This is a genomic window from Vibrio sp. CCB-PB317 (assembly GCF_022808245.1).
Taxonomy (GTDB): Bacteria; Pseudomonadota; Gammaproteobacteria; order Enterobacterales; family Vibrionaceae; genus Vibrio; species Vibrio diabolicus.
In genome coordinates, this window is sequence record NZ_JALGNU010000003.1 from 57,672 (window position 1) to 173,014 (window position 115,343).

At 45.4% G+C, this 115,343-nt stretch carries 108 protein-coding genes, 16 tRNA genes, 4 rRNA genes and 1 other RNA gene (2 of these 129 cut by a window edge); 61 read left to right on the forward strand and 68 right to left on the reverse strand.

Annotation, left to right across the window (positions count from 1 at the left end):
- The 11 genes from mgtE to MTR11_RS17435 form a co-directional block, all read right to left on the reverse strand.
- Positions 1-1,237, reverse strand: partial view of a magnesium transporter gene (gene mgtE / locus MTR11_RS17385; protein WP_005396251.1) — the 5' portion only. 122 nt of this gene lie to the left of the window's left edge; only the first 1,237 of its 1,359 coding nucleotides appear in the window; its start codon is at positions 1,235-1,237; its stop codon lies beyond the left edge, outside the window.
- Between the two features lie 148 nt (positions 1,238-1,385).
- Positions 1,386-1,661, reverse strand: a complete 276-nt coding sequence (locus tag MTR11_RS17390; RefSeq protein WP_005396244.1) for an HPr family phosphocarrier protein — start codon at positions 1,659-1,661, stop codon at positions 1,386-1,388.
- Between the two features lie 2 nt (positions 1,662-1,663).
- Positions 1,664-2,527: an RNase adapter RapZ gene (gene rapZ / locus MTR11_RS17395; RefSeq protein WP_006742353.1), complete on the reverse strand. Its 864-nt coding sequence runs from the start codon at positions 2,525-2,527 to the stop codon at positions 1,664-1,666.
- Between the two features lie 14 nt (positions 2,528-2,541).
- Positions 2,542-2,988, reverse strand: a complete 447-nt coding sequence (gene ptsN / locus MTR11_RS17400) for a PTS IIA-like nitrogen regulatory protein PtsN (protein WP_005381116.1) — start codon at positions 2,986-2,988, stop codon at positions 2,542-2,544.
- A 2-nt stretch (positions 2,989-2,990) separates the two neighbouring features.
- Entirely contained in the window at positions 2,991-3,278 is a 288-nt protein-coding gene (gene hpf, locus MTR11_RS17405) for a ribosome hibernation promoting factor (protein WP_005381114.1), read from the reverse strand.
- A 24-nt stretch (positions 3,279-3,302) separates the two neighbouring features.
- Positions 3,303-4,772: an RNA polymerase factor sigma-54 gene (locus MTR11_RS17410; RefSeq protein WP_005396241.1), complete on the reverse strand. Its 1,470-nt coding sequence runs from the start codon at positions 4,770-4,772 to the stop codon at positions 3,303-3,305.
- Positions 4,773-4,822: 50 nt separating this feature from the next.
- The gene (gene lptB, locus MTR11_RS17415; protein ID WP_005396240.1) at positions 4,823-5,548 is read right to left on the reverse strand and encodes an LPS export ABC transporter ATP-binding protein; all 726 of its coding nucleotides are present in this window, start codon (positions 5,546-5,548) and stop codon (positions 4,823-4,825) included.
- 1 nt (position 5,549) lies between these two features.
- Positions 5,550-6,044 (reverse strand): lipopolysaccharide transport periplasmic protein LptA, encoded by a 495-nt coding sequence (lptA, locus tag MTR11_RS17420; RefSeq protein WP_005396239.1) that lies wholly within the window; start codon positions 6,042-6,044, stop codon positions 5,550-5,552.
- The gene (gene lptC / locus MTR11_RS17425) at positions 6,025-6,588 is read right to left on the reverse strand and encodes an LPS export ABC transporter periplasmic protein LptC (RefSeq protein ID WP_005396238.1); all 564 of its coding nucleotides are present in this window, start codon (positions 6,586-6,588) and stop codon (positions 6,025-6,027) included. Before lptC ends, lptA begins: the two co-directional genes overlap by 20 nt.
- 86 nt (positions 6,589-6,674) lie before the next feature.
- Positions 6,675-7,646, reverse strand: a complete 972-nt coding sequence (kdsD, locus tag MTR11_RS17430) for an arabinose-5-phosphate isomerase KdsD (RefSeq protein WP_047009142.1) — start codon at positions 7,644-7,646, stop codon at positions 6,675-6,677.
- 29 nt (positions 7,647-7,675) lie between these two features.
- Positions 7,676-8,641 carry a calcium/sodium antiporter gene (locus MTR11_RS17435; RefSeq protein ID WP_005396236.1) on the reverse strand — a complete coding sequence of 322 codons (966 nt, stop codon included), beginning with the start codon at positions 8,639-8,641 and terminating at the stop codon, positions 7,676-7,678.
- A gap of 374 nt (positions 8,642-9,015) precedes the next feature.
- On the opposite strand from MTR11_RS17435, the gene mlaF reads away from it, so the two are divergent.
- From mlaF to MTR11_RS17475, 8 genes are all read left to right on the forward strand, one after another.
- On the forward strand, positions 9,016-9,819 hold the full coding sequence (mlaF, locus tag MTR11_RS17440; protein WP_243328140.1) for a phospholipid ABC transporter ATP-binding protein MlaF: 804 nt from the start codon (positions 9,016-9,018) through the stop codon (positions 9,817-9,819).
- Positions 9,809-10,600: a lipid asymmetry maintenance ABC transporter permease subunit MlaE gene (gene mlaE / locus MTR11_RS17445; protein WP_005396234.1), complete on the forward strand. Its 792-nt coding sequence runs from the start codon at positions 9,809-9,811 to the stop codon at positions 10,598-10,600. Before mlaF ends, mlaE begins: the two co-directional genes overlap by 11 nt.
- A gap of 2 nt (positions 10,601-10,602) precedes the next feature.
- Entirely contained in the window at positions 10,603-11,091 is a 489-nt protein-coding gene (gene mlaD, locus MTR11_RS17450) for an outer membrane lipid asymmetry maintenance protein MlaD (protein ID WP_243328141.1), read from the forward strand.
- A 2-nt stretch (positions 11,092-11,093) separates the two neighbouring features.
- Positions 11,094-11,732: a phospholipid-binding protein MlaC gene (gene mlaC, locus MTR11_RS17455; protein ID WP_243328142.1), complete on the forward strand. Its 639-nt coding sequence runs from the start codon at positions 11,094-11,096 to the stop codon at positions 11,730-11,732.
- Positions 11,732-12,052, forward strand: coding sequence for a lipid asymmetry maintenance protein MlaB (locus MTR11_RS17460; protein WP_005396231.1), 321 nt, complete (start codon positions 11,732-11,734; stop codon positions 12,050-12,052). The genes mlaC and MTR11_RS17460 overlap by 1 nt, the downstream gene beginning before the upstream one ends.
- 3 nt (positions 12,053-12,055) lie before the next feature.
- Complete coding sequence (gene ibaG, locus MTR11_RS17465; protein WP_005396230.1) at positions 12,056-12,310, forward strand: BolA family iron metabolism protein IbaG; 255 nt, start codon at positions 12,056-12,058, stop codon at positions 12,308-12,310.
- A 9-nt stretch (positions 12,311-12,319) separates the two neighbouring features.
- Positions 12,320-13,585: a UDP-N-acetylglucosamine 1-carboxyvinyltransferase gene (gene murA / locus MTR11_RS17470; protein WP_046873610.1), complete on the forward strand. Its 1,266-nt coding sequence runs from the start codon at positions 12,320-12,322 to the stop codon at positions 13,583-13,585.
- Between the two features lie 146 nt (positions 13,586-13,731).
- Complete coding sequence (locus MTR11_RS17475; protein WP_005381088.1) at positions 13,732-14,457, forward strand: 1-acylglycerol-3-phosphate O-acyltransferase; 726 nt, start codon at positions 13,732-13,734, stop codon at positions 14,455-14,457.
- Between the two features lie 85 nt (positions 14,458-14,542).
- On the opposite strand, the gene MTR11_RS17480 is transcribed toward MTR11_RS17475, so the two are convergent.
- From MTR11_RS17480 to arcA, 5 genes are all read right to left on the reverse strand, one after another.
- A complete protein-coding gene (locus MTR11_RS17480) occupies positions 14,543-14,932 on the reverse strand; it encodes a RidA family protein (protein ID WP_065646880.1) in 390 nt (129 codons plus the stop codon).
- Positions 14,933-15,060: 128 nt separating this feature from the next.
- Complete coding sequence (gene pyrI / locus MTR11_RS17485) at positions 15,061-15,522, reverse strand: aspartate carbamoyltransferase regulatory subunit (RefSeq protein WP_005381086.1); 462 nt, start codon at positions 15,520-15,522, stop codon at positions 15,061-15,063.
- Positions 15,523-15,537: 15 nt separating this feature from the next.
- Positions 15,538-16,467 carry an aspartate carbamoyltransferase gene (pyrB, locus tag MTR11_RS17490; protein WP_005397473.1) on the reverse strand — a complete coding sequence of 310 codons (930 nt, stop codon included), beginning with the start codon at positions 16,465-16,467 and terminating at the stop codon, positions 15,538-15,540.
- 282 nt (positions 16,468-16,749) lie between these two features.
- On the reverse strand, positions 16,750-17,754 hold the full coding sequence (locus MTR11_RS17495) for an ornithine carbamoyltransferase (RefSeq protein WP_012841385.1): 1,005 nt from the start codon (positions 17,752-17,754) through the stop codon (positions 16,750-16,752).
- A gap of 157 nt (positions 17,755-17,911) precedes the next feature.
- Complete coding sequence (gene arcA, locus MTR11_RS17500; RefSeq protein ID WP_006742359.1) at positions 17,912-19,132, reverse strand: arginine deiminase; 1,221 nt, start codon at positions 19,130-19,132, stop codon at positions 17,912-17,914.
- 583 nt (positions 19,133-19,715) lie between these two features.
- On the opposite strand from arcA, the gene rraB reads away from it, so the two are divergent.
- Both rraB and MTR11_RS17510 read left to right on the forward strand, forming a co-directional pair.
- On the forward strand, positions 19,716-20,129 hold the full coding sequence (gene rraB, locus MTR11_RS17505) for a ribonuclease E inhibitor RraB (RefSeq protein WP_005381081.1): 414 nt from the start codon (positions 19,716-19,718) through the stop codon (positions 20,127-20,129).
- Positions 20,130-20,295: 166 nt separating this feature from the next.
- Complete coding sequence (locus MTR11_RS17510) at positions 20,296-21,096, forward strand: glycosyl hydrolase 2 galactose-binding domain-containing protein (protein WP_104974782.1); 801 nt, start codon at positions 20,296-20,298, stop codon at positions 21,094-21,096.
- Between the two features lie 19 nt (positions 21,097-21,115).
- Here MTR11_RS17510 and MTR11_RS17515 read toward each other — a convergent pair whose 3' ends face one another.
- From MTR11_RS17515 to pepA, 5 genes are all read right to left on the reverse strand, one after another.
- Entirely contained in the window at positions 21,116-22,021 is a 906-nt protein-coding gene (locus MTR11_RS17515; RefSeq protein WP_114323999.1) for a bifunctional helix-turn-helix transcriptional regulator/GNAT family N-acetyltransferase, read from the reverse strand.
- 115 nt (positions 22,022-22,136) lie between these two features.
- On the reverse strand, positions 22,137-22,541 hold the full coding sequence (locus MTR11_RS17520) for a DUF2061 domain-containing protein (RefSeq protein WP_005397464.1): 405 nt from the start codon (positions 22,539-22,541) through the stop codon (positions 22,137-22,139).
- A 202-nt stretch (positions 22,542-22,743) separates the two neighbouring features.
- On the reverse strand, positions 22,744-25,602 hold the full coding sequence (locus tag MTR11_RS17525) for a valine--tRNA ligase (RefSeq protein WP_046873613.1): 2,859 nt from the start codon (positions 25,600-25,602) through the stop codon (positions 22,744-22,746).
- 96 nt (positions 25,603-25,698) lie between these two features.
- The gene (locus tag MTR11_RS17530) at positions 25,699-26,148 is read right to left on the reverse strand and encodes a DNA polymerase III subunit chi (RefSeq protein WP_046873623.1); all 450 of its coding nucleotides are present in this window, start codon (positions 26,146-26,148) and stop codon (positions 25,699-25,701) included.
- Positions 26,149-26,263: 115 nt separating this feature from the next.
- A complete protein-coding gene (gene pepA / locus MTR11_RS17535) occupies positions 26,264-27,772 on the reverse strand; it encodes a leucyl aminopeptidase (RefSeq protein ID WP_005397459.1) in 1,509 nt (502 codons plus the stop codon).
- A gap of 200 nt (positions 27,773-27,972) precedes the next feature.
- Here pepA and lptF point away from each other — a divergent pair, with 200 nt between their 5' ends.
- Complete coding sequence (gene lptF / locus MTR11_RS17540) at positions 27,973-29,073, forward strand: LPS export ABC transporter permease LptF (RefSeq protein ID WP_006742363.1); 1,101 nt, start codon at positions 27,973-27,975, stop codon at positions 29,071-29,073.
- Positions 29,074-29,076: 3 nt separating this feature from the next.
- Entirely contained in the window at positions 29,077-30,147 is a 1,071-nt protein-coding gene (gene lptG / locus MTR11_RS17545) for an LPS export ABC transporter permease LptG (RefSeq protein WP_005397455.1), read from the forward strand.
- Positions 30,148-30,234: 87 nt separating this feature from the next.
- Here lptG and MTR11_RS17550 read toward each other — a convergent pair whose 3' ends face one another.
- Positions 30,235-30,714 (reverse strand): RDD family protein, encoded by a 480-nt coding sequence (locus MTR11_RS17550; protein WP_005397453.1) that lies wholly within the window; start codon positions 30,712-30,714, stop codon positions 30,235-30,237.
- A 184-nt stretch (positions 30,715-30,898) separates the two neighbouring features.
- Positions 30,899-32,167 (reverse strand): DUF2254 domain-containing protein, encoded by a 1,269-nt coding sequence (locus MTR11_RS17555; protein WP_243328143.1) that lies wholly within the window; start codon positions 32,165-32,167, stop codon positions 30,899-30,901.
- Between the two features lie 227 nt (positions 32,168-32,394).
- On the opposite strand from MTR11_RS17555, the gene MTR11_RS17560 reads away from it, so the two are divergent.
- Together MTR11_RS17560 and MTR11_RS17565 are read left to right on the forward strand one after the other, a co-directional pair.
- Positions 32,395-33,060, forward strand: coding sequence for an SDR family NAD(P)-dependent oxidoreductase (locus MTR11_RS17560; protein WP_104969819.1), 666 nt, complete (start codon positions 32,395-32,397; stop codon positions 33,058-33,060).
- Positions 33,061-33,250: 190 nt separating this feature from the next.
- Positions 33,251-33,335 (forward strand) — tRNA-Leu (locus tag MTR11_RS17565).
- Positions 33,336-33,534: 199 nt separating this feature from the next.
- Here MTR11_RS17565 and MTR11_RS17570 read toward each other — a convergent pair.
- Positions 33,535-34,818, reverse strand: coding sequence for a carbohydrate-binding protein (locus MTR11_RS17570; protein ID WP_046873617.1), 1,284 nt, complete (start codon positions 34,816-34,818; stop codon positions 33,535-33,537).
- 247 nt (positions 34,819-35,065) lie between these two features.
- Between MTR11_RS17570 and MTR11_RS17575 the strand changes: the two genes are divergently transcribed.
- The 15 genes from MTR11_RS17575 to MTR11_RS17645 all read left to right on the forward strand — a co-directional run bounded on the left by MTR11_RS17575 (position 35,066) and on the right by MTR11_RS17645 (position 49,819).
- A complete protein-coding gene (locus MTR11_RS17575) occupies positions 35,066-35,371 on the forward strand; it encodes a PTS sugar transporter subunit IIB (RefSeq protein ID WP_025767645.1) in 306 nt (101 codons plus the stop codon).
- 88 nt (positions 35,372-35,459) lie between these two features.
- A complete protein-coding gene (locus MTR11_RS17580; RefSeq protein WP_167713413.1) occupies positions 35,460-36,794 on the forward strand; it encodes a PTS sugar transporter subunit IIC in 1,335 nt (444 codons plus the stop codon).
- 51 nt (positions 36,795-36,845) lie between these two features.
- The gene (locus MTR11_RS17585; RefSeq protein ID WP_031780628.1) at positions 36,846-37,157 is read left to right on the forward strand and encodes a PTS lactose/cellobiose transporter subunit IIA; all 312 of its coding nucleotides are present in this window, start codon (positions 36,846-36,848) and stop codon (positions 37,155-37,157) included.
- A 10-nt stretch (positions 37,158-37,167) separates the two neighbouring features.
- Positions 37,168-38,490, forward strand: a complete 1,323-nt coding sequence (locus tag MTR11_RS17590) for a 6-phospho-beta-glucosidase (protein WP_005397437.1) — start codon at positions 37,168-37,170, stop codon at positions 38,488-38,490.
- A gap of 18 nt (positions 38,491-38,508) precedes the next feature.
- On the forward strand, positions 38,509-39,264 hold the full coding sequence (gene chbG, locus MTR11_RS17595; protein WP_134648085.1) for a chitin disaccharide deacetylase: 756 nt from the start codon (positions 38,509-38,511) through the stop codon (positions 39,262-39,264).
- Positions 39,265-39,369: 105 nt separating this feature from the next.
- The gene (locus MTR11_RS17600; RefSeq protein ID WP_243328144.1) at positions 39,370-40,368 is read left to right on the forward strand and encodes a LacI family DNA-binding transcriptional regulator; all 999 of its coding nucleotides are present in this window, start codon (positions 39,370-39,372) and stop codon (positions 40,366-40,368) included.
- 128 nt (positions 40,369-40,496) lie between these two features.
- Positions 40,497-41,750 carry an HD-GYP domain-containing protein gene (locus tag MTR11_RS17605; protein WP_012841389.1) on the forward strand — a complete coding sequence of 418 codons (1,254 nt, stop codon included), beginning with the start codon at positions 40,497-40,499 and terminating at the stop codon, positions 41,748-41,750.
- A gap of 486 nt (positions 41,751-42,236) precedes the next feature.
- A 16S ribosomal RNA gene (locus tag MTR11_RS17610) occupies positions 42,237-43,789 on the forward strand.
- Positions 43,790-43,879: 90 nt separating this feature from the next.
- Positions 43,880-43,955, forward strand: a tRNA-Glu gene (locus MTR11_RS17615).
- Positions 43,956-44,220: 265 nt separating this feature from the next.
- A 23S ribosomal RNA gene (locus MTR11_RS17620) occupies positions 44,221-47,110 on the forward strand.
- An 85-nt stretch (positions 47,111-47,195) separates the two neighbouring features.
- Positions 47,196-47,312 (forward strand): 5S ribosomal RNA (gene rrf / locus MTR11_RS17625).
- Between the two features lie 100 nt (positions 47,313-47,412).
- Positions 47,413-47,488, forward strand: a tRNA-Thr gene (locus MTR11_RS17630).
- Between the two features lie 56 nt (positions 47,489-47,544).
- A 5S ribosomal RNA gene (gene rrf, locus MTR11_RS17635) occupies positions 47,545-47,661 on the forward strand.
- The 16S, 23S and 5S rRNA genes sit together here with 3 tRNA genes alongside, the layout of an rRNA operon.
- A gap of 46 nt (positions 47,662-47,707) precedes the next feature.
- Positions 47,708-47,784, forward strand: a tRNA-Asp gene (locus MTR11_RS17640).
- 598 nt (positions 47,785-48,382) lie between these two features.
- Positions 48,383-49,819 (forward strand): NAD-dependent succinate-semialdehyde dehydrogenase, encoded by a 1,437-nt coding sequence (locus MTR11_RS17645; RefSeq protein WP_243328145.1) that lies wholly within the window; start codon positions 48,383-48,385, stop codon positions 49,817-49,819.
- A gap of 283 nt (positions 49,820-50,102) precedes the next feature.
- On the opposite strand, the gene MTR11_RS17650 is transcribed toward MTR11_RS17645, so the two are convergent.
- The 16 genes from MTR11_RS17650 to mutY all read right to left on the reverse strand — a co-directional run bounded on the left by MTR11_RS17650 (position 50,103) and on the right by mutY (position 56,232).
- Positions 50,103-50,178, reverse strand: a tRNA-Asn gene (locus tag MTR11_RS17650).
- A 15-nt stretch (positions 50,179-50,193) separates the two neighbouring features.
- Positions 50,194-50,269, reverse strand: a tRNA-Thr gene (locus MTR11_RS17655).
- 40 nt (positions 50,270-50,309) lie between these two features.
- Positions 50,310-50,385, reverse strand: a tRNA-Asn gene (locus MTR11_RS17660).
- Between the two features lie 22 nt (positions 50,386-50,407).
- A tRNA-Thr gene (locus MTR11_RS17665) sits at positions 50,408-50,483 on the reverse strand.
- 53 nt (positions 50,484-50,536) lie between these two features.
- Positions 50,537-50,612: transfer RNA gene (locus MTR11_RS17670), tRNA-Phe, on the reverse strand.
- A gap of 233 nt (positions 50,613-50,845) precedes the next feature.
- Positions 50,846-52,471: a methyl-accepting chemotaxis protein gene (locus tag MTR11_RS17675; protein ID WP_243328146.1), complete on the reverse strand. Its 1,626-nt coding sequence runs from the start codon at positions 52,469-52,471 to the stop codon at positions 50,846-50,848.
- A 300-nt stretch (positions 52,472-52,771) separates the two neighbouring features.
- Positions 52,772-52,847, reverse strand: a tRNA-Asn gene (locus MTR11_RS17680).
- Positions 52,848-52,885: 38 nt separating this feature from the next.
- Positions 52,886-52,961 (reverse strand) — tRNA-Phe (locus MTR11_RS17685).
- A 7-nt stretch (positions 52,962-52,968) separates the two neighbouring features.
- Positions 52,969-53,044 (reverse strand) — tRNA-Thr (locus MTR11_RS17690).
- 70 nt (positions 53,045-53,114) lie between these two features.
- Positions 53,115-53,190, reverse strand: a tRNA-Asn gene (locus tag MTR11_RS17695).
- A gap of 54 nt (positions 53,191-53,244) precedes the next feature.
- Positions 53,245-53,320: transfer RNA gene (locus tag MTR11_RS17700), tRNA-Phe, on the reverse strand.
- A gap of 7 nt (positions 53,321-53,327) precedes the next feature.
- Positions 53,328-53,403 (reverse strand) — tRNA-Thr (locus MTR11_RS17705).
- Positions 53,404-53,469: 66 nt separating this feature from the next.
- A tRNA-Phe gene (locus tag MTR11_RS17710) sits at positions 53,470-53,545 on the reverse strand.
- 100 nt (positions 53,546-53,645) lie between these two features.
- Positions 53,646-54,785: a membrane-bound lytic murein transglycosylase MltC gene (gene mltC / locus MTR11_RS17715; protein ID WP_005393998.1), complete on the reverse strand. Its 1,140-nt coding sequence runs from the start codon at positions 54,783-54,785 to the stop codon at positions 53,646-53,648.
- Between the two features lie 78 nt (positions 54,786-54,863).
- Complete coding sequence (locus tag MTR11_RS17720) at positions 54,864-55,136, reverse strand: oxidative damage protection protein (protein WP_005381002.1); 273 nt, start codon at positions 55,134-55,136, stop codon at positions 54,864-54,866.
- Between the two features lie 19 nt (positions 55,137-55,155).
- A complete protein-coding gene (mutY, locus tag MTR11_RS17725; protein ID WP_243328147.1) occupies positions 55,156-56,232 on the reverse strand; it encodes an A/G-specific adenine glycosylase in 1,077 nt (358 codons plus the stop codon).
- A gap of 203 nt (positions 56,233-56,435) precedes the next feature.
- Between mutY and trmB the strand changes: the two genes are divergently transcribed.
- The 3 genes from trmB (at position 56,436) to glsB (ending at position 59,220) form a co-directional block, all read left to right on the forward strand.
- Entirely contained in the window at positions 56,436-57,155 is a 720-nt protein-coding gene (gene trmB, locus MTR11_RS17730; RefSeq protein ID WP_006743099.1) for a tRNA (guanosine(46)-N7)-methyltransferase TrmB, read from the forward strand.
- Between the two features lie 17 nt (positions 57,156-57,172).
- Positions 57,173-58,201 carry a TRM11 family SAM-dependent methyltransferase gene (locus MTR11_RS17735; RefSeq protein ID WP_104974790.1) on the forward strand — a complete coding sequence of 343 codons (1,029 nt, stop codon included), beginning with the start codon at positions 57,173-57,175 and terminating at the stop codon, positions 58,199-58,201.
- A 98-nt stretch (positions 58,202-58,299) separates the two neighbouring features.
- On the forward strand, positions 58,300-59,220 hold the full coding sequence (gene glsB, locus MTR11_RS17740; protein WP_005393987.1) for a glutaminase B: 921 nt from the start codon (positions 58,300-58,302) through the stop codon (positions 59,218-59,220).
- Between the two features lie 60 nt (positions 59,221-59,280).
- On the opposite strand, the gene hemW is transcribed toward glsB, so the two are convergent.
- The 7 genes from hemW to MTR11_RS17775 form a co-directional block, all read right to left on the reverse strand.
- Positions 59,281-60,459 carry a radical SAM family heme chaperone HemW gene (hemW, locus tag MTR11_RS17745; RefSeq protein ID WP_243328148.1) on the reverse strand — a complete coding sequence of 393 codons (1,179 nt, stop codon included), beginning with the start codon at positions 60,457-60,459 and terminating at the stop codon, positions 59,281-59,283.
- Positions 60,460-60,477: 18 nt separating this feature from the next.
- Positions 60,478-61,080, reverse strand: a complete 603-nt coding sequence (locus tag MTR11_RS17750; protein ID WP_005381009.1) for an XTP/dITP diphosphatase — start codon at positions 61,078-61,080, stop codon at positions 60,478-60,480.
- Positions 61,081-61,198: 118 nt separating this feature from the next.
- Positions 61,199-61,630 (reverse strand): DUF4426 domain-containing protein, encoded by a 432-nt coding sequence (locus tag MTR11_RS17755; protein ID WP_005393982.1) that lies wholly within the window; start codon positions 61,628-61,630, stop codon positions 61,199-61,201.
- A 126-nt stretch (positions 61,631-61,756) separates the two neighbouring features.
- Positions 61,757-62,047: a DUF167 family protein YggU gene (yggU, locus tag MTR11_RS17760; protein WP_005393980.1), complete on the reverse strand. Its 291-nt coding sequence runs from the start codon at positions 62,045-62,047 to the stop codon at positions 61,757-61,759.
- Positions 62,047-62,604, reverse strand: coding sequence for a YggT family protein (locus MTR11_RS17765; RefSeq protein WP_012841393.1), 558 nt, complete (start codon positions 62,602-62,604; stop codon positions 62,047-62,049). The genes yggU and MTR11_RS17765 overlap by 1 nt, the downstream gene beginning before the upstream one ends.
- Positions 62,605-62,656: 52 nt before the next feature.
- Positions 62,657-63,475 carry a pyrroline-5-carboxylate reductase gene (gene proC, locus MTR11_RS17770; protein WP_243328149.1) on the reverse strand — a complete coding sequence of 273 codons (819 nt, stop codon included), beginning with the start codon at positions 63,473-63,475 and terminating at the stop codon, positions 62,657-62,659.
- 157 nt (positions 63,476-63,632) lie between these two features.
- Positions 63,633-64,334, reverse strand: a complete 702-nt coding sequence (locus MTR11_RS17775; RefSeq protein ID WP_054575409.1) for a YggS family pyridoxal phosphate-dependent enzyme — start codon at positions 64,332-64,334, stop codon at positions 63,633-63,635.
- A 28-nt stretch (positions 64,335-64,362) separates the two neighbouring features.
- Between MTR11_RS17775 and MTR11_RS17780 the strand changes: the two genes are divergently transcribed.
- On the forward strand, positions 64,363-65,403 hold the full coding sequence (locus MTR11_RS17780) for a type IV pilus twitching motility protein PilT (RefSeq protein ID WP_005381015.1): 1,041 nt from the start codon (positions 64,363-64,365) through the stop codon (positions 65,401-65,403).
- Between the two features lie 20 nt (positions 65,404-65,423).
- Positions 65,424-66,530 carry a PilT/PilU family type 4a pilus ATPase gene (locus tag MTR11_RS17785; RefSeq protein WP_243328150.1) on the forward strand — a complete coding sequence of 369 codons (1,107 nt, stop codon included), beginning with the start codon at positions 65,424-65,426 and terminating at the stop codon, positions 66,528-66,530.
- Between the two features lie 61 nt (positions 66,531-66,591).
- Here the strand turns inward: MTR11_RS17785 and ruvX are convergent, their stop codons facing one another.
- The 8 genes from ruvX to metK form a co-directional block, all read right to left on the reverse strand.
- On the reverse strand, positions 66,592-67,017 hold the full coding sequence (ruvX, locus tag MTR11_RS17790; RefSeq protein WP_005381017.1) for a Holliday junction resolvase RuvX: 426 nt from the start codon (positions 67,015-67,017) through the stop codon (positions 66,592-66,594).
- 34 nt (positions 67,018-67,051) lie between these two features.
- Entirely contained in the window at positions 67,052-67,615 is a 564-nt protein-coding gene (locus MTR11_RS17795) for a YqgE/AlgH family protein (RefSeq protein ID WP_005393973.1), read from the reverse strand.
- 128 nt (positions 67,616-67,743) lie between these two features.
- Entirely contained in the window at positions 67,744-68,694 is a 951-nt protein-coding gene (gene gshB, locus MTR11_RS17800; RefSeq protein ID WP_048626011.1) for a glutathione synthase, read from the reverse strand.
- Positions 68,695-68,707: 13 nt separating this feature from the next.
- On the reverse strand, positions 68,708-69,439 hold the full coding sequence (gene rsmE / locus MTR11_RS17805) for a 16S rRNA (uracil(1498)-N(3))-methyltransferase (RefSeq protein ID WP_005393970.1): 732 nt from the start codon (positions 69,437-69,439) through the stop codon (positions 68,708-68,710).
- A gap of 116 nt (positions 69,440-69,555) precedes the next feature.
- Complete coding sequence (endA, locus tag MTR11_RS17810) at positions 69,556-70,251, reverse strand: deoxyribonuclease I (protein ID WP_005393967.1); 696 nt, start codon at positions 70,249-70,251, stop codon at positions 69,556-69,558.
- Positions 70,252-70,401: 150 nt separating this feature from the next.
- The gene (locus tag MTR11_RS17815) at positions 70,402-70,899 is read right to left on the reverse strand and encodes a SprT family zinc-dependent metalloprotease (RefSeq protein WP_048626010.1); all 498 of its coding nucleotides are present in this window, start codon (positions 70,897-70,899) and stop codon (positions 70,402-70,404) included.
- A gap of 68 nt (positions 70,900-70,967) precedes the next feature.
- Positions 70,968-71,765: a DUF2189 domain-containing protein gene (locus tag MTR11_RS17820; protein WP_005381026.1), complete on the reverse strand. Its 798-nt coding sequence runs from the start codon at positions 71,763-71,765 to the stop codon at positions 70,968-70,970.
- Positions 71,766-72,165: 400 nt separating this feature from the next.
- A complete protein-coding gene (gene metK / locus MTR11_RS17825) occupies positions 72,166-73,320 on the reverse strand; it encodes a methionine adenosyltransferase (protein ID WP_005381027.1) in 1,155 nt (384 codons plus the stop codon).
- Between the two features lie 315 nt (positions 73,321-73,635).
- Here metK and tkt point away from each other — a divergent pair, with 315 nt between their 5' ends.
- Positions 73,636-75,630 carry a transketolase gene (gene tkt, locus MTR11_RS17830; RefSeq protein WP_243328151.1) on the forward strand — a complete coding sequence of 665 codons (1,995 nt, stop codon included), beginning with the start codon at positions 73,636-73,638 and terminating at the stop codon, positions 75,628-75,630.
- 93 nt (positions 75,631-75,723) lie between these two features.
- On the opposite strand, the gene MTR11_RS17835 is transcribed toward tkt, so the two are convergent.
- Entirely contained in the window at positions 75,724-76,617 is an 894-nt protein-coding gene (locus MTR11_RS17835; RefSeq protein WP_170892839.1) for a LysR family transcriptional regulator, read from the reverse strand.
- Between the two features lie 139 nt (positions 76,618-76,756).
- Between MTR11_RS17835 and MTR11_RS17840 the strand changes: the two genes are divergently transcribed.
- The 5 genes from MTR11_RS17840 to mscS all read left to right on the forward strand — a co-directional run bounded on the left by MTR11_RS17840 (position 76,757) and on the right by mscS (position 83,730).
- The gene (locus tag MTR11_RS17840; RefSeq protein ID WP_005393952.1) at positions 76,757-78,715 is read left to right on the forward strand and encodes a ligand-gated channel protein; all 1,959 of its coding nucleotides are present in this window, start codon (positions 76,757-76,759) and stop codon (positions 78,713-78,715) included.
- Positions 78,716-78,846: 131 nt separating this feature from the next.
- On the forward strand, positions 78,847-79,884 hold the full coding sequence (epd, locus tag MTR11_RS17845) for an erythrose-4-phosphate dehydrogenase (RefSeq protein WP_006743084.1): 1,038 nt from the start codon (positions 78,847-78,849) through the stop codon (positions 79,882-79,884).
- A 153-nt stretch (positions 79,885-80,037) separates the two neighbouring features.
- Positions 80,038-81,198 (forward strand): phosphoglycerate kinase, encoded by a 1,161-nt coding sequence (locus MTR11_RS17850; protein WP_005393948.1) that lies wholly within the window; start codon positions 80,038-80,040, stop codon positions 81,196-81,198.
- 154 nt (positions 81,199-81,352) lie between these two features.
- Complete coding sequence (gene fbaA, locus MTR11_RS17855; protein ID WP_005393947.1) at positions 81,353-82,429, forward strand: class II fructose-bisphosphate aldolase; 1,077 nt, start codon at positions 81,353-81,355, stop codon at positions 82,427-82,429.
- A gap of 434 nt (positions 82,430-82,863) precedes the next feature.
- Positions 82,864-83,730: a small-conductance mechanosensitive channel MscS gene (gene mscS / locus MTR11_RS17860; protein WP_005393946.1), complete on the forward strand. Its 867-nt coding sequence runs from the start codon at positions 82,864-82,866 to the stop codon at positions 83,728-83,730.
- A 46-nt stretch (positions 83,731-83,776) separates the two neighbouring features.
- Here mscS and MTR11_RS17865 read toward each other — a convergent pair whose 3' ends face one another.
- Both MTR11_RS17865 and MTR11_RS17870 read right to left on the reverse strand, forming a co-directional pair.
- On the reverse strand, positions 83,777-84,259 hold the full coding sequence (locus tag MTR11_RS17865; RefSeq protein WP_243328152.1) for a YbaK/EbsC family protein: 483 nt from the start codon (positions 84,257-84,259) through the stop codon (positions 83,777-83,779).
- 19 nt (positions 84,260-84,278) lie between these two features.
- Positions 84,279-84,908 (reverse strand): LysE/ArgO family amino acid transporter, encoded by a 630-nt coding sequence (locus MTR11_RS17870; RefSeq protein WP_243328153.1) that lies wholly within the window; start codon positions 84,906-84,908, stop codon positions 84,279-84,281.
- A gap of 146 nt (positions 84,909-85,054) precedes the next feature.
- Between MTR11_RS17870 and MTR11_RS17875 the strand changes: the two genes are divergently transcribed.
- The gene (locus tag MTR11_RS17875; protein ID WP_053807735.1) at positions 85,055-85,951 is read left to right on the forward strand and encodes a LysR family transcriptional regulator ArgP; all 897 of its coding nucleotides are present in this window, start codon (positions 85,055-85,057) and stop codon (positions 85,949-85,951) included.
- A 227-nt stretch (positions 85,952-86,178) separates the two neighbouring features.
- Complete coding sequence (locus MTR11_RS17880; RefSeq protein WP_005393939.1) at positions 86,179-86,871, forward strand: oxidative stress defense protein; 693 nt, start codon at positions 86,179-86,181, stop codon at positions 86,869-86,871.
- A 60-nt stretch (positions 86,872-86,931) separates the two neighbouring features.
- On the opposite strand, the gene serA is transcribed toward MTR11_RS17880, so the two are convergent.
- The 5 genes from serA to MTR11_RS17905 all read right to left on the reverse strand — a co-directional run bounded on the left by serA (position 86,932) and on the right by MTR11_RS17905 (position 90,255).
- The gene (serA, locus tag MTR11_RS17885; protein ID WP_005393937.1) at positions 86,932-88,164 is read right to left on the reverse strand and encodes a phosphoglycerate dehydrogenase; all 1,233 of its coding nucleotides are present in this window, start codon (positions 88,162-88,164) and stop codon (positions 86,932-86,934) included.
- Between the two features lie 274 nt (positions 88,165-88,438).
- Positions 88,439-89,095: a ribose-5-phosphate isomerase RpiA gene (gene rpiA, locus MTR11_RS17890; RefSeq protein ID WP_005380982.1), complete on the reverse strand. Its 657-nt coding sequence runs from the start codon at positions 89,093-89,095 to the stop codon at positions 88,439-88,441.
- A 53-nt stretch (positions 89,096-89,148) separates the two neighbouring features.
- Positions 89,149-89,748, reverse strand: coding sequence for a 5-formyltetrahydrofolate cyclo-ligase (locus tag MTR11_RS17895; RefSeq protein ID WP_243328154.1), 600 nt, complete (start codon positions 89,746-89,748; stop codon positions 89,149-89,151).
- Positions 89,749-89,753: 5 nt separating this feature from the next.
- Positions 89,754-89,938, reverse strand: a non-coding RNA gene (gene ssrS, locus MTR11_RS17900) — 6S RNA.
- Between the two features lie 8 nt (positions 89,939-89,946).
- The gene (locus MTR11_RS17905; protein WP_065646105.1) at positions 89,947-90,255 is read right to left on the reverse strand and encodes a cell division protein ZapA; all 309 of its coding nucleotides are present in this window, start codon (positions 90,253-90,255) and stop codon (positions 89,947-89,949) included.
- A gap of 249 nt (positions 90,256-90,504) precedes the next feature.
- Here MTR11_RS17905 and MTR11_RS17910 point away from each other — a divergent pair, with 249 nt between their 5' ends.
- Genes MTR11_RS17910 through MTR11_RS17920 form a run of 3 tightly spaced genes read left to right on the forward strand, consistent with a single transcriptional unit; the run spans position 90,505 to position 93,525 of the window.
- Positions 90,505-91,083, forward strand: a complete 579-nt coding sequence (locus MTR11_RS17910; RefSeq protein WP_033907447.1) for a YecA family protein — start codon at positions 90,505-90,507, stop codon at positions 91,081-91,083.
- A gap of 23 nt (positions 91,084-91,106) precedes the next feature.
- A complete protein-coding gene (gene ubiH / locus MTR11_RS17915; RefSeq protein ID WP_243328155.1) occupies positions 91,107-92,285 on the forward strand; it encodes a 2-octaprenyl-6-methoxyphenyl hydroxylase in 1,179 nt (392 codons plus the stop codon).
- 31 nt (positions 92,286-92,316) lie between these two features.
- Positions 92,317-93,525 (forward strand): FAD-dependent 2-octaprenylphenol hydroxylase, encoded by a 1,209-nt coding sequence (locus tag MTR11_RS17920; RefSeq protein WP_243328156.1) that lies wholly within the window; start codon positions 92,317-92,319, stop codon positions 93,523-93,525.
- A 65-nt stretch (positions 93,526-93,590) separates the two neighbouring features.
- On the opposite strand, the gene MTR11_RS17925 is transcribed toward MTR11_RS17920, so the two are convergent.
- The 3 genes from MTR11_RS17925 to ygfZ form a co-directional block, all read right to left on the reverse strand.
- On the reverse strand, positions 93,591-93,797 hold the full coding sequence (locus MTR11_RS17925; protein WP_005380970.1) for a DUF1107 domain-containing protein: 207 nt from the start codon (positions 93,795-93,797) through the stop codon (positions 93,591-93,593).
- A gap of 639 nt (positions 93,798-94,436) precedes the next feature.
- Positions 94,437-94,910: an aminoacyl-tRNA deacylase gene (locus MTR11_RS17930; protein WP_243328427.1), complete on the reverse strand. Its 474-nt coding sequence runs from the start codon at positions 94,908-94,910 to the stop codon at positions 94,437-94,439.
- Complete coding sequence (ygfZ, locus tag MTR11_RS17935; RefSeq protein WP_243328157.1) at positions 94,903-95,871, reverse strand: tRNA-modifying protein YgfZ; 969 nt, start codon at positions 95,869-95,871, stop codon at positions 94,903-94,905. The genes MTR11_RS17930 and ygfZ overlap by 8 nt, the downstream gene beginning before the upstream one ends.
- Before the next feature lie 189 nt (positions 95,872-96,060).
- Between ygfZ and MTR11_RS17940 the strand changes: the two genes are divergently transcribed.
- Both MTR11_RS17940 and MTR11_RS24180 read left to right on the forward strand, forming a co-directional pair.
- Entirely contained in the window at positions 96,061-96,321 is a 261-nt protein-coding gene (locus tag MTR11_RS17940; RefSeq protein WP_005393925.1) for a succinate dehydrogenase assembly factor 2, read from the forward strand.
- Positions 96,269-96,751 (forward strand): protein YgfX, encoded by a 483-nt coding sequence (locus tag MTR11_RS24180; RefSeq protein ID WP_317411432.1) that lies wholly within the window; start codon positions 96,269-96,271, stop codon positions 96,749-96,751. Before MTR11_RS17940 ends, MTR11_RS24180 begins: the two co-directional genes overlap by 53 nt.
- A gap of 22 nt (positions 96,752-96,773) precedes the next feature.
- Here the strand turns inward: MTR11_RS24180 and nadB are convergent, their stop codons facing one another.
- A complete protein-coding gene (gene nadB, locus MTR11_RS17945; RefSeq protein WP_041853018.1) occupies positions 96,774-98,387 on the reverse strand; it encodes an L-aspartate oxidase in 1,614 nt (537 codons plus the stop codon).
- Positions 98,388-98,940: 553 nt separating this feature from the next.
- On the opposite strand from nadB, the gene rpoE reads away from it, so the two are divergent.
- The 11 genes from rpoE (at position 98,941) to acpS (ending at position 108,179) form a co-directional block, all read left to right on the forward strand.
- Positions 98,941-99,519: an RNA polymerase sigma factor RpoE gene (gene rpoE, locus MTR11_RS17950; protein ID WP_005380946.1), complete on the forward strand. Its 579-nt coding sequence runs from the start codon at positions 98,941-98,943 to the stop codon at positions 99,517-99,519.
- Between the two features lie 26 nt (positions 99,520-99,545).
- The gene (locus tag MTR11_RS17955) at positions 99,546-100,172 is read left to right on the forward strand and encodes a sigma-E factor negative regulatory protein (protein ID WP_012841405.1); all 627 of its coding nucleotides are present in this window, start codon (positions 99,546-99,548) and stop codon (positions 100,170-100,172) included.
- Entirely contained in the window at positions 100,169-101,134 is a 966-nt protein-coding gene (gene rseB, locus MTR11_RS17960) for a sigma-E factor regulatory protein RseB (protein ID WP_130544998.1), read from the forward strand. The genes MTR11_RS17955 and rseB overlap by 4 nt, the downstream gene beginning before the upstream one ends.
- Complete coding sequence (locus MTR11_RS17965; RefSeq protein ID WP_005384575.1) at positions 101,131-101,601, forward strand: SoxR reducing system RseC family protein; 471 nt, start codon at positions 101,131-101,133, stop codon at positions 101,599-101,601. The genes rseB and MTR11_RS17965 overlap by 4 nt, the downstream gene beginning before the upstream one ends.
- Before the next feature lie 158 nt (positions 101,602-101,759).
- On the forward strand, positions 101,760-103,553 hold the full coding sequence (gene lepA, locus MTR11_RS17970; protein ID WP_005393909.1) for a translation elongation factor 4: 1,794 nt from the start codon (positions 101,760-101,762) through the stop codon (positions 103,551-103,553).
- A gap of 104 nt (positions 103,554-103,657) precedes the next feature.
- Positions 103,658-104,557, forward strand: coding sequence for a signal peptidase I (gene lepB / locus MTR11_RS17975; RefSeq protein WP_005380933.1), 900 nt, complete (start codon positions 103,658-103,660; stop codon positions 104,555-104,557).
- 20 nt (positions 104,558-104,577) lie between these two features.
- Positions 104,578-105,255 (forward strand): ribonuclease III, encoded by a 678-nt coding sequence (gene rnc / locus MTR11_RS17980; RefSeq protein WP_005393907.1) that lies wholly within the window; start codon positions 104,578-104,580, stop codon positions 105,253-105,255.
- Positions 105,248-106,210: a GTPase Era gene (era, locus tag MTR11_RS17985; protein ID WP_006743309.1), complete on the forward strand. Its 963-nt coding sequence runs from the start codon at positions 105,248-105,250 to the stop codon at positions 106,208-106,210. Before rnc ends, era begins: the two co-directional genes overlap by 8 nt.
- 115 nt (positions 106,211-106,325) lie before the next feature.
- Entirely contained in the window at positions 106,326-107,057 is a 732-nt protein-coding gene (gene recO / locus MTR11_RS17990) for a DNA repair protein RecO (RefSeq protein ID WP_005384578.1), read from the forward strand.
- On the forward strand, positions 107,054-107,785 hold the full coding sequence (pdxJ, locus tag MTR11_RS17995; protein ID WP_243328158.1) for a pyridoxine 5'-phosphate synthase: 732 nt from the start codon (positions 107,054-107,056) through the stop codon (positions 107,783-107,785). Before recO ends, pdxJ begins: the two co-directional genes overlap by 4 nt.
- Positions 107,786-107,798: 13 nt before the next feature.
- Positions 107,799-108,179 carry a holo-ACP synthase gene (gene acpS / locus MTR11_RS18000; protein WP_012841407.1) on the forward strand — a complete coding sequence of 127 codons (381 nt, stop codon included), beginning with the start codon at positions 107,799-107,801 and terminating at the stop codon, positions 108,177-108,179.
- Positions 108,180-108,248: 69 nt separating this feature from the next.
- Here the strand turns inward: acpS and barA are convergent, their stop codons facing one another.
- Positions 108,249-111,047, reverse strand: a complete 2,799-nt coding sequence (barA, locus tag MTR11_RS18005) for a two-component sensor histidine kinase BarA (protein ID WP_243328159.1) — start codon at positions 111,045-111,047, stop codon at positions 108,249-108,251.
- Between the two features lie 192 nt (positions 111,048-111,239).
- Between barA and rlmD the strand changes: the two genes are divergently transcribed.
- The 3 genes from rlmD to mazG all read left to right on the forward strand — a co-directional run.
- Positions 111,240-112,559, forward strand: a complete 1,320-nt coding sequence (rlmD, locus tag MTR11_RS18010) for a 23S rRNA (uracil(1939)-C(5))-methyltransferase RlmD (RefSeq protein WP_243328160.1) — start codon at positions 111,240-111,242, stop codon at positions 112,557-112,559.
- 123 nt (positions 112,560-112,682) lie between these two features.
- On the forward strand, positions 112,683-114,902 hold the full coding sequence (relA, locus tag MTR11_RS18015; protein WP_005393896.1) for a GTP diphosphokinase: 2,220 nt from the start codon (positions 112,683-112,685) through the stop codon (positions 114,900-114,902).
- 206 nt (positions 114,903-115,108) lie between these two features.
- On the forward strand, positions 115,109-115,343 hold the 5' end (the start) of the coding sequence (gene mazG / locus MTR11_RS18020; protein WP_109169440.1) for a nucleoside triphosphate pyrophosphohydrolase. Its footprint extends 563 nt past the window's final position; the window shows 235 of its 798 coding nt (coding positions 1-235); it begins with the start codon at positions 115,109-115,111; its stop codon lies off the right edge, out of view.

Consider the following 115,343-nt stretch of genomic DNA (forward strand, 5'->3'; position numbering starts at 1 on the left):
GAATCGTTACTCCGGCAACCCCAGCGACCAATAAGTTGGTCAGCATCGCTGCGGAAATGATTCCCCCTAGCATCCAGTTACCTTTCCAAGCGACAACAATGCCGCCAATAATCAGCGCCCACATGATGCCGTTGAGTAAACCGATCGAGGCTTCTTTCATCAACAGTTCTCGTTTGTTCGAGTCACCGATATGACCAAGAGCAAGACCACGAATTACTAGTGCGACGGTTTGGTTACCAGCGACACCACCCATGGAAGGAACAATCGTCATCAATACGGCAATGGCAGCCATCTGGTCTAGCGTGGCTTCAAACATGTTAGAAACAGAAGCGGCAGCGAGTGCGGCCAACACGTTAGCCCCAAGCCAGATACTACGTTTGCGAGCTGATTTTACAACGGGTGCGAAGGTATCTTCGTCATCGTCCATACCTGCCATACTCATCATCGAGTGCTCGGCATCTTCACGGATAACGTCAACTACGTCATCGATAGTGATACGGCCAACGAGATGCTGATTCTCGTCTACGACAGGAGCAGAGACCCAGTTACGACGTTCGAACAGACTAGCAACATCTGAATCACTGGTATCGACAGTGATCGCTTCGTCAGCATCTTCCATGATGTCGATAATTTTGACATCAGGCTGGGTCGTGATCAGCAGAGTAATGGGTAGTTCACCAATCAGTTTGCTTTCTTCATCAATGACATAAAGTGCATCCGTTGCTTCTGGTAGTTCACCTTTCATACGCAGATAACGTAAAACCACATCCACATCTACGTCACCACGAATCGTGATAACGTCGGTGTTCATCAGTCCACCTGCAGTGTCCTCTGGGTAGGACAGGGCGGTTTCGACACGCAGACGGTCAGAGGAGTCCATTTGCGACAGGACTTCGCGTGACAGATTGTCTGGCAAGCTACGCAGTACATAAGCTACGTCATCGGTATCCATGCCTTCTGTCGCTTCTGCAAGCGCTTCTGGTGCCATTTTGGATACGAGACTATCTTTGACGTCTTCGTTCAGTTCGTCGAGGATTTCACCGTAGTCTTCAGGGTCGGTGAGTTGCCAGAGAACTTCACGGCTTTTTCGTGGAGAGGCTTCTAAAAGGTGAGCGATATCCTCAGGTTCCATGTCCTGTAACTGACGACGAACATGGACGAAGCGGCCATTTTCTAGCGCTTCTGTGACTTCTTGGAGGGCTTGGTGAGCTTGGTCGAATTCAATTTGCTCTGCCATTCATTCCTCCCAATTCCTGATATTTACAATGCGTTGAATAATAACTTAATTCTAGGCGCCTTTTAATAACAACTTATGATACTAAGCAAATTTATTTATTGGCGCAGTCAGGGGAAGGGGAGTGAGAGGTAATAAAAAAGCGAGTAAATTACTCGCCTTCATCAAATTTATCTTCGATTAAGTGGCAAACGGCATCCAGTGCTTCTTCTGCTTGCTCACCCGCAGCGTGGATTGTGACGTACTGTCCTTGAGCAGACTCAAGCATTAATAAACCCATTACGCTGTCTGCTGTGGCGGTTTTGTCTTCTTCATTGTCGATAGTGATGACCGCTTCAAAGCTCTGGGCCAGTTCGACCAGTTTGACGGCTGCGCGAGCATGTAAGCCAAGGCGATTTTGAATCAATACTTTACGACTTAACTCCACAGCTACTCCTTAGTGTTTTTCTCTAGTGAGGTATGGCGAATTTGCACTTGGTGTCCTTTATTGGCGAAGTACTCACCTATTTGCTGAGTTAAGTACACCGAACGGTGTTTACCACCGGTACAACCTATTGCAACGGTCAAATAGCTGCGGTTGTTTTTCTCGAGCAGAGGTAACCAATTCTCTATAAAGTTTTCAATTTGGTATTTCAAACTTAACACCGATTGGTGCTGCTCCAAAAATGCGGCGATAGGGGCATCCAAACCCGTAAGTGGGCGCAACGCTGGTTCCCAATGTGGGTTGGGCAAGAAGCGAACGTCGAATACGTAATCGGCATCGGAAGGCAGGCCATATTTGAAGCCAAAAGACTCAAATACCATAACAAGCCCTTTGCGATCTCTGCCTTCAACACGCATACGCACGGTTTCACTCAACTCATGCAAAGATTGTCCGCTGCTGTTCAGTACAAGATCGGCATGCGCTTTAAGTGGTGTTAAAATTTCTTTCTCACGCTCGATGGCTTGGTCAAGGGAGAGAGAGGTGCCACCTAAAGATAAAGGGTGGATTCGGCGTGTTTCGCTGTAGCGTTTGAGTAGCGTTTCCTTATTGGCGTCCAAGAAAAGCACGGTCACATCAAGCTCTGTTTTCAACTGCTCCAGTGTACCAGTCAGTTCTTTTAGCTTTTTAGGGATATTGCGAATATCAATGCTTACCGCAACATTCTGCTTGCTGTCAGCAACAGAGTGAACAAATGCGTCCAGCAAATTCACTGGGAGGTTATCAACACAGTAATAACCTAAGTCTTCCAGTACGCGCAGCGCAATACTCTTACCGGCACCTGAGTGCCCGCTAACCACGATTAGTCGCATGATGTCCGTCCTGCTTATTGGTGAATCATGATGTCGTAAAGTTCTTCATCACTCTGAGCATTGCGCAGTAGTTTCAATACTTGCTTATCGCTCAGACGTTCTGCCATAGAGGATAGAGTCTTGAGGTGCTCTTTGCACTGTTCTTCTGGTACAAGGAGCGCAAAAAGAAGGTCGACAGGTCGATTATCAATCGCATCGAATTCAATTGCTTCATCACATTGCAGCAAGACAGCAATAGCCTTGTCGCTCGATTGCATTCTAGCGTGTGGGATCGCAATACCGTTTCCAATACCAGTACTGCCCATTTTCTCTCTGTTGAGCATGCACTCGAACAGTTCGGTAGAATCTTGGCCCGTTTGATCAGCCACGATGCGGCTGATCATTTCAAGGGCGCGTTTTTTACTCGTGCAGTGGACCGCACTCTTGGTGCAGTCCAATGACAGTATTTCGCTCAGTTGCATGATTAATGACTGTTTAGTTTTTCTTTGTGCTTATTGAGTTGGCGAACCAATTTATCTACCAGCGAATCGATCGCGGCATACATATTTTCGTCATCAGCTGATGCGTGGATTTCGCCTTGATTTATATGAAGCGTAGCTTCCGCGATTTGAGTGATTTTTTCAACTTTTAGTACAACATGTACTTGATTGATATGGTCGAAGAACCTTTCGAGCTTCTGAAACTTAGAATTTACATAGTCTTGCATTGAATCGGTAAGATCAACGTGATGGCCTTGAATATTGATTTGCATAGACTTTCCTTTTCAGTTAGTGCCTTATAATAGGCGTTTACGCTGACTTGAAGGGGCAATTCCCAAGGATTCTCGATATTTGGCTATCGTACGTCTCGCGACCTGAATCCCTTGGTCAGCCAGAAGAGCAGCAATCTTGCTATCACTCAATGGCTTAGCAGTATTCTCTGCTGCGACCAGTTTTTTAATGAGTGCGCGAATTGCTGTTGACGAACATTCTCCGCCGTTGTCAGTACTAACATGGCTAGAGAAGAAGTACTTCAATTCAAAAATGCCACGTGGTGTATGCATAAATTTTTGTGTTGTTACACGAGAAATCGTGGATTCATGCATGTCCACTGCCAAGGCAACATCATTTAGTACCATTGGCTTCATGGCCTCCTCACCATACTCGAAGAAATCTTGTTGATGTTCAACAATACATCTTGCAACTTTGAGTAGCGTCTCGTTTCTACTCTCTAAGCTCTTAATTAACCATTTTGCCTCTTGCAAATTGCTGCGGATGTACTGGCTATCCGCGCTATTGCCTTTGCCTAATTGAGCATATTGTTGATTTACTTTTAATTTTGGAACGCTATCTGGGTTGATAGAAACGGTCCATTTGCCGTTGTCTTTAAAAACGGACACATCTGGAATTACGTACTCGGTATCATCCGGTGTGATACGACTACCGGGACGAGGATCTAACTGCTGGATAAGTTTGAGGACTTCACGGAGATCGGCTTCTTTCAGCTTAGTCTCTTTGATGACGAGCTTGTAATCACGGTTCCCCAGGTGATCAATATGATCCGCAAGAATCATTTTGGCTTCAGCAAGCCACGGTGTGTCTTCTGGGAAAGTCGCTAGCTGTAGCAGTAGGCACTCTTGTAAGTTGCGCGATGCCACACCGAGCGGATCGAACTGCTGAATACGTTTACGAACAGCTTCTACTTCGTCTAACTCAATCTCTTCGTTATCGAAGCTCTCATGAATTTCTTCAGGCGATAGGGTTAGGTAACCGTAGTCGTCAACAGCGTCAATAATCGCTAATGCAATCGTACGATCGGTTTCACTGAATGGTGTCAGGTCAAGTTGCCACATTAGGTAGTCATGCAATGATTCCGTGGTTTCGCCTTGGTAGACGGGCATATCATCGTCAAGAGCTAAACCAGTGCTACCGGTATTCGCGCTGTAGACGTCATCCCAAGTGGTATCGATTTCAAGTTCAGAGCTGATCTCTGACTTCTCAATTACGTCTGAACTGTCTGGAACGTCGATGTCTGCTGGTTCGTTAGCACTGTTGCTATCAGCAGCCTCGACCGCTGATTTATCTTCACCGTTTGCTAGAGGCTCATCTTGGCCTTCTTCAACTTCCAATAATGGGTTTGAATCCAAGGCTTCTTGGATTTCCTGTTGAAGATCGAGTGTCGACAGTTGCAGTAAGCGAATCGCTTGTTGCAACTGTGGCGTCATGGCTAACTGTTGACCTAGCTTGAGTTGTAATGAAGGTTTCATTCAGTGTTACTTACCTTGTAATGCTCAGAATCTTACCGTTCCTAATATAATCATAGACGGAATTGTTCGCCGAGATAAACTTGTTTCACCTGTTCATTATTGAGAACTTCTGCCGGAGTTCCCGATGCAATTAGGTGCCCTTGGCTTACGATATAGGCTTTTTCGCATACGTCCAGTGTTTCACGCACGTTATGGTCAGTGATTAACACTCCGAGGCCGCGATCGCGTAGATGCTCGATGATTTTCTTGATGTCATTAACCGAGATTGGGTCAACACCAGCGAAAGGTTCATCCAACAAAATGAATTGAGGATTGGCTGCTAAAGCGCGAGCGATTTCTACCCTGCGTCGCTCACCCCCCGATAGTGCCATACCCGCACTGGTTCTGATGTGCTGGATGTGGAATTCTTCCAACAAATCTTCCAGCTTATCTTGGCGCTCTTCACGTGTCATTTCTTGACGAGTTTCGAGTACAGCCATGATGTTATCTTCTACCGACAGCTTACGGAAAATCGACGCTTCTTGCGGAAGGTAGCCAATCCCGAGACGCGAACGACTGTGCATCGGCAGAATACTGATATCTTTATCATCAATGGTGATGGTGCCTTCATCTCGTGGCACCAAGCCGACAATCATATAAAACGAGGTGGTTTTACCTGCGCCGTTTGGGCCTAGCAGCCCAACAATCTGACCAGATTCAACTTCCAAGCTAACATCGGTTACGACTTTGCGCTTTTTGTAGCTTTTCGCCAAGTTTTTCGCACTCAGTACTGCCATATTAGTTCTCTATCTGATTGGGTTGCAAAATGGTCGTAACGCGCTCTTCCTTAGAGCTATCAGCGACTAGCTTTTGTTTACCAATTTGGTAACGAATCGAAGAACCTTTAATGGTGTTGTTGTCTTGTGCCAGTTGCGCTTGACCTTTCATGGTCAGTTCGTCTGTAGAAATACGGTAATCCAGCTCCACAGCTTGACCACTCAGTGTTTTACCATCGTCCATCAGCTGAGAAAACTTGGCAGGTTTACCAAATGCTTGAATCTGTTTGATGGCTTCGGTTTTAGGATCGCGCGTTACCACGATTCTATCAGCATCGATATTGATGCTACCTTGCTTAAGAGATACATCGCCTTTAAAAATAACCTGGTTACTCTTCATATCCACTTGTTGGGTGTCAGAGTTAATGTAAACCGGTTGTTGAGTATCCGACTTAAGTGCCAGCGCTTGAGGCGCCGCCAATACCAGTGCCAGTAGGCTAAGGTGTAACGGTTTCATATCGACCTTGAACTTCGTCTGTCAGAGTTGCGGTATGCTGCTTTAAGTTGCCTTGCATTGCGCCTCCAGTAGTTTCAAATTGTGGCCCAACCAACATGACCTGTTGATCAGCTTTAAAATCACGATTGGTTAGATTAATGACTAACTTGTCTGTTGCCATGGTATCAAAACTCGCACCTGGCAGAAGATTTTGCATTAAGACCTTGTCATATAACGTTAATACTTGGTCTTCATCTAACACGGCTCTTGTGGCCGTCACCTTCCATTCAATGACGCTACCTTCACGGTAAACCATCAAAGTCGGGTTATTAAAAATGGTATCTCCACTCTTAGCATAATGGTCTAAGTTCGTGGAGCGGATGATGTAACTGCGGACACCATCTTCACCATAGGTGATGTTTTCCAGTCCAGTACCACTGAACATGGGCAGTTCAGAATCTGGTGCTACTTGAATTGCGTCGTTGCCTTTTGGGGTCAGTAGGTAATAACCGCACCATGCGACAACGAAGATCAAGAGCAAATAAATAAGGCGAGTAAAACTCATATAATGAAGGCCTATCGTTTAGCTCAGTACTTCCCTGACCATTGCCTTTATTTGTGTAATAAATGATTTAAATGTTTGTGCTGATATTACATCACGCCAGCTTTTAGTAAATCGTGCATGTTCAGTGCACCCACAATTTTTTCGTCTTTACATAAAATCAGAGCGTTAATATTTTTATTCTGCATCAAGTTCAAACCTTCAACCGCTAGCATATCAGGGTGCGCTGTGGTTGGATTTGTCGTCATGACTTCGCCAATCGCGGTCGTATGAATATCAATGCGTTTGTCTAAGGTGCGACGTAAATCACCATCGGTGAATATACCAAGCATAGCATCGTGTTCATCGACGATAGCGGTCATGCCTAGCCCTTTTTCTGAAATTTCAAGCAGGGCATCGCGAATCAATGCGTTTGGAGAAACTTTAGGTAACGCTTCTCCAAAGTGCATAATATCAGACAACTTAAGCAGCAGTTTTCTCCCTAACGCGCCACCTGGATGAGACAAGGCAAAATCTTCGGCAGAAAAACCACGCGCTTGAAGTAGGGCTACGGCTAATGCGTCTCCCATTACTAATGTGGCAGTGGTACTGCTGGTCGGTGCCAACCCTAGTGGGCAAGCTTCTTGAGGTACCGTGATTTGCAGGTGCAAGTCAGACAGTTTTGCCATATTGGATTCTGGCTTGCCTGTCATGCTAATTATCTTGATGTTCAGGCGTTTTAATACCGGAAATAGAGACAGAATTTCGTTTGACTCACCAGAGTTAGAAATTGCGAGCACAATATCTCCAGGGCTGATCATGCCCAAGTCGCCATGTGCAGCTTCGCCAGGGTGAACGAAAAACGCAGAAGTCCCCGTGCTTGCCAGAGTCGCAGCAATCTTGTTACCAATGTGGCCTGACTTGCCAATACCCATAACGGCTACTTTGCCGCTGTTGGAAAGGATCAGTTCGCACGCTTTCTCAAATTGATCATCAAAGTAGGTATCCAGCTCTTGCAGAGCAGCAACTTCGATATCAAGAACTTGTTTAGCAGCAGCGCGAAAATCAAATTGATTGGACATATCAGTTCTCTACTTATTTATCGTGGTAATTAAGCGGCCATGTTTGCGAATAAGTACACTTGATAACCTAGGAAGCATGCAAACAAGATTGCACCTTCAATACGGTTAATACTGCGTGATTTACCCAAACACATCGCGACAAGTAACAGTGAAACGCCTAACATGACCCAGAAGTCACGTCCCATCGCGTACTCACTCAGCACCGATGGATTAATGATGCCAGGAATGCCCATTACGGCCAGAATATTAAACACATTCGAGCCAATAATGTTACCGACGGCCATGTCGTCTTCACCTTTTAAAACACCAGCAAGCGATGCTGCGAGCTCAGGTAGACTAGTACCGATGGCAATGATAGTCAGACCGATGACAAGATCGCTCATGCCAAAATACTTTGCAATAATCACCGCGTTATCCACTAGCATGCTTGCTGCCAAAGGAAGCAGTATCAGGCCAATAACCACCCACATGATCGCTTTAGGGTTGCTGACGCCCTCTGGGATCTCTGACTCTTGGTCATCAAGAAAAACATCACCTGATTTTTGTTCTTTGCGGCTGATCTGCAACATAGCAAATAAAAATGCCCCAAAGAGTACAAACAATAAGACACCTTCATAAAAACCGAGATGGCTATTCCAAAGCAGAATACCGGCGAGTACTGTTACTGCAATCATTAATGGCAGTTCCCGGCGGATGACCGCGGAGCTAATCGACAGAGGCTTGATGAGTGCTGTAATACCTAGGATTAACGCGATGTTCGCGATGTTTGAGCCTAAAACGTTACCCACTGCAGTATCGGTTTTTCCGTCCCAGGCTGCGGTTGCAGAAACCATCATCTCTGGCGCAGAAGAGCCCATCGCAAGGATTGTCATGCCGATGACAAGAGGTGAAATACCGACGTTGCGGGCTATCGCTGCAGAACCAAAAACAAGTTTATCTGCACTCCATACGAGCAAAACAAGACCGACTATAAGCAACGCTACGGCTTCGAGCATGAGAATTCCTAAGTATTAAATAAGTAAAATGAATAACCGCTAATTTTGACCTTTTGCGGCCTAAAATGGAAGATAAACGACGAATAAATTAAAGGTTAGTAACGAAAATGTATGCAAATGTCGTTCACTTAAATCAGCAATTCTTGTCTAGGATTTAAACACTTTGCGCTGATTTGATCGTAATCCATAAAAAATTGCAGGTATATACTCGACTTTATTTAATTGAACAGTGCTTTAAATTCAAAGCCAATGTGCTTATGATTGCAGCCTAATAAATGTACCGACGTTACTTTATTAAACGTGAAATTCAACTCCGTTGTGTGTCAGGTTGATGATGCCGTGAGTTGCAACGCTCCGACAGTAGAAGAGATGATATGTCGAACAACGATTTAGTCACCGTGAACAACCTCACTTTTTCACGGGGAGAGCGCAAGATCTTTGATGGTATTGATCTGCATGTTCCTGAGGGCAAAGTGACGGCCATTATGGGACCATCGGGAATAGGTAAAACTACACTGCTGCGTTTAATTGGTGGTCAGTTGTATCCCGAGCAAGGAGAGATCTGGTTTGATGGCGACAATATTCCCTCTCTCTCGCGTAAAAAACTCTACCATGCTCGAAAGAAAATGAGCATGTTGTTTCAATCAGGAGCTTTATTCACTGATTTGAATGTCTTTGATAACGTCGCCTTCCCATTGCGAGAGCATACGAATTTATCTGAAGAGCTGATTCGTACCATGGTGTTGCTTAAGCTTGAAGCCGTCGGTCTACGCGGCGCGGCACAATTGATGCCGAGCGAGCTATCGGGTGGCATGGCTAGACGCGCTGCGTTGGCGCGTGCGATCGCCCTGGATCCTGATTTAATCATGTATGATGAACCATTTGTCGGACAAGACCCAATCACCATGGGTGTCTTGGTTGAGCTCATTAGTAATCTAAATCAAGCGTTAGGTTTAACTTCTATAGTCGTTTCTCACGACGTGCCTGAAGTAATGAGTATTGCCGATTGGGTTTATCTGATGGCCGATGGCAAAATTATCGCTTTTGGCACACCAGAAGAGCTTAATCAGAATCTTGACCCTCGCGTTCAGCAGTTCTTACAAGGTGATGCAGATGGTCCTGTACCGTTTCGCTTCCCTTCTCAAAGTATCGAAAAGGACTTATTTGATGGTCGATAACTTTATGCATTTTGTCGCCTCACTAGGTAGACGAACGCTCTCCATCTGCGGAGCATTTGGTCGTGCGACTTTCATGCTGATTGGGGCACTGTTTACTAAGCCACAACCGCTCAAAAGCTTTCCTCTGCTCGTTAAACAACTTTATTCCGTAGGCGTCCAGTCTCTGGCGATTATCGTCGTATCTGGGTTGTTCATTGGTATGGTCTTGAGCCTACAAGGCTATGTTGTGCTGGTGGATTACGGCGCAGAGGGCAGTTTGGGGCAAATGGTGGCGCTCTCATTGCTACGTGAATTAGGGCCCGTTGTCACTGCACTTCTGTTTGCTGGTCGTGCAGGCTCTGCGTTAACTGCAGAGATAGGTTTGATGAAAGCGACGGAGCAACTCTCTAGCCTTGAAATGATGGCGGTAGATCCTTTGAAAAGAGTGATCGCGCCACGTTTTTGGGCTGGTGCTATTTCAATGCCATTACTGGCTATGATTTTCATGGCAGTGGGTATTTGGGGCGCCCAGCTTGTTGGTGTTGACTGGAAAGGTGTTGACCATGGCAGTTTTTGGTCAGCGATGCAGTCCTCAGTTGAACTAGGACAGGATATTGGTAACAGTATGATCAAGTGCTTTGCGTTTGCAATTACGGTTACTTGGGTCGCTCTATTTAATGGTTATGATGCTATTCCAACTTCGGAAGGGATCAGCAGAGCAACTACGCGCACTGTTGTGCATTCTTCTTTAGCAGTACTAGGACTAGACTTTGTACTGACCGCATTGATGTTTGGGAATTAATCATGCAACAAACACGTAAAACTGAATTATGGGTTGGCAGCTTTGTATTAGCGGGAATTTGCGCGATTCTTGTGATGATTTTTCAAGTTGCTGACGTAAAAAACATTGGCTCTGGTGATACTTATACCCTCAAAGCTGAGTTCGATAATATTGGTAGTTTAAAAGTTCGCTCGCCAGTAAAAGTGGGTGGGGTTGTGATTGGTCGGGTAAGCAACATTTCACTTAACCCAGATAACTTATTACCTGTTGTAACTCTATCGATCAATAGCAAATACAATCAATTCCCAGAAACGTCGAGCGTACAAATTTTGACGTCTGGCTTGATTGGTGAGCAATACATTGGTTTAGTACCAGGCTTTGTTTTTGACGATGAAGTCATGCTGGTCGATGGCGATACCATCGAAGACACCAAATCAGCGCTCGTGCTTGAAGACTTAATTGGTCAAGTGCTTTACAGCGTAGGTGGTTCAGACGATTCAAGTAAGGAATAACTATGTTAGCGAGATTATTACTTTCAGTTTGTGCTGTGTTTAGCGCGTTTGGTACAAGTGCAGCAGAAGTGGATAAAACTGAACCTTATAAGATGATGAAGCAAGTGGCTGAAGTCACGTTCGAAAGATTAAAAGCTGAGCAGCCGAGAATCAAACAAGACCCAGATTTACTCAAGGTGATTGTTGAAGAAGAGCTAATGCCTTACGTCAACTACCGCTATGCTGGGTTAAAGCTCCTAGGTCCAAACCTAAAAGGAGCGAAACGTGAAGACGTACTTGAGTTTATCGATGCATTTCGCGCGTACTTAATTGCTTCTTATGCCCAAGTGCTAACGCAATACAGTGACCAACAAATTGAATTTGGTCCTGAGCCTAGCGTTGATGACTCTAAGCGTATCACCAGTATTAAAGTTGATATCATCGATACGCCGCGTCCAAACATCAAGCTAGAGTTCAAATTGCGTAAAGACAACAAATCTGGTGAGTGGGAAGCGTTCGATATGATTGCGGAAGGCATCAGTTTACTCTCTAGTAAACAGTCAGAATGGAATAGCAAAATTCGTCAAGAAGGCATTCTATCTGTCGCGAAAGATCTAGAGAAATTAGCTGCGGAACCGATTCGCTTTGAGGCGAAGAAATAATGGCCCAGACTCCCGCTCAGTGGCAATTAGATCAAAACATTCTTAAGCTAACAGGGGCACTTGATAGAGATACAGTACCCTCATTGTGGGCGTATGCTCAGCAATGGCAACCAGCTCAAGCTGAGCTGGAATGCTCGTTAAAAGAGATAGAGCGCGTCGACTCTGCAGGAATGGTGATGTTAATCCACTTATTAGAGCATGCAAAAAAGCAAAACTGTCATATAATGCTCAGTTTCGTGCCGGCGCAACTGCGCACTTTGTTTCAACTGAGCAATGTTGAATCTTTAGTGGCCAAACACATACAGAATTATCAGGGGTAAATTGTGGATAGCGCAAAAGTACAACAGTTATTAGAAGAAGCACTAAACCTTCAAGAAGTGCATGTAAAAGGTGAAGGTAGCCACTATGAGGTGGTTGCTGTTGATGCTTGTTTCGATGGAATGAGCCGCGTTAAGAAGCAGCAGTTAATTTATGGTCCTCTGATGGAATACATCCAGCGTAACGACATTCACGCATTATCAATTAAAGCGTTCACACCAGAAGAGTGGGCTCGTGATAAGAAACTGATGTCGCTTTAAGGTTTATTGATGGAAAAGTTTCGAGTTATTGGGTCAGATAAACCACTCGTTGGTGAAGTGACCATTTCCGGTGCAAAAAACGCAGCACTGCCGATTTTATTTGCGTCTATCTTGGCGGAAGAGCCTGTAGAAGTGGCAAACGTGCCACACCTTCGTGATATCGATACAACCATGGAACTGCTTAAGCGTTTAGGCGCGAAAGTAAGCCGTAATGGTTCTGTTCACGTCGATCCTAGTAGCATTACTGAATACTGCGCACCGTATGATTTGGTGAAAACCATGCGTGCTTCTATTTGGGCTTTGGGCCCGCTCGTTGCGCGATTTGGTCAAGGTCAGGTTTCTCTACCTGGCGGTTGTGCTATCGGTGCTCGTCCTGTTGATCTGCATATTTCTGGCCTAGAGCAGCTTGGCGCAACGATTACGCTTGAAGATGGTTACGTTAAAGCTGAGGTTGATGGTCGTCTAAAAGGTGCGCACATCGTGATGGATAAAGTCAGCGTAGGCGCGACGATCACCATCATGTGTGCTGCAGCACTTGCTGAAGGCACTACAACGCTAGACAACGCGGCGCGTGAACCTGAAATTGTAGATACAGCGGATTTCCTAAATAAGCTTGGTGCAAAAATTTCTGGTGCAGGCACAGATACGATCACAATTGAAGGTGTTGAGCGCCTAGGTGGTTGTAAACACAACGTGGTTGCCGACCGTATTGAGACGGGAACATTCCTTGTCGCTGCTGCGGTATCTGGCGGTAAAGTAGTATGTCGTAACACTAACGCTCATTTGCTTGAAGCGGTTTTAGCCAAGCTAGAAGAAGCTGGCGCGCTTGTCGAAACGGGTGAAGATTGGATTTCAGTAGATATGACCGATCGCGAGCTGAAAGCAGTGAGTGTACGTACAGCGCCGCATCCAGGCTTCCCGACCGATATGCAAGCGCAATTTACGCTACTAAACATGATGGCGAAAGGCGGCGGCGTGATCACTGAGACTATCTTTGAAAACCGCTTTATGCACGTACCAGAACTCATGCGTATGGGCGCGAAAGCCGAGATTGAAGGCAACACCGTTATCTGTGGTGATGTTGAGTCATTAAGTGGTGCGCAAGTCATGGCAACCGACCTACGAGCTTCGGCTAGTTTGGTAATTGCGGGCTGTATTGCTAAAGGCGAAACCATCGTTGACCGTATTTACCATATCGACCGCGGTTACGACAAAATCGAAAATAAACTGGCTGCACTTGGCGCAAATATTGAGCGAGTGAGCGAGGCAAGTTAAACTGCACCGCAGGTAACTTGGATATCAAGAGAGCCGAAACCTGAGTTTCGGCTTTTTTATATCACTCTCATGACCATAGTTATCCTTTATGGAAAGAGAGAAATTAATAGCTGTATCTGGCAAAAGCCGGTTCCTGGAGAACAAGAATGATTGCACTGTTACGTGTATTTGCTGTCGCTATCTTTGCGATTGTTATGTTTATTGGTGGTTGTGGTTACTGCCTGTTAAGCCCCCGAAACCCTAAGCACGTTTTCACTTTTGGCCGCTTGTTTGCCAAGATGTCTCGTGTGTTTGGGATTAAGTTAGAGTTGCGTATCCCTGAAGATGCGTATTCACGCGGCCAACATGTTTACATTGCTAACCACCAGAACAATTGGGACATGTTTACTGTTTCTGCGGCTGTGACTCCGAAAGTTGTGACAGTAGGTAAAAAGAGCTTGGCTTGGATGCCACTGTTTGGTCAGCTTTACTGGCTTACGGGTAACATTCTGATTGACCGAGCGAATCGCTCGAAAGCAAAAGGTACTATCGATCAGGTCGTGAGCAGCATGAAAGAAAGTGATGTTTCGGTGTGGATGTTCCCAGAAGGCACGCGTTCTCGTGGGCGTGGTTTGCTGCCATTCAAAACAGGTGCTTTTCATGCGGCAATTGGTGCAGGTGTGCCAATCATTCCTATCGTATGTAGCTCGACGAATAAAATTAAGCTGAACCGTTGGAACAATGGTCATGTGATTGTTGAAATGCTACCTCCAATCAGTACAGAAGGCTATGGTAAAGAGGGCATTCGCGAGCTAGCGAATATCTGTCGTGAACAGATGAAAGAGAAGCTTGAATCGTTAGATGAAGAAGTCAAACAGCGCAACGCTGCTTAAGTTTTACTGCGATATCATCACGAAAAGACAATAAAAAACGGGTAGCCTGAGCTACCCGTTTTTTTATGTTTGTCAGCAAGTGCAATTATTTGCGAACTGCGATCGCTTCAATCTCGATACCAACATCTTTTGGTAGGCGAGCGACTTCTACACAAGAACGTGCAGGGTAGTTTGCTACGCCGTGCTCATCAAAGAACTTGCCGTAAACTTCGTTCACTGTGCCAAAGTCGTTTAGGTCTTTAACAAAAACCGTTAGCTTTACAATATCAGATACTTTAAGACCTGAAGATTCAACTACAGCCTTTACGTTTTCTAGAGACTGACGAGCTTGCTCTGTGATATCAGCAGACACTTCACCTGTCGCTGGGTTTACTGGGATTTGGCCTGAAGTAAGAACCATGTTACCTAGATCTACGCCTTGAACGTAAGGACCGATTGCTGCTGGTGCAGATTCAGTGTGAAGTACTTTCGTCATTTGATTTTTCCATCAGTTGTAGGGAATAAAGATTCTCAGTTTGCCTCTAAACCCGTGGTAGGTAAAGAGTAAAATACCCCGGCATTGCGGGGTATTTTAAACGTATCACGCCTAGTCGTACGGTGTGTTTATCGTTCGGTTACGATCTCACGTGAGAACACTTTCTCGCAGTACTTACACTTTAGGCGGATTTCTTGTTTCTTTTCGAATACGCTAAAGCTGCTTTCTACTGGTTCATTGTGAGAAATGCAGTTTGAATTTGGGCATTCGAAGACATCATTGATGCGCTCTGGAAGCTCTAACGCGAGCTTTTTCACCACTTCATAGTTTTCGATTTGGTTCACGGTCGCGTGCGGAGCATACAGCGCCAACTTGCTCGCTTGCTCTTCATTAATAAACACATTTTCGATTTTGAGTAGATCTTTATGACCGAGTGCTGATGATGGCAAGTTCAGACCAATAGTAACGCGCTGTGATGAATTGTGCATATCGAACAGTCTTAGTACTTTGATGCCGATTTGCGCAGGGATGTGGTCGATGACCGTGCCATTTTTGATTGCTTCTACCTGCAATTGAGTTTCTTTAGCCATGGGTTTTCTCCTCGATTACAGTGTTTCGTTTAGAACAAGCGCCAACAGTGCTTGGCGAGCGTATACGCCATTTTGAGCTTGCTGGAAGAAGTAAGCATGAGGCGTTTTATCTACATCGGTTGTGATTTCATCCACGCGAGGGAGGGGGTGGAGTACTTTTAGGTTCTCGCGCGCCCCTTCTAGTAGTGCCGCCGTTAGGATGTAAGCCGACTTAATATGTGCGTATTCCGATTCGTCAAAACGTTCTTTCTGTACGCGTGTCATGTACAGAATATCCAGCTCAGGAATCACACTCTCCATGTCCGTGTGCAGGCTATATTGAATGCCAGCTTCGTCTAGCTCTTCGCAGATGTAATCTGGCATTGCCAATGCTTCTGGTGCAACAAAGAAGAAGCGGATGTTATTAAACTTCGCTAAGGCTTGAGTCAGTGAGTGCACTGTGCGGCCATATTTTAGGTCACCTACGAATGCGACGTTCAGGTTGTCTAGACGCCCTTGTGTTTCTGCGATGGTGTATAGGTCGAGTAGCGTTTGAGTTGGGTGTTGGTTTGCACCGTCACCAGCGTTGATCACTGGCACGCCATTTGAGAATTCAGAGGCCAAGCGAGCGGCGCCTTCTTGTGGATGGCGCATTACAAAGGCATCGACGTAAGAAGAGATGACCTGTACTGAATCTGCGAGTGTTTCGCCTTTTTTCGCCAGAGAGGTATTACCATCATTATCAAAGCCAATCACGTCACCACCAATGCGTTGAATCGCTGTTTCAAACGATAAACGTGTACGTGTTGATGGTTCAAAGAAACAACTGGCAACGACTTTGTTTTTAATCAGTTCTGGTCGAGGTGCTTTTTTAAGGCTGCCTGCTGTTTCTACGATAAGTTCCAGCTCTTCACGTGAAAGCTCTGGAATAGAGATGATGTGCTTCTGGTAAAGCGAGTTCGCCATGATCTTCTTCCCTATAACATTGATGACTATATCCAAATTGCCGAAAGGAATTTTGGACATAAAAAAACCTCCCCAAATGGGGAGGTTTTAAAATTCAATAGAATTAACGAAAATAACACCACGTAAGCGTAGTCGCTTAGCGAGAGCAAATCGCGTTTTCATGTTGGCAATTAGCTTGGTCATTTCTTAATCCTCAGACAAATTGCCGAGCATTATACGCTTAACTTTCGTGAGCGCAAGCGATTACATCATGGTTTTTGGCAGCTGTTTTTGCGCGCTGGTTTAGCTTCCTAGCGTCGCAACCATCACGGCTTTGATGGTGTGCATACGGTTTTCAGCTTCGTCGAATACGATGGAGTATTCCGATTCAAATACCTCTTCTGTTACTTCAAGGCCTTTCATTCCGTATTTTTCAGCTACTTCTTTGCCGACGGTGGTTTCATCATTGTGGAAAGCAGGAAGGCAGTGCATGAATTTCACATGTGGATTACCCGTTTGCTTAATCACGTCCATATTGATTTGATATGGTGTCATTAACGCTACACGTTCATCCCATGCCTCAGCGGATTCACCCATAGATACCCAAACATCGGTGTAAAGGAAGTCACAACCCTTCACGCCTTCCTCCACGCTTTCAGTTAATGTGATTTTTGCACCAGTTTGCTGCGCGATAGTTTGGCAAGTTGCCACCAAATCTTCTTCAGGCCAGAACGCTTTTGGCGCGACAAGGCGAATATCCATGCCCATTTTAGCGGCACCCACCATGAGCGAGTTGCCCATATTGTTGCGTGCATCGCCTAGGTAAGCGAAGGTCATTTCATGCAGCTGCTTACCGCGTCCGTGCTCTTGCATGGTAAGGAAATCGGCAAGGATTTGGGTTGGGTGGAACTCATCAGTCAAACCATTCCACACTGGAACACCAGCATAAGTGCCAAGCTCTTCAACAATGGATTGGCCAAAGCCGCGATATTCGATGCCGTCATACATGCGACCTAAGACGCGTGCGGTGTCTTTCATTGATTCTTTATGGCCAATCTGAGAACCAGAAGGGCCGATGTAAGAGACTTGAGCGCCTTGATCAAAAGCTGCGACTTCAAACGCACATCGGGTACGAGTCGAAGATTTCTCAAAGATGAGTGCAATGTTTTTACCTTGAAGTGTCTTCTGCTCTGTTCCTGCATATTTTGCTTTTTTTAGCTCTGCAGACAGTTCGAGCAAGAACTGGATTTCTTTGGTTGAGAAATCCAATAGCTTCAAAAAGTTGCGGTTACGTAAATTGAAAGCCATAGCTCGTCCCTTAGGTCGTTTGGTTGATAAAGAATAAAAGCATTAAAACATATAAATGCTTTATTTGTGAATAATTATTTTTATGTGAAACTAAAAAAGGTTGATGCATTCACATCAACCTTAGTTTTTATTCATTTAATGTAAAAGGACGAATTGGTTATATATCGTCTCGTTCTATCGGACAACTCATGCAGCGGGCGCCACCACGGCCACGGCCAAGCTCGTTACCTGGGACTGTCAGTACTTTGATACCAGCTTTGTCGTATTTTTCGTTGGTGTATACATTGCGTTCGTAACCAATCACAACGCCCGGTTTTACGGTAAGAACGTTATTGGCGTCATTCCATTGTTCGCGCTCAGCTTCATAACTGTCACCACCCGTGGTGATGATTTTCAGCTGATCTAAGCCAAGAGCAGATTCAATCGCATGTAGGTAGTTATGAGATGCTTCAACATGCATTTCACCATTGCCTTTTGGTGTTAAGCGCCATGTGTCGAGATCTTTGCGCATGATCTCTGGGTAAACAGAGAACGTGTCCACATCCATATGGGTCATAACGGTGTCTAAATGCATGCATGAACGGTGTTTAGGCAGATCAATCGCAATCACTTCGGTTGCTTGTCCTGCCTTAAACAGGCTCGCTGCAAGGTTTTCTACACCTTGCGCGGTCGTGCGCTCAGACATACCGATCAGAACTGCACCTTTACCAATAACCAACACATCACCGCCTTCGACATTCGCATTATCATAATGCAGATCATCATCACCGAAGTATTTGATAAAGTCTTGGCCAGCAAAAATTGGGTGCCAACGATAAATCGCACGTAAGTGGTTTGTTTCACGTTGGCGTGCAGGCATCATCATTGGGTTGAGCGATACACCACCATAAACCCAGCATGAGGTATCACGCGTAAATAGGTGGTTAGGTAGTGGCTCAATAACAAAATCCAGCGGACGCTTCATTTTTGGCAGCATAGAAGATGAGGTGATCGGCAGCTCTGAGTAAGCTAAGCCACCTAAAAAGATGCTGGCAAGGTGTTCATCATCCATTTCTGAAAAATATTGGCGTAGGTCTCGCGCAAAGGTTGGCCCGTAACGAAAGTCAGAAATCTGAGTATCTAGCAGCCACTGTTTTGCTTCTGGAACGGCGAGGGTTTCGACCAGTAAATCGTGGAGGAGAAGCACTTCTACATCTTGATCGCGTAGCGTGCGTGCGAACGCATCGTGCTCTTCACCGGCCGCTTCTACAGCAAGAACATCATCAAACAGTAACTCATGACAGTTTGATGGAGTTAAGTGGGTTAGGGCGCGCTCTGGGCGATTTAATAGAACTCGTCGAAGTTGACCAACTTCTGATCCAACGTACAGCTTGCTCATTTTGTATCCTTACAAATTTTCCAGCCGTTAGTTATGACAAGCTTCCTAGAAAGATGCAAATCACTACACTTTGTCTATATTCTGAGTTTTTATTGTTTTTTAGATTTTAGTTTTGGGTATTTTTCTTATGAAGTCTTGGTTTAGGTTTAAGTTCTATTTTGTGAAATGTGGAGAGCGTGCGTTTTTATTCTAATTTCCCCGTTGAGAAAGAATACATGCATAGTGCATAAAACGTGCATTTTTATTCTCAATTATGCATTATTAAAGTGAATTTATTCGTTATGCTTCTTCGTTTTACACGTGAGTGTATTCAAGAAAGCGCCATAAACACGCACAGAAAGAGAAAATAACCGCATTAAGTGTCAGTTAGGATGTTCTGAATATTAAAAAATGCCATTTTTTGTTAATTTTTTGTTTCTTTGCGTGGTCGGTTTAATATTTATATTCAAATAACCGATAAGAATCGCGGTGGTATGATGTTTGTTTGTGGCTTTTCATCGCAATCCATGCCATATTTCACCGGATCAGCATACTCAGTATCGGGTATAGTGTTTCTATCAAGTAACTAATCTGGAGCCAAAACATGTCTCACGAAGATGAATATCTATCAGTAGAAGAATTAATTGAGATTCAAAAGGAAGAGACTCGCGATATCATTGCAGCATTGCTAGAAGATGGCAGCGATCCAGATTCGCTATACGAAATCGAGCACCACCTGTTTGCAGAAGATTTTGACACGCTAGAAAAAGCGGTAGTTGAAGCATTCAAGATGGGCTTTGAAGTGCTTGAAGCGGAAGAAACTGAAGATGAAGATGGCAACAAGTTGCTTTGCTGTGACGCAACCATGGAATCAGCATTAGACGCAGAAGCCATTGATGCGCAAGTTGAAAAACTGATTCACTTGGCAGAAAAATACGACATCATCTACGACGGTTGGGGTACGTACTACGAAGGCGAAGATGCGCTTTACCCTGAAGAAGATGAAGACGACGAGTAATCAAAGCTCACCTCTTTTAGAAAAACCAGCGTTTAACGCTGGTTTTTTTATACCTTGAAAATGGCATCCAACAACAGATGAATGTGGAGGTGATAAATAATTCACATTGAGTTTATAGGGGATTTCTCCCTATAATGCGTGAAAATTGATCTAGCGCAAGGTGTATATGCAACTCTCACTCGCCGGTTTATGGCAAGTCTCTCCACTGACGGACCTCTCGATTCCACAGGATGACATCACTTTTCCCGCCCCTTTAAGTCTGGTCCTGCCTGATGAATTGACGGAAGAAGCGATTCGTCAACAAGAATGGCACTTGATGCACGATATTGAAGTGGATGAGGCGATGATGGCATTTCCTGCAGTGGAAATGGTAATGGGTGGTGTTGATTACCATGCGGAGGTACGTTTGAACGGCGTGGCTGTGTTTGATTGTGATGGCTCGCAAAGTGTGTATAAGAAAGACATTCGCCCATACATGCAAATGGGGCGTAATCGCTTTGAGATATTGTTCCTAGAGGAAGAAGAAGATCTTTTATTCGATGAGGATAAGCCAGAGCTGTGCCCGCTTTCTGAACATCAATATAAGAAAAGTGATGAGCGACTGGGCGTGTGGCAAGAACCGTACTTGCAGTTTATTCGCAACGTGCGTTTAGAGCGCGTGGCAACCGAGCAGATTTGGCACCATGGTGGCGGGTGTGAATTTAAGGTCGATTTGTATTACCAGACATTTGCACCAGGGCTAGTGTCAGCAGCGGTAAAGTTTAATGGCATGACTTACCATATCCCAATTGACGTTCGTGCAGATCACGCCAGCGCACTCTTTCAGATTGAAGCGCCAAAGTATGCTGATCTTAATGACCCTGATCCAAATGATCTCTATCAGTTGTCTGTTGAATTGGATGGGCAACGCCAAAACTTCACTGTTGCATTGAGCCAGGAGCTTTGCGTTACCCATGTTGTGCTTTAACGTCTGATAATATTTTTTATTACAGTACCTTAAGCATTACGACTTCACATGCATCATGCCCTGTTTGCCCAAGCGGGGCATCAAGATGCTCAAAGCCTAGCTTTTCATACAAGCCTACCGCCTCTCTTAGACATTCGGTCGTTTCTAAATAGCACTGCTGATACCCAAACTGTTTCGCCAGTTGTAAGCTCAATGCGACGATGCGTTTGGCTAAACCGTGTCCTCGTGTTTGAGGTAAGAAGTACATCTTTTGCAGCTCACACACATTTGGCTCACCAGCTAAAGGGGCAAAGCCACCGCCACCAACGATCTCTCCGCGATGTTCAATGACCCAATAGGCGGCGCCGCATTGATTGTAAACCGAATACATATCATCAAGCGTTGGATCGGCCACACCATAACCTCTGTCTGCGGTTAAGCCGTATTCTGCGGAGACTTTACGAATTACGTCTGCCACTTGCGGATTGTCTGCTTTGGTAAGAGGTCGAAGGGTGTATTCCTCTGCCTGACACACTTTTGTTAGCCCTTTTAGGTAAGTCTCTAGACCAAGTTTGAGTTGTTCTTGCTCACAGTCATCAAGTTGTGTAAGCAACTGCTCAAAAAAGCTGTTTTGCTGTTGGTCTAGTTGCGATAACGCCTGCTGTCCTTGAATTGTGAGCACTACGAGTTGGCTTCGTTTATCTTTCGGGTTTTCGATGCTCTCAACCAAACCTAATTTAATCAAACCAGTAATGGTGCGGCTTGCATTGGACTTGTCGACACTAAGCTGCTGCGCCAGTTGGTTGATGGTCAATGGTTGCAATTGGATTTCACCTAATGCGTGCGCTTGTACCGGGGTAAGAGCGACATCGCCGCATTGTTTATCGAGCATACCAAGCAATCGGACGGCTTGACGGGAGTAGTGTCGGAGTTGACGAGCGTTCATTATCACTTACCTCTAAAAATAAAGTTGCGCACCGCAATTAAATTAATTGCGGTACGCAACTTTGTCAATGATAAATGTCATTTGGCTCGTTAGGAGACGTAGTGAGCCTCCATGTTTAAGCGTGGTGATGTAAACAAAACTGCGGTGCTGGAGTTTTTGCTGATGATTTACGCATCCATACTTTCTCGTGGAAGTAGTAAGCCACCGTATTCAAACTCGGCTCTAGCATCGCCATTACGCCGCCGACAAATGCATCACCTGTTAGTAAGTAAACCACGGTAAAAGCGACGCTGAAGTGCACGGTCGCAAAGCTTGCGGTTTTTAATTTGGTCATCCACTGACGAGCTTTAAGTGCTGGGACTTTTGCCCATGCCTTTTCATGAAAGTAGAAGGCTACGGTGTTCACTGAAGGCTCAATCATGGCAATTAAACTACCAATTAAAATGTCTCCTGTGAGTACGTAAGCGACACTAAATGCGATAGTAAAATGCAGTGCTGCGAAAGTTAGTGTCTTTTTCATGATAATTACTCAATCGTGTTTGTTTCGATGAGTTTATTATCGATAATAATTCTCATTAATGCTAATGAATGATGAGTATTGTTGCGATAGGGGAAAGCTATTGATGATGGTTTTTGGTGAAAGATATACAAAAAAGGTTGACCATGATGGCCAACCTTTGGATTCAAAGTGAGAAGTGTTAGTTCTTCTCTTTTACTGAGGCTTAAAGTGCAGCGATCGTTGTCTTCTGCTCTTCTAGCTTAGCTAGTGTCTCTTTGTAGCCTTCAAGCTTCTCACGCTCTTTAGCAACAACCGCTTCAGGTGCTTTCGCTACAAAGCCTTCGTTGCCCAGTTTGCCTTCGATACGCTTGATTTCGCCGTGCGTCTTCTTGATTTCGCCATCTAGACGAGCAAGCTCTGCATCTTTGTCGATCAAACCCGCCATTGGGATCATCAGCTCAGACTTGCCAACCAGTGCCGTTGCACACGCAGGGGTCTCTTCGCCGGCTTCAAGCACGCGTACTGCTTCTAGCTTCGCTAGAGACATCAATACTTGTTTGCTTGCTTCTAGACGAGAGGCGTCTTTCTCATTCGCTGCTTTCAACATAACGTCTAGAGGCTTGCCAGGGTTGATGTCGTACTCTGCACGTAGGTTGCGGATGCTAGTGATGAACGCTTTCACCCATTCGATGTCGTCTAGCGCTTCTTGGTGGAAGTTCGCTTCGTCGAATTGAGGCAGCGTTTGTAGCATGATTGTCTCGCCCTCAACACCGTCAACTAGTGGCTTGATGCTTTGCCAGATAGTTTCTGTGATGTAAGGAATCACTGGGTGAGCCAGACGTAGCGTCTTCTCAAGTACCGTGATTAGTGTACGGCGAGTACCACGCTGTTGCGCTTCAGTACCTTTCCATAGAACGGGTTTAGTTAGCTCTAGGTACCAGTCACAGAATTGGTTCCAGATGAATTCGTAAAGTGTGTTTGCAGCCATATCTAGACGGAAGTTGTCGATATGGTTGTTGAACGCTTTCGCTGCGAGTTCAAACTGAGACTCGATCCACTTGTCTGCTAGTGAGTACTCGATCTCACCTTCACCAAAACCACAATCTTGCTCTTCTGTGTTCATCATTACGTAACGGCTTGCGTTCCATAGTTTGTTACAGAAGTTACGGTAACCTTCAAGACGCTTCATATCCCAGTTGATATCGCGACCTGTTGATGCCATTGCTGCAAGAGTGAAACGCAGTGCGTCTGTACCGTATGCTTCGATACCGTTTTCAAACGTCTTACGCGTGTTCTTCTCGATCTTCTTCGCTAGCTGAGGCTGCATCATGTTGCCACAACGCTTCTCTACTAGAGACTCTAGGTCGATACCATCGATCATGTCGATTGGGTCAAGTACGTTACCTTTCGACTTAGACATCTTGTCGCCGTTTTCGTCACGGATTAGGCCGGTAACGTAAACTGTCTTAAATGGCACTTGTGGTTTGCCATTTTCGTCTTTCACGAAGTGCATGGTCATCATGATCATGCGCGCAACCCAGAAGAAGATGATGTCGAAACCAGTTACTAGAACGTCTGAAGGGTGGAATACTTTCAGATCGTCAGTTTGCTCTGGCCAACCTTGAGTACCGAACGTCCATAGTGCAGAAGAGAACCATGTATCCAGTACGTCTTCGTCTTGGTGCAGTTCAATGACTGATTCTAGGTTGTTGTTCTTACGAACTTCTTCTTCAGTGCGACCTACGTAAACATTACCTTGGTTGTCGTACCAAGCTGGGATGCGGTGACCCCACCATAGCTGACGAGAGATACACCAGTCTTGAACGTCACGCATCCAAGAGAAGTACATGTTTTCGTATTGCTTAGGAACGAATTGGATGTCGCCGTTTTCTACTGCTTCAACTGCTGTTTTCGCTAGAGGTGCAGTACGTACGTACCATTGGTCAGTTAGCATTGGTTCGATAACCACGCCACCACGGTCGCCGTAAGGAACTTGTAGATCGTGATCTTTTACTTCTTCAAGTAGACCTAGCTCGTCGAATTCAGCAACGATAGCTTTACGAGCGGCAAAACGCTCCATACCGTGGTATTTAGCTGGTAGCTCAGTGCTGTAAGCGTCGCTTGCTTCGCCGTTAGTGTTGAATACTTCTGCTGCGTCGCGGATGTTCGCGTCGAAAGTCAGAATGTTGATCATTGGTAGCTGGTGGCGCTTACCAACTTCGTAGTCGTTGAAGTCGTGCGCAGGTGTGATTTTCACACAGCCAGTACCTTTTTCCATATCTGCGTGCTCATCGCCCACGATTGGGATGCGACGATCAACGATAGGAAGGATGATTTCTTTACCGATAAGATCTTTGTAACGTGGATCTTCTGGGTTAACTGCAACACCCGTATCGCCTAGCATGGTCTCTGGACGAGTCGTTGCAACAACGATGTAGTCTTTGCCATCCGCTGTTTTAGCGCCATCTGCTAGTGGGTAGCGGAAGTGCCACATGTGGCCTTTAGTATCTTTGTTCTCTACTTCTAGATCTGAAATCGCTGTGTGTAGCTTTGGATCCCAGTTAACTAGACGCTTACCGCGGTAGATTAGATCGTCTTCGTATAGACGTACGAACACTTCTTGAACGGCGTTAGATAGACCATCGTCCATCGTAAAGCGCTCGCGGTCCCAGTCTACTGATGCGCCAAGACGACGAAGCTGTTTAGTGATAGTGCCACCAGATTCGCCTTTCCATTCCCAGATTTTGTCGATGAAAGCTTCACGACCGTAATCGTGTTTTGTTTTGCCTTCTTCTGCAGCGATCTTACGCTCAACAACCATCTGAGTTGCGATACCAGCGTGGTCAGTACCTACTTGCCAAAGGGTGTTTTTACCCTTCATACGTTCACAACGGATAAGCGTATCCATGATCGTATCTTGGAACGCGTGGCCCATGTGTAGGCTACCAGTGACGTTCGGTGGCGGGATCATGATGCTGTATGATTCTTTAGTAGTGTCACCGTGTGGCTTAAAGTAGCCTTTCTCTTCCCAAGTCTGATACAGAGCTTGTTCGATTGAAGTTGGGTTGTATGTCTTTTCCATAGCGCTCTTTTAATGGATACGTTGATGGTTGAATCTTAGTCAATCTTTATAAGTGAGGGATCTTAACAAGATCGCCTTAACTATAAGGATTGACCGTTAAGGATATTGAATTTCGATCGTTTGCAGCTGGTAACCTGCTTGACGGTAAATTTTATATCTTTCTCTTGCGAGTTGTTTAGCTTTTTCTTCGCAGGGCACGAAGTCTACCACTTGAGCAAACTTGTTCGCAAAGGTTGTCTCATTTTCCGCCAAATTAATTACCAATTGACGATTCCAAGACGGCTTTACACCGTTATGGCCGATCTCAATATTGGTGGCGTATTTCGGTCCCTCGCCTACGAGGTTATGTGCCATGAACTTGTCTGCATCAACTTGCCAAAAGGCTTCAGCGAGCTGCTCGGCGTGTGGTTTGTCTTGGCAGTTTAAATACACTTTAGCGCCTTGGCGGGCAAAGTGCTGCGCCAAAAACACAATGTATTCTTCAAAGCCAGCCACCGTTGCTTGCGGGCTCTCTTCGTTAATGATGTAGAAGGTTGCAGTTTGCATCATTCTCTCACTTGCCTTGGGTCTCTTCCTAAGACCATCTTAAGTCCCACTTTCATTTTAGAAAATTAGGATAATAAAAAAGGGCCTTGCGGCCCTTTTAGATGTTGTTCAGAAATTACTCTTCTGTCTCTTGGCCGCTGCGGTTCAAAAGGAATTGGACAAGCATTGAGACAGGACGGCCCGTTGAGCCTTTCGCTGCGCCTGATTTCCACGCAGTACCTGCGATATCGACGTGAGCCCAGTTGTACTTCTTCGCGAACTTAGACAAGAAGCAACCCGCAGTGATAGTACCAGCAGGACGGCCACCAATGTTTGCCATATCTGCAAACGGGCTCTTCAACTGCTCGTGGTACTCATCTGCCATTGGTAGACGCCATGCACGGTCACTTGCTTGCTCAGAAGCATTCACTAGTTCGTGAGACAGTGGGTTATGGTTAGAGATAACGCCACTGATGTGGTGACCTAGTGCGATAACACAAGCGCCGGTTAGCGTTGCAACGTCAACAACACAGTCTGGTTCGAAACGCTCTACATAAGTCAGTGCGTCACAAAGAACAAGACGACCTTCCGCATCCGTGTTCAGAACTTCTACAGTTTGACCAGACATTGTCGTTAGGATGTCACCTGGACGGTACGCGTTGCTGCCAGGCATGTTTTCACAGCCTGCTAGAACACCAATAACGTTAATTGGTAGGTTTAGCTTCGCTAGCGCTTTCATTGTACCGAATACCGATGCCGCACCACACATGTCGTACTTCATCTCATCCATACCTTCGCCCGGTTTTAGAGAGATACCGCCTGAATCGAAGGTTAGACCTTTACCTACTAGCACAATCGGTTTTGCATCTGAGTCAGGGTTACCTTTGTACTCGATGATAGACATCATAGATTCGTTTTTAGAACCACGGCCTACTGCTAGGTAAGAGGTCATACCCAGTTTTTCCATCTCTTGCTCACCAATGATTTTGGTGGTTACGGTTTCGTAATCGTCCGCTAGACGACGAGCTTGAGAAGCAAGGTAAGCTGGATTAGCTACGTTTGGCGGCATGTTGCCAAGGTCTTTTGAGGCTTTGACACCTGATGCGATAGCTAGACCATGAGTGATTGCTTTTTCACCCAAGTTTAATTCACGACGCGTTGGTACGTTGAAAACAAGCTTGCGCAGTGGGCGGCGAGTTTCAGGTTTAACGCTCTTGAATTGATTAAATGTGTATAGACCATCTTTAGTCGCTTCTACAGCCTGGCGTACTTTCCAGTATGTATCGCGACCCTTAACATGCAGTTCAGTTAGGAAACATACCGCTTCCATTGAGCCTGTCTCGTTAAGTGTGCTGATCGTCTTTTGAATGATTTCCTTGTACTGGCGCTCGCCAAGTTCACGCTCTTTGCCGCAACCGACAAGTAAAACGCGCTCTGACAAAACACCTGGTACTTGATGCAGTAGCAGCATCTGACCAGGTTTACCCTCTAGATCACCACGGCGAAGTAGTGAACTGATGTAACCGTCACTGATTTTATCAAGTTGTTCGGCTACTGGAGAAAGGCGACGTGGTTCAAACACACCAACAACGATACATGCGCTACGTTGTTTCTCTGGACTGCCACTTTTTACACTGAACTCCATGCGTACTCCTACATCCTGAAGACAAATTGCTCTAAATGTTAGATAATGATCGCTTACTTGTTGAATTTTAGCTCCAGGCTTACATGCAGAGCTGATTAAGCGACTAACATCTAGTTTATAATTTTTAAAAAAATAAATGGTTCAACGGGAAACTATAGTGATTCGACCAAAAAAACAAGTTTTGTATAGGTAATTTCAGCGTGATTATTGTTAGATATTTGATCCGCGAAACACTCAAGAGCCAATTTGCGATTTTTTTCGTACTTTTTTTGGTGTTTGTAAGCCAGAAATTCATAAGTGTTCTTGCTGATGCTTCTGATGGGGATATTCCTGCTGGATTGATTTTCTCGATTGTTGGTTTGAATATGCCAGCAATGGGGTTGTTAATGCTGCCTTTGAGTCTGTATATCGGCATACTGATCACGTTTGGTCGCCTGTATGCAGAGAGCGAAATTGTCGTTATGAACGCGACAGGTATTGGTAACAAATTCCTGGTACAAGCGGCCTTGTACTTAGCACTGATTACTTCTGCTGTGGCGGCTTTCAATGCATTGTGGTTATCGCCGTGGTCTCAAGACCGTGTAGAGCAACTTTATGAGCAAGTGGCAGCAGAAAACAGCGTTGACTTGCTAAAGAAAGGGCAATTCCAAGGCACGCCAGATGGTTCATCGGTTGTGTTCATTGATGACATTAAAGACAATACATTGAGCAACGTTTTTGTCGCGCAGATGCGCCCGAGAGATTCAGTATTGCCGAGTGTGATGTTCTCGTCCTCTGGTGAAGTAAAAGAACTGTCGGACGGCCGTCAGGTCATCACCATGAAAGAAGGCACGCGTTATGAAGGTGTGCCTACTCGCGTTGAATATATGATCACAAAATTCGATGAATACGAAGGCGTTATCGGCCAGCGTGAGGTCAAAAAGAAAGGGCGAGATTGGGAAGCGTACCCAACGGTTGACTTGATTGGACACCCAGACCCAGAAGCGCAAGCAGAGCTGCAATGGCGCATTTCGTTATTTGTGTGTATTCCACTCTTAACGATGTTGGTTATTCCTTTGTCAGCGGTGAATCCGCGTCAGGGACGATTTGCCAAAATGGGGCCCGCGATTCTTATTTATCTAGCGTATTTCCTGGCGATTAGTGCAACAAAATCTGCATTAGAAGATGGTGACATTCCGGCGGCAATCGGCATGTGGCCTATTAATGCGATGTTACTGATTGTCGCAATCATGGCCAATATGATGGACAGCGTTGCTGCTCGACGAATAAAAGACAAATTCCGTAAGAAGAGGCTCGCGTAAGCTGTGTTCAAAATCTTAGACCTTTACATCGGTAGAACCATCATCTCTACCACTGCCTTGGTTTTAGCGACGTTTGTTGGCTTATCGGGCATCATCAAATACGTAGAACAGTTACGTAAAGTAGGGCGAGGCGTGTATGACCTCACTCATGCGTTGTACTTTGTGTTGCTCAGTGTGCCGCGTGATATCGAAATGTTCTTCCCAATGGCGGCATTACTCGGTGCCCTGATTGGTTTGGGTATGTTGGCGTCAAGCTCTGAGCTGGTGGTGATGCAAGCTGCTGGTTTCTCAAAGTTGGATATCGGGTTATCCGTTCTCAAAACGGCGGTGCCACTTATGCTTATCGTTATGACGTTAGGGCAATGGGGCGCTCCAGAAGCACAAAAGATGGCTCGTGATCTACGATCCTTTGCGATATCTGGAGGTAGTATTGTCTCAGTTCGTTCTGGAGTTTGGGCTCGTGACGCAAACGACTTTATCTTTATAGGTAAAGTCGAAGACGACAAGCTTTATGCTTTAAATATGTGGCGTTTTGATGATGATAAGAATCTACAAAAGGTTATCTTTGCTGAAGAGGTCGACTATCAACAAGATAACAACTGGTTGATGCGCGACGTACAAATCACGGATATGAAAAATGAAAACGTGATTTCGAAGCAAGACATCGAACAGATGGAATGGCATACGTCATTGGCCCCAGATAAGCTAGCTGTGGTGACGGTAAAGCCTGAAGAGTTATCACTGAGCGGTTTGTATGATTACGTGACCTATCTGAAAGCATCAGAGCAAGATGCGTCTCGCTATGAATTGGCGTTTTGGCGTAAGTTGACACAGCCGCTTTCAATTGCCGTGATGATGTTGATGGCGCTATCGTTTGTTTTCGGACCACTCAGAAGTGTGACCATGGGGGCAAGGGTATTATCGGGTGTGGTTGCCGGGTTTACTTTTTATATATCCAGTGAGTTCTTTGGCCCATTAAGCTTGGTATATGGCATATCCCCAGTGTTTGGTGCATTGGCTCCGAGTCTGGTGTTCTTAGCCATTGCGATTGCGCTGCTGAGAAGAAAGCTGTAGCTGAAGTATCACCGAATAAACCATGCTTCATCGGATAAAGTGTAAAAGGAAGGCATTATGCCTTCCTTTTTTGTATTCCCGGATAAGTTAGTTTGCCTTAGGCAACACAACAACCTCTGTTTTTGCCCAAATGTCGTGGAAACCACGTTTCTTGGGATCAATCGGCACAGTCAGGTTTGCCAAACCAAAGCCTGATGTTGCAATGCGGATCAGGGCTTGAGTGACTGTAATCGGCGCACCGTCTTTGGCATTGCGAACTCGAAGTTTCCAAGCGCGCATCCCAAGTGTTTGCCCTGCTCGCGTCCAGAAGAAGACAAAGAAATATATCCACACAACCGCAAGATACAGTGTAAATAGAGGGCTTAATACAGGGTGCTTTCCGAGCATATCAGCGGCATCTGCGTACTCGCCGTAGCTCAACAGCCCTGCTGCATTTAGTGCAAATACAACGGCCATAACAATACCTGCGGCCATCATTTCAATTGCGATAATAATCAATGTGTCGTAAATCAACGCTGCAAGTCGACGAAAGAGACCAGCAGGTGGAAGAGTTGTAGACGTTGTCATTATTCCATCACTTACCTTAAAAATTGTGCGTCAGAATATAGATTCCCTCACCAAGAGAAAAGAGACCTAACGCACAGAGTCTTTAATTATGCATAAACGAAGTGACTTTTCTGCTGTGTGTTATGAATATATACCATGATGTACAAGGCCTTTCGGTAACCTATTTCAACTGAATTTTACTTGCCTAACCATTAGCTTTTTGGTCTGTAACTAGATTAGACAGATGAGAGAGTTGGTGTTTCTCATCTTCGGTATAATGCTGGCTCAAGGAGAGCTCTAAAGCTTTTTCTGATAGCTTGGTTGCAGGTGATAAAAACAACTTGGGGTGCATACTAGAAAGAGCCAGCAAGGCTTTTTGTAGGCGAATCTGTATTTGGAGTTGCGCTACACCATCGTGCGCGATTGGCAAAAAGACATCATCAAACAAATCCTGGCAGCTCAATGCGGGCACAAATAGCCTAGGGTATCGAGTTTTGGTAGGCGGCTCGCTGAGTAACTCTCCCCATAATGAAAGCGCTCGTACAGAACGCCCAAGAACATCAATCGCGGTACCGTTATCATTCACGGCGGGGGAGAGAGCTCGTGAGGCGATCTCCGCCATGACGACTAATCCAAAACGAGGATCTTGATCATAGGAACGCTCCGTTCGAATCGTGAAGGCCGCAGTTATTTCGTTTTCGTCTGGCAACGCTCCACAAACCCAAGCCAATGGTTGACTCACATACACAAAACTTCCTGGTTGTCGTTCAAGATAGATGGTGCATTGGTTTGCTTCAGCAATACTATCGAGATGATGCATATCAACATGCTGTAAGTAGCCAATTTCTTGGCTGAAAATAGGCTTGCTTCCTCTGGGTTTATGTTCTGGATGGCTCCATGGGTGAGCGCCTAGCCAGCGTTCCCGACCACGTTTTCTTATCGCATCTAACAAAGCTTGTTCCACGTAGGAGGTAGTTTCACTGACTCTCCCTAGTACGGAAAGGTGCTGAATCCAACGTAGCAAGGTGAGTATGATCATCACGATCACGGCGATGGTAACGATGAATAGGTAAATTTGTGCTTGTTGATGATAGGCGCCAATGCCTAGCGCGATAATGCCTACCAAACTAAATAGAAAAGAGCCAAGAAAGGTCGCCAAAGCATTTTGTGTTGTGCTGTCTTCCATCAACAGTTTTGTCGCTCGCGGCGTTACCCCTGCACTAGCGGCACTGTACGCTGAGACCATTATATTGAGCGAGAATGTGGTCACCGCAAGCATGGAAGTCGCGAGGATATTTAATATGTTGTTAAGCAAATCCTTACTGACGTTGATTGCAGGAGGCAGAGTAATGAACTGGTTTAAAACAATGGATATTAGGGCGGTGGCGACAGCAAGTAAGGCATAAAGTGATGTGCGAACCCACAATTTGCGCGTCATTTGCTTCAGTAACCATTGCCATTTTGACCCAGTCATTCGCATGCTCCTATTCAGTTCTTACTCGAAAGTCGATAGAAAATTCAGAAAGTTATTCTTGCTTAAGCATAGGTTAAATCTTCCTCGTTCTACTTGGAATTTCATGCATCATGAGAGTAAGAAAGCCGCTTGCTTCAAAGAACGGTGTTCTTGAGGTGTGAATTACCAAGATTCTGTTACCTTAATTGATAGATACATTAAAAGTATGTGATAGAAAAGAGGTAGCCATGATTGTAATTACAGGTGCAAGTAGCGGTTTAGGGGCAGAGCTGGCAAAGCGTTATGATGCGGAAGACAAAGAGACGTATATCATAGGAAGAAACACAGAAAAACTATCCGCATTAGCTAAACAACTCTCTCATAACGTCGGATATCAAGCTTGCAACCTCTCACTGCATCAAGATGTGAAACACCTATTTGATGGGATGAAACAGCCGCCTGAAATGGTCATTCATAGTGCAGGAAGTGGTTATTTTGGCGAACTGGAAGAGCAGGAGCCGGAAGAGATTCAAAAACTGATTGATAATAACCTGAATTCTGCGATTCATGTGTTAAGAGAGTTAGTAAAGCGTTACAAAGATCAACCGATAAAAGTGGTCATGATCATGTCCACAGCCGCTCAACAACCAAAAGCGCAAGAGTCTACGTATTGTGCTGTGAAGTGGGCTGTCAAAGGATTAATCGAGTCGGTTCGTTTGGAGTTAAAAGGAAAGCCGATGAAAATTATCGCGGTTTATCCTGGTGGTATGGATACGGAATTCTGGAAGACAAGCGGCAACACGATGGACACGAGTCACTTCATGCAAGCGGAAGATGCTGCCGAGATGCTCCATACGGCTTTGTCGAGCATTGGGAATGGTTATGTTTCTGATATTACAGTGAATAGAATTTAAAAAGAGTTGCGTATACTCATTTTCACCTGGATCAGTAGTAGGAAATGGAGCGTACGTTTCTTATCAGTACAGCTTTGTCACACTTTGTGGCGAAATTATCAGCAAACGATAGTTATTTAAGGTATTTCTGCTTGCGCAGGTCAAAAGCTTCCGTATAATGCCAATCATCAAAGGGCAATAGCCCAAAGATGCCGGTGTGGTGAAATTGGTATACACGACGGATTCAAAATCCGTTGCCTTCGGGCGTGGCGGTTCAAGTCCGCCCACCGGTACCATAATTCATATGATAAAGCCTCGACGTAAGTCGGGGCTTTGTTGTATCTAGGGTTTGTGAATTCAAATCCAGCGTGGCGTCAGGAATGCCAGGCCCAGTCAGTCCACTCTTTACTGCTTTCCATTTTTACTTTTCTAAAAATAAAAAAGCGCGAGGGATTACCTCGCGCAAGCTACTACATGATAATAGTAGGGAACAGCTTATAGAGCTGTGAACAAGGTGTTCTGTGAGTCAGGTGTCCAATCGGCTTGAGAGACGTGTGGGACGTTGACGAGATAACGTTTGCCAGAGTACGTCACTACATCTCCCTCTTTATATGAAACATTCACTTCCCAATTTGTTGCCGGATCAGCATTGGTCCAAAGGCTAGAGGTTGGGGAAGGTGCCCAGTCCTGCTGTGCGTTATGGCTGGTCACTGCTTGGTAAACGGTGCCTAAATGTAGGACGTAGTCGCCAGCGTTGTAGCTATGACCAACTTGCCAGTTTGGTGTGTAGTTATCCATCGTATCGAATACATAGCCAGCTTGTTTTGCTAGTCGGATAAATTCCGCTAATTTAGGTAAATTCTTGGTTGCGCCCATTCCTCGCTTACCATCTTCAAACAAAAACTCATGCGTTAGAATAATGACCTTGTCTGCGTGGAGTGGTGTACCACATGGAAACTCTTGTGCTTTTGAGTTGATCGGGTTGATGGTGGTAGGAGCACAGTTGTTCAATGCTGCATCTACGTAACCTAGGAAAGGTTCTGCCTCTGTTAGACTGTTGGCTGGCATTGCTATCCCCCAGTTTTCAGGTGCCCAATCTACATCCCAACCATGTGTTTGATAGCCTTTATTAGCCAGAATGTTTTGTACCGCAATTGAGGCTTTCACACTGTTTGATGGGTCGTTGATATTACAAACGTAGCCTGGTTCCCAAGGTTTAAAGTCATCAGACGTTGCACATAATCCATCTGCTTTGAAGTCTTTAGTCACGCGCCAGCCGTTGGTGTAGGGCAGTCTAGCAAACTCTGTTGCCTTATAATTCGGGTAGCTTGTAATGTTAGGCAAATACTTCTCTAACACAGATAAGTTTTCCGTAAACATTGAGGCATCGTAAACAGGATCTTGGTACGAGTTAAGCTGGTGGTCGCCGGTAGCATTACATTCTGCTGCGCTATTAGGTCCAAACTCATCAACGCAGTTATGAACCATATGATCGTAACTATGGTTCGCGACAATATGACCAGTGTCTAATGCGAGCTTTAAGGCTTCTAGCGAACGGTCTTCATTCTCATCACCAATTCCGTCTAAGTGCCAAGCATTAAAGTAAAACGTCGCTTTGATATCTTCTTGGTTAAGTACTTGAATAACGTCAATAGAAGCATTGATTGGTCCATCATCAAACGTTAGATAAATGGTGCCTTTAGAGTCGGTTTGAGCAAATGAGTATTGTGATAGTGCGGCACTTACAAGCGTTGCAATAGCCAATTTATTAAATTTCATTCTCTATTCCTTTTTAGAAATTAATAACGACGTTGTCAGTAGTAATATATTGATAATTTGAAACCTAATGTAGTGTCTTAATTTATTTCCTGACTTTTATCCTAGACCTAAATAATTACTAAAAAACAGGTCGTATTTTCTAAATTGGGATTGTGTTCACGAATAATGCAACCGGTTGCGCTTTTTTGTCTTGGTTATTTTTGCTACAGTTTTTGCAGGTTGAAATTTACACAACGGGAGTAAGGCTATGAAAAAGATCCTTTTATGCTGTAGCGCAGGGATGTCAACCAGTATGCTTGTTAAAAAAATGGAGCAAGCTGCTGAAAATAAAGGAATTGAGTGCAAAATTGATGCGATGTCAGTGAATGCATTTGAAGATGCAATTAAAGAGTACGATGTTTGTCTTCTCGGGCCTCAAGTACGTTTTCAGCTAGAAGAGCTAAGAAAAACGGCGCAAGAGCATGGTAAAAACATTGATGCGATTTCTCCTCAGCATTATGGAATGATGAAGGGAGAGGAAGTACTAGAGCAAGCATTAGAATTAATTAACTAAACCATAGTTTTAAATTAAAAAAGATAACTGTACATCAAATATAAATATTTGATGCGGGATTCTTTTGCCTAAAATAAGGATGGATTCTATGAAGCTTTATGACGCAATTATAGGCGCAGTCGAAAAGCATATAGCCCCTATAGCAGCAAAAGTGGGGAATCAGCCCCATGTTCGAGCAATGAGAGACGGTTTTATAGTTGCAATGCCGTTTATTATTGTCGGTAGTTTCATTTTGATTTTTGCATTCCCACCATTTGCCGAAGACACGACCTTTACTTTTGGTCGAATTTGGCTCGATTTCGCCACCACACATTTTGATACCATAATGATGCCCTACAACATGTCGATGGGGATCATGACCATTTTTGTTTCGCTCGGCGTTGCTTATAGCTTAGCTAAGGCTTACAAGATGGATGGGATCACGAGTGCTGTATTGTCGCTGATGTCTTTTTTACTCATCGCGGCCCCTGCTAAAGATGGCGCGTTGTCTATGTCACATATGGGAGGAACAGGGATCTTCACTGCTGTGATGTGTGCATTCTTCTCGGTAGAGCTCTACCGTTTTATGAAAAAACACAACATTACGATTCGCATGCCAGAGCAAGTTCCACCGGCGATTGCACGATCATTTGAAGTACTGTTACCAGTCTTAGCGATATTCATTACCTTATATCCACTTAGCCTTTTCGTGCAAACCCAGTACGACATGTTGATTCCAGATGCGGTCATGGCAGTTTTTAAGCCTTTAATTAGTGCGTCTAACTCATTGCCTGCCATTATTGGCGCTCTATTGCTTTGCCAACTACTTTGGTTTGCGGGTATCCATGGTGCTGCAATTGTTGTGGGGCTGCTTTCTCCAATTTTCTTGACCAACATTGGTGCCAACATCGAAGCCTTTGTTGCAGGTGAACCGATTCCAAACGTATTTACTCAGCCTTTCTGGGATTTTTACATCTTTATCGGTGGCTCTGGTGCAACACTTGCTCTTGTTATGCTGATGTCATTTAGCCGTTCTGTTCACCTTAAGAGTATTGGTCGAATGAGTGCGGTGCCTGGCTTCTTCCAAATCAATGAACCTGTGATCTTCGGTAGCCCAGTTGTGATGAACCCGACCTTGTTTATCCCGTTCGTCTTCGCTCCAGTCATCAACGCTACGATAGCGTACTTTGCTGTGCATGTCGGCTTTGTGGGTATGGGGGTCGCTACAACGCCTTGGACAACACCAGCACTGATAGGTGCTTCGTGGGGTAGCGGTTGGACCTTTGCTCCAGTATTGCTCGTCATTGGTTTATTGATTCTTGATCTAATTATCTACTTCCCATTCTTCAAAATGTTTGAGAAGCAAATGTTGGAGCAAGAACTACCAACGACGAAAGAAACTAAGGATGAGACGCAACCTTCAGGTGAAGGTGTTACTGCTTAACGGTGCTTAATGGGCCGCAATTACCGCGGCCCGATTTTCGGAGAGAAAATGATGGAACAAGAATTGGTTGTGATGGAGATCATCTGTAATGCTGGCGAAGCCAGAAGTTTGAGCTACGAGGCGTTGCGTTTATCTAGAGAACAAGATTTTGATGCGGCTGAGGAGAAGCTCTCTCAAGCAAGAGAGTGCATTAACAAAGCCCACTTAATTCAGACTCAGTTGATTGAGGAAGATCAGGGGGAAGGGAAAGTCCCGATGACGTTAGTGATGGTACATGCTCAAGATCACTTAATGACCACGATTTTGGCTCAAGAAATGGCTGTAGAAATCGTTGCACTGAACAAAAAAATCTCGAACAAATAAGGGGAGAAAAATGTCTAGAGAGGCGATCAAACTTGCCATTATTGGCGGTGGTAGTAGCTATACCCCTGAACTGGTTGAAGGGGTTATTAAGCGCTTAGAATATTTACCCGTTAAGAAGATTCATTTTGTGGACATTGAGTCAGGAGCTGAGAAGCTTGAGATTATCAAAGGTCTAGCGCAGCGAATGGTTGATAAAGCAGGTGCAAAGATTGAGATAAAAGCAGACTTTGATCGTCGTGCTGCGATAAAAGATGCGGACTTTGTGATGACGCAGTTCCGTGTGGGTGGCCTTGCTGCTCGTGCTAATGACGAGCGAATTCCAATTAAATACGACGTCATCGGCCAAGAAACAACAGGCCCTGGTGGGTTTGCTAAAGCACTGCGAACCATCCCGGTTATTCTTGATATATGTAAAGATATTGAAGAGTTGGCACCCAATGCATGGATGCTCAATTTCACCAACCCTGCGGGTTTGGTCTCTGAAGCCGTCAGTAAGTACACCAAAGTAAAGAGTATTGGTTTATGTAATGTGCCGGTTTCGATGGAAATGATGATCGCAGAAATGATGGAGTGCGAGCCAAAAGAGCTACAACTTGAGTTTGCCGGATTAAACCATCTCGTTTGGGTGCACAAAGCATGGCTCAATGGAGAAGATATTACTCAAACGGTATTAGAGAAAGTCGGTGATGGTGCTAACTTCAGCATGAAGAACATCTGGGAAGAACCGTGGGATCCAGCATTTCTAAAAGCGCTGGGGGCGATACCATGTCCTTACCATCGTTATTTCTATCAAACCGATGCTATGCTCGCTGAAGAGAAACAAAGCGCGGGTGAAAAGGGCACTCGTGCTGAGCAGGTAATGGAAACAGAAAATGCGCTATTCAAGCTCTATCAAGATCCTAATCTCGATCATAAGCCGAAAGAGTTAGAAGAGCGGGGCGGGGCTTATTATTCAGATGCATCACTAAACTTGGTTGATTCAATTTATAACAATCGTAATAGTATTCATGTTGTTAACGTCTTAAATAACGGAGCGATTAACGGCCTCCCTGATGATGCTGTGATTGAGTGTAGCGCGGTGATTGGTAGTTGGGGCGCGAAACCTCTTGCGGTTGGTGAGCTGTCAAACAATATCAAAGGATTACTCTATCAAGTCAAAGCATATGAGCAGTTGACAATAGACGCTGCTGTGGAAGGTAATTATGACAAAGCGCTCATGGCATTAACCAACAACCCATTGGTGCCAGACATTGGTCGTGCCAAGTCAATTCTGGATGATATTCTAGCGGTGAACGCTCCGTATTTACCTCAATTTAAACTAACGACGTTGTAGTACTAAGGAAGGACGCCAATGAAAGTCATTTTTAATGCTGATGATTTTGGTTTAACGAGAGGTGTAAATAACGGCATCGTAAAAGCTCATCAGCAAGGTGTTGTTCATTCAACCACCATGATGGTCGGTATGGATGCTGAGAAACATGCTTTAGAGTTGGCTCGCCATAATCCAGACTTGAGAATTGGCGTTCATCTTAGGTTTACAGCGGGAGTGCCTCTAACTGGGCACCCTAATTTGACCAACGGTCGAGCGCATTTTATCAAATACGACGAACTGTGGGGTAAGCAGGACTTCGAAACTCAGGTCATTTATGACGAAGCAAAAGCTCAGGTGGAACATTTTTTATCGCTTGGGTTAGAGCTAAGCCACTTAGATAGCCATCATCACGCGCATACTCACCCTCAAATTTTGCCCGTTATTAAAGAAGTAGCGAGTGAATACCGAGTGCCACTGCGGGGCACTGGCTTGTGTCAAGAATCTATGACAACAAGGTATGTCTTTACTGATGAGTTTTACGATCAAAAAGTAAGTTTGGATGGTTTGATGGCGCATTTATTGAGTCTAAAGACAGACTATGATTTGGTTGAGGTGATGTGCCACCCGGCAGAGGCCGATCAAGCGCTGATTTTAAAGAGTGGCTATGCGCTTCAGCGAGAGCTAGAGTTACAAGTTCTTACCTCTCCCATTTTAAAAGAACAGTTAGCTCAACATGGTATAGCTGTCACGGATTACTCTGAGCTCGTTTCTACCAATCAAATGGTCGGTGTATGATTAAAGGCTGCCAGCTTCGCCCCCTATGAGCACCTTACGAATTGCTGGCAGCCGTTCTACACAAACGGATATTTAATAACAATTGCAGTTGGACCCAATAGCATTATGGCAAGGATTAAAGATGTCGCCGAACTCGCCGGTGTAAATCGCTCTACCGTTTCTCGAATCATTAATGGGGAGGGGAAGTTTCGCGAAGAAACTCGAAAAAAAGTAGAGCAAGCTATGGCGCAACTGAATTATCGCCCGAGTGCGATTGCTCGTTCACTCGCAACCTCATCCAGTAATATGGTTGGCTTATTGGTGACTTACTATACGGGGGGCTTCTTTGGCGAGATGATGGAGCAGGTTCAGACTGAGCTGGATATTCATAAAAAGTTTCTGATTACCGCTCAAGGACATCATTCTGCAGAAGGTGAAAAGGAAGCCATTCAGCGTTTTAATGATCTGCGTTGTGATGGCTATGTCCTCCATAGTCGTTATTTGTCAGATGATGATTTACGTGAATTAGCAAAACAGCCAACGCCTTTCGTTCTTCTGGATCGCTATGTTGAAGGAATAGAAGAGCGTTGCGTTACTTTTAATCATCATCATGCAAGCCGTATTGCCGTCGAGCATCTTTTAGCTGGTGGTCATAGAAAAATCGCCTGTATTACCGGTCCATCCCAACGTCATAATAGTTTATTAAGAAAGCTTGGGTACGTTGATGCGATGAAGGACGCAGGTATCGATATTGAGGAAAGCTGGTGTGAAGAAGGGAATTATGGTCGGCAAAGTGGTTATGATGCAATGGCTGCAATTTTACAACGACACCCTGAAGTTACTGCAGTCTTTTCTTGCAGTGAGGAAATGACGGTCGGTGCAATGCAGTACTTACACGAGCACAATATTTCAGTACCGGAGCAAATCTCTTTAACTAGCTTTGACAGTGTCGACCTTTGTGAAAGCCTTTATCCTACAGTGTCGGCAGTGCACTTTCCTATCAGTGATATGGCCCGTGTAGCGGTACAAACATTAATGGGATTAGTCAAAGGTCAAGAAATAATAGATAAGCCAACGTTCGAGGCTCAGCTAAAAATACGCAAAGCAGATCGAACCTTAAAGTAGCTTGCTTTTGCTCATTAAATGAGTCATTAGAAATGACCATCTGATGTTTTGATACTTACTGATGAATTTATTCACAAAATTTACTAGTATTCTAACTCTCTTAGGCAACGTAAATCAGTAGTGAATAAGTGGCAGCCATTAAACTTACGGTCGATCGTATTCAACCCGGATTACATATCCGTCTTCCGCTAAAGTGGAACGATCACCCTTTTCTACTCAATAGTTTTAAGATTAAAGATCAAGAACAAGTCGAGATGATCCGTCACCTCGGTGTAAAGTTCGTTTACTTTAATCCAGAGCAAAGTGATGCCGCACCACTTCCAGTCGACCAGATACAAGCTGATAGAGTAACGAATGAAGCGTCGCTAGATCATGAAACTCAAAAACTTTGGCAAGAAAAACAAAACCGCATAGAAAAGTTAAGTGCGTATCGTCGACGCGTTATCCAGTGCGAAAAAGAGTTTGAGCGCTCTCTTGCGCGTATGCGCTCGGTCATGACGAAAATTCGTAATCGTCCAACAGCTGCCGTTGATGAAGCGAAGCTTCTTATTGAAGATATCGTCGAGAAGTTAATGTGTGATGATAATGTCACTCTACACCTGATGAACGGTAAAAATGAGTTTGAAGATATTTATTTCCATTCGTTGAATGTTGCTGTTATCGCTATGATGATTGGCCGTGCTAAGGGGTACTCAGCTGCGCAGTTGAAAGAGCTTTCATTCTCAGCGCTATTCCACGATATCGGGAAAATAAAAATTCCTACCGCAATATTAAGAAAGCAAGCACCGCTGACGGAACCAGAAACTAACTACTTAAAGTTGCACACCAAATATGGAGTAGACCTTGCGAGTCAAATAGAAGGTTTTCCCGAAGTTGCGAGAGTTGTGATTGCACAGCACCATGAACTAAGAGATGGGTCTGGCTATCCCAAAGGTCTGAAAGGAGATGAGATCAACGAGTTTGCTCAAATTATTGCTGTAGCTAACGCATTTGATAACTTGTGTCATACACCGATAGTCTCAGAGCAAAAAATTCCTTATACCGCACTCTCTCATTTATATAAGAACTGTAAACACCTATATAAAGAAGAAAACCTGAATATCCTGATTAAGTTTATGGGCGTGTTTCCTCCAGGCACTGTGGTTCAGCTTTCCAATAATATGGTGGGCTTGGTTATCTCAGTGAATGCATCGCATCTATTATTCCCAAATGTATTGGTTTATGACCCATCAGTGCCAAGGACGCAGGCGCCAATCATTGATCTTGCATCAAAGGATATAAAGATAGTTAACGCGATTCATCCGTCTAAATTGCCGGAGAAAATCAAAGAGTATCTTAATCCGCGTTCACGCATTTCTTACTTCTTCGATAGTGATGAGTAGTTATCCACAGGTTTTTGTGGGTAAGTTGTGAAAATCTTGAGTGTTATTTCGGGGTAATTTTGGGGTTGGATGGAATGTATCCACTTGGCATGTTTTTTTAGAAAAAATGTACTTTTAGTCTTGCCAAAGAAAATCTTCTCCCTATAATGCGCATCCATCGACACGGCAGACGCCACAAGGCTTCAGCAGGGTCGAAGAGGTAAAAAGGTTCTACGAAAAATTAGTTGAAAAAAGTGTTTGACACTAACAACCAAATCGCTAGAATGCACCTCCGCTTTGAGAGAAAAAGTTCTCGCAAAGCAAGCTCTTTAACAATATAGACCTATCAATCTGTGTGGGCACTCGTTGATGATAATCCAATTAGAAACTTCGGTTTCAAATTAGGTTTCAATGATACGAAGTGACCATTGAATCTTCGGATTCAGCACAGTCAATTCAAACATTACTTATGTAATGTTCAGTATTCATTGAGCCGAACAAAATCTTAAATTGAAGAGTTTGATCATGGCTCAGATTGAACGCTGGCGGCAGGCCTAACACATGCAAGTCGAGCGGAAACGAGTTATCTGAACCTTCGGGGAACGATAACGGCGTCGAGCGGCGGACGGGTGAGTAATGCCTAGGAAATTGCCCTGATGTGGGGGATAACCATTGGAAACGATGGCTAATACCGCATGATGCCTACGGGCCAAAGAGGGGGACCTTCGGGCCTCTCGCGTCAGGATATGCCTAGGTGGGATTAGCTAGTTGGTGAGGTAAGGGCTCACCAAGGCGACGATCCCTAGCTGGTCTGAGAGGATGATCAGCCACACTGGAACTGAGACACGGTCCAGACTCCTACGGGAGGCAGCAGTGGGGAATATTGCACAATGGGCGCAAGCCTGATGCAGCCATGCCGCGTGTATGAAGAAGGCCTTCGGGTTGTAAAGTACTTTCAGTCGTGAGGAAGGCGGCGTCGTTAATAGCGGCGTTGTTTGACGTTAGCGACAGAAGAAGCACCGGCTAACTCCGTGCCAGCAGCCGCGGTAATACGGAGGGTGCGAGCGTTAATCGGAATTACTGGGCGTAAAGCGCATGCAGGTGGTTTGTTAAGTCAGATGTGAAAGCCCGGGGCTCAACCTCGGAATAGCATTTGAAACTGGCAGACTAGAGTACTGTAGAGGGGGGTAGAATTTCAGGTGTAGCGGTGAAATGCGTAGAGATCTGAAGGAATACCGGTGGCGAAGGCGGCCCCCTGGACAGATACTGACACTCAGATGCGAAAGCGTGGGGAGCAAACAGGATTAGATACCCTGGTAGTCCACGCCGTAAACGATGTCTACTTGGAGGTTGTGGCCTTGAGCCGTGGCTTTCGGAGCTAACGCGTTAAGTAGACCGCCTGGGGAGTACGGTCGCAAGATTAAAACTCAAATGAATTGACGGGGGCCCGCACAAGCGGTGGAGCATGTGGTTTAATTCGATGCAACGCGAAGAACCTTACCTACTCTTGACATCCAGAGAACTTTCCAGAGATGGATTGGTGCCTTCGGGAACTCTGAGACAGGTGCTGCATGGCTGTCGTCAGCTCGTGTTGTGAAATGTTGGGTTAAGTCCCGCAACGAGCGCAACCCTTATCCTTGTTTGCCAGCGAGTAATGTCGGGAACTCCAGGGAGACTGCCGGTGATAAACCGGAGGAAGGTGGGGACGACGTCAAGTCATCATGGCCCTTACGAGTAGGGCTACACACGTGCTACAATGGCGCATACAGAGGGCGGCCAACTTGCGAAAGTGAGCGAATCCCAAAAAGTGCGTCGTAGTCCGGATTGGAGTCTGCAACTCGACTCCATGAAGTCGGAATCGCTAGTAATCGTGGATCAGAATGCCACGGTGAATACGTTCCCGGGCCTTGTACACACCGCCCGTCACACCATGGGAGTGGGCTGCAAAAGAAGTAGGTAGTTTAACCTTCGGGGGGACGCTTACCACTTTGTGGTTCATGACTGGGGTGAAGTCGTAACAAGGTAGCGCTAGGGGAACCTGGCGCTGGATCACCTCCTTATACGATGATTATTGCGATGAGTGTTCACACAGATTGATATGGTTTATGAAGTTTAAGAGATAGAACATCCCCCAAGATGTTCAACTTAGTGTCCCGTTCGTCTAGAGGCCTAGGACACCGCCCTTTCACGGCGGTAACAGGGGTTCGACTCCCCTACGGGATACCATCTTTAAGCGCATTTAATTAAGTGTTCTTAAAAATGGTTACTTCTTTGAAGTGATTAGCTCTTTAACAATTTGGAAAGCTGACAAAACAACAATTTATTGTTGTTTGTAAAGTTCTCAAAGTATTCATTTATGAATACAACTAATAACACATTCAAGTGTTCTTGGAATTTGAGTCCGGCAAAATCGAATGTCTCTCGCTCATTCAAATAATGAGAGACAACTTTGGTGATTTGATTATCAACTCGAAACTCCTTCGGGTTGTATGGTTAAGTGACTAAGCGTACACGGTGGATGCCTTGGCAGTCAGAGGCGATGAAGGACGTATTAACTTGCGATAAGCCCAGATTAGGTAGTAAAAACCACTTGAGTCTGGGATTTCCGAATGGGGAAACCCACTTACATAAGTAAGTATCGTTATGTGAATACATAGCATAACGAGGCGAACCGGGGGAACTGAAACATCTAAGTACCCCGAGGAAAAGAAATCAACCGAGATTCCGAAAGTAGCGGCGAGCGAAATTGGACTAGCCCTTAAGCTTTATAGGCGTTAGGTGAACAAGCTGGAAAGCTTGGCGATACAGGGTGATAGCCCCGTAACTGACGACGCATATTCAGTGAAATCGAGTAGGGCGGGACACGTGATATCCTGTCTGAATATGGGGGGACCATCCTCCAAGGCTAAATACTACTGACTGACCGATAGTGAACCAGTACCGTGAGGGAAAGGCGAAAAGAACCCCTGTGAGGGGAGTGAAATAGAACCTGAAACCGTGTACGTACAAGCAGTAGGAGCAGGCTTGTCCTGTGACTGCGTACCTTTTGTATAATGGGTCAGCGACTTATATTCAGTGGCAAGGTTAACCATCTAGGGGAGCCGTAGGGAAACCGAGTCTTAACTGGGCGTTCAGTCTCTGGATATAGACCCGAAACCAGGTGATCTAGCCATGGGCAGGTTGAAGGTTGAGTAACATCAACTGGAGGACCGAACCGACTAATGTTGAAAAATTAGCGGATGACTTGTGGCTAGGGGTGAAAGGCCAATCAAACCTGGAGATAGCTGGTTCTCCCCGAAAGCTATTTAGGTAGCGCCTCGGACGAATACTACTGGGGGTAGAGCACTGTTAAGGCTAGGGGGTCATCCCGACTTACCAACCCTTTGCAAACTCCGAATACCAGTAAGTACTATCCGGGAGACACACGGCGGGTGCTAACGTCCGTCGTGGAGAGGGAAACAACCCAGACCGCCAGCTAAGGTCCCAAATTACTACTAAGTGGGAAACGATGTGGGAAGGCTCAGACAGCCAGGATGTTGGCTTAGAAGCAGCCATCATTTAAAGAAAGCGTAATAGCTCACTGGTCGAGTCGGCCTGCGCGGAAGATGTAACGGGGCTAAGTAGTAAACCGAAGCTGCGGCAATGCACTTTAGTGCATTGGGTAGGGGAGCGTTCTGTAAGCGGTTGAAGGTGTGTGGTAACGCATGCTGGACGTATCAGAAGTGCGAATGCTGACATGAGTAACGATAAAGGGGGTGAAAAACCTCCTCGCCGGAAGACCAAGGGTTCCTGTCCAACGTTAATCGGGGCAGGGTAAGTCGACCCCTAAGGCGAGGCCGAAAGGCGTAGTCGATGGGAAACGGGTTAATATTCCCGTACTTCTTACAATTGCGATGGGGGGACGGAGAAGGCTAGGTGGGCCTGGCGACGGTTGTCCAGGTTCAAGTGCGTAGGCTGAAGAGTTAGGTAAATCCGGCTCTTCTTAAGGCTGAGACACGACGTCGAGCATCTACGGATGTGAAGTCATTGATGCCATGCTTCCAGGAAAAGCCTCTAAGCTTCAGATTGTAAGGAATCGTACCCCAAACCGACACAGGTGGTCGGGTAGAGAATACCAAGGCGCTTGAGAGAACTCGGGTGAAGGAACTAGGCAAAATGGTACCGTAACTTCGGGAGAAGGTACGCTCTCGACGGTGAAGTCCCTCGCGGATGGAGCTATTGAGAGTCGCAGATACCAGGTGGCTGCAACTGTTTATTAAAAACACAGCACTGTGCAAAATCGCAAGATGACGTATACGGTGTGACGCCTGCCCGGTGCCGGAAGGTTAATTGATGGGGTTAGACTTCGGTCGAAGCTCTTGATCGAAGCCCCGGTAAACGGCGGCCGTAACTATAACGGTCCTAAGGTAGCGAAATTCCTTGTCGGGTAAGTTCCGACCTGCACGAATGGCGTAATGATGGCCACGCTGTCTCCACCCGAGACTCAGTGAAATTGAAATCGCTGTGAAGATGCAGTGTACCCGCGGCTAGACGGAAAGACCCCGTGAACCTTTACTACAGCTTGGCACTGAACATTGACCCTACATGTGTAGGATAGGTGGGAGGCTTTGAAGCGCAGTCGCTAGATTGCGTGGAGCCGTCCTTGAAATACCACCCTTGTAGTGTTGATGTTCTAACGTCGACCCCTTATCGGGGTTGCGGACAGTGCCTGGTGGGTAGTTTGACTGGGGCGGTCTCCTCCCAAAGCGTAACGGAGGAGCACGAAGGTGGGCTAATCACGGTTGGACATCGTGAGGTTAGTGCAATGGCATAAGCCCGCTTGACTGCGAGAATGACAATTCGAGCAGGTGCGAAAGCAGGTCATAGTGATCCGGTGGTTCTGAATGGAAGGGCCATCGCTCAACGGATAAAAGGTACTCCGGGGATAACAGGCTGATACCGCCCAAGAGTTCATATCGACGGCGGTGTTTGGCACCTCGATGTCGGCTCATCACATCCTGGGGCTGAAGTCGGTCCCAAGGGTATGGCTGTTCGCCATTTAAAGTGGTACGCGAGCTGGGTTTAGAACGTCGTGAGACAGTTCGGTCCCTATCTGCCGTGGGCGTTGGAGAATTGAAAGGGGCTGCTCCTAGTACGAGAGGACCGGAGTGGACGAACCTCTGGTGTTCGGGTTGTGTCGCCAGACGCATTGCCCGGTAGCTAAGTTCGGGATCGATAACCGCTGAAAGCATCTAAGCGGGAAGCGAGCCTTGAGATGAGTTCTCCCTGATACTTTAAGTATCCTAAAGGGTTGTCGTAGACTACGACGTTGATAGGCAGGGTGTGTAAGCGTTGTGAGGCGTTGAGCTAACCTGTACTAATTGCCCGTGAGGCTTAACCATACAACACCCAAGGGGTTTTGATGGACTCAATGAAAGAACATTGAATGTGTAAGAACGAAAACAGCTTTCCGAATTAAAGAATTTGCTTGGCGACCATAGCGTTTTGGACCCACCTGACTTCCATGCCGAACTCAGAAGTGAAACGAAATAGCGCCGATGGTAGTGTGGGGCTTCCCCATGTGAGAGTAGGACATCGCCAGGCTTTAAATTTAGTTTTCTCCTTTTAAAAAGTTGAAGACAAAAGTTAAGAGAGCCCGTTTGTAAAAGCGGGCTTTTTTAGTCCTTACGGACACAAATAATGTGCTGATATGGCTCAGTCGGTAGAGCGCATCCTTGGTAAGGATGAGGTCCCCAGTTCGATTCTGGGTATCAGCACCATTTATTGTTTGTTTTAGACTTTAAATTAAAGCCTAAAACAAAACGTAAAGAATTTGCTTGGTGACCATAGCGTTTTGGACCCACCTGATTTCCATGCCGAACTCAGAAGTGAAACGAAATAGCGCCGATGGTAGTGTGGGGCTTCCCCATGTGAGAGTAGGACATCGCCAGGCTTTAAATTTTGGACACTTGCTGATTACAAGCGAGTGATACCACTGCGGAGTGGTAGTTCAGTTGGTTAGAATACCGGCCTGTCACGCCGGGGGTCGCGGGTTCGAGTCCCGTCCACTCCGCCACTTATATTAAGCCTCAGTCGAAAGACTGGGGCTTTTTCGTTAATGCGAGTATATTTTTCCCTTCAATCGAATGAGTCCTGCGGAAAGGCCTATTAGTAGTCCGGAACCGCTGCCACTTATATTAAGCTTCACTTGAAAGACTAAGATTTTTGGTATCTGTAGGACCAGCTTTCTCTGTAACCAAGTTGCACAATTCTAGTTGAATGTAATCTTGCCCATTTCTCTACAGATTCGAGCCTATAGTAAATGCTGGGGACTGATGGGTTATGCCGGTCATTAGACCAGAGAATTCGCATAAGCTAGCTCGTATTCTGCATTCTTGTCACTGCGTATTTCGTTAACGCTCCTCTCTAATAAGAGTTTTCTACTGCTACTTCGCAAATATTCATCGTTCTAGTGTTCTGGATAGTCCCTAGGAGAATGGATTGCTGGAGTTTGTTACCGCTAGTCTGATTTAGTCATTGGAAGAGAATGAGCGTCTAGACTGTTAAGAGAATAAAGTCATTCGAACATTCATGTCTTTTAGAAAACTTTGTTTTCTTTGCTGATCTTGCTAGTAAAGATTAACCTAAGAGGAGTTCTCGTAGGAGTAAGTTTGATGATGCAACAAATAAAAAATGAAACCTTGAAATCCGTATTTAAACAATGGTCTTCCGAAGAGGGAATTGTGGTCATCAACCCTGCAACTGAGCAAGAGTTAGTTCGACTAAAGCCCAGTGCTCTTGAGGAATTAGATGACATTATTGGTAAGTGTAAAACCGAGCAAATTCGCTGGGCAAAGTTAAGTGCTAAAGAGCGCTCTCGTCGCTTGAAAAAGTGGTATCAATTACTCCTTGATAATGCAGAAGACATTTCCACAATTATTACCTTAGAGCAGGGAAAACCATTAACCGAGAGTAAAGGGGAGGTGATGTATGGCGCCTCTTTTGTCGAGTGGTTTTCAGAAGAAGCCAAACGTGCTTATGGCGAAGTTATACCAGCCCCCACGACAGATCGACGTCTGTCTGCTATTCGCCAGCCTGTAGGGGTATGCGCTGCAATTACGCCGTGGAACTTCCCTATTGCGATGATTACAAGAAAAGCAGCACCAGCCCTGGCGGCAGGTTGTGGTATGCTGATTAAACCCTCTGAGCTTACTCCTCTTACTGCAATTGCTGTTGTTGAATTAGCTTATCAGGCAGGAATCCCAAAAGAACTGCTTCCTGTGGTGGTATCAGAGCAGGCAGCTGAGTTTGGCCAAGTACTAAGTACTGATCCTAGGATTAAGAAAGTTTCTTTTACGGGCTCTACGCGAGTCGGGAAGATTTTGATGAAACAAGCCAGTGACTCTGTCAAAGCGGTTTCGATGGAGTTAGGTGGTAATGCACCTTTTATTGTTTTTGAAGATGCAGATTTAGATGCGGCTGCGGAAGGGCTTGTCGCTTCGAAGTTCCGTAATGCAGGGCAAACATGTGTTTGTACCAATCGGCTGTATGTTCATGAAGGTGTAAAACAAGTTTTTATTGAAAAAGTATTGTCGAAGTTAAACAAATTACAGCTTGGTAATGGTTTAGAGAAAGGTGTCACATTAGGCCCTGTTATTACGATGGCTTCTAAACATCGCCTAGAGGCAGTGATCGATCAAGCCGTACAAGAAGGAGCTTCTATTGCCAACTCTCCACAGAGACGCCTTGGGCGCTTTATGGAGCCCGTTCTTTTGGATAGCGTCAAGCAGCATATGTCGATTGTTCAGCAAGAGCTATTCGGGCCTGTGTTACCTATTATTACCTTTGAGAATGATGAACAAGTTCTCGGAATGGCGAATGACACAGAGTATGGTTTGGCTTGTTACTTCTACACGAATAACTTCAAGCGTATTGTTGCTTTCAGCGAAGGTCTGGAATACGGCATGGTTGGTGTCAATGAGGGGATTATTTCTACTGAGGTGGCCCCGTTTGGTGGAGTGAAAGAGTCAGGAGTTGGCCGAGAAGGTGCGAAACAAGGGCTCGATGAATATTTGGAGACAAAGTATATTTGTCTCGGTGGTTTAAGCTGAGTTGGTTGATTTAAGCAAAAAGCTGGGTTTTACCTGGCTTTTTTGATCTGGGAGATGTGTGCCACCCACTATGATTATTATTTATTGGTGAACATTGCTTATGGAGGGACTATCGATAGAAAGCAGAGTTGTTGGTGAGCAGGTATTCCAATCTAAGTTAAGCGATGCCTTCAAGGTAATGATCTAAACTCTGATTTTCTTTCCTGAGTGACATGAGTAGAAAAGAGTTTGACTTTAAACCAATGCAAAAAGGCCGTATCAAGAGATACGGCTTTTTCTAATATGGCTCCTCCTACTGGACTCGAACCAGTGACCTGCGGATTAACAGTCCGTCGCTCTACCAACTGAGCTAAGGAGGAACAAATTTTAATAAGTGGTGCCGACTACCGGAATCGAACTGGTGACCTACTGATTACAAGTCAGTTGCTCTACCTACTGAGCTAAGTCGGCATATTTTCGTTAATAAGTAATCGACTTACTAACTGAAAAATGGCTCCTCCTACTGGACTCGAACCAGTGACCTGCGGATTAACAGTCCGTCGCTCTACCAACTGAGCTAAGGAGGAATTGTCTTTTTAAAAGAATAAATGGTGCCGACTACCGGAATCGAACTGGTGACCTACTGATTACAAGTCAGTTGCTCTACCTACTGAGCTAAGTCGGCACACTATATTCTTTAACTATTGTTCGTGCTAAGCACCAACAATTAATAAACTGTGGTGCCCGGAGGCGGAATCGAACCACCGACACGAGGATTTTCAATCCTCTGCTCTACCGACTGAGCTATCCGGGCGACGAGGTGTATTAAACGGTTTTTCGGCTCTTAGGTCAACCATAAAATTAAAATAAAATATCGTTTGATGAAAATGTGCTCGGAGTGGGCTGTTTTTATGCATTTTTGATAAAAATCCGCCATCAACTAAGCTTTCTTTAATGGAGAAATAGGAGCTTGAAAGTAGAGTAAATGGATAAAAACAAAAAAAGCACGCTTGAAAACGTGCTTTATACTAAACAATTGACTTTAACCTAGTGCTTTACAGAGAACTTGTTTACCCAACCTTCTAGCTCATCCGCCAGCGAAGCTAAACTTTGAGTGCTTGATTGACTCTCCGTTACCACAGAGTTGAGCTGGCTTCCGCTTTCCTCGATAAGATTGACGCGAAGCGCAATATCATCGCTAACCTGAGTTTGTTCGGCTGCTGCAGTCGCGATCTGCTGACTCATTGCGGTGATAGATTCTAACGCCGTTACAATTTGCTGCAGAGCTTCAGAGGCATTCTTAGACTCTGTTACTGTGCCCTCACTGGTTTCTGCACACACTTCCATTGTGTGAATAGCGTTACGGGAACCTTCTTGCAGGTTGGAGATCATATGCTGAATCTCTTTAGTGCTATCTTGTGTTCGGCCTGCCAGGTTACGCACCTCGTCGGCAACAACGGCAAAGCCTCGACCTTGCTCTCCGGCACGTGCTGCTTCAATGGCAGCATTGAGTGCGAGTAAGTTTGTTTGCTCTGCAATATCGCCAATTACATCGAGCACTTTCACTATACTATTTACATCCTGATCTAGATCGGCGACCGCTTTACTTGCAGTATTTAATTGAGAAGCCAAACCTTGAATGTTTTCAACAGTACTGTGAATCAGCTTCTGAGTATGCTGACTTTGTTTATCGGCTTCGTCTGTGTTGTTTGCTGTATCACTTGCCGAGTTGGCAACATGGTTGGCTGAAGATGCCATTTCAGTCATAGCAGTGGCAATCATTGCTGTTGACTGCTGCTGGGATACGGTGAGATCGGCAATCGTATTTGAGCGTGATTCTACGGCAGATAACTCAGCGCGCAGTGCGTGCATGGATTTCTCAAGGTTTGTCACCATGGTGGCTAGTGATTGACTCATATCTTGCACCGCACGATAGATACTTCCTCTCGGCGCCACTGCATCAAAACTGGTCTGAATGTCGCCTTGTGCGACAGCTTGAACGGCTTTGCGCACATTGTTTGGCTCTCCACCAAGTAGATTGAGCATCTTGCGAATCGAGATAATCAGGCCACCGAGAATACTCCCCGCGATAACTAAACACAGTACAAGCTGCCATTGGGCGGTAGCCCAGAAGCGAGCATTCACCTCATTAAAACCGATCCCTGTACCTACAACCCAGCCCCAATGTGGTGTTTTCTCGGCAATAGAGTGTTTTTCTTCAATGCTTCCGTCGGCCTGCTTTTGACTCCAAGTATATTCGACGATTTGACCTGTTTTGCGCCCCAAAACATCTAAGATAAGTTGGCCGACGCTGTTGCCATCTCCATCACGAAAGTCGTGAAAGCTTGTTCCATGTAATTGAGGGTCAAGCGGAGCTGCAACAAAAATCATGTTCTCATCTGCGACATAAACGTATTCGTTGTCTTTGTAGATATTATTACGAAGTAGGCGAGTGGCTAATGATTTCGCTTCGTCCTCTGGCATTTTGCCTTCGATAGCCATTTTTTCTACTTCGGTAAGAATGCTGTACGCACTTTTGAATAGCTCAGTAACCCGAGCTTTGTTATCAAGGTTACTTGCGACGCGAAGTGTCCATAAGCCCGTTGCGGTCAGTGCTAGGAGTGCTAGCAATATGATCGCAGATAATAAATAGGCTTGAGTTTTTAGTTTCATATTTGGCTCACAAATAAAGTGTCATCACTATGCAAGGCATAGCTAAAAGAAGAAATGTAATAACTCGGGCATCTTAGTGAAGATGAATATGAGCGCATACTAGTGCGTATTGAAATTATGATGAGGATTAAATTTTTAGCGTAAAATAAGTGTTTTTTAGAGATTGGGCTTAATATTTTGCGATGCTAGAAACAGAGAAACAGAGAAACAGAGAAACAGAGAAACAGAGAAACAGAGAAAATGAAATGAACGTAGGGCAGATGCCAAAAAGCCGCATCAAAAGATGCGGCTTTTTAAAAATGGCTCCTCCTACTGGACTCGAACCAGTGACCTGCGGATTAACAGTCCGTCGCTCTACCAACTGAGCTAAGGAGGAATTATTCGTGTATCGTGTTTAGCAATGACACCAAATAATGGTGCCTCGAGGCGGAATCGAACCACCGACACGAGGATTTTCAATCCTCTGCTCTACCGACTGAGCTATCGAGGCAAAAGAATGGTGCCGACTACCGGAATCGAACTGGTGACCTACTGATTACAAGTCAGTTGCTCTACCTACTGAGCTAAGTCGGCACACTTTATTCTTTTTAGAAGAGATGAACTCTTCGTTTTAAGAATCTCATTCATATGAAATTCTTGAAGTTGGCTCCTCCTACTGGACTCGAACCAGTGACCTGCGGATTAACAGTCCGTCGCTCTACCAACTGAGCTAAGGAGGAACTATTCTGTTTTGTGTCTTGCCAATGATTTAAATTAAGCAAGCGCACCAAATATGGTGCCTCGAGGCGGAATCGAACCACCGACACGAGGATTTTCAATCCTCTGCTCTACCGACTGAGCTATCGAGGCAAAAGAATGGTGCCGACTACCGGAATCGAACTGGTGACCTACTGATTACAAGTCAGTTGCTCTACCTACTGAGCTAAGTCGGCACACTTTATTCTTTGTGCTTTTGTCCGTGTTATAACATTTCGTTAAGACACCAACAAATCAAATTGTGGTGCCCGGAGGCGGAATCGAACCACCGACACGAGGATTTTCAATCCTCTGCTCTACCGACTGAGCTATCCGGGCGACGGAGCGCTATTAAACGGATTTTCCCGCTTTGCGTCAACCACTTTTTTTAAATAATTTCAAAAAAGTGCTTGTTCGAACGCTTTTTATTCAACTGTCACTACAAAGTTTGCTTTGAGTTAAATTCCTTTTTGAAATTTGTAACTTTTTCTAGGTAACGACGTGCTTCTGCGTTCGGATGTTTCTTAGTTAGTGCCCAATAAACTTGGTTGGGTTGCAACGAATTAAGATCTTGCATTGCGCGTTTGCGATCGCTGCGATGGAATGTGTTTAAAACACCTCCAGTACCGCCATTGTAAGCGGAAATCATACTGTACTCGAGAGAGGTAGGGTGATGGACTTCTCTTAAATAACGATTTTTTAAAATGTAGAAATACGCAGTACCGGTATCGATGTTGTTTTCTGGATTAAACAAATATTCAGGGCTTGGCTGGCCTGAGCGCTTTTTCACGAGCTTGAATACGTCTCGACCGGCGGTTTTAGGTACAACTTGCATTAAGCCATACGCATTTGCCCAACTTACTGCGTACGGGTTGAAGCTGCTCTCGGTTTTAATAATGGCGTATATCAAATCTTCTGGAATATCGTATTTCTTGGAAGCTCGGCGCACGATATCGGCGTATTGGTAGCTGCGTGTTGAAAAATGGTCTTCAACCATGGGGATTTCGACGTAATACGCTTTCTTGAAATCAACGTCTTTGGTCTTGATTTTGTTTGCGATGAGATACTCCGCAAATCGGTTTGCCCGCCAAGACCACTGAATTGGCTTATTGTCTTGGTCAACAACTTGTTTATACAGAAATGGTTGCCCTTCTAACGTGATTCCTTTTGAGGAGAACAAGTCGACGTGAGCTGGGTCGTCTGGCGTGAGTAAGGTAGTGACAATCGCCTCTTTGAGGTGCTTTTGGGGCTCGGTCGGTGATACGGTTTCAATCGTGATCACGCCTTTGCGAAAGTCGACTTCGGCACGGCTAAGGTAGTTATCGATATATTTGACGTAATTACTTTTGCCTGCGTACTTAATTTCTTTTTTACCCCAGCGCTTTTGAATGTTACCAGAGAAACTATTGATCAGGGCGTCCAACGCGGCGGTATCTTTTTCAAATTGTCCAGGTAGCTCAGCTAAATTATTGGCAAAACGGTTTGTGGGCTCGTAGTTGACGTCATAAATCTTTTCGACGAATTCACGGCTACAGCCAGCCATTAAAAGTGCGGCAGCAATAAAGACAATTTTTTTCATAAGTATCAGGGCTATTGAAGGTAATAGAAAAATGACACCACAAGTGGTTGTGATGTCATTGTTTTAACTCAAGCGACTTTATTCGCTCGGCGGTGTGTAACCTTCGATATGAACGTCTTTTCCTTCAAAGAGGAAGTTTACCATTTCTGTTTCGATCAGTTTTCGGTGCTCTGGATCCATCATGTTGAGTTTCTTTTCGTTGATCAACATGGTTTGTTTGTGTTGCCACTGAGCCCACGCTTCTTTCGAGATGTTGTCGAAAATGCGTTTACCTAGTTCACCAGGGTAAAGTTGAAAGTCTAGACCTTCGCCTTCTTTTTTTAGTCGAGCACAAAATACAGTGCGGCTCATAATGACTCCTTGTATTCAATTAACGAAGTTCGTGGGGTAGCGCTTCCAGCAATAGTTTTACTGGCGCGGCTAAACCGACTTCTTCAGGTTTAGATAAGTTATACCAAAGACCTTTGTTGCCTTCCATTATCACGTCCGGTTGCTTTGATAAATCAATCAAAATTGGCGTGATATCGAGGTGGTAATGGCTAAAGGTATGGCGAAAGGTAATCAGTGTTTGCTGCTGCTTGATATTGCTGGCTTGAATGCCACGTTGATCCAGTAGCAATTCAATGTCGCTTTCTACATCCACATGTTCGGTTTGTGGGAAGCAAAATAAGCCACCCCAAATGCCTGTTTGTGGTCTTTGTTCTAACCACACTTCATGACCATTTTCGGTGTTGTGGTGAAGCATTACAAAACGAGTTTGCTTGATTGGCTTGTCTTTTTTCGGTTTTTTACCCGGGTAGTCGAGCACATTGCCTTGTTGTTTTGCCACACACAGATCCGCAACAGGGCAGAGGCGACATTTGGGTTTGCTGCGTGTGCAGACCATTGCGCCCATGTCCATCATTGCCTGGTTATACTTATCTACGTCCGTTTGTGGGGTGTGCGTTTCGGCAATTTCCCACAGCTGGTTTTCAACCTTTTTTTGTCCTGGCCATCCTTCGACTGCGAAACAGCGGGATAGGGTGCGCTTCACGTTGCCATCAAGAATCGCATGTGGTTGTTTATACACAGACGATAAAACGGCGGCTGCGGTAGAGCGGCCAATCCCCGGTAAGGCGTTCATTTTCTCTATATCAAGAGGAAACTCACCATTGTATGTAGAGGCGACCTCTTGTGCTGCTTTGTGAAGGTTACGGGCTCGGGCGTAATACCCTAAGCCAGTCCAAAGGTGCAGGACTTCATCTTGCTCAGCATTGGCAAGATCGATCACGGTTGGAAAACGCTCCAAGAAACGTTGGTAATACGGAATAACCGTAGTGACCTGAGTTTGCTGAAGCATGATTTCAGACAACCAGACACTGTATGCGGTCTTATTTTGTTGCCACGGAAGATCTTTTCTTCCATATGCGTCATACCATTCTAGGATGGCACTGGCGAAAGGTGTCACGACTTGCTCTATATTCTATTATTGGTTAGGTGCAAAATTGCACCACATAATGGGCAAGAAGTACAACGGATAAACAGTAGGGATATAAAGAGGTGTGCTATTGCTTTTGGGCTGCCATAGGCCAAGAGCTCAACAAATACTTGCACCTCAGTAAATTCTTTGGATAATCCCCGCTTTGATTAATCAATGTGCAGGCAAAATCAATGAGTGAAGTAACCACTAACGAATACAACGAAGACGGAAAGCTGATCCGCAAAATCCGCAGCTTTGTGCGCCGTGAAGGGCGTTTGACTAAAGGTCAAGAGAGCGCGATGAATGAATGCTGGCCAACGATGGGTATTGACTTCAAAGCTGAACTTCTCGATTGGAAAGAAGTGTTTGGTAACGACAACCCCGTTGTACTAGAGATCGGTTTTGGCATGGGTGCTTCATTGGTTGAAATGGCAAAGAATGCACCAGAGAAGAACTTCATTGGTATCGAAGTACACAGCCCAGGTGTTGGTGCTTGTCTTGCGGATGCGCGTGAGGCGGGAGTTACTAACCTGCGTGTGATGTGCCATGACGCAGTGGAAGTGTTTGAGCATATGATTCCAAACGGCAGCCTATCGACACTGCAGTTGTTCTTCCCAGACCCTTGGCACAAGAAACGTCACCACAAGCGTCGCATCGTTCAATTAGGTTTTGCTGAAATGGTTCGTGAGAAGCTGATCCCTAATGAAGGTATTTTCCACATGGCGACAGACTGGGAAAACTACGCAGAGCACATGATTGAAGTGATGAACCAAGCGCCAGGTTTCGAAAACATTGCTAAAGATGGTGATTTCGTTCCTCGTCCAGACGACCGTCCTTTAACGAAGTTTGAAGCTCGTGGTCACCGTCTTGGTCACGGTGTGTGGGATATCAAATATAAGCGTATCGCGTAACTAGAGGAGTTCATGGGATGTACCATTACGCGATATTAGCGAATCCGGGTCATAACCGAATTTACTTTGATAGCGCAATGACCATTGCCTGTTCAGAGCTAAAAGCAATTTTAGCTTCACAAGGCGTGGATGTGACAGAAATTGGTAGTAAAGAGGTTGGCTTACCTGCAGCGTTGGTGTTTTCTTGTCAGGAAGCTCTAAGCGATGAGCAGACGCGAAGAATCGCAGCCTCTTCGATTTACTATGCACTATTTGAAGTGCGCGAAGATGGTTTACTTCGACCAATTCAAGCGCCAGCGTTCAATACTTTCCCGGAAAGCATGAGTCAGATTCTGCGTTATACCGGGAAAACAAACGAGCAGTTTACTCGCTTGATGGTGAATATCGGCATTAGTGCGTCCAATACGGGAAGTGAGCAGCTGACCTTGATGGATCCAATGTGTGGTAAAGGTACAACCTTGTTTGAAGGCTTGATCCATGGTTTGAACGTGGTGGGGGTAGAGATCAATGCCAAGTGGGTGCAAGAGATCCAGACCTTTATCGTTAAGTTCATGAAGAATGGCCGCTTTAAGCACAAAGTGAGCAAAGAAAAGCGCACAGCGGGTGGCAAGAAAGTGGCGGATGGTTTCGTGGTTGAAGCTGCAGCAAATAAAGAAGATTACAACCAAGGCAATCTTCAGTTTATGAAGCTGTATTCGGCTGATACTCGTATCGCTGATCAAGTCGTGAAAAAGAACTCAGTTGATGTGATGGTGTCTGACTTGCCTTACGGCGTGCAGCACGGCAGCAAAAATGCCAAGGACAGCAAACTGAACCGTAGTCCACTAGAGCTTTTAAACGAGGCTCTGCCTGCATGGAAAGTGGTATTGAAAAAACAAGGTTCAGTGGTGTTGTCTTTCAATGAATTTACATTGAAATGGAAAGATGTCGCGGCATTATTTGAAGAGCAAGGCTGGAAGGTACTTTCAGAAGAGCCTTACATCGGTTATCTTCACCGTGTTGATCAATCTATCAACCGCAATATTATTGTGGCAGTAAAACCATAATCGACTTGAGTCGAACGAACCCTATGGAAAAGCCAACGACACGTTGGCTTTTTTTACCTCTGAGCTCAACGAGTTCTCTTGTAAATAGAAGGTAGAGAATGAAACCGACAGTGGAAATTTTGACAGATATTTTGGCGGAAGTGCGCCCTTTAATCGGCCAAGGCAAAGTGGCTGATTACATTCCTGCTCTGGCAAAAGTACCCAGCAACAAGTTAGGTATTGCGGTATACACCAACGAAGGTGAGGTTATTAAGGCGGGCGATGCCGATGAACCTTTCTCTATCCAATCTATTTCAAAAGCATTGAGCTTGACGTTAGCGATGTGCTTGTACAAGCAAGAAGAAATTTGGTCTCGAGTGGGAAAAGAGCCTTCGGGGCAGGCATTTAATTCGCTAATCCAGCTAGAAATGGAGCAAGGTATTCCTCGCAATCCTTTTATTAATGCTGGAGCGATAGTTGTGGCGGATCTGTTGCAAACTCGCTTATCTGCACCTCGTCAGCGCCTATTGGAATTTGTACGTCAGCTTTCTGGTGATACTCATATTGTGTATGACAAAGTCGTCGCGGCATCCGAAATGATGCATGGTGATCGTAATGCGGCGATTGCTTATCTCATGCGCTCGTTTGGTAACTTCGAAAATGAAGTAATCCCAGTGCTGCAAAACTACTTCCACGCTTGTGCACTGAAGATGAGCTGTGTCGACTTGGCTAAAACGTTTAGCTATTTGGCAAATAAGGGCACATCGGTACAAACGGGTAAGCCCGTTGTTTCTCCCGTGCAAACCAAACAACTTAATGCACTGTTAGCAACGTGTGGCCTGTATGATGGCGCGGGTGAGTTTGCTTATCGTGTTGGCATGCCTGGTAAGTCTGGTGTCGGTGGTGGCATTATCGCGGTAGTACCTGGTGAAATGACCATTGCAGTATGGTCTCCAGAGCTTGACCCTTCAGGTAACTCCCTTGCTGGTACTAAGGCGCTTGAATTGCTATCGGAGCGAATTGGCCGTTCGATTTTCTAATGTTGAATGTTCTATATAAAAAGCCTCTCAATTGAGAGGCTTTTTTGTTTTTGGGCTGCGTTACTCTTCGCTTTCTTCGGCCATAAAGGCTTCGAGCAAGTTATTAAGGAAGAGCTTCCCTTTTTCAGTAATTTGCCAATGAGTGGCGGTTTCACTCAAGTAGCCCATTTCTAACGCCCAATCAATAGTTTCTTGAATCGTACTGAGCGGCAAGCCTGTGGTGTCCACGTAATCTTGCTTCGGGCATGCTTCCATTAAGCGGAATCGGTTCATAAAGAACTCGAATGGACGATCTTCATCCGCGACGACATGTTCCGTATGCAGGTAAGGTTTGACCATATTTTGATAAGCCGCTAAATAGCCACGCGGGTGTTTTACCTTTGTCGTTCGAATAATACGTCCGTCGGTAAAACTGAGTTTGCCATGAGAGCCACAACCGATACCAAGGTAATCGCCAAAGCGCCAGTAGTTGAGGTTGTGCTGACACTGATAGCCCGGCTTGCTGTAACCGGAGATTTCATATTGCACATAACCCGCGGCTGAAAGTTTTTGGTGTCCGAGCTCGAAAATATCCCACAAATCATCATCATCAGGTAGCGTTGGTGGCTTGTAGTAAAACATGGTGTTTGGCTCGATAGTGAGCTGATACCAAGAAAGATGCGGCGGTGCCAACTCAATCGCTTTGTCCAAATCTGCCAAGGCTTGTTCGATGCTTTGATCAGGTAAGCCGTGCATGAGATCGAGGTTAAAGCTGTTCAAACCGATTTGGTGCGCTAATTTAGCAGCATTGACGGCTTCGTCTTGGCCGTGAATACGCCCCAAACGCTCAAGCTTCTGTTGCTCAAAGCTTTGCACACCGATAGAGATACGCGTTACACCAGCTTTGCGGTAGCCAACAAAACGCTCTGCTTCGATGGTGCCTGGGTTGGCTTCCATGGTGATCTCAATTTCAGGCTTGAAAGGAATACGCGCTTCAATGCCCTTAAGTAGACGCTCGATGCCTTCTGCCGAAATCAAACTCGGCGTACCACCACCAATGAAGATTGAATGCAGTGGACGTGGCGCTTCGTTAAGTCGGTATTTCTCAATGTCGGTATCCAAATCTTCTAAAAGGGCACTGATGTACTCTTCTTCTGGAATCTCGGTTTTGAGCGCGTGAGAGTTAAAGTCGCAATACGGGCACTTTTGCACACACCACGGGATGTGTACATACAAGCTGAGTGCTGGGGGCGTTAACATGGTCTAATTCGCTCGTGATTACTGAGACACTTGCTCAGACAGTTGAGCAAACAACGACTTGAGCGCTTTACCGCGGTGAGACAGTTGTTTCTTACGTGCAGGTTCAAGTTCGGCTGACGCACAGTTGTCTTCAGGAACAAAGAAGATTGGGTCGTAGCCAAAACCATTTTCACCGTGAGCTTCAGTTAGAATGCGACCTTCCCATTTACCGTGGCAGACGATAGGCGTTGGGTCGTTCTCGTGACGCATGAGGACTAATACACAGTGGAAACGTGCTGTACGCTCTGCTTCTGGTACGCCTTCCATTGCCGCTAGCAATTTTTCTAGATTCTCTTGATCAGATGCGCTCTCGCCTGCGTAACGTGCAGAGTAAATGCCCGGAGCGCCTTTTAAGAAATCGACTTCTAATCCAGAGTCGTCTGCAATGGCAGGAAGCCCTGTTTCTTGTGCGGCATGGCGAGCTTTAATGATTGCGTTTTCAATGAAAGTTGTACCCGTTTCAGCTACTTCCGATACATTGAATTCACTTTGCGCTAATACTTCAAAGCCGAAGTCAGACAACAAATCTGCCATTTCACGAACTTTGCCTTGGTTACCGGTTGCTAGCACAATTTTTTTCATGGGAATCTCTTTTAATAGTGATAGAGGAGAACAAATCGTTCTCCTCTAGATATTCTTTAACTAATAAGTGGTTTTTAGCCTGCTTAGATCCAAAAGCTTTTGGATCATCACAACCCAATTACTCTTCAACATAAAACTTCTGGGTGAATTTAAGCTTACCTGAGCCTTTGTTTCCAGCTTTTACGTCAATATCGAAAGTAAAAGTTTCTTCGTGGGTAATTGGCAGTTCGGCTAAATAGTATATCGCATTGCCTTCTTTGACTTCACGAAAGGACAAGGTCTGAGTTTGGCCGATGAGGTTTTTCGCGCGTCCAGCAATTTTTGCTTCTAATGCAGGTTTACCCAATGAAGCTCTATCTAGCACGCTAATATTAACCACAGCGAGGTATCCATTACGCTTGATATCGTAGCTACGTGCGACTTTCGGTGTTAAGAATGTCGAGTTAAACGCGACATAGTGTACTTCGATATCTTTCATATTTTTAAACTGATCGGCGAAGCTTGGTAACGACAATAGGCTGATCAGTAATGCGGTAATCCATTTGCTCATTGTTACTTCCTCAAAGCACTTGTTATAAAACAACCATAGCCGCAATTTACCTTGGTCACGGGATAAAAATGCGAACTCAGTCATTGGTACTAGTAAGTGTGGTACAAAATTGTAAATAAAAAGCCATCATAAGATGGCTTTAATTTCTGTCGGTATCTGGGTAGGCGATTCTATCCGAATTTGTTTGTGCCGTCCTAATTCACCTTTTTCTATGTGAACCAAACCCTTAGCGATTTTAAACTGCTTGGCTAAGAACTTAGTTAGGTGCGCATTAGCTTTGCCATCGACAGGTGGAGCAGTAATGGCGATTTTGAGCTCTTCACCATGCAAGCCAACAATTTTATCGCGGCTTGCTTTAGGTTGAATATAGAGCTTTAGGATGATGTCCTCGCCATCTTGCCAAACTGCGGCTGACATTATAACTGGAACCAAATTGGACCAATGATATCACCCATCAAGAAGTTCGCGAACTGCAAGCCGATAAACAGTACCAGTACGCTCAAATCAAGACCACCAATAGCCGGAATAATACGACGGATTGGTGCGCACATTGGCTCGGTTAATTGATGGAATACGTACTCGATAGGGCTGCGACCTTGGCTTACCCAGCTCAAAATTGCACGGATCAATAGTACCCAGAACAGCAGACCTCCAGCGGCTTTGATTAATGATAACAAGCCCAAGAACAAGAAATCAGCGCTGAAAGAGACGGAACCGTTCGAAGCTATCAGGATCAGAACGACAAATTTAAGCACACACAACACGTAGGCAAACAACACTGTTGCTAGGTCAATATTCCCCACGGAAGGGATAATGCGGCGCAGTGGACCAATGACCGGCTGAGTCGCTTTTACTATGAATTGCGAGAATGGGTTGTAGAAGTCTGCGCGTGCAGCTTGCAACCAAATTCGCAAAATTACGACCATGATGTACAGGTCAAATAGGGTTGAGATGAGAAAACTCATTGAATTCATAAGGTACCCTTAACAAGTGATGGATGATACTAAACGGAGTTCATCCAAATAATTAAAACAGTTTTTCCATTTCTTCCGCGCGAGCCACAGCAGCTTGCATGGCTTTAGCAACAATATCTGAAAGTTGATGTTCGTTGAATGTACGCAGTGCTTCAGCCGTTGTCCCACCTTTCGATGTCACGTTCTCACGCAGGGTCGATAGCTCAGTTTCTGGGTTGCTAACCACCATACTGGCCGCGCCCAATGCAGCTTGCTGAACCAATAGTCGAGCGGTGTCTTTATCAAAGCCTTGAGCAATCGCTTCTCCTTGCATCGCCTCCATAAACAGGAAGAAGTATGCCGGAGCACTGCCAGCTGCGGCAATCACATTATTGATGCCAGACTCTTGCTCAACCCAACATACTTTACCGACCGCTTCCATTAACTCTGCAGCAAAAGCTTTGTCTTGCTCAGTTACATGGGCTGGTGCGAATAAACCACTCATGCCCAACCCAAGTTGTGATGGCGTATTTGGCATAACACGAACCAAGTTCAATTTGGTGTCTAGCATATCATCCAATCGTGAACAGTTGATGCCAGCGGCAATAGAAATCACCAGTTTATTAGTGAAATCGATCGCTTGCAGTGGTTTACAAACATCCGCCATCATTTGCGGTTTCACAGACAATACCACCACATCCGCCTCGGTCGCAGCTTGGATGTTATCGCTGGTGGTACGGATGCCAAAATCTTGTTCTAGCGGAAGACGGCGTGCCTCTGAAGGAGCTGTCGCGGTAATGTTTTGCGCTGGGTATCCGTTAGCAACCAAGCCAGAAACAATGGCTCTCACCATGTTGCCAGCACCAATGAAGGCGATTTTTTTATGTTCCATTTGTCTGATTTCCATCATGATATTTAGAGTTTGTTGTGCGCTCAGGTGTATAATGGCGCCGCTGTTACTTACTGCTCCTATTGGCGAGTAAGATGATTGCGCGATTTACTCTTTAATTTAACGACGAATTTATGTCGCTAGTGAGCGTTTTGTTGATTTAGCTGTAGTCTCGCGCGCCGAAAATAGCGGTTCCAATACGAACCATTGTACTACCAGCTTCGATTGCAGCGGTCATATCACCACTCATTCCCATTGATAATGTATCGATTTCTGGGAACTGTGCTTCGAGTGTTTGCTTCAATGTGGCCAACTTCTGAAACTCATGAAGCTGTGATTCGTAGTCAGACACGTTGGCAGGAATCGACATCAACCCTCTTAAAGTGAGGTTGGGTAGGCGAGAAATCAACTCCGCCAGCTCGAATACTTCCGCTTCGGTGACACCAGACTTAGATGCTTCACCACTGGTGTTAACCTGAATCAGAACTTGTAGCGGTTTAAGTTCGCTTGGACGCTGATCATTCAGGCGTTGAGCAATCTTGGTTCGATCTATGGTGTGAACCCAATCGAAATGTTCGGCAACAAGTCGCGATTTATTCGACTGAATCGGGCCAATGAAGTGCCATTCGATTCGATTATCTGGATAATGCTCGGCAAAGTGCTGAACTTTACTGACGCCCTCTTGGACGTAGTTTTCACCAAAGGCGGTTTGTCCCGCTTGGTAGGCTTCGAGAATTGCCTCGACAGGTTTAGTTTTGCTTACCGCTAGAAGTTGCACTGACTCTGGAGTTCGACCACATTTTTGCTCGTCATATCGAATTTGAGAGGTGATATGTTCAATATTTTGTTGAATACTACTCATAGCTGTACTTTAGACTTAAGGATTTTAAATGGATATCACTGAGTTACTGGATTTTAGTGTAAAACATAATGCCTCGGATCTACATCTTTCTGCAGGTGTCCCACCAATGGTTCGTATTGATGGGGATGTGAGAAAACTAGGCATTCCAGCGTTTACACACCAAGAAGTGCATCGTTTGGTTTTCGAAATCATGAACGATGCCCAACGCAGTGAGTTCGAAGAAAAACTCGAAGTCGACTTCTCTTTTGAGTTGCATAACGTTGGTCGTTTCCGTGTCAACGCTTTCAACCAATCTCGTGGCTGTGCGGCAGTATTCCGTACCATTCCAAGTAGCATTCCAACTTTGGAAGAGCTGGAAGCTCCCGAGATCTTCAAAAAAATTGCGAACGCTGAAAAAGGCTTAGTTCTGGTTACTGGCCCAACAGGTTCTGGTAAATCGACGACCTTAGCAGCCATTGTTGACTACATTAACCGTAATCACAACAAGCACGTACTCACAATTGAAGATCCGATTGAATTTGTTCACAACAACAATAAATGTTTGATCAACCAGCGTGAAGTACACCGTGATACGCATAGTTTCCAAAACGCACTGCGCAGCGCATTACGTGAAGACCCGGATGTTATTCTGGTTGGTGAGATGCGTGACAAAGAAACCATCAGTCTTGCGTTAACGGCGGCGGAAACGGGGCACTTAGTGTTCGGCACGTTACACACTAGCTCAGCGGCAAAAACCATTGACCGTATTATCGATGTGTTCCCTGGCAGTGATAAAGACATGGTGCGCTCGATGCTTTCTGAATCCCTTCGTTCGGTTATCGCGCAAAAGTTATTGAAACGTAATGGTGGTGGCCGTATTGCATGCCATGAAATCATGATGGCAACGCCTGCGATTCGTAACTTGATCCGCGAAGACAAAGTCGCGCAGATGTATTCGATCATTCAAACTGGTGCGGCTCACGGCATGCAAACCATGGAGCAAAATGCTCGTCAGTTAATGGCACAAGGTATGGTCGCTCGTGAAGAGGTCGATAGTAAGATCGGGTTAGAAGTGCAGCAATTCTCGTAATACGTAGGTGAACACGGAAGATGGATCTAAATAAATTTCTCGAAGGCATGCTGGCGCTGAAAGCGTCGGATCTTTACATCACGGTTGGAGCGCCAATTCTATTTCGTGTGGATGGCGAATTGCGACCACAAGGTGAAAAACTCACCGAGAGTGATGTAGCGGCATTACTCGACAGTGCTATGGAGCCAGATCGGCGTCAGGAATTTCGTAAAAGTCGTGAGTCGAATTTTGCCATTGTGAGAGATTGTGGCCGCTTCCGTGTTAGTGCCTTTTTTCAACGCGAGTTACCAGGCGCAGTGATTCGTCGTATTGAAACCAATATTCCCAACTTTGAGCAATTAAAGTTACCGTTAGTGTTGCAAGATTTAGCGATAGCCAAGCGTGGTTTGGTGCTGGTGGTTGGTGCTACTGGGTCAGGTAAATCCACCACAATGGCGGCAATGACGGGCTATCGAAACAGCAACAAGACGGGACACATTTTGACGGTCGAAGATCCGATCGAATTCGTGCATGAGCACAAGCGCTGTATCGTGACTCAACGCGAAGTTGGGTTAGATACGGAAAGCTATGAAGTTGCGCTTAAAAACTCGCTGCGCCAAGCGCCAGATATGATTTTGATTGGAGAGATCCGTAGCCGTGAAACAATGGAATACGCGATGACATTCGCTGAAACAGGCCATTTGTGTATGGCAACTTTGCACGCCAACAACGCCAACCAAGCCTTAGAGCGCATTCTTCACTTGGTACCGAAAGATCAAAAAGAACAATTCTTGTTTGATTTGTCGATGAACCTAAAAGGTGTGGTTGGTCAGCAGCTGATCCGAGATAAGAATGGGCAGGGGCGTCATGGTGTGTTTGAGATCTTGCTAAATAGCCCACGAGTATCTGATTTGATCCGTCGCGGAGATTTGCATGAGTTGAAGTCAACCATGGCTCGCTCAAATGAGTTTGGTATGCTGACGTTCGATCAATCTCTTTATAAGTTGGTGATGCAAGGTAAGATCAGCGAAGAAGATGCGCTGCACAGTGCCGATTCGGCGAATGATTTGCGCTTGATGTTGAAAACACAGCGTGGCGAAGCATTCTCTACGGGCAGTCTTGCTAACGTTCAGATCGATATGGATTAAGCGTATTTAGACGAAAAAAGGTTGGCACTTGCCAACCTTTTCTTGTTTTGAGTATTGTGTTTTATTCACCCCAGAGGGCTTCAAACCAGCTTTCTAGAATCACCACCGCTGACTGGCAGTCCACATTCCCTTTCGATAGGGCTTTGTAGCCGCCCATGCTGAACAACTCCGCACGAGCTTCTGCTGTAGATAAACGCTCATCATGCAGTTCAACAGGTAAGCCGTATCGGCCTTGCAGACGCTTAGCAAATTTTCGTGCACGAGGGGTTATGGTCTCAAGGTCTTTGCCATGAAGATCAGTTGGTAAACCGACCACTAGCAAATCTGGCTGCCACTCTTTGATTTGCTTTTCGATATCGTCCCAATTTGGAATACCGTCATTGGCTTTAAAGGCTTTTAATGGGGAAGCTGTACCAGTAATTTCTTGGCCAATAGCGCTACCAATGCTTTTGGTTCCAAAGTCAAAAGCCATAATTGTGCGTGACATAAGGTGTCTCTATCTAATGTAACTGTATTTCGGACTAAGCATGTCCAGAGTCTGCTGAAAGATGACTGGGGTCGATGCCCAGCTTTTCGACCGCTTTCTTCCAACGCTCGTTGATTGGTGTATTAAAGATAATTTCAGGCGTCGCTTCAATGGTGAGCCAAGAGTTTTCGACCAGCTCATTTTCTAATTGGCCTGCACTCCAACCTGAGTAGCCAAGTGCCACTAAGTAATCACTTGGTTCTGCTTCTGTTCCTAACACCGAAAGAATATCACGTGAAGTGGTTACCGCGAGGTCATCGGTCATTTGAACGCTGGACTCGTAGTAATCTTTAGGTTTATGCAGAATAAAACCACGATCTTCCGAGATTGGGCCGCCATTGTAGACTGGTCTATCTAGGCTGGCTTCAAATAGGCGCGGGTGTACTGGCTGAACTTCCACCTGCTTGAGCATGTTGCCGACGGTGATATCAACAGGAGCATTGATCATCAACCCCATAGCGCCGTCTTCGTTGTGCTCACAAACGTAGATCACGCTGTTTTGAAAGTACGGATCTTTCATCCCAGGCATGGCAACTAAAAAGTGATTTGTGAGATTCATACTCATATTGACCCTTAACTCTCGTAAATGCCCTTAAGCAAACATCATACAGTTTACCATCTAGGTATGTGCATGAGTTTGCTTAAGTTAATGTACTACGCTCTCTATTAACTGTAATACAGTTTGAGTTATTCGCCTTTTACTCGACGCTCAATCGCATCCATCAGTTTGCCAGTGATTGAGATGTCAAAAGCCGCTTCAATTTCGCGAATACAGGTTGGGCTGGTGACGTTGATTTCCGTTAGCTTATCGCCAATTACGTCAAGGCCAACAAAAATAAGACCTTTTTCTTTTAGTGTCGGAGCGACAGTTTGAGCAATCTTAATATCGGTCTCGCTTAGTGGTCGAGCCTCACCTGTGCCACCAGCTGCAAGGTTACCGCGCGTTTCACCTTTTGCAGGAATACGAGCTAGACAGTAAGGCATTGGTTCACCATCTACGACTAAGATACGTTTGTCACCGTTGCTGATATCTGGCACGAAGGTTTGCGCCATTGCGTAGTTTTGACCGTGGTTGGTCAGTGTCTCGATGATTACAGAGACGTTAGGGTCGTTTTCTTTTACACGGAAGATAGATGCGCCGCCCATACCATCAAGCGGTTTTAGGATGACATCACCATGCTTTTCACGAAACTCTTTAATTTTCTCTGCTTTTCGCGTCACGATTGTCGTTGGTGTCAGCTCAGGGAACCACGCTGTAAACAGTTTTTCATTACAATCACGTAGACTTTGAGGTTTGTTAACGATCAGTGCACCTTGTTCTTCTGCACGCTCAAGGATGTAAGTCGCGTAGATGTATTCTGTGTCAAACGGAGGATCTTTACGCATTAGTACAGCGTCTAGATCAGACAGTTTGATCGTTTGCTCTGATTTGAACTCGTACCAACCGTTTGGATCTTCTTTTAGTTCCACCACTTTAGTATCTGCAATAGCAACGCCTTGATCGAGATGCAGATCATTCATTTCCATGTAGTGGATTTCATAGCCGCGTCGTTGCGCTTCAAGCATCATGGCAAAGCTAGAGTCTTTTTTGATGTTAATGGACGAAATTGGGTCCATCACAATGCCGAGTTTGATCATTATTTTTCTCCGTTTAACCAAGATCGCCGAAACGAACTTGTAAGGCTGTAATTGCTGTCAGAGCCGCTGTTTCGGTACGCAGAACGCGAGGGCCGAGTAGCGTTTCTTCAAATTGATATTCTCGAGTCATCTCGATCTCTTCAGACGATAAACCGCCTTCAGGGCCGATTAGTAGGCGCACTTTTTCAACCGGTGTTGGCAGTGTGTTGATTGAGTAGTTAGCACGAGGATGAAGATTGAGCTTTAAGCCATCGTACTCTTCTTTACACCACTCTTCCAAGCTCATAATTGGACGAATTTCTGGAACGACATTGCGTCCACACTGCTCACAGGCACTGATGGCGATTTTTTGCCATTGCGCGAGTTTTTTCTCAAAGCGCTTTTGGTCAAGCTTGACGCCACAACGTTCGGAAATCAGAGGTGTGATGGTATTGACGCCAAGTTCCACTGACTTTTGGATAGTGAACTCCATCTTATCGCCACGTGAAATAACTTGACCAAGGTGCAGGTCTAAAGGGGATTCAATACTGTTTTCTACACGCTCGGTAATGTTAACCAAAACCGTCTTTTTGCTGACTTCACTGATAACCGCTGGGAATTCTGCGCCGCTGCCGTCAAATAGGAGAACGTCTTGGCCTTCTTTCATGCGCAGAACACGGCCGATATGGCCTGCTGCGTCGTCACTTAAAGCAAGTGAGCCAAGTTGATGAATGGTTTCTGGATGATAAATTCGAGGGATACGCATGAGATTTCCAGCAAGAGAATAAACTTAAACCCTAACATGGATGCTTTAAACCGAAAAAACAAGGGGCAAGAAGCGTTTCAATATCAGTTATTGAAACGCTTCAAGGTAGAGGAGCACTAGAGTGCGCGACAGGCTTTTTGAACAAATGGGTTATGATTGCCTTGTACTTTGGCAATGCGCTCGTCACGCTCACATTCCCATTTATCGACTGGGTAGGTTTTGTTCCAAGCACTCATCAACTGCGTTTGCTGTTTTGATAATTTAAAGCCGTACTCTTTGCTCATGTATAGGTAGGTACGAGCAATCGAACCTCGAGCACGGTCTGGTGGCATGACTTTACGCTGCTTAAAGTTCACTTGCATCTCACAGCGACCATAACTCACGCCATCGACGCCGTTCCATTGGCTAAAGTTGTAGTTCGAACGGTCACCGTTTACTTCACCAATAGCAGGGGTTAGGTTGTGCAGGTCTGCTTCCATCAAGCGAAAGGTTTTGTCTTTTTTCTTGCAGTTTTTACGTCCGCCATCTTGCCAGCATTGACGCTGGTGGCCAAATTGCCACGCAGGTACAACGTGCTCCCATTCGATTCGTGCGGCCCGCTTTTCCTGTTTACGGACTTGGTAACCGCAAGAGGCTAAATCTGGGGAGCCTTTTTTGCCTTGCCATTGAATGTTGCAGCCACAGTAAAAGCTCGTTGGATGGTCTTGATAAATTTTTACCGCCTCACGTTTGGCGGCAGAGAATGAACTTGGTGGCGCGGCAACCGCAGTGCTAGAAAGCGCGATAAGTAACAGAGAGAATAGGTATTTCATGATTAAAGTCTTTATAAAGTATGACTTTATTCATGATAACACGCATAAAATGGCTTTAGTGATGAGTAAGTTAACAATAAGTGGCGAAGGGAAGGTTTTGATAAACTCGATCTTTATTTTGGGAACGCAAGTAACACTATGAGATATAGATTACGATAACTGAACGCCCGTGAAGTTAAGTGGTTGGCGGCATTTTTGACAAGAGTACGTCGCCTCTTTGCGCAGCACTTTATTATGACGGCGAATCGATAGAGGGTAGGTCATACAGCCACAACGATACTCAAAGGTTTTACCTTGAACGGATTTTACTTCAAAGCTGTGAGTGGTTTTGGCGGGCACTTTAAATACGGCTTCCATGACACCTTGCCATTCTTTGCCGTGAGGCCTAACTCGTCCGTAAACCTGATAAGTAATCAGGTGTGCCACCTCGTGAGGAATGACTTCATCTAAGAATGCTTGGGTGTTTTCGCGAAATAAAACGGGATTCAGGCGCACTTGATTCAATTGAAGGTAGGCTTTTCCTGCCGCTTTCCCGCGGACGTTGAAGGTGATTGTTGGAATAGGGAAAGAACGTTTGAAAGCTTGCTCTGCCATCGCGATGCAGTCCGCCATCACTTGCTTGGCTTTATAGCTTAGTTCTATATCCACAATTCACCTCGATAAATCAAATAAAAAAGCCCCCGCATTTGCGAGGGCCAGATCATAGCATCAGTTAATTATGGTGTGTGTTTTTTCTTGATGGTGGCATGGTAAGCATGCCATGTACCGTAGCCTAGAATTGGCATGGTAAACAACATTCCGATCCCGTAGGTCGCAAAGCCGATAAGAATACCGCCGCAGATGATCGCCGCCCAAACAATCATCGCTGGAATGTTGGATTTCACGGCATTAAAGCTGGTAAATACAGCGGTCATCATGTCTACGCGACGCTCCATCATGAGCGGAATAGAAAAGGCTGAAATGCTAAACACCACACAAGCCAAAACAAAGCCAACTAGAGAGCCGATGACAAGGAAGGGTAGGAACTCACTTAAAGGTGCCCCTTGAACAGAAGGGTAGAGCGCATGAAGTAGAGCGGCAATGCGCATCCAAAATATCATACACACAGCGAGTAACACGGCGAATGCCCATTGAGATGTTGAGTTACGACCGATCGCTTTCATGGAATGGAACAAGCTAGCTTTGTGTCCGCGCTCTCTCTCCCAACTGGCATCATACAAGCCGAGCGCGAGAAACGGACCGATTAACATGTAAACAATCAAACTGGGCATGACGACCAAGTGTGTGCCTTGCCACTGTACGAGCAAAACAATACCTATCGCAGCCGCCATAAAACAGATGCCATAGAAAGCACTGATGAGGGGCATTCGCACGAAATCATGCAGACCTAATGCGAGCCAATGAAAAGGTGCAGAAAGATTAACCGTATTGCACGGTATGGTTCTGGCGTATTCGTTATCTGGCACTTCCTTTCGCTTGTTGTGGAAGTCCGATGGATTAACAGTTCGAGGCATAACTCCTCCTTGATTTATTCCCACATTATCCGCTTATACCAACTGACAGCGGTTTTTGTTCAGTCAAACTTGAAGCGACTTTTTCAAGCTTACTTCTGAGCATTGGCTTAGTTTGGTATCGGCCATAAAGATGCCTGACTCGTGTCTTTATTAAGTGTTGCTGCCACATCGCCAGCATCCGACGTCTCTATTTAAATTGGAGTTAACAATATTTTAACTATTGGCGGAGATGGGATAATTTACAAATAATTGCTGAAAATTTATTCGGTATAAAAATGAGGGAGAAACAGGACTGCTTTGTGGGGCAGGGCGGTATGAGCTGAAATGGCTGGATAAACGTTGCTGAAAATAAAAAGCCCCCGCCATAGGCGAGGGCTTGATTGATTCTTGCTTGGCTTGATTATTTGATGCCAGCGAAATCACGTAGAAGTGCAGCTTTGTCTGTCGCTTCCCACGGGAATTCTTCACGACCGAAGTGACCGTAAGCGGCTGTCTTCTTGTAGATAGGTTGAAGAAGGTTAAGCATTTCTTGTAGACCGTATGGACGTAGGTCGAAGAATTGACGAACCGCTTCAATGATGATGTCGTGAGATACTTTCTCAGTACCGAACGTTTCCACCATGATAGACGTTGGATCAGCAACACCGATTGCGTAAGAAAGTTGGATCTCACAACGGTCAGCCATGCCAGCCGCTACGATGTTTTTCGCTACGTAACGTGCTGCGTATGCTGCACTACGGTCAACTTTTGATGGATCTTTACCAGAGAACGCACCGCCACCGTGACGAGCTGCGCCGCCATAAGTATCTACGATGATCTTACGACCTGTTAGACCACAGTCACCCATAGGACCACCGATTACAAAGCGACCAGTTGGGTTGATGAAGAAGTTTGTTTCTTTGTTGATCCACTCAGAAGGTAGCACTGGTTTAATGATCTCTTCCATTACCGCTTCACGCAGGTCTGAAGTTGAGATTGAATCACAGTGTTGAGTTGAAAGAACAACCGCGTCGATACCAACGATGTTACCTTGATCGTATTGGAATGTTACCTGAGATTTTGCATCAGGGCGCAACCAAGGTAGTGTGCCGTTTTTACGAACTTCTGCTTGCTTTTGAACAAGACGGTGAGAGTAAGTAATTGGCGCTGGCATTAGTACTTCAGTTTCGTTACAAGCGTAACCAAACATGATGCCTTGGTCGCCTGCACCTTGTTCTTTAGGGTCAGCTTTATCAACACCTTGGTTGATATCTGGCGACTGTTTACCGATTGTGTTTAGTACCGCACAAGAATCTGCGTCAAAGCCCATATCTGAATGTACGTAGCCGATTTCACGAACGGTTTCACGAGTTAACTCTTCGATGTCTACCCATGCTGAAGTCGTGATTTCACCACCCACCATTACCATACCGGTTTTAACGTAAGTCTCACATGCAACACGAGCCTTTGGATCTTGCTCTAGAATCGCGTCAAGAACCGCATCAGAAATCTGGTCTGCAATTTTATCTGGATGACCTTCTGATACTGACTCAGAAGTAAACAGGTGCTTAGCCATGTTAGCTCCACTATATCTGGTTTAAAACTGGGGAATGATAAACTCTCCAGCGCAAATTAATACTAATTTTTGTAGGTGTATCTACATCTAGACGTCTATTCTAAATTTGATTGCTCGAATTACAAGCTCTTTTTTGGTTTTTGTTATAACCAAACGTTTGCCTGATTTATTGATAATTTTAAGAACTTCGAACGATTTGGCGCGAAAGGTGCAATATTTGTGAGGTTTTGGACTGGAAAACGTTTGCACACCCAAGAGGGCTTTGAGAGAATTATGACCTACTTTTCGTTTCGCTTAATGTACTCAGGAGCAGACATGTCGTCTCGTAAACATCTTGCCAATGCAATTCGTGCTCTAAGCATGGATGGTGTTCAACAAGCTAACTCAGGCCACCCAGGCGCACCAATGGGTATGGCTGATATCGCCGAAGTTCTTTGGCGCTCTCACCTAAACCATAACCCATCAAACCCAGAGTGGGCCGACCGCGACCGCTTCGTGCTATCAAACGGTCACGGCTCAATGCTTATTTACTCTCTACTGCACTTAAGCGGTTATGAGCTATCTATTGACGATCTGAAAAACTTCCGTCAATTGCACTCAAAAACCCCAGGTCACCCAGAGTACGGCTACGCGCCTGGTATCGAGACAACAACGGGTCCTCTTGGCCAAGGCATCACTAATGCTATTGGTATGGCTATCGCAGAGAAAGCACTAGCGGCACAGTTCAACAAAGAAGGTCACGACATCGTTGACCACTTTACGTATGTGTTCATGGGTGACGGCTGTCTAATGGAAGGCATCTCGCACGAAGCATGCTCTCTAGCAGGTACGCTAGGTCTAGGCAAACTGATCGCGTTTTGGGATGACAATGGCATCTCTATCGATGGTCACGTTGAAGGTTGGTTCTCTGACGATACACCTAAGCGTTTCGAAGCTTACGGCTGGCACGTAATCCCAGCGGTAGACGGTCACGATCCTGAGGCAATCAACGCAGCGATTGAAGCGGCTAAAGCGGATCCTCGTCCGACTCTAATCTGTACTAAAACAATTATCGGTTTCGGTTCTCCTAACAAGTCTGGTTCGCACGACTGTCACGGTGCGCCATTAGGTCACGATGAGATTCAAGCGGCTCGCGAATACCTAGGTTGGGAGTACGGTCCATTTGAAATCCCTGCAGATGTTTACGCTGAGTGGGATGCAAAAGAAGCAGGTGCAGCGAAAGAAGCGGCTTGGAATGAAAAGTTCGAAGCATACGCAGCTGCTTACCCTGCAGAAGCAGCAGAGCTTAAACGTCGTCTAAACGGCGAACTTCCAGCAGAATGGGAAGAAAAAGCGAACCAAATCATTGCTGATCTTCAAGCAAACCCAGCGAACATTGCATCACGTAAAGCATCGCAAAATGCACTAGAAGCGTTTGGTCAAATGCTTCCTGAATTCATGGGCGGCTCTGCTGACCTAGCGCCTTCTAACCTGACCATGTGGTCTGGTTCTAAGTCTCTAGAAACGGATGACTTCTCTGGCAACTACATCCACTACGGTGTACGTGAATTCGGTATGACTGCTATCATCAACGGTATCGCATTGCACGGTGGTTTCGTTCCTTACGGTGCGACATTCCTAATGTTTATGGAATACGCGCGTAACGCAATGCGTATGGCTGCGCTGATGAAAATTCAGAACATCCAAGTGTACACGCACGATTCGATCGGTCTTGGCGAAGATGGCCCAACTCACCAACCTGTTGAGCAAATGGCATCTCTACGCGTAACGCCAAACATGAGCACATGGCGTCCATGTGACCAGGTTGAGTCTGCCGTAGCATGGAAACTAGCGATTGAACGTAAAGATGCACCAACAGCACTTATCTTCTCTCGTCAAAACTTAGCGCAACAAGATCGTACAGCTGAGCAAGTAGCGAACATCGCGAAAGGTGCATACATCCTGAAAGATTGCGAAGGCAAGCCAGAGCTAATCCTTATCGCAACAGGTTCTGAAGTTGAGCTAGCAGTAGAAGCTGCGACTCAACTAACGGCAGAAGGTAAGAAAGTACGCGTGGTTTCAATGCCATCAACGGATGCATTTGACAAGCAAGACGCTGCTTACCGTGAAGCCGTTCTACCATCAGACGTAACAGCTCGTATCGCTATCGAAGCAGGTATTGCAGACTTCTGGTACAAGTACGTTGGTTTCGACGGTCGCATCATCGGTATGACGACATTTGGTGAATCTGCACCTGCTGTTCAACTATTCGAGATGTTTGGCTTCACGACTGAAAACGTAGTGAACACAGCAAAAGAATTGCTAGCGTAACTGCTAGATTGTCTCAATAGTCTGAACGTAAAGGACGACTGTTAGATACTAAAGTTGGAAAGGCCATCATTGCGATGGCCTTTTTGTTTTTTGTCAGTTTTTCCAACCTTGTGGAATGCTTTGGTGAATACAGTCTAAAAGTACGGATAAGCGCAGTGGTGGCCTTCCTGCAGGCGTATAGCAGTTAATGGAGATGGGCTCTGAAAGCCAACCTTCTAAGCAAGGTGTGATTCGACCCGGATGATGTTTCTCGTAGCCGCTTGCTGTCCAAGTTGGCAGCAGTCCAATACCATGACCATTCGCGATGCTGTCGATCTGCATTGCGATGTTGTCGCTGTACAAGCGACTCACAAATGGCTCTAAAAAGAACTCACCGTGTTGAGGGTGTGAGAGCATCAATCCATTTTCTTGTACCGAGCCAAAATCGATCCACGGATGCGCTTCAAGCTCTTTGGGGTGCAGGATCGAACCGTGTTGTTCAAGATAAGCTGGAGAGGCAAAGGGCGTGTAACGAAATGAGCCTAATACCTCTTTGCGCCAATCGAGATCTTTACGCTCACCGAGCCAGATGAACAAATCTGGGTCATGGTGCGCTTCAGAAAAGTCACTGGTAAGTTGAACCCTAACGTCAGGATTATCGGCGAGAAAACCGTTGAGCACACCACCTAGCCAACTTCTAACTAATGCTGTGTGACAAACAATATGTAGCGGCCCTGAAACTTGGTTTGTTAAACCTTGAAGCGCGTCATAACTCTCTTCACTTAGCTCAAGAATCTGGCGACTGTAGTGGGCAAAAATTTCTCCCGCTCTTGTCAGAACTAATCGGTTACCTTGTCTTGCGGTTAGAGCCTGACCGAAATCTTCTTCTAATTGTGCTAAGCGACGACTCAGCGTTGATTTAGGCTGGTTGAGGGCCTTGGCAGCGGCGGTCAAACTCTTATGCTGATTGAGCGCATCAAAGGCTCGAATTGATGCTAAGTCGTGCATATTTCATTAACTCCTTACTGCGTTATGCACGGTTCCATAAATGGGAAGAACCGTTCCATAACTCTCACTATGCATCTCATTCTATTTGTGAATAATTCACTTTCGAAAATAATAATCATTATCAATTATGGAGATGTAGATGTCTACTCTTAGACTGCCAGTTATTACTGCAACTGGTATTTTAGCCTTCGTCAGTGTCCCTCATGTGTTTGCCAATGATGCGGTTTCTAAAATGGAAACAGTGGTTGTAACTGCATCAAGTTATGAGCAATCTCAAGCGGACGCGCCTGCAAGTATTAGTGTGATTTCGCGTGAGGAGTTGGACTCTCGTTATTACCGCGATGTGACTGATGCATTAAAAAGTGTGCCTGGTGTCGTCGTAACAGGTGGTGGTGACACTACCGATATCAGTATCCGTGGTATGGGTTCTAAATACACTTTGATACTGGTCGATGGTAAACGTCAAAGCACACGTGAAACTCGCCCAAATAGTGACGGCCCTGGTATCGAACAAGGCTGGTTACCCCCTCTTCAAGCGATTGAGCGAATTGAAGTTATCCGTGGTCCAATGTCGACGCTTTATGGCTCTGATGCGATTGGTGGTGTAATTAACGTGATCACGCGAAAAGACGCGATGGAGTGGACAGGTAATGTTCAGTTAGGCACGGTTCTGCAAGAAAACAGTCGCTCGGGCGGAGAGCAGAGCGCGAATTTCTTCGTCAATGGGCCGCTAGCCGAAAATCTATCTCTCCAAGTATACGGTCAGTATACCGCAAGAGAAGAAGACGATATTGAATACGGTTATGAAGATAAAGATATGCAAAGTATCTCTTCAAAACTGACCTACCAGATTAATGACCGCCATTCTGTGCAACTAGAGGGTGGCACATCGGCACAAAGTCGTCGCGGTAACGTTGGCCTTTCCGTACCAACGACGGGTTGCCGCAGAGGTTGTGAGGATTCACTCAACGAATATCGTCGTAATTATGTAACGCTAAGTCACAATGGCGACTGGGACTCGGTTGGCATCTCAGATACTTACTTACAACGTGAAGAGAGCGAGAACAAATCTCGCGAGATGACGATCACCAACACCACGTTCAAATCGAGCTTGGTGACTGGTATTGGAAACCATACGTTGACGACTGGTGTGGACGCCACTCATGCAGAGCTTGAGGATTTCACCTCCAACAAAGCGTCATCGAAGACCGAAACATCGAATACGCAGTGGGCTGTTTTCATTGAAGATGAGTGGAGAATCGCCGATCCGTTTAGCGTTACGCTTGGTGGTCGTCTAGATCATGACGAAAACTATGGCGCGCACTTTAGTCCGCGTGTCTATGGTGTATGGCGAGTTGACCCGTCTTGGACTGTGAAAGGTGGCGTGGCAACAGGTTTCCGTTCTCCGCAATTACGTGAAATTACTCCTGGTTGGGCGCAAGTCAGTGGCGGCGGTAATATCTACGGTAACCCAGACCTTGACCCTGAAACGTCGCTAAACAAAGAAATCAGTGTCTTGTATCAAGGTGACTCTGGTTTAGATGTCTCTTTGACTGCGTTCCATAATGAGTTCAAAGACAAGATCACACGTGTTGTTTGTCCAGATACCATCTGTACAGATGGACCAAACCAATGGGGGGCAGATCCAACGTACCGCATTAACGTGGACGAAGCGGTCACACAAGGTATTGAAGCGACCTTAGCATCGCCATTAACGGAAACCATTTACCTCAGCTCGAGCTACACATTTACCGACTCAGAGCAAAAAACAGGTGAATACAAAGGCATGCCGCTGCAACAGTTACCAAAGCATCTGTTTAATGTGGATGTAACTTGGCAAACAACAACAGATCTAGAAAGTTGGGCTAAAGTCACTTACCGAGGTAAAGAAATGGATCCGGTTACTGGCCCATCAAGAAACAGTATTGTAGAGCCTGCTTATACCTTTGTGGACGCTGGTGTGACATACCAGTTAACCGATAATACTCGTATTAAAGGCGCGATCTATAACTTGCTGGATGAGGAAATCAGTTACGAAGAATACGGATATGTCGAAGATGGTCGTCGCTACTGGTTAGGTTTAGACGTCGCATTTTAATTATTGTTGTAATAAGGCCGAGCATTGTCTCGGCCTTTTTTAATCCTGCTTTACTATGATTCAACAGGTGCGTTTTTCAGCCTGATCAGGTAGTATCTGTGACACGAAATTTTTGGTAGGGCGAAGGATAAATGCTAAAGGTTGCGATCAATGGATTTGGACGTATAGGTCGTAATGTTCTGCGAGCCGTATATGAAAGCGGAAAACATCAGCAGATCAAGGTTGTGGCGGTTAACGAATTAGCGCAGCCAGAAGCGATGGCGCACCTACTGCAATATGACACTAGTCATGGTCGCTTCGGTAAAAAAATCTCCCACGACCAAGAACACTTGCATGTTCATCATGATAGCGGCGAATATGACTCTATTCGCATTCTTCACCTCTCTGAACTCGAACTACTTCCTTGGCGTGATTTAGAAGTCGATATTGTCTTGGATTGCACTGGCGTGTTTGGTTCACAAGCCGATGGGCAAGCGCATATAGAAGCTGGCGCGAAGAAAGTGCTGTTTTCACACCCGGGCGCAAACGACATAGATAATACGATTATCTATGGTGTGAACCACGAAACTCTGAAAGACGAACACCGTGTTGTCTCCAATGGCTCTTGCACCACCAACTGTATCGTTCCCATCATTAAAGTGTTAGACGAAGCCTTCGGTATTGAGTCCGGTACCATTACCACGATTCACTCTTCCATGAACGATCAGCAAGTAATCGATGCGTACCATAACGATCTACGCCGTACCCGCGCTGCGAGCCAATCTATTATTCCGGTTGACACCAAGTTGCATAAGGGGATTGAAAGAATCTTCCCGAAATTTTCCAACAAATTCGAAGCAATTTCTGTTCGTGTCCCAACCGTTAACGTCACCGCAATGGATTTAAGTGTCACAATTAATACAAATGTGAAAGTTAATGACGTAAATCAAACCATTGTTAACGCATCTCAGTGTACATTACGTAACATTGTTGACTATACTGAATCGCCACTCGTTTCCATCGACTTTAACCACGACCCCCATAGTGCGATTGTAGATGGAAGCCAGACTAGAGTGAGTAACGGGCAACTCGTAAAAATGCTCGTTTGGTGCGACAACGAATGGGGCTTTGCTAACCGGATGCTGGATACTGCCTTAGCAATGCAAGCTTCTTCTCAAGTGGAGCAGTAATGACGAAGAAGTAATGGAGAATTTTTATTTCAAGCCTTGAAATAAATCCATGATATCTCCATATCATCTATAACCAGTTTGAAGAATTAACAGGCTTGGCAGGGTTGCCGAGTTTTCAAAAACTTTAATTATCAATATTTGAGAGGACACATCATGTCTGTAATCAAGATGACTGACCTGGATCTTGCAGGTAAACGTGTATTTATCCGTGCTGACCTAAACGTGCCAGTAAAAGACGGTAAAGTAACTTCAGATGCACGTATCATCGCATCTCTTCCAACTATTAAGCACTGCCTAGAAGCAGGCGCTAAAGTAATGGTTACGTCTCACCTAGGTCGCCCAACTGAAGGTGAATACGCAGAAGAGTTCTCTCTACAACCAGTTGTTAACTACCTAAACGACGCACTAGATTGTGAAGTTAAGCTAGCAAAAGACTACCTAGATGGCCTAGAGCTAAACGCTGGTGAACTTGTTGTTCTAGAAAACGTTCGCTTTAACAAAGGCGAAAAGAAAAACGACGAAGAGCTATCTAAGAAATACGCAGCACTATGTGACGTATTCGTAATGGATGCATTCGGTACGGCTCACCGCGCTCAAGCGTCAACTCATGGTGTTGGTATGCACGCACCTATCGCTTGTGCTGGCCCTCTTCTAGCAAACGAGCTTGAAGCGCTAGGTAAAGCAATGGACAACCCAGCTCGTCCAATGGTTGCAATCGTAGGCGGTTCAAAAGTTTCTACTAAGCTAACTGTACTTGAGTCTCTATCTAAAATCGCTGACCAACTAGTTGTTGGTGGTGGTATTGCTAACACATTTATCGCAGCTGCTGGCCACAACGTTGGTAAGTCTCTATACGAAGCGGATCTAGTAGACACTGCTAAGAAGCTAATGGATGAGTGTGCAATTCCAGTAGCAACTGACGTTGCATGTGCGAAAGCATTCGACGAAAACGCAGAAGCAGAAATTAAACACGTTTCTGAAGTACAGGACGACGACATGATCTTCGACCTTGGCCCAGATTCAACAGCTGAACTAGCAGAAATCCTTAAGAACGCGAAGACTATCCTATGGAACGGTCCAGTAGGCGTATTCGAATTCAAGAACTTCGAAGCAGGTACTAAAGGTATCTCAGAAGCTATCGCAGCATCTGAAGGCTTCTCTGTTGCAGGTGGTGGTGACACGCTAGCAGCTATCGACAAGTTCGGTATCAAAGCTGACGTTTCTTACATCTCTACAGGTGGCGGCGCTTTCCTTGAGTTCGTAGAAGGTAAAGTTCTTCCAGCAGTAGAAATGCTAGAAGCACGCGCTAAGTAATTAAAGCAAAGCGGGGGAGTGATTCTCCCGCTTTCTTGTTTGCTGCAACGTGTGAGGAACTCTGCTAGAATAGCCTCAGTTGTGAGCAAACGTTTGCAAGATTTTCAACTTAACAAGTTTTGTTTAAAAACGACAGATAAATAGGATTACATCCATGTCTAAGATCTTCGACTTCGTAAAACCAGGTGTTATCTCTGGCGATGACGTTCAGAAAGTATTTGAAGTTGCAAAAGAAAACAGCTTTGCACTTCCAGCAGTAAACTGTGTGGGTACTGACTCTGTAAACGCAGTACTTGAAGCAGCTGCAAAAGTTAAAGCTCCAGTTATCGTTCAATTCTCTAACGGTGGCGCTGCTTTCTTTGCTGGTAAAGGTCTAAAACTTGAAGGTCAAGAAGCTCAAATCCTAGGTGCTGTTGCTGGTGCGAAATACGTTCACGCTGTAGCTGAAGCTTACGGTGTTCCAGTAATCCTACACACTGACCACGCTGCTAAGAAACTACTTCCTTGGATCGACGGTCTACTAGACGCTGGTGAAGAGTACTTCGCGCAAACTGGTAAGCCTCTGTTCTCTTCTCACATGATCGACCTTTCTGAAGAGTCTCTAGAAGAGAACATCGAGATTTCTGCTAAGTATCTAGAGCGCATGGCTAAAATGAACATGACTCTAGAAATCGAACTAGGTTGTACTGGTGGTGAAGAAGACGGCGTTGACAACTCTGATATGGATGCGTCTGAGCTATACACTTCTCCAGAAGACGTTGCATACGCATACGAGAAACTAAGCGCAATCAGCCACCGTTTCACTATCGCAGCATCTTTCGGTAACGTACACGGCGTATACAAGCCAGGTAACGTTGTACTAACTCCAACTATCCTACGTGATTCTCAAGCGCACGTTTCTGAGAAATTCGGTCTTCCAGCGAACTCTCTAAACTTCGTATTCCACGGCGGTTCAGGTTCTTCTCTAGAAGAAATCCGTGAATCTATCGGCTACGGTGTTATCAAAATGAACATCGATACTGATACACAGTGGGCTACTTGGGATGGTATCCGTAAGTTCGAAGCTGAAAACCACGATTACCTACAAGGTCAGATCGGTAACCCAACTGGTGAAGATGCACCAAACAAGAAGTACTACGATCCACGCGTATGGCTACGTGCTGGTCAAGCTTCAATGGTAGCTCGTCTAGAGCAAGCATTTGCTGACCTAAACGCAGTTGACGTACTTTAATCGTTACTGATTAAGTTACTTAAAAACCCGCTTTTTGAGCGGGTTTTTTTATGTCTCTCATTTTGCCCCTATGTTTCTTTCCCTGTTTTCCTATTGATATCTTTATGCGTCAGGTTGTATTTTCTGGTGGGATGTTCCCCCTTTAACGTTTTTAAATAAAAACATAGGAATATCAGTCATAGGAGTGGCGAAATAAGAGTGCATTGCGTAACCTGTAACAAGCCAATATCAGAAAACTCTGATAAAGTCTTGTTTTGCATATCTTTGCGAAACTCTGACTTTGAAAAAAGTCAAAGTTGGGATATTGTGCCAAAAATCTGACACTGTTCAGTGGGGCAATAGGGATGTTGTTTTAGAAAAGAGCCTTTAAAAAACAAGGTTCATAAATTAACGGCAATTGGATTTATATATCTTTATTTTTGAGGATAAGAATTATGGCAGGTGAATCGGTGGGTATCGATACCACTTTAACGGATGGTCTAACTCAGGCTGAAACTTGGCTGACAAACAACTCAGATCTACTGGTTCAGTACGGTGTGAACATTATCTCTGCGCTGCTTATTCTGTTTATCGGTAATATTATCGTTAAAGCAGTCGCTGGTAGTGTTTCTAAAGTACTAGAAAAGAAAAACATGGATAAGGCTGTCGTTGAATTTATTCACGGTCTTGTTCGTTACTTGCTATTTGTAATCGTACTTATCGCCGCTCTTGGTCGATTAGGCGTTCAAACCGCTTCAGTCGTGGCTGTAATCGGTGCGGCAGGTCTTGCTGTTGGTCTTGCGCTACAAGGTTCACTATCAAACTTTGCAGCTGGTGTACTCATTGTTGCGTTCCGTCCATTCAAATCTGGCGACTACGTAGAAATTGGCGGTGTAGCGGGTAGTGTTGAAGCAATTCAAATCTTCCAAACTGTTCTAAAAACACCAGACAACAAGATGGTTGTTGTGCCTAACTCGTCAGTAATCGGTGGTGCAATTACTAACTACTCTCGTCATGCAACGCGACGTGTCGACTTAGTGATTGGTGTGTCATACAAAGCGGATCTTAAACTAACGAAGAAAGTAATTCGCGAGACGCTAGAAAAAGATCCGCGTATCTTGAAAGATCCTGATATCACAATCGGTGTACTTACACTGGCAGACTCTTCAGTAAACTTTGTGGTTCGCCCATGGGTGAAAACTGCAGATTACTGGGGCGTATACTTTGATGCAATGCAAGGTATTAAAGAAGCACTGGATGAAAATGGTATCGAAATTCCATTCCCACAAATGGATGTTCATCTGAACAAAATCGACGCTTAATACAAGCGGTAGATATTCGAAAGCGAGGCCAATTGGCCTCGCTTTTTTATATCTCATAAAGAATGTGATTACCGGCAAGCAATAGACGTTTTAGGTGTTTACCGGCAAAGCCAAAGGTGAATTCAGGCAACCCTGGCGTATAGAGCAACTCTTCGTGTTGATACAGGGTTGTATCAACAATGAGCGTGACATATTCAGGTAAGCCAATCGGACATACCGCTCCAGGCAAACAACCTAACACTTCGACCATTTCACCGTCGTCACAAATTGAGGGGCGTTTACCTGTGACGGCCTTTATTTGTTTGGCATCGAGGCGAGAGTCTTTTTCTGTTAGATAAATTGCGTAGCCTTGTCCTTTAAGTTTTAAGAAGAGGCTTTTGGTGTGCGTGCCTGTCCATCCAAGCTCGGACGCAACTCTTATATCCGTGTCAAAGTCTAAGGTGGCTTCATGCTGCCATTCCCGAAAAGGAATAGAGAGCGCGTTGAGTCGCTCTCTATTGATATCATAGATACGCTTTAGTGACTCCATGTCTTTGTTGTCCTGTTGATTACCAGTACTTTTCAATAAGTTCACTAGCTAAAATATACGCTATCGTGAACATCATTACTGCGACCGCGATGTCGATGCCTTTTTTCACTCTTGGCTTTGATAGGGTAGGACCTAGTTTTGCGGCTCCTATTGACAAGGTATAGAACCAAACAAAGGAAGCCATCATCGTACCTAGTGCAAAAGCAATTCGGTCATGGCCTTCAAACTGCCCACCAATAGAGCCCAAAATAACGACTGTATCTAAATACAAGTGGGGGTTAAGTACCGTTACGGCTAACGCGCCTAAAATGACCGTTCGACGACCACGTGCGACGACTTCACCTTTTGATTCTGACTCCCTGTCTGACTTAAACGCGCTCTTAAGTGACAGTAATCCATAAAAGCTCAGGAAGGCAATACCACCAAGGGTCACCGATGTTAGTAAGATTTCGTTTTGAGACAGAATCGCACCACCACCAAAGATACCTAGAGAAATGAAGATCATATCTAGGATGCTACAAATAGTGGCAGTCGTCAGGTGATGATTGCGCTTTATGCCTTGATTTAAGACATACGCATTTTGTGCGCCGATCGGAATGATCATTGATGCCCCTAAACCAAACCCTTGCAATAGAACCCACAAGCTCACACTTCACCTCACTTCAAGATAACCAATAAATGCTCAGAAGGGTGAAAGATAAAGAGTTTATCTAAATAAGTATAATTAATGATTTTAATATTATATTAGCTAAGCTAATTTAAGGGTTGATGTTTTATCAGGAGAGGAAGAGCAGGATGAGAGGGTTGGACTATAAATGGATTGAGGCATTAGATGCCGTGGTTTATCAGGGGAGCTTTGAGCGTGCAGCCGAACATTTATTTGTCTCGCAATCAGCGATTTCTCAACGTATTAAACAATTAGAGAAGTTTCTCGCACAACCCGTTTTGGTTCGTAGTCAACCACCCAAGCCAACGCCGATTGGTAAAAAGTTATTAGGCCTTTATCGTCGAGTGCGCTTACTCGAGCATGAAATTCTGCCCGAAATCAAGAATGATACCAGTACTCGACCTGTACAACTCTCTTTGGCGACCAATGCTGATAGCCTTGCTACTTGGCTACTGCCTGCACTGCAAGATGTCATGAAGCAGCGTCAGGTTGAACTCAAACTCACTATCTATGGTGAATCTCGTTCCATCGAAAAGCTAAAAAGTGGCGAAGTGACGGGGGCGATCAGCTTAGAATCCCAGCCGATACCTGGCTGTAGAGCGGATTACTTGGGACGTGTTGATTACGTTTGTGTCGCGAGTCCGGAGTTTTATCAGCGTTACTTTGCTCAAGGCGTCAATAACCAGACTTTGGCCAAGGCGCCGGCCGTTTCGTATGATCAATATGATGACCTACATAAAACCTTTCTTACCGAGCATTTCAATGTCAGCCCTGATAGCGTCATTCACCATAACATCAGCAGCTCTGAAGCGTTTCTAAAAGTGGCGTTAGCTGGTGTAGCCTATTGCTTAATCCCTCGTTTGCAAATTACCGACGAGCTAGAGCGTGGCGCGTTGGTTGATGTTACTCCCGGTTTTTTAATGTCCCATCGGATTTATTGGCATCATTGGCAACTGGAAACGGGGGTTCTACAAGAAATCTCACACGCGATAGTCGGGTATGCTCAGCGACACTTACCTCAATAAGTTCATTGTCGCAGCGATGGGTTCATTGCCGATAGAGTGTTTCGTTGAAAAATTACGCCAATGTTACATAGTCAAAGTTGTGTTAGAAGTCATTCTGAGTGCTTGGATAATCGACAGAAGTTTCTATTATGAAACCATACACTTTCTCAGTAGTGATAGTTTTGTCTGAATCTTGAGCCTTTCTGCTGAGAGTAAGTACTTTATTTTTGTATGGATGGATTTATTGAATGAGACTGTATTCATTTTTGCTGGCTTCTGCACTCAGCCTTACTAGTGCTTCAGTGTTGGCGAACTCGCCTGAATTTGCTCACGTAACGACGACGGGTTATGGTGAAGTTATTGCTACACCAGATATGGCGACGTTTTCTGTGAAAGTGGTAGATACGACAATGACTGCTGAACAGGCCAAGCAGTCAGTTGACAAAACCGTTGAGCAATTTCTGAAAAATCTGTCCGATGCTGGCTTATCAAAAGACAATGTTACCAGCTCGAATTTATACCTTGCGCCTCAATACCACTACCCTAAATCTGGTAAAGCAGAGCTCGTTGGTTATCGCGCTTCTCGTAGCATTGATGTGACGGTTACGGATCTAAAAAACCTAAACCAGTACCTAGATATGGCGTTAGAAGCAGGGATTAATCAGGTTGATAATATTCAACTTAAGGTAAGCAACCAGGCTGAGTATCAGCAAAAGGCACGCATGGCGGCTATCCAGGATGCGCGAGAAAAAGCAGCGTCACTGGCTACTGGCTTTGAGAAAAAATTGGGTGATGTTTGGCAGATCAATTACAGACAGATGCACGTTCAGCCAGTTCTAATGCGCTCGATGGCGATGGACAGTAAAGAAGGGGCAAACAGCTACCAAGATTCTACCATGATTATTCGCGATCAAGTTGACGTGATTTACAAGCTGAAGTAATACTGGGTGCAAAAAGAAAAGGCAGGGTATTCCCTGCCTTTGTTATTTCTGCTTCACAAATTAGTGAAGGATACGAGCACGGATAGTGCCTTCAATACTTTTCAGTTTCGCTAGCGCTTCTTCTGAGCGCTCGGTTTCAACATCGATCACTACGTAGCCGATTTCAGCGGCTGTTTGTAGGTACTGTGCAGCAATGTTAATACCGTCTTCCGCGAAGATGGTGTTGATCTGAGTAAGAATACCAGGACGGTTTTTATGGATGTGAAGCAAGCGAGAGCATTCACCACCGTGCTCTGGCAGTGACACCTCTGGGAAGTTTACGCTTGAAAGCGTAGAGCCGTTGTCAGAGTACTTCGCCAGTTTTCCTGCGACCTCAACACCGATGTTCTCTTGTGCTTCTTGCGTTGAACCACCAACGTGTGGAGTGAGGATGACATTATCGAACTTCTGTAAAGGAGATTCGAACGGGTCGGCATTCGTTTTCGGTTCTGTCGGGAATACATCAATCGCAGCGCCCGCAATATGACCTGCTTCTAAACTATGGCAAAGCGCTGGAATATCCACGACAGTGCCGCGTGCTGCATTAATAAAGATTGAGCCTGGCTTCATGCGAGCAAACTCAGCTTCACCCATCATATTTTTTGTTTCTGGCGTTTCAGGAACGTGCAGAGAAATTACGTCACACTTGTTTAGTAGTTCACTCATGGTATGTACTTGCGTCGCATTACCAAGGGACAATTTGTTCTCGATGTCGTAGTAGTAAACGCGCATACCTAAGTTTTCGGCAATAATACCTAGCTGCGTACCAATGTGGCCGTATCCGATAATGCCAAGACGTTTGCCACGTGCTTCGTAAGAGTTGTCAGCACTTTTCTTCCAAATACCGCGATGTGCAAGCGCATTCTTTTCAGGAATGCCACGCAGAAGTAGTAGGATTTGACCAAGTACCAGCTCCGCCACACTGCGTGTGTTAGAGAACGGTGCATTAAACACAGGAATGCCGCGTTTTGCTGCTGCGTCTAGGTTTACTTGGTTAGTACCGATACAAAAACAGCCAATTGCAACCAGTTTATTCGCCGCATTGATTACCTCTTCGGATAGGTTCGTACGGGAGCGAATACCGATGAAGTGCACGTCTTTAACTGCTTCAATCAATTCTTCTTCCGGAAGGGAACCTTTATGGTACTCAATGTTGGTATAACCAGCTGCTTGAAGAACTTCAACTGAAGAAGGGTGGAGTCCCTCTAACAAGAGGATCTTAATCTTTTCTTTTTCCAGTGAAACTTTGGCCATTTTTTCTCGTCCTTAAAATGGAAAGGTGGGCTAATGTGGCGCACATTGGGCAAAACTATTAAAAAGGGGATAATTGATAGTTTTGTAGGAGGACAAACGTTTCCTTGTGCGTCTTCTGTTCAATAAAGTAACAAAAAAAAATTGCTTTGGGTAAGAAAATTACGGAATAAGAGATAATTTTCTTAGAGAAAGGAATAAAAAACGGTGCCTTGCAGCACCGTATGTAATGAAATAACAGAAAAGTGAACCAGATAGGTTCATTTTGGGCTGTTATTTACTCTTCAATTTTTGCACCTTCTGGTGTGCCAGTGATCACTACGTCAGCACCACGGTGAGCAAAAAGGCCCACAGTAACCACACCCGCGATACCGTTGATTTTGTCTTCCATTTCTTTCGGGTTAGTAATCTGCATGTTGTGTACATCCAGAATTACGTTGCCGTTGTCAGTCACAACGCCTTCACGGTAAGCCGGGTCACCACCCAGTTTTACTAATTCGCGCGCAACGTAAGAGCGTGCCATTGGGATCACTTCTACAGGTAGTGGGAACTGACCTAGTACGTCAACTGCTTTGGTGCCGTCAACAATACATACGAACTTATCAGAGATTGCCGCGACAATTTTCTCACGAGTCAGAGCCGCGCCGCCGCCTTTGATCATTTCACGTGCTGGGTTAATTTCGTCTGCGCCATCAACATACACATCCAGCTTCATTACGTCGTTACACTCGTATACTTCAATACCAAGCTCTTTAAGGCGCTCAGTTGAAGCGACAGAGCTAGACACTGCACCTTTAATATCGTCTTTGATAGTGCCTAGTGCATCGATGAAGTGATTCACGGTAGAGCCAGTACCAACACCGACAATGCTGCCTTTCTCAACATATTTTAGTGCTGCCCAACCAGCCGCTTTTTTCATTTCATCTTGAGTCATGCCAATCTCCTGAATAGATGTTCGTTAACGTTTGCGGGCGTGATTATAGCGGCTTACTTGCCACTTTCCCATTGCCATATTCGGCTTGGGGTCACGATCTTAGGTAATGGAATGTCCCAGCTTTCGATTGGTAAGCGTTCTACATGTTGGCAGTCGTGAGCGATACCAACAGGCTTGGCACCTTCTCCGGTTATAAACCAATGAGACAGGGTACGGTCATAATACCCTCCGCCCATGCCTAAGCGGTGGCCGATGCTGTCGAATCCAACCAAAGGTGTACAAATGATATCAAGTTGACGAACGGGCTTGAGATGGCGGATGTCTAGTTTGGGCTCTAAGATACCGTATTTGTTGTAGATCAATTGATCATCACTTACGTACAGAAGAAACAGTAACTGACCTTTGGAAAACGGATGGATGACAGGTAGATAAACCGATTTTCCCTGTTGCCACAACCACTTAATGAGCGGCTTGGTATCAAGTTCACCGTCAGCAGAAAGATAAATAGCAATATGCTGTGCTTGCTGGATTTCAGGAAGTTGAGAGAACTGAGTGACAAGGTCGATCCCCGCTTGGAATTGAGTATCGCTACACAATGCGTTGCGCTTTTCACGAATCAGTTTGCGGAAGTCTTGTCGAGAGAGGTCTGACATAGAGAGAATACCCCAGGGTGCCGTTGAGGATTGTGGCCCTTGAACCAGCTGGTTCAAGGCGGATCAGCAATGACAACCGTAGGCTTCTCGGTGCATGCCGAGCTTGCTCAATAGTTACCAAATACTAACCCTTAGGTATTGCTTATCGGCTCAGGGACTTAAATCCTGCTGACGCACACCCCAGGGTAAATTTTGTATTTACTGCTGTCCTTGCGTAACTTTGCTTAGTGCGTTCTCAAGAGACGCAGAGAGCTTTTCCATTCGCTCAGTAATTTCTTGCTGTTGACCGTTTGATTCGTATGACTTGGTGTGCAACTCATAACAAATATTCAATGCAGCGAAGGTCAGCAGTTGGATTTCATTGGTTACCTTAGTACGTTCGCTCATTTCTTTCAATCGGCGATCCAGATCTTTTGCCGCTGCAACAAGAGACTCTTCTTGTCCTGTCGGACAATTCACTCGTGTAACTTTGCCTAATATTTCAACGTCGATCGCTTGATTGCTCATGATGAATAAACTCTATATTCGCGCTATCTAAGGTGTTGCTTCATACAACTACCGAGGAGCAAACTATAGGAAAACCGCTATTAAGATTCAAGCATTTCCCATCACAGAAAGAGAAATGATTACGAGATCACACAGGAATTGGGCAAATTGAGCAAATGCTGTTCAAAATTGAATTTGATAGCCGTTTCAGACCACTAACCTTGATGGTAGGATATACCAATACATTATTATGCAAGAATGAGCCAAGTTATGAGTGAAATCACCCTTCCTGAATACCAATCTATTGCTGCTGAACTGCAATCTGCAAGCCTAGCAGTAACACCTGCGGAATTACATGGCTTATTTGTCGGCATGTTAAGTGGTGGATTGGCGATTAATGATCAAACTTGGCAGCCTATTCTGTTTGACTACACCAATGATGGTATGGGTTGGCCTTCTACCGCGCTAGCTTTTGCTCAAAGCGTATTCACTGTTACTGTCAATGAACTCACGGGCACGTCGATGGAGCTGTCTTTATTATTGCCAGATGAGCCGGGAGAAGAAGGCTTATTCGCGTTGGCTGACAGCGTGTCCGATTTCGTAAACCACTTTATTTCTGGTTTAGGTCTAGCAGGTGTTGCGCTAAATAAAGCGTCAGATGACGCTAAAGAAGCATTGGCTGACTTAGAAGAGATTGCCAAATTAGGCATTGATGAAGATGATGACCTCGGTGAACAAGCGCAATTGCTAGAACAAGTGATTGAACACATCAAAGCTTGCGTACTAACGATTCATGCTGAGTTTGGTGTTCGCCCTGAAAGTAGCGATAAAAAGCCTACTATTCATTAATCGTAGATGGTCCAGAGGTTAGCATGAAGCAATATGATGTAGTCATTGCTGGTGGTGCCATGGCAGGGGCAACGTTAGCATTGGCGATTGACCATTTGTCCCAGGGAAAGCTCCGCATTGCCGTCGTTGAGCCTTTTAAAGCGCAGTCAGATATGCACCCTGGTTTTGACTCTCGCTCAATCGCATTGTCTTACGGTACTGTCAATCTGTTGCGTCAACTACAGCTCTGGACCTCGATAGAGCCGTTTGTCACACCCATTGAACATATCCACGTTTCTGACCGCTCTCATGCTGGGATGACGGAAATTACCAAGCAAGAGATTGGCGTTGAAGCACTAGGGTATGTTGTCGAATTAGCCGATGTTGGTCGCGTATATCAAGAATTATTAGATAGCAGCGCATCCATTACGCTGTTTTGCCCTGACTCTGTTACCGATATCGAGCGCGAGCAACCCTGTACCCATATTACGTTGAAAAGCGGTGGGAAGCTTGAAGCAAAACTGCTGGTGGCAGCCGATGGTGCTGTTTCGACTTGTTGTCAGAAAATTGGTTTAGAGCTTTCTGAGCAAGATTTTGAACAAGTGGCTGTCATAGCCAATATTGTGACTCAAGAACCTCATCAAGGTCGAGCCTTTGAACGTTTTACTGAAAATGGCCCTGTTGCTTTATTGCCAATGAGTGACAATAGAATGTCCTTAGTTTGGTGTCTGCACCCTGAGGAAGCCCAAGCAGTTCTTGAGTTATCTGACCAAGCATTTCTCCAACGTTTACAACAAGATTTTGGTTGGCGTTTAGGCGCGATGAAAAAAGTGGGACGCCGTGCGAGTTACCCATTGCTTCTTCGCCATCGAAAGCAAAATATTTCTCATCGTTTTGCGATTGTTGGGAATGCGGCGCAAACGCTGCATCCGATAGCTGGACAAGGTTTTAATCTTGGTATTCGCGATGTTGTCTCGCTAGCAGAAGAAATCGTGCAGCAAAGCGATGATGTTGGTCTTTATCAAGGCTTGATGCGCTTTAGTCAGCGTAGAGAGGCAGATCGAAGCGAAACGATCTGGCTAACCAGTGCCTTAGTGCATATTTTTTCAAATGATTTACCCGCGATGCGAATTGGGCGAAATACTGCCTTAGCAGCGATGGATAACCTTTCTATTTTTAAGCAGCCGCTACTACGCCATACGCTTGGTTTGGTAAAACGATGAACGGCCGCACTGAATTAGGTAATAAAAAGCAATGATGCAAAGTGTAGATATCGCCATCATCGGCGGAGGGATGGTTGGGTTGGCACTTGCTGCCGCATTCAAGGACAGTGATCTGCGTGTCGCCGTAATAGAAGGCAAGGTGCCAGATGAGTCGTTGAAAGAGTTACCTGATGTGCGTGTGTCTGCGTTGAGCCGTTCTAGTGAGACTATCTTGCGTAAGCTTGGCGCTTGGCAGGGGATAGAGCAACGCCGATCTTCACCATACTACGGTATGGAAGTGTGGGAGCAAGATAGCTTCGCTAGTATTGAGTTCAATGCACAAAGCATGGCACAACCTGATTTAGGGCATATTGTTGAGAATCGAGTGATTCAACTCGCACTGCTCGAACAAGTCCAAAAGCTCGATAACGTCACTATGTTTATGCCTGCACGTTGCGCGACCTTAGCGGTGGGCGAACAAGAAAGTTGGTTGACGCTCGACAATGGTCAAGCCATGACGGCTAAGTTAGTGGTCGGAGCCGATGGGGCAAACTCGTGGCTTCGTCATCAAATGGATATTCCGTTAACGCATTGGGATTATGGGCATCATGCTCTGGTCGCGAATGTTAAAACCGCTGCTCCGCATAATAGCGTTGCACGACAGATTTTTACTCCTCAAGGGCCATTGGCGTTTTTGCCAATGTCGCAACCAGATATGTGCTCTATTGTTTGGTCCACTGAGCCAAATCGTGCAGAGCAGCTATTGGCAATGAGTGAGCATGATTTCAACAAAGCATTGACGAGCGAATTTGATACACGACTTGGTCTATGTGAAGTCGTGGGAGAGCGTGCCGCGTTTCCTTTGAAAATGCGCTATGCGCGAGATTTTGTTGTAGAGCGAGTCGCGCTGGTTGGCGATGCGGCCCATACCATTCACCCACTAGCGGGGCAAGGTGTGAATTTAGGTTTATTAGATGCAGCCAGCCTCGCTCAAGAGGTGTTAGCGCTATGGAAGCAAGGCCAAGATATTGGCAGCAAACGCAATCTAAGAGGTTATGAGCGTTGGCGCAAAGCTGAAGCAGCAAAGATGATTGCTGCAATGCAAGGATTCCGAGACCTGTTCTCAGGAGAGAATCCTGCTAAGAAGCTGGTTCGTGGCATTGGTTTGAGTTTAGCGGGTCAATTGCCGGGAGCGAAAGATGAGATCATGAAGCGTGCGCTTGGTCTAAAAGGTCATCTGCCGGATCTGGCACGTCAGTAGGTGTAAAGCGAACTTCAAATACACAAAAGGCTGGTTAATCCAGCCTTTGTTTTATCAACGTTTTGCTAAGCATATGCGCATCGGAGTTTCATTATTTCTTGGTTGATCTCTTTGACCGCTCGGAAATGGCGTTGCTCTGCTTTCTCCGGCAGTATTAACTTGCCGTTATCAAACTCGAATCTACCGACCCCGTAAATATAAATTCTTCCTTTAAAAAGACGACTTATATGTTTAGCAATCATACTTGGTGTATAGCGCTTAAACAGTCTCATATTTACTTTCCTTTTATCTAACCTAGCCTAGGTATTCTACGTTTTGGACGCGAAAATTATTGTGACAGCCATAGTATTAAATACAGATGTAGGGTGTTGCGTCAGAGATTTGTGTTGTCTTAGACAATTTGACAGTGTCATCTCTTAAATAGCGTGAGGATTACCCCAAAAAATCACCGTTCAAGGAACCCTTACGACAATACACTCCTTTTTACGTGACGCATTAAGCAATAGTTTTGTTACAGAATTAAGAATAGAACGAAAATGATTGTTTGCTAATTGTTTCTATTAAGGTGGTATCCAACAGAACAAACTTTACGTCCTAACGGTTAGATAAAGAGGAAGAGAAAAAAGTTCCGTACAAAAAAAAGCCCGCTTCAGCGGGCGAATAGTCACAGATGCATTACACAAAAGTGGACAGCTGACGGCATGAATACTGTCATTCAGTCAGCTGATTCACTTTATGCTGGTTAAGTGCTTGTTTGAAACTTAACCAACAAATTCAGCATATACGAGTTTTATCTTTGTGACTATTTATGTTTTATATGTGATTAAAAATTCTCTCGTGTATTTTTATAGATATGAGCGAGATCACGTGATGATAGAAACACTACGTGTTATTACATTATTTTTAGACGATTAACGACAGATCTCAGCTACGGTCGGCTGACACAATTGGATAAGATCTTGGATAGAAAGCGCCAGTCCAGCCATGCGATCGCCACTGCTGATCGTGACTTCCTGTTCTTCTAGTAAGCTAGGATCGAACACGATCGGCATGTGTCGTTTGAGTAATAGTGGAGTGACAGTACCAATTTTGTAACCCGTGATGGCCTCAACGTCGGCTTGATCAACGCAAGTCATCCGGCGGCATTGCAGTAACGAGCGCACTTTTTTGGGATCGACACTACGATCACCAGGCGCACAGGCGAGTGCATATTGATTACCCATGTCTCGTAGCAAGATTGCTTTCACCATTTGAGAAGGGCGAATGCCGCGTTGTTGCGCGGCATCCTCAATAGTGGTTGCTGGTTTTTGATGCGGTAACAGACGAAACGGAATGTGTTGGTCTGTGAGAAATTGCATCAAAGGAGTATTGATTGTATTACTCATCATCAAGGCTGTAAGGCAGTGATTCGATTGTCCATTCACATTCTGGTTGAGCAACCAAACGAAGACGAGTGTCTTCATCGAGATTATTGGGCAGTACGATCAGGCCAATCGCTTGATTGTCGCTGAACTGGTAGTAGTTTAATAAAGCACCCACTGAACGCCAGTTTTCACCCACGCTGCGTTCGAGCTCAATTGGCTCGTCACTGAATGGAGCTGAAGTTGCCCCTTTTACGATGTACATCGCACGTTTATTTGTACCGCGATACTTAGCTCGTGCTACCGTTTCTTGTCCTGTGTAGCAGCCCTTTGTGAAGCTAATGCCTCCTAAAGCTTGCACGTTGAGTGCTTGTGGAATGTGAGCATTCTGCGCGGATGCAGAGACAAATGGTAAACCAGCTTCAATGTCGAAACGATTCCAAAGCTCATTTGTCGTAAGGGCAGCATCTGTATTTTCAATGACTTGTTGCGCAGCTGGCGCACTTAATATCAGTAGCCAGCGGTTTTGTGATACTTGTACCGCGGTGCCGCCTTCAACAGGGCGAACGCTGCCAGTCGTTTTGCTCATTGAAGAAATAAGCTCATCGGCTTTGACGCCGGCAACACCTAAGATAACTTCATCAGAAGCTTCAATCGTTACTTTAGAGAAAATGGCGTATTTTTTTATTTCGCTAAGTTCTACGTCAATCGCCGATTTTGGTTGGATCATGCCGTAGCCATCGTGGTGATGGAAAAGGCGGAACACACTCCATACTTTACCTTTCGCATCACAATGTGCGCCTAATGTTGATTGGTCTTGTTCTAAAGAAACGACATCGCAGGTAACCTGACCTTGTAAGTATGATTTTTTATCGTCACCGACCATGGTGATCATGCCGAAATTGTCCAGCAGCGAGATAGATAACTCTGGAAGTGCGTCTTGAGTTGAGAGAGGTAGTGCTGAAAAACGAGTTTGCCATTCCATAATTACAATGCCTTTTGAAGATATTTTTCCGCTATGTTATACCCAAATAACCTTGAGATACTAGGGGAGCGATTTACGAATCAACATTTGTCTGCTTTCACTATCGTATTGTGACCCGCACACTAGTGACGTAGCACATCCCTTGTTACACTCCGCACTAACAACAAGACATCTATGAAGGAATAGTGAATGTACACTCCGGAAGAAAAAGCGCGTATTAAATGGGCTTGTCGTCGAGGCATGCTTGAGCTTGACGTAGTAATTATGCCGTTTTTTGAAGAGTGCTTTGATACTCTGAGTGAACAAGAGCAGCGTGACTTTGTTTCTTTACTTGAATGCGATGATCCTGATCTGTTTACTTGGATAATGGGGCATGGCCGCAGCGAAAACTTAGGTCATGCTGCAATGGTTGATAAAATTGTCGCCCATAACCTCAGCAAAGTTCGTTAATTTTACCGCTTCTCCCTCTCTGACTGCCCGAGTTCTCAATGTAATACTTTTCTTACTGATGACTTGGGCCGTTACCCTCTCTAGCATCCCTCTCGTATTATCGATTTATTTGTTATTAATGATTGTTAAGGCACTATTGAGCCAAGGCTTTGTTAAACCGACAAGTCAGGGTTATTGGTATGTGCATTGCGATGGCTCAGTTAGGTTTGAGGCCCTTGAGTATAGTGAATGTTCGGCGCCTCTTGAGTCTGAAAAGGATCAGTTACAACGAATCGATACATCGATATTGCCATTCAAGATAACATTTCGATTGGAGTCTGGCCGTAGCGTCACGATTTGGCGTGATAGCTGTGACGATCAGCATTACCGTCAATTATCTTTGGTATTACGCCAGTGGGAAATGAAACAGGGAGCCAATGCTCCCTGTTGATGTAATAGTTTATTTTGTCGAATTAAAGCTGTTTAGCTGGAACCAAAATCGTTGGTCCGCTGTTTTCCAGTTGGTTCGGATAATCAAGCGTGTAGTGCAAACCTCGACTCTCTTTACGCTGCATCGCACAACGAACCATCAGCTCTGCTACTTGTAAAAGGTTACGCAGTTCTAATAAGTTGTTCGAGACACGGAAATTGCTGTAATACTCATGCGTTTCTTGTTGCAACAGTTGGATACGGCGCAAGGCGCGTTCTAAACGCTTGTCAGTTCGTACAATGCCCATGTAGTCCCACATAAACAGACGAAGCTCGTGCCAGTTGTGCTGAATGATCACTTCTTCATCACTGTTGGTCACTTTACTTTCATCCCAACATGGCACCTGTGAAGGAAGCTCCACGTTAGTGTGATGTTTTAGAATATCTTTCGCCGCAGACCAAGCATAAACCACGCATTCGAGAAGTGAATTTGATGCCATGCGGTTAGCACCATGCAGCCCTGTATAGCTGACTTCGCCAATCGCATACAAGTTTTTAAGATCGGTGCAGCCATTTCTATCCACCATGACACCGCCACAAGTGTAGTGCGCAGCAGGTACGATTGGGATTGGCTCTTTGGTCATATCAATGCCCAAGTCCATCAAGCGTGAGTAAATGGTTGGGAAGTGTTTTGTAATAAAGTCCGCAGGTTTGTGACTGATGTCGAGGTACATACAGTCGGCACCCAAACGCTTCATTTCGAAGTCGATAGCACGAGCCACGACGTCACGCGGAGCAAGCTCTTTACGCTCATCGAAATCTGGCATAAAGCGAGAACCATCGGGACGACGCAGGTAAGCACCTTCACCACGTAACGCTTCGGTCAACAAGAAGTTACGCGCCTCGGGGTGGTATAAACACGTCGGGTGGAACTGGTTAAACTCCATATTTGCCACACGACACCCTGCACGCCAAGCAATGGCAATACCATCACCAGACGAAACATCTGGGTTAGAGGTGTATTGATAAACTTTTGAGGCGCCACCTGTAGCGAGAACCACAAATTTGGCCCGCACGGTTTCGACATGCTCTTCGTTGCGGTTCCAAATATAAGCACCGATAACTTTGTTTTTATCACCGCCAATTTTGTCTTCGGTGATTAAGTCCAGCGCATTGTGACGTTCGAGAACATGAATATTTGGATGGTTGTGAGCGTTATCTTGCAGAGAGGTTTGCATCGCCATACCTGTTGCATCTGCCGCGTGAAGAATACGACGACGACTATGGCCACCTTCACGAGTTAAGTGGTAACGAGGCTCATCGTCAGAGTCATCCTCTTCACGATCAAATGGGACACCACCGTCGATCAACCACTGTACGCACTCTTTTGAATGTTCAGCAATGAACCTCACAGTATCTTCGTCACAAATACCATCGCCGGCGATTTGTGTATCTTCAACGTGTGACTCAATGGTGTCTGACTCATCAAATACAGCAGCAATACCACCCTGGGCATAATAGGTCGCCCCTTCGCTGCGTGGCCCTTTACTCAGCACCATCACTTTACAGTGGTTAGCAACGCGCAAAGCCAACGACAAACCAGCCGCGCCACTCCCTACCACTAACACATCACACTCATGTTCACGATTTGTGTTCATATAACTTTTATAATCCCAAGCTAAGGTAACAAAGTCACCTTGTGTATTATTTGCACACCATGTGCATTCCATTATCGCGACACCTGTCGCTAAGGGCTAAGTTGGGAGACCTATCGACATCCGTGTTACTGCGGTGACTGAGCCACTCTTCTTTTTCATGCAGAGCATGAGCATGCTTCCTAAGTTATATTTGTAACGCGGTGTTCAGATAGCCATTAGCCATGCAAATGAAAAGTAATAGTTTGTCAATGCCATTGCTTTTCCATGCTCGACCCAGCACAATCTGGGACAGAGATCATTCATTATACCCAATTCCCCTCAAGATGCTCGCTTGTCAAACTTAGACTAAAGTCAGGCAACGGTGGTCATTTGGGTATAGACATCACACTGTGAAAAAACAATGACAAAAAACTTGAGAAACCATGGAACTTTCTCATTCACGTTAGGGTCACAATAGTGCTCAAGTAAGCAGTGGTGTCAATACTACGTTTTGCATAATTAGTACCCATATCTGAGAAGAGTAGGGGCATAACAAATAGGAGTATCCGCTCGAATGAACGAGCAGCTGACCGATCAAGTATTGATTGAGCGAGTTCAGAATGGCGATAAGCAAGCATTCAACCTGCTGGTAACGAAGTACCAGAACAAGGTATGTAATCTTATTTCCAGATACGTTAGTAATCCTGGCGATGTACCAGATGTAGCACAAGAAGCGTTTATTAAAGCTTACCGAGCTATTCCCAGCTTTCGTGGGGAGAGTGCGTTTTATACGTGGCTGTATCGCATTGCAGTGAATACTGCGAAAAATCACATTGTTGCTCAAGGGCGTAGACCTCCAGCGACAGATGTCGATGCTGAAGATGCTGAATTTTACGAAACAGGTAGTGCACTTAAAGAAATATCGAACCCTGAGAACTTAACGTTGTCCAAAGAATTGCAACGGGTGGTGTTCAGTGCAATCGAAGCTTTACCTGAAGATTTAAAAACCGCAATGACATTACGAGAGCTCGATGGCTTGAGTTATGAAGAAATTGCAGAAGTGATGGATTGCCCGGTAGGAACGGTACGATCGCGTATCTTCCGTGCTCGTGAGGCGGTGGAAAAGAAAATCAGACCTCTTTTGCAACGCTAGTACAAGTAATAACTATGGTGAAAATAATGGCTGACAAAGAAAAACTTTCAGCTCTCATGGATGGAGAATTGGTCGATAAGGCTTTAATTCAAGAGTTAGAGCAAGACCAAGAGAGCCGTGATGCTTGGCAGAACTACCACCTGATTGGTGATGTGATGCGAGGCGAAGCGCCAGCAAAACCTGAGTGGAATATTGCTGAAAGCGTGGCGTTAGCGTTAGAAGATGAACCTGCACACCGTGCGTTTGATGCGCACAGTGCAAATGTTATCTCAATTGCTGATACGCCAAAAGAGTCGCAACCAGAACCGCAAAAAGCAAAACGTCAGTTGCCAGGTTGGTTGACACAGTTTGGTCAAGTTGCTGTTGCTGCATGTGTATCGCTTGTTGTTATTTTAGGTGTACAGCAGTACGGTGGTAGCGATTCAATGTCGCCGCAAACAGACCAATTGCCTGTGTTGCAGACAGTTCCGTTTGCTGGCAGCGCAGAGCCTGTGAGTTTAACTCGTGAGTCTGTTGAGCGTTCTGTAGGTGAAGCAAATATGCAAGAGCAACGTAAGCGAGTTCATGCTATGCTGCGAGACTACGAATTGCAGTTACGAATTAACAGTGATGCATCTCAACAAGATGCAAATCTGAATCCGGATATTGAATGAAAAAATTTCTGATCAGCGCTTGCGCTCTGTTCAGTATGATGTCTTCTCAAGCCTTTGCTGGTGATAAGCCAGCGGAGGCTTTATTGCATCAAATGAGCGAGGCGAGTAAGAATTTAAGTTACGAACTCTCTTATATCCTTATCAAAAAGAACAGCATTGAGCCGTTGCTGTATCGTCATGCCACGCATGGTGACGATCAATATGCTCATCTTGTTTATTTAAGTGGCCCTGTGCGCGAAGTGATTCGTCGTGGCACAGAAGTAAGCTATATCGAAACAGGTTTAGAACCATTCACCATCGAGTCAGGTAAAATGGTCGCTCCGACCATGCCTATGCTCAACACCAATATCGATGAGCTAAACTTGTATTACGACTATGTAAAAGTGGGTAGAGCTCGTGAAGCAGGTGTAGCAACACAAGTGCTGCGTATCGTCCCTAAAGACGGTCTGCGCTATTCATACGTACTATGGATCGATGAAAAGAGTAAATTGCCGTTACGTGCCGACCTTGTGGACCGTGATGGTGAGATGCTTGAACAATATCGCACTATTTCTTACACGGTGAATCCAAAAATCGCAGAGTTAATGAGTGGCCTACAAGATGTTCAATTACCAGCTGTTCTCACCATGCCAAAAGGCGATATTGGGACCAGTAATTGGCAGGTAGGTTGGATCCCTGAAGGTTTCGAGCCGAACGAGCTCAACCGCTATCGTATGGCCGTTACTAATCAAATGGTGGAGAGCCAGCTGTATTCTGATGGTCTGTTTAGCTTCTCTGTTTACGTAGCAAACAAAGATGAGCATTCGTTAAAAGGGCAGTTGGTTCGCCAAGGCAGAAGAACGCTACACAGTTTTGTGAGCGGTCAACATGAAATCTCCGTTGTAGGAGACATTCCGCCGACCACAGCACAACGTATCGCCCAATCTGTCACATTTAATGTAACAAAGAGTAAACAACAATGATGACCGCGTTGGCTACTGTGACAGACGTACATCGTCGCGGTAAACAATACGAAATTGATTTAAGCTGCGAACAGCAGACCAGTTGCAGTAGTTGCTCTTCACAGAAAAGCTGTGGAACGGGCGTTGTGACTAAAGCCATTGGTAACAAGAGTTTATCTTGGCACCTGCGCACGGATAAATCAGTGAAGATAGGTCAAGTCGTCGAGATAGGCTTTCCTGAGTCGAGCCTGATAAAATCAGCAATGGCGGTTTATTTACTGCCGTTGTTTGGTTTGATTATCGGTGCGATGTTTGGTCACTTCCTATTAGCGCCGCTGACCGCGGGCGGGGAAGGTATCATCATATTGGCATCAGTACTATTTGCAGCTGGTGGAATGTGGATCGCAAAACGTGTTTCTCGTCCGTTAGAGGATGAATCCAAGCGCCAAGTTACCCTCGTTCGGGTACTTGGAGAGCCAATCCAGTAAGTGTTGTCCCCCTCCACTAAAGGTTATTTGGGTATGTACTTTAAATTACGTGCGCCCGTTAACGAAATTCGGTAGAATCTGCCAACTTGATTGAAATGCCGTCAGTAGATGGCGTTTCTTACTGTCCCTATTTGTAAAGAGTTAGTCACCCTAAATCTATGAAGCACATTCGTAACTTTTCGATTATCGCCCACATCGACCATGGTAAGTCGACCCTATCAGACCGTCTAATCCAAGTTTGTGGCGGGTTAACCGATCGTGAAATGGCCGCACAGGTTCTGGATTCTATGGATCTTGAACGTGAGCGTGGCATCACCATCAAATCTCAGAGTGTGACGCTAAACTACACCGCTAAAGACGGTGAGACGTATCAGCTGAACTTCATCGATACTCCGGGGCACGTTGACTTTGCATATGAAGTATCACGTTCTCTAGCGGCTTGTGAAGGTGCGCTATTGGTTGTGGATGCGGGTCAAGGTGTTGAAGCTCAAACACTGGCTAACTGTTACACCGCGATCGAAATGGATCTAGAGGTTGTGCCAATCTTGAACAAGATTGACTTACCTGCAGCTGATCCTGAGCGTGTAGCGGAAGAAATTGAAGAAATCGTTGGTATCGATGCAATGGAAGCAACCCGCTGTTCTGCGAAGACAGGCATCGGTGTTGATGACGTTCTAGAGAACATTGTGTCAGCGATTCCAGCACCGGAAGGTGATCCAGATGCGCCACTACAAGCGCTGATCATTGACTCATGGTTTGATAACTACCTTGGCGTTGTTTCTCTAGTACGTATTAAAAACGGCGAACTGAAGAAGAACGACAAGATCAAAGTGATGAGCACGGGTCAAGTTTGGGGGGTAGACCGTCTTGGTATTTTTACACCAAAACAAGTAGATACCGACATCCTTCGTACTGGTGAAGTAGGTTGGGTGGTTTGTGGTATTAAAGACATCCTTGGTGCACCAGTTGGTGATACGCTGACTATGGCTAAGAATGGCTGTGAAAAACCGCTACCAGGTTTTAAGAAAGTAAAACCTCAGGTTTACGCAGGTCTGTTCCCGGTATCTTCTGACGATTACGAGAACTTCCGTGATGCGCTGGGCAAATTAAGCCTAAACGACGCATCGCTATTCTACGAGCCAGAAAACTCCGCGGCACTTGGCTTTGGTTTCCGTTGTGGTTTCCTTGGCATGCTGCACATGGAAATTATCCAAGAGCGTCTAGAGCGTGAATACGACTTAGATCTTATCACCACGGCACCAACGGTAGTTTACGAAGTTGAAAAGACCGATGGTGAACTGCTGTACGTTGATAGCCCTGCCAAACTACCAGCGATCAATGATATTGAAGAAATTCGTGAACCGATCGCTCGTTGTAATATCCTGGTACCTTCAGAGTACCTAGGTAACGTAATCACGCTGTGTGTTGAAAAGCGTGGTACTCAGGTCGATATGGTTTACCACGGTAACCAAGTCGCCGTGACTTACGATATTCCAATGGCAGAAGTGGTACTGGATTTCTTCGACCGCCTGAAATCGACATCTCGTGGTTATGCGTCTTTGGATTACAACTTCCAGCGCTTTGAAGCGTCGAACATGGTGCGTGTAGACGTTCTTCTGAACGGTGACACCGTTGATGCATTGGCGATGATCACACACAAAGACCAGTCTCAGACTCGCGGTCGTCAGCTGGTAGAGAAGATGAAAGAATTTATCCCTCGCCAAATGTTTGATATCGCAATCCAAGCAGCGATTGGTAACCACATTATCGCACGTTCAACGGTTAAACAGTTACGTAAGAACGTAATCGCAAAATGTTACGGCGGTGACGTAAGTCGTAAGAAGAAACTTCTGAAGAAACAGAAAGAAGGTAAGAAGCGCATGAAGCAGATCGGTAACGTTGAGCTGCCTCAAGAAGCGTTCCTAGCTATCCTTCACGTAGGTAAAGACTAAAGTTGAACTTTGTCTCACACTTGTCGGTCTTAAGACGTTAGATATTAAAATAAGTGAAAGGGTTTCGGCTCTTTCACTTTCGTATTTTTAGATAAGGGAATTTAATGGCGAATACATTCTCACTGATGCTGGTTATTGCGACTTTGGTAACTGGCGTGGTTTGGCTACTGGAAAAGCTGGTTTTCGCGAAAAAGCGTCAGGAAAAACTGGCTGAGATTCAAGCTCAGACGTCTAATGGTTTGGATGCAGTGACCTTGCAAAAAGTTGAGCGTCAGCCTTGGTGGGTTGAAAATAGCGTCTCAATTTTTCCTGTGATTGCGTTCGTTTTAGTATTACGTTCTTTTATCTACGAACCATTTCAAATCCCATCAGGCTCAATGATGCCGACTTTGTTGGTGGGTGACTTTATCTTGGTAGAAAAATACGCCTATGGCTTGAAAGATCCGGTATGGCGCACGCAGTTAGTTGAAACAGGTAAGCCTGAGCGTGGTGATATCGTGGTATTCAAATACCCGCCACAACCAAGTGTGGATTACATTAAGCGTGTTGTTGGTTTGCCTGGTGATATCGTGCGTTATTCAAGTGATAAGCAGCTTTGCGTGCAAAGCCAAGGTGAATCGGCGTGTAAACCAGTTAAACTGAGCAATGTTGAAGAAAGTCAGTTTAGCTCGAACGGTATTCCAATGATCCAACTGGATGAAAAATTGGGTAACGTGGAGCACAATATTTTGGTTAACCCTCTTGTTCGTAACCGTGTGGAGCAATACTTCCCACGTAGCGGCACGACAGAGTGGGTTGTACCACAAGGTCAGTACTTTGTGATGGGTGATAACCGTGACAACAGTGCTGACAGCCGTTACTGGGGCTTCGTTCCTGAAGCAAACTTAGTCGGCAAAGCTGTCGCCATTTGGATCAGCTTCGAGTTTGATCGTGGCGCAGATAGCGTTCTACCTTCATGGATTCCAACTGGTGTGCGTTTTAACCGCATCGGTGGTATTCACTAACCATTTTATATCGAGAGAGTATGAATTCTCCAATTGATAAACTAGAGAGAAAGCTCGGCTACCAGTTTCAAGATGCCGGGCTTATCAACTTGGCGCTGACTCACCGCAGCGCCAACAGTAAGCATAATGAACGTCTTGAGTTTCTGGGCGATTCAATTTTAAGTTTTGTCATCGCTGATGATCTGTACCATCGTTTCCCGAAAGTGAACGAGGGTGACATGAGCCGTATGCGTGCTACTTTGGTTCGCGGACATACATTGGCGGAACTGGGTCGTGAATTCGATCTAGGAGATTATTTAAAATTAGGTCCAGGTGAATTGAAGAGTGGCGGTTTCCGCCGAGACTCTATTTTAGCCGATGCGGTTGAAGCCATTATTGGCGCAATTTACCTAGACAGCGATCTTGAAGTCGTGCGAGGCATTGTACTGAGTTGGTACAACTCACGCCTTGAAGCCATTAAACCTGGCGTCTCACAAAAAGATCCGAAAACTCGCCTACAAGAGTTCCTACAAGGCAGAAGAAAACCGCTGCCTGTGTACACAGTGACTAATATTAAAGGTGAAGCGCACAACCAAGAGTTTACGGTTGAGTGTGAAGTAGCAGGTGTGGACAAGCCTGTAATCGGGAAAGGCACCAGCCGCCGCAAGGCAGAACAAGCGGCTGCTGAAACAGCACTTGAGCAATTAACAAATGGCTGATAACGAATTCGATATCGATGCGTTTTTCGCATCACAAGGTGAGCCAAGCTCGCCAGAAAACCAGCACTGTGGCTTCATTGCTATTGTTGGTCGCCCAAACGTAGGTAAGTCGACACTTCTGAACAAAATCTTGGGTCAGAAGATTTCGATCACCTCACGTAAGCCGCAAACAACACGCCACCGCATTATGGGTGTGGACACGGATGGCGATTACCAAGCGATTTACGTCGACACGCCAGGACTTCACATTGAAGAAAAGCGTGCGATTAACCGCCTGATGAACCGTGCGGCTAACTCATCTCTAAGTGATGTAAACCTAGTGTTCTTCTTAGTCGATGGTACGCATTGGACCAAAGACGATGAGATGGTGCTAACTAAGCTTCAAAAATCGAACTTCCCAGTTGTGCTTTGTGTCAATAAAGTCGACAACGTGCAAGATCGTAACGAAGTGATGCTACACATGGCTGAGATGTCTAAGAAGATGGACTTCGTGGACGTTGTGCCAATCTCTGCGAAGCAAGGGAAGAACATTGATGTACTGCGTAAGCACGTGCGTAATCACTTACCTAAAGCAACGCACCACTTCCCAGAAGAATACGTGACTGATCGCTCCCAGCGCTTTATGGCATCTGAAATTGTGCGTGAAAAGTTAATGCGTTTCACGGGTGAAGAATTGCCATACTCGGTAACGGTCGAGATTGAACGTTTTGATTACAACCCAGAAACCGACGGTTTCCACATCAATGCCTTGATTCTTGTTGAGCGTAATGGCCAGAAGAAAATGGTGATTGGTAAAGGTGGCGAGAAGATCAAGACCATTGGTCGTGAAGCGCGTTTAGATATGGAAGAGTTGTTCGGTCGTAAGGTTTACCTAGAAACATGGGTAAAAGTGAAATCTGGCTGGGCTGACGATGAACGAGCACTGCGCTCGTTGGGCTATATCGACGATTTATAATCTTGGCTGCGAAGATGCTTCGCTCCAACATCGATGAAAAATTAGTATCGATTAAAATAAGGAGCCGCTCGGCTCCTTATTTTTTATTTCACACTTTTTAGGCACAATGACTTAGATGAGTAATCTGTCTTCCGAAGGTTTACAGCGCTGCTTTGTTTTACATCGCCGCCCTTACAGTGAATCGAGCTTAATCCTTGATGTATTCAGTGAGGAATATGGTCGAATGACTTTAATGGCCAAAGGCGCGCGCAGTAAGCGTTCGAACTTAAAAGGCGCATTGCAACCTTTTACTCCGCTGTTACTTAAATGGTCGGGGAAAGGTTCGATGAAGACTTTGCGTCAAGCCGAGCCGATAAGCCTAGGCTTACCGCTAACGGGCATTAATCTCTACTCTGCCATGTACGTCAATGAACTGATTGGTCGGATATTGATGGCTGAAGTGCCGATGCCAGCGCTATTTCATGATTATTTGCATGCGCTAACAGAGTTGGCACACAACGAGAACCCTGAGCCAGCACTGCGTCGTTTTGAGTTAGCATTGCTATCTGCGATGGGATATGGCGTAGATTTCTTGCACTGTGCAGGTACTGGCGAGCCCGTCGACCCAGAGATGACGTATCGTTACCGGGAACAAAAAGGCTTCATAGCTTCGGTTAGGCGCGATAACCTCACGTTTTTAGGGAATGAGCTGATTGCTATCAGTGAGCGGCGGTTCGTCACTAAAGAGCAGCTAAAAGCGGCAAAACGCTTTACACGTATAGCCTTAAAGCCGTATCTTGGCGGCAAACCTTTAAAAAGTCGTGAATTTTTCATTCAGACCCCCAGAGCACGGAGTAACGGAAAATGAGCTCAATTTATTTAGGCGTCAATATCGACCATATTGCCACTCTACGCAATGCACGTGGTACAAAATACCCTGATCCTGTTCACGCTGCAGAAATTGCTGAGCGTGCAGGCGCGGATGGTATCACAATTCACTTACGTGAAGACCGTCGCCATATTTTGGATCGTGATGTACGTATTCTGCGTGAAACCATTCAAACGCGTATGAATCTAGAGATGGCAGTGACAGACGAAATGGTTGAGATTGCGCTGCAAACTCAACCAGAGTTTGTGTGCTTAGTGCCTGAAAAACGTGAAGAACTGACGACGGAAGGTGGCTTGGACGTTGTGGGGCAGCTTGAAAAAATTAAAGCTGCGACGAAAAAGCTGACAGATGCAGGCATTAAAGTTTCACTCTTTATTGATGCTGACCGTCAACAGATTGAAGCTGCGAAAAAGTGTGGTGCTCCGTTTATTGAGCTACACACGGGTCATTATGCTGATGCGACGACAGAAGACGAACAACAAGCTGAACTGAAGAAGGTTGCCGCTGGTGCGAGTTATGCTCATGACCTAGGTATTATTGTTAATGCCGGGCATGGCCTGACTTATCACAATGTCGCGCCAATTGCTGCATTACCAGAAATTTACGAACTCAACATTGGTCACTCAATCATTGGTCGCGCGGTATTTGATGGTTTGAATAAAGCGGTTGCGGACATGAAAGCACTGATGATTGAGGCACGCCAGTAATAGGGCTATCTAGATGGCGATTATAGGGTTAGGCACCGACATTGCAGAAATTGAGCGTATTGAAAAAGCGTTAGCTCGTAGTGGTGAGCCTTTTGCTCAGCGTATTCTTTCAGAAGAAGAAATGGCTAAATTTTCACAGCTTAAGCTGCAAGGCCGTTATCTTGCTAAGCGCTTTGCGGTCAAAGAAGCGGCCTCAAAAGCATTGGGGACAGGGATCGCGAAAGGGGTCACGTTTCACGATTTTTCCATCTCGAACGATGCGCTTGGAAAACCAGTACTCGCATTGACGGGCACAGCAAAACAAATAGCGGATGCGATGGGCGTTAACCACATTCACCTGTCCATTTCCGATGAGCGTCATTACGCTGTGGCGACGGTCATTTTTGAATCCTAGCTTGTAAGTCTTAAACAAAATACTAAAAAGCCAGAGCAGATGCTCTGGCTTTCTTGTCTCTCGAGCAGATTACTGTTCAAGGTATAATTTTGCAGTCGTTGTGACTTTAATCATTTCATCTTGCAGCTCGAACATTTCAGGCTCAACCTCCTCAAGACTGACCCCTGATCGCAGTGCTTGCTCAAGCGTCGCACAGAGTGATTTCAGCCTAGGCACTCCGCAATATGAGCTACTGCCGTGCAGCTTATGGATGACATGAATTAGGTCATCACGGGAGATATCTTCTTGCTCCAGAGCTTGGTCAACGACTGCTTCTACTTCAGGGATGAACTCAATCAACATGCGCAGCATGTCTTTGGCGAGATCCTCTTTATTCGCGCTCTGTTTTAAGGCAGCTTGCCAATCAATAATCACATCCTGCTGAGGCGAAGAAACGGATTGTGGCGCGCTCCCTTCAGGCTCATCAACGTATGAAGGGGCGACTTTGCCAATGCTCTCTGTACAAGCATTTGGGTTCCAGTGAACCAAAACCTGTTGTAGCACATGCTCTTCAATAGGTTTGGTCAAGTAGTCATCCATTCCTGCCGAGAGCAAACGATCTCTTTCACCCGCCATGGCATGCGCAGTTACCGCAATCACTGGCGTGTCTTTATTTAACTCCAACTCTTTAATGTGCTGACAAGCGGTCACACCATCCATTTGCGGCATTTGGATATCCATGAAGATTAAGTCGTACTTTTTCTCCGTCGCAAGGTTTACCGCTTGCTGGCCATTGCTGCAGGCGGTGACGGTTTCTACTCGTTCGCGGAGCAGAGCGGAAATCAGCTTCAAGTTCGCTGGGTTATCATCCACCGCTAACACCGTCAGAGGTAAACGCTCCCCTTCGCTTGGCGTAATTGGAGCACTCAATGTTGGTGGTGATTCGACATGTTCGCTAATCAGGCTTTGCAGCAGTTTACGGCGAGACAACGGCTTCGTCAGGCATTGGACGTGATGCTCTGTCATAATTTGGTCGGCAAGTGCCAGTTCGGTACTCGGCGTCCCTAGGATCACACTTGGAGCCATGCGTTTCGCTTGTTCTATCCAAGGTGTAATGACGTCTGCATCATGCGTTTGATTCGCCGCTAAATTCAGTAATACATAGTCATATTGTTCTTCGTTTTTCGGTAGCGAAGAGCGGTAGGTTACTAAGATACCTTCTTGACTTAGAATCTGTTGGGTTACGGATGCGGCTTGCATGTTTGGTTCAATCAACAGCAACTGTTTGCCCGTTAGAAGCTCCACTTCAATCAGTTCGCTCATTGGCATTTCTGTTGAGTGCAAGCGCACCGTAAACCAGAACGTCGAACCTTGGTGTAGGCGGCTGGTTAAGCTGATCTCGCCACCCATCTGGCTTACCAATTTCTGCGTGATAACCAAACCTAACCCAGTGCCGCCGTAGCGACGTGAAATGCTGGCATCCGCTTGGCTAAATGCTTGGAATAATTGCGCTTGCTGACGTTCAGAAATACCAATGCCGGTATCGCGCACCATGAACTGCAACTCGACGGAGTCCCCAGATTGAGAGCGCATTTCAACACTAACATCAATGTTACCTCGCTCGGTAAACTTGATTGAGTTACCGACTAAGTTCGTCAAAATTTGCTGGATACGTAGTGGGTCCCCAACTAAACCCGGTGGAATTTTAGGGTCCACTTTTAGGGTGATTTCTAACCCTTTCTCATGTGCACTCGTGGCTTGTAGGTTAATAACTTCTTCTAAACTTTCTCGGAAATCAAACGGAATGTTTTCCAGCGCTAGCTTACCCGCCTCAAGCTTCGAGAAGTCGAGAATGTCATTGATGATGTTCAGTAGATTGTTCGCCGACTTCTCAATCGTCTGTAGGTAATCAGTTTGGCTGTTAGAAAGCTGCGTTTTAAGCATTTGACGAGTAAAGCCAATAACCCCATTGAGCGGAGTACGCAGTTCGTGCGACATGTTCGCCAAGAACTCAGATTTAACCCTGGCCGCTTCTTGCGCGCGTTTCTTCGCGATATCTAACTCAACGTTCTGAATCTCTAGCTGCTCAAGCGTTTCACGCAAGTCTGATGTGGCTTGGTCTATACTGTGCTGCATCTCCACGTGATATTCCGATAGCGATACCGCCATGGCGTTAATACCGTTTTTCAGTTGGTCTAACTCACCATGCATTTTACCTTCGATACGTACGTCTAGGTGACCACGGCGAATGCGGTCAACGACATTCTTCATGTGGGTGATAGGCTGGGTAACATCGTGCATCAGACGTGAAGCAAACACACTTGCCAAGCCAAGACCGAGTATAAGAACTAAAAAAGCAGAGAAAACTTCTTGATACTGTTGCAGCCTTAAAGAGGAGAGATCTAACTCAACGGCAATATAACCAATTGCTTTGGTTCCTTGGCTTTCGTTCGACAGCTCAGCTAAATAGTGACCCTCGGACAAAATAGGTACGCGCAATATCAGTGAGTTTTCGTAGATTTCCGAATTGCCCAGTTGCGGGATCGGTTTATCTTTAGGGAACATCAAGGCTTCGAAATTAGGGTGAAAGTTAGATGTCACGAAGAGCTCATGATGTTCATCAAACACCGCGATACTACGAACCAGTTTAGAGTTTTTGCGATGGGCGTAGCTTATCAAGCGACGTACCGCCTCTCGGCTTTCTGATAGTAGATGAGTTTCACTGGCAATTGCTAACGGCTCAATGATGCTGTTACCAGTGGTGATAACTTGTTTCTCAAGGTCTTGGTAGCGATTAAATGAGAAAAAACCGCTCAGTAATAAACCAATGATGAGAGTGGGAGCGAGAGTCAGTGTAATTACACGTGCTCGTAAGCCATATCTGGTCATGTTATCTAATTACATCGGAGTCTGGATATGGGAAAATAACGCATTATTTCTCAAGCGCACGATAAGGCGTTGAGCAAAGAAGTGACGTCACCTAATAAACGGTAAGCATAATCAAGTCACTCGAATCACACAACGGCTGCAATCAAGAATAGTGAAGCCGAAGAGCAATTAGACATAAATCAGGCATAGAGCATGGCACGCATCTTTCAACCGAAAAAGAAAACCCAACTCAATACTCGTCATCAAGCGGTGCAAGTGGAGCGTTTAGATCACCACGGCGCAGGTATTGCTTACCTAAAGAAAAAACCGCTGTTTATTGATGGCGCATTGCCGGGAGAAGAAGTCGTCACGCAGTTAGTGGAAGAAAAAAGTAAATTTGCTCGCGGTAAACTGATTAAGATTCTTAAGCCGAGTGACACTCGCGTGGAGCCATTTTGTCCGCATTACCACGAGTGTGGTGGCTGTGATTTGCAACATCTAGATTATGACCAACAATTGACGTACAAACAGCAAACACTGCGTCAGCTGATGCGAAAATTTTCAGGCAATGATATCGAGCTTGATGCGCCATTATTAGGGGATTCACTGGCCTATCGTCGTCGTGCGCGAGTGAGCTTATTTGTCGATAAAAAAACACGTCAGCTACATTTTGGTTTCCGTAAAAAGCAGAGTAAGCAAATCGCGCAAGTGACTGACTGCCCAGTGCTGGCGCCGGAACTGAATGTTCTGCTTCCAGAGATTTATTCAGCACTAAAAGCGTTTAAAAAGCCGGAGCAATTGGGCCATGTAGAGCTGGTACTTGGTGATAATGGGCCGTGTATTACGTTGCGTCACTTGAGTGCTCTGACAGCGAGTGAAACTCAATCTCTAACGGAGCTAGCAAAACGTCGTAATGCATCGCTGTACCTAATGCCAGCAACAGATCAGCTAAACCTTGTTGAAGGCGATATGCCTTTCTATCAAGAAGTTGGCGTGAAAATTCCTTTTGCGCCAAATAATTTTATTCAAGTGAACCAAGCCGTAAACAAAAAAATGGTCAAGCAAGCGGTTGAGTGGTTAGACCCGCAAAAGAGTGACCGAGTGTTAGATTTGTTCTGCGGCGTAGGCAACTTCAGTTTACCGATTGCGAAGTTAGCTAAGCACGTAGTTGGGGTCGAGGGTGTTGCAGAGATGGTCGAAAAAGCTACAAATAATGCATCCTTGAACCAAATCAATAATGCGCAATTTTATCACGCTAACCTTGAGCAAGATTTTGAAGGGCAGGTCTGGGCGGCAGAACGGTTTGATAAAGTGCTGTTAGACCCAGCACGCGCGGGGGCAAGTGGGATCATCGATCAAGTTTCTGAGCTTGGCGCACAGCGTGTAGTTTATGTTTCTTGTAATCCTGCTACCCTTGCTAGGGACAGCCAAAGCTTGATGGAGCAAGGCTATAAATTAACTAAATTAGGTATGCTGGACATGTTCCCTCATACCAGTCATCTAGAATCGATGGCATTGTTTGAAAAGTCCTAAAGTTAGGACTTTGGCCCCTTATTTGTGGTGGGTGGTCATAAAGCCAGCGTTTACGCGCAGGTAAAAGAACTAACCTGGACGGTGTTAGTCAAACCACACGAATATAATAATTAGGATGATGAGATGGTTGCGGTAAGAAGCGCGCATTTAAACCAAGATGAACAGTTTGAACTCGAAAACTGGGTGGCTAGCCTAGGACAAGAGAAAAACACAGCCTCACGCTTAATCGAAGTATATCGAGATTGCCAGACGGTATTAGCCGATAACGAGCAAGCGGAACTGTTGTTGTGGCGTGGACGAGAAATGATCGAAATTTTGATCACCTTGTCTATGGATCAGGCCACCTTAGTGGCTGCACAACTGTTTCCTTTGGTTTCAAGTGGTGCTTTTAACAGAGAAATTCTGGAAGAGAAATACAGCAAAGAAATCATAAAATTAATCGATGGCGTTGAAGAGATGGCGGCTATTGGCCAACTCAATGTCAACATGGAAGGCAGTGCGGCGTCATCTCAGGTAGATAACGTACGCCGCATGCTGCTTGCCATGGTGGATGACTTCCGCTGCGTGGTTATCAAGCTCGCGGAACGAATTTGTAATCTTATTGAAGTTAAAAAAGCGCCTGATGAGGTTCGACGTGCGGCGGCAAAAGAGTGTGCCAACATCTATGCGCCGCTAGCAAACCGATTAGGCATCGGTCAGCTGAAATGGGAAATTGAAGATTACGCTTTCCGCTACCAACAGCCGGAAACTTACAAACAAATTGCCAAGCAGCTTTCTGAGCGACGCATCGTTCGTGAACAGTACATCAAAGACTTTGTTGAAGACCTTACGCACGAAATGGAAGTGTCAGGTATTAACGCCGAAGTGAGTGGTCGACCTAAGCACATCTACAGCATTTGGCGAAAAATGCAGAAGAAGAGTTTGGCATTCGATGAGCTGTTTGATGTTAGAGCAGTACGTATCATCGCAGACAAACTGCAAGACTGTTACGCGGCTTTGGGCGTAGTTCACACCAAATACAAGCACCTACCGAGCGAGTTTGATGACTACGTTGCTAACCCTAAACCAAACGGTTATCAATCGATCCACACCGTAATTCTAGGGCCAGAAGGCAAAACCATCGAGATCCAGATTCGTACCAAGCAAATGCATGAAGAGTCGGAGCTGGGTGTTGCAGCGCACTGGAAATATAAAGAAGGGGCAAGCAGCCGAAGCGGTTATGATGAGAAGATTACGTGGCTGCGTAAGCTACTGGATTGGCAAGAAGAAATGTCAGATTCTGGCGAAATGCTTGATGAGCTACGTAGCCAAGTCTTTGATGATCGCGTCTATGCCTTTACACCTCGCGGCGATGTTGTCGATTTACCAATGGGGGCAACGCCGCTAGATTTTGCCTACCATATTCACTCCGAAGTGGGACACCGTTGTATCGGCGCCAAAGTCGGAGGCCGCATCGTACCGTTTACTCATAAACTACATATGGGTGATCAGGTTGAGATTATCACTCAGAAAGAACCTAACCCATCACGTGACTGGTTAAACCCATCATTAGGCTTCGTTCATTCTGGCCGCGCGCGTGCCAAAATTAACGCCTGGTTCCGAAAGCAAAGCCGTGAGAAGAACCTCGAAGCGGGTCGTGAAATTCTTGAACATGAGTTAGCAAAAATTGGCGCAACGTTAAAAGATGCTGAGCATTACGCTCTCAAACGGTTTAACGTCAAAACACCAGATGAGCTTTACGTTGGTGTTGGTAGCGGTGATTTGCGTATCAACCAAATCATTAACCATATTAATGCGCTCGTTAACAAGCCAACGGCAGAAGAAGAAGACCAGCAAGCACTGGAAAAACTGCAAGAAGCAGAGCACAAATCACCCGCGCAAAGCCGACCGAAAAAAGACGCCGTCGTTGTAGAAGGTGTCGATAATCTAATGACGCACCTAGCGCGTTGCTGTCAGCCAATTCCAGGTGACGATATCTGTGGTTACATCACGCAAGGCCGAGGGATTTCAGTACACCGTAGTGACTGTGAACAGCTAGAAGAACTGCGCCATCACGCGCCAGAGCGTATCATCGATACTGTCTGGGGCAGCGGCTTCGTCGGGTCATACATCCTCACCGTCCGTGTTGAAGCGATGGAGCGAGGTGGTCTACTCAAAGACATTACGACACTGTTCGCCAACGAAAAGATCAAAGTGACCAGTATGAAGAACCGAGTCGATTACAGACGTCAACTTGCCATCATGGATTTTGATCTAGAAGTCACCAATATTGAGGTGCTTTCTCGTGTTTCGAAACGGGTAGAACAAATAAAGGATGTCATGACGGTGAAACGCCTCGGCTAATTTTTGCGTCACATTTGGCTTTTTATCTGCGTTAGCTGCACTTATTCGCTCCATCACATGGTGAACCATGCTCAGGAGTCTCATAAGTTTGCTGCCTTGCTAAAAGAGCCAACTGTTTAGTAAAAACCGACCAATGAAATAACTTAAGGTGAGTGGTTTTGGCTGCTCACCTTTTTCTTTAGTAGAAAGGTTTAAAGGAACAAAAAATGAGTCATCCAATTGAACAATTAGAACAAATCATGGCGAAGTTGCGTGACCCAGAAAACGGTTGCCCTTGGGACTTAAAACAAACCTTTGACACCATCGTTCCGCACACCATCGAAGAAACTTACGAAGTGGTGGACGCGATTCAAAATCGAGACTGGACCAATCTAAAAGAAGAGCTAGGGGATTTGTTGTTTCAGGTGATTTTTTACAGTCAGCTAGCGAAAGAGCAAGAGC

Coding starts and splice junctions, on each gene's coding strand:
- rapZ (WP_006742353.1), bottom strand. CDS start 2,527: ATGCGACTAATCGTGGTTAGCGGGCACTCAGGTGCCGGTAAGAGTATT.
- ptsN (WP_005381116.1), bottom strand. CDS start 2,988: ATGCAACTGAGCGAAATACTGTCATTGGACTGCACCAAGAGTGCGGTC.
- hpf (WP_005381114.1), bottom strand. CDS start 3,278: ATGCAAATCAATATTCAAGGCCATCACGTTGATCTTACCGATTCAATG.
- MTR11_RS17410 (WP_005396241.1), bottom strand. CDS start 4,772: ATGAAACCTTCATTACAACTCAAGCTAGGTCAACAGTTAGCCATGACG.
- lptB (WP_005396240.1), bottom strand. CDS start 5,548: ATGGCAGTACTGAGTGCGAAAAACTTGGCGAAAAGCTACAAAAAGCGC.
- lptA (WP_005396239.1), bottom strand. CDS start 6,044: ATGAAACCGTTACACCTTAGCCTACTGGCACTGGTATTGGCGGCGCCT.
- lptC (WP_005396238.1), bottom strand. CDS start 6,588: ATGAGTTTTACTCGCCTTATTTATTTGCTCTTGATCTTCGTTGTCGCA.
- kdsD (WP_047009142.1), bottom strand. CDS start 7,646: ATGTCCAATCAATTTGATTTTCGCGCTGCTGCTAAACAAGTTCTTGAT.
- MTR11_RS17435 (WP_005396236.1), bottom strand. CDS start 8,641: ATGCTCGAAGCCGTAGCGTTGCTTATAGTCGGTCTTGTTTTGCTCGTA.
- mlaF (WP_243328140.1), top strand. CDS start 9,016: ATGTCGAACAACGATTTAGTCACCGTGAACAACCTCACTTTTTCACGG.
- mlaE (WP_005396234.1), top strand. CDS start 9,809: ATGGTCGATAACTTTATGCATTTTGTCGCCTCACTAGGTAGACGAACG.
- mlaD (WP_243328141.1), top strand. CDS start 10,603: ATGCAACAAACACGTAAAACTGAATTATGGGTTGGCAGCTTTGTATTA.
- mlaC (WP_243328142.1), top strand. CDS start 11,094: ATGTTAGCGAGATTATTACTTTCAGTTTGTGCTGTGTTTAGCGCGTTT.
- MTR11_RS17460 (WP_005396231.1), top strand. CDS start 11,732: ATGGCCCAGACTCCCGCTCAGTGGCAATTAGATCAAAACATTCTTAAG.
- murA (WP_046873610.1), top strand. CDS start 12,320: ATGGAAAAGTTTCGAGTTATTGGGTCAGATAAACCACTCGTTGGTGAA.
- MTR11_RS17475 (WP_005381088.1), top strand. CDS start 13,732: ATGATTGCACTGTTACGTGTATTTGCTGTCGCTATCTTTGCGATTGTT.
- MTR11_RS17480 (WP_065646880.1), bottom strand. CDS start 14,932: ATGACGAAAGTACTTCACACTGAATCTGCACCAGCAGCAATCGGTCCT.
- pyrI (WP_005381086.1), bottom strand. CDS start 15,522: ATGGCTAAAGAAACTCAATTGCAGGTAGAAGCAATCAAAAATGGCACG.
- pyrB (WP_005397473.1), bottom strand. CDS start 16,467: ATGGCGAACTCGCTTTACCAGAAGCACATCATCTCTATTCCAGAGCTT.
- MTR11_RS17495 (WP_012841385.1), bottom strand. CDS start 17,754: ATGGCTTTCAATTTACGTAACCGCAACTTTTTGAAGCTATTGGATTTC.
- arcA (WP_006742359.1), bottom strand. CDS start 19,132: ATGAGCAAGCTGTACGTTGGATCAGAAGTTGGTCAACTTCGACGAGTT.
- rraB (WP_005381081.1), top strand. CDS start 19,716: ATGTCTCACGAAGATGAATATCTATCAGTAGAAGAATTAATTGAGATT.
- MTR11_RS17510 (WP_104974782.1), top strand. CDS start 20,296: ATGCAACTCTCACTCGCCGGTTTATGGCAAGTCTCTCCACTGACGGAC.
- MTR11_RS17515 (WP_114323999.1), bottom strand. CDS start 22,021: ATGAACGCTCGTCAACTCCGACACTACTCCCGTCAAGCCGTCCGATTG.
- MTR11_RS17520 (WP_005397464.1), bottom strand. CDS start 22,541: ATGAAAAAGACACTAACTTTCGCAGCACTGCATTTTACTATCGCATTT.
- MTR11_RS17525 (WP_046873613.1), bottom strand. CDS start 25,602: ATGGAAAAGACATACAACCCAACTTCAATCGAACAAGCTCTGTATCAG.
- MTR11_RS17530 (WP_046873623.1), bottom strand. CDS start 26,148: ATGCAAACTGCAACCTTCTACATCATTAACGAAGAGAGCCCGCAAGCA.
- pepA (WP_005397459.1), bottom strand. CDS start 27,772: ATGGAGTTCAGTGTAAAAAGTGGCAGTCCAGAGAAACAACGTAGCGCA.
- MTR11_RS17550 (WP_005397453.1), bottom strand. CDS start 30,714: ATGACAACGTCTACAACTCTTCCACCTGCTGGTCTCTTTCGTCGACTT.
- MTR11_RS17555 (WP_243328143.1), bottom strand. CDS start 32,167: ATGACTGGGTCAAAATGGCAATGGTTACTGAAGCAAATGACGCGCAAA.
- MTR11_RS17560 (WP_104969819.1), top strand. CDS start 32,395: ATGATTGTAATTACAGGTGCAAGTAGCGGTTTAGGGGCAGAGCTGGCA.
- MTR11_RS17570 (WP_046873617.1), bottom strand. CDS start 34,818: ATGAAATTTAATAAATTGGCTATTGCAACGCTTGTAAGTGCCGCACTA.
- MTR11_RS17575 (WP_025767645.1), top strand. CDS start 35,066: ATGAAAAAGATCCTTTTATGCTGTAGCGCAGGGATGTCAACCAGTATG.
- MTR11_RS17580 (WP_167713413.1), top strand. CDS start 35,460: ATGAAGCTTTATGACGCAATTATAGGCGCAGTCGAAAAGCATATAGCC.
- MTR11_RS17585 (WP_031780628.1), top strand. CDS start 36,846: ATGGAACAAGAATTGGTTGTGATGGAGATCATCTGTAATGCTGGCGAA.
- MTR11_RS17590 (WP_005397437.1), top strand. CDS start 37,168: ATGTCTAGAGAGGCGATCAAACTTGCCATTATTGGCGGTGGTAGTAGC.
- chbG (WP_134648085.1), top strand. CDS start 38,509: ATGAAAGTCATTTTTAATGCTGATGATTTTGGTTTAACGAGAGGTGTA.
- MTR11_RS17600 (WP_243328144.1), top strand. CDS start 39,370: ATGGCAAGGATTAAAGATGTCGCCGAACTCGCCGGTGTAAATCGCTCT.
- MTR11_RS17645 (WP_243328145.1), top strand. CDS start 48,383: ATGATGCAACAAATAAAAAATGAAACCTTGAAATCCGTATTTAAACAA.
- MTR11_RS17675 (WP_243328146.1), bottom strand. CDS start 52,471: ATGAAACTAAAAACTCAAGCCTATTTATTATCTGCGATCATATTGCTA.
- mltC (WP_005393998.1), bottom strand. CDS start 54,785: ATGAAAAAAATTGTCTTTATTGCTGCCGCACTTTTAATGGCTGGCTGT.
- MTR11_RS17720 (WP_005381002.1), bottom strand. CDS start 55,136: ATGAGCCGCACTGTATTTTGTGCTCGACTAAAAAAAGAAGGCGAAGGT.
- trmB (WP_006743099.1), top strand. CDS start 56,436: ATGAGTGAAGTAACCACTAACGAATACAACGAAGACGGAAAGCTGATC.
- MTR11_RS17735 (WP_104974790.1), top strand. CDS start 57,173: ATGTACCATTACGCGATATTAGCGAATCCGGGTCATAACCGAATTTAC.
- glsB (WP_005393987.1), top strand. CDS start 58,300: ATGAAACCGACAGTGGAAATTTTGACAGATATTTTGGCGGAAGTGCGC.
- hemW (WP_243328148.1), bottom strand. CDS start 60,459: ATGTTAACGCCCCCAGCACTCAGCTTGTATGTACACATCCCGTGGTGT.
- MTR11_RS17750 (WP_005381009.1), bottom strand. CDS start 61,080: ATGAAAAAAATTGTGCTAGCAACCGGTAACCAAGGCAAAGTTCGTGAA.
- MTR11_RS17755 (WP_005393982.1), bottom strand. CDS start 61,630: ATGAGCAAATGGATTACCGCATTACTGATCAGCCTATTGTCGTTACCA.
- yggU (WP_005393980.1), bottom strand. CDS start 62,047: ATGTCAGCCGCAGTTTGGCAAGATGGCGAGGACATCATCCTAAAGCTC.
- MTR11_RS17765 (WP_012841393.1), bottom strand. CDS start 62,604: ATGAATTCAATGAGTTTTCTCATCTCAACCCTATTTGACCTGTACATC.
- proC (WP_243328149.1), bottom strand. CDS start 63,475: ATGGAACATAAAAAAATCGCCTTCATTGGTGCTGGCAACATGGTGAGA.
- MTR11_RS17775 (WP_054575409.1), bottom strand. CDS start 64,334: ATGAGTAGTATTCAACAAAATATTGAACATATCACCTCTCAAATTCGA.
- MTR11_RS17780 (WP_005381015.1), top strand. CDS start 64,363: ATGGATATCACTGAGTTACTGGATTTTAGTGTAAAACATAATGCCTCG.
- MTR11_RS17785 (WP_243328150.1), top strand. CDS start 65,424: ATGGATCTAAATAAATTTCTCGAAGGCATGCTGGCGCTGAAAGCGTCG.
- ruvX (WP_005381017.1), bottom strand. CDS start 67,017: ATGTCACGCACAATTATGGCTTTTGACTTTGGAACCAAAAGCATTGGT.
- MTR11_RS17795 (WP_005393973.1), bottom strand. CDS start 67,615: ATGAATCTCACAAATCACTTTTTAGTTGCCATGCCTGGGATGAAAGAT.
- gshB (WP_048626011.1), bottom strand. CDS start 68,694: ATGATCAAACTCGGCATTGTGATGGACCCAATTTCGTCCATTAACATC.
- rsmE (WP_005393970.1), bottom strand. CDS start 69,439: ATGCGTATCCCTCGAATTTATCATCCAGAAACCATTCATCAACTTGGC.
- endA (WP_005393967.1), bottom strand. CDS start 70,251: ATGAAATACCTATTCTCTCTGTTACTTATCGCGCTTTCTAGCACTGCG.
- MTR11_RS17820 (WP_005381026.1), bottom strand. CDS start 71,765: ATGCCTCGAACTGTTAATCCATCGGACTTCCACAACAAGCGAAAGGAA.
- metK (WP_005381027.1), bottom strand. CDS start 73,320: ATGGCTAAGCACCTGTTTACTTCTGAGTCAGTATCAGAAGGTCATCCA.
- tkt (WP_243328151.1), top strand. CDS start 73,636: ATGTCGTCTCGTAAACATCTTGCCAATGCAATTCGTGCTCTAAGCATG.
- MTR11_RS17835 (WP_170892839.1), bottom strand. CDS start 76,617: ATGCACGACTTAGCATCAATTCGAGCCTTTGATGCGCTCAATCAGCAT.
- MTR11_RS17840 (WP_005393952.1), top strand. CDS start 76,757: ATGTCTACTCTTAGACTGCCAGTTATTACTGCAACTGGTATTTTAGCC.
- epd (WP_006743084.1), top strand. CDS start 78,847: ATGCTAAAGGTTGCGATCAATGGATTTGGACGTATAGGTCGTAATGTT.
- MTR11_RS17850 (WP_005393948.1), top strand. CDS start 80,038: ATGTCTGTAATCAAGATGACTGACCTGGATCTTGCAGGTAAACGTGTA.
- fbaA (WP_005393947.1), top strand. CDS start 81,353: ATGTCTAAGATCTTCGACTTCGTAAAACCAGGTGTTATCTCTGGCGAT.
- mscS (WP_005393946.1), top strand. CDS start 82,864: ATGGCAGGTGAATCGGTGGGTATCGATACCACTTTAACGGATGGTCTA.
- MTR11_RS17865 (WP_243328152.1), bottom strand. CDS start 84,259: ATGGAGTCACTAAAGCGTATCTATGATATCAATAGAGAGCGACTCAAC.
- MTR11_RS17875 (WP_053807735.1), top strand. CDS start 85,055: ATGAGAGGGTTGGACTATAAATGGATTGAGGCATTAGATGCCGTGGTT.
- MTR11_RS17880 (WP_005393939.1), top strand. CDS start 86,179: ATGAGACTGTATTCATTTTTGCTGGCTTCTGCACTCAGCCTTACTAGT.
- serA (WP_005393937.1), bottom strand. CDS start 88,164: ATGGCCAAAGTTTCACTGGAAAAAGAAAAGATTAAGATCCTCTTGTTA.
- rpiA (WP_005380982.1), bottom strand. CDS start 89,095: ATGACTCAAGATGAAATGAAAAAAGCGGCTGGTTGGGCAGCACTAAAA.
- MTR11_RS17895 (WP_243328154.1), bottom strand. CDS start 89,748: ATGTCAGACCTCTCTCGACAAGACTTCCGCAAACTGATTCGTGAAAAG.
- MTR11_RS17905 (WP_065646105.1), bottom strand. CDS start 90,255: ATGAGCAATCAAGCGATCGACGTTGAAATATTAGGCAAAGTTACACGA.
- MTR11_RS17910 (WP_033907447.1), top strand. CDS start 90,505: ATGAGTGAAATCACCCTTCCTGAATACCAATCTATTGCTGCTGAACTG.
- ubiH (WP_243328155.1), top strand. CDS start 91,107: ATGAAGCAATATGATGTAGTCATTGCTGGTGGTGCCATGGCAGGGGCA.
- MTR11_RS17920 (WP_243328156.1), top strand. CDS start 92,317: ATGATGCAAAGTGTAGATATCGCCATCATCGGCGGAGGGATGGTTGGG.
- MTR11_RS17925 (WP_005380970.1), bottom strand. CDS start 93,797: ATGAGACTGTTTAAGCGCTATACACCAAGTATGATTGCTAAACATATA.
- MTR11_RS17930 (WP_243328427.1), bottom strand. CDS start 94,910: ATGAGTAATACAATCAATACTCCTTTGATGCAATTTCTCACAGACCAA.
- ygfZ (WP_243328157.1), bottom strand. CDS start 95,871: ATGGAATGGCAAACTCGTTTTTCAGCACTACCTCTCTCAACTCAAGAC.
- MTR11_RS17940 (WP_005393925.1), top strand. CDS start 96,061: ATGTACACTCCGGAAGAAAAAGCGCGTATTAAATGGGCTTGTCGTCGA.
- MTR11_RS24180 (WP_317411432.1), top strand. CDS start 96,269: ATGCTGCAATGGTTGATAAAATTGTCGCCCATAACCTCAGCAAAGTTC.
- nadB (WP_041853018.1), bottom strand. CDS start 98,387: ATGAACACAAATCGTGAACATGAGTGTGATGTGTTAGTGGTAGGGAGT.
- rpoE (WP_005380946.1), top strand. CDS start 98,941: ATGAACGAGCAGCTGACCGATCAAGTATTGATTGAGCGAGTTCAGAAT.
- MTR11_RS17955 (WP_012841405.1), top strand. CDS start 99,546: ATGGCTGACAAAGAAAAACTTTCAGCTCTCATGGATGGAGAATTGGTC.
- rseB (WP_130544998.1), top strand. CDS start 100,169: ATGAAAAAATTTCTGATCAGCGCTTGCGCTCTGTTCAGTATGATGTCT.
- MTR11_RS17965 (WP_005384575.1), top strand. CDS start 101,131: ATGATGACCGCGTTGGCTACTGTGACAGACGTACATCGTCGCGGTAAA.
- lepA (WP_005393909.1), top strand. CDS start 101,760: ATGAAGCACATTCGTAACTTTTCGATTATCGCCCACATCGACCATGGT.
- lepB (WP_005380933.1), top strand. CDS start 103,658: ATGGCGAATACATTCTCACTGATGCTGGTTATTGCGACTTTGGTAACT.
- rnc (WP_005393907.1), top strand. CDS start 104,578: ATGAATTCTCCAATTGATAAACTAGAGAGAAAGCTCGGCTACCAGTTT.
- era (WP_006743309.1), top strand. CDS start 105,248: ATGGCTGATAACGAATTCGATATCGATGCGTTTTTCGCATCACAAGGT.
- recO (WP_005384578.1), top strand. CDS start 106,326: ATGAGTAATCTGTCTTCCGAAGGTTTACAGCGCTGCTTTGTTTTACAT.
- pdxJ (WP_243328158.1), top strand. CDS start 107,054: ATGAGCTCAATTTATTTAGGCGTCAATATCGACCATATTGCCACTCTA.
- acpS (WP_012841407.1), top strand. CDS start 107,799: ATGGCGATTATAGGGTTAGGCACCGACATTGCAGAAATTGAGCGTATT.
- barA (WP_243328159.1), bottom strand. CDS start 111,047: ATGACCAGATATGGCTTACGAGCACGTGTAATTACACTGACTCTCGCT.
- rlmD (WP_243328160.1), top strand. CDS start 111,240: ATGGCACGCATCTTTCAACCGAAAAAGAAAACCCAACTCAATACTCGT.
- relA (WP_005393896.1), top strand. CDS start 112,683: ATGGTTGCGGTAAGAAGCGCGCATTTAAACCAAGATGAACAGTTTGAA.